The sequence below is a fragment of the Micromonospora sp. A3M-1-15 genome (assembly GCF_024213425.1).
In the GTDB taxonomy this organism is placed as follows: domain Bacteria; phylum Actinomycetota; class Actinomycetes; order Mycobacteriales; family Micromonosporaceae; genus Micromonospora; species Micromonospora chersina.
Genome location: NZ_JANAVK010000005.1, coordinates 285,876 through 401,218 on the forward strand (window position 1 = coordinate 285,876; position 115,343 = coordinate 401,218).

Sequence of the window (115,343 nt, forward strand, 5' to 3'; positions counted from 1 at the left end):
GTGGTCACCGCCGTCGACGGCGCGCAGCCCGCGTTCGTGTGCACCGAGATCCGCCAGCGCGGCCCCCTCGCGACGCCGGCGGAGGCCTGCACCCGGCCGTGCCCCATCGCCCGCGCCATGGCCGGCGCCGAGGCCGCCTGGCGCGCCGCCCTCCAGGCGGTCACCATCGCGGACCTCGCCGGCGGCGTCGACGACGACTACGGCCCGACCGCGCTCGGCAGCATCCGCACCTGGCTCGGCGGTCCGGACCGGGGCGACACCGCGACCGAGGAACAACACGTCGACGGCCGGTGACACGCCGCCCGGCTGCGCGGGCGGCGGCGTCCGGTGCCCGACGCTGGGACGGTGACGGAATCTGCTCGCGGGCCGGGAAGGTCCACCCCGTTCGGCATGGAACGCGACCCGTCGCGGGTCGTGGCGTTCAGCGACGCGGTCATCGCGATCGCCGTCACGCTGCTGGTCCTGGAGATCCGTCCGCCCGAGGACACCCGGCACCTGCTGCACGGCCTCGCCGCCCTCTGGCCGTCCTACCTCGCCTACGGCGTCACCTTCATGCTGATCGGCCAGATCTGGGCCAACCACCACGTGATGTTCGACCAGATCCGCACCGCCGACCGGGTGGTGCTGTTCCTCAACACCGTGCTGCTGATGGACATCGCGTTCCTGCCGTTCGCCGCCGCCGTGCTGGCCGCCGCGTTCCGCGACGGGCACGGGGAGCGGACCGCGGTCGTCCTGCACGGCGTCGCGTTCGAGCTCGCCGCCGTCCTGTTCAACGCCATCTGGACGTACGCGCGTCGCCACCGCGGGCTGCTCGTGTCCACCATCGACTCCGCCGGCGTACGCGCCATCGGCCGGCGCTTCCGGCTCGCCCTCACCTGGATCGCCGTCGGAACCCTGCTGGGCGCTGTGCTCCCCGCTCTCGGCGTGGCCGTGATCGCCGCGTTCATCCCGTTCTACTGGCTGCCCATCCGCGGCGAGCTCGCCGGGGCACGGCCCCGGTAGGGGCAGCGACGACCCCGCCGCGCCGGCCCCTTGAGCTCGGCAGGCGGGCGCGGGCAGACTGGCGGCATGACGCGAGGCACCGCTCTGGTCCGGCGACCCGGCGACCGGCTGGCCGAGGGGCTGGTCACCCACATCGAGCGCAGCGACGTGGATGTCGCGCGCGCCCGGCGCCAGCACGAGGCGTACCGGACGGCGCTCGCCGAGGCCGGCTGGCAGGTGCGCGAGGTCGCTCCCGCCGAGCAGTGCCCCGACTCGGTGTTCGTCGAGGACACCGTCGTGGTCTGCGACGACCTGGCGGTGCTCACCCGGCCGGGCGCGCCGGAGCGCCGCCCGGAGGTCGCCGGCACCGAGAAGGCGGTCCGCGAGGCCGGGCTGGAGGTCGTGCGCATCGAGGCGCCCGGCACGCTGGACGGCGGCGACGTGCTGCAGATCGGCGACACGGTGTACGTGGGCCGGGGCGGCCGCACCGACGAGGCGGGCGCCGCCCAGCTCGGCGCCCACCTGGCGACCCGCGGGCGCACGGTGGTCCCGGTCCCGCTGCGCGAGGTCCTGCACCTCAAGTCGGCCGTGACGGCGCTGCCCGACGGCACCCTGCTCGCGCTGCCGGAACTGCTCGACGCGACCGCGCTGCGACGGCCGGTGCGCGCGGTCGACGAGGAGGCCGGCTGCCACGTCGTGCCACTCGGGGACGACCTCGTGCTGCTGGCCGCGTCGGCGCCGCGCACCGCGGCGCTCGTCGCGGACCTCGGCTTCACACCGGTCGTGGTCGACATCAGCGAGTACGAGAAGCTCGAGGGCTGCGTCACCTGCCTGAGCGTCCTGATCCCCGGGGCCTGACCCGCCCTGGCCGGCGCGTCGACGGTCAGGCGGCGAGGCGGGTGATCGCGGCGACCGACCGGTCCACGTCCGCCTCGGTCGTGGTCGCGTTCGACACGGAGAGCCGCATGAGGCGCCGGCCCCGCCACGTCGTCCCGCCCGCCCAGCAGGTGCCGTCCGCCTGCACGGCCGCCACCACCCGGTCGGTGCGCGCGTCGTCGCCGAAGCCGACCAGCACCTGGTTGAGGACCACGTCGTTCGCCACCTCGAACCCGGCCGCGGCCAGCCCCTCGGCGAACCGGCGGGCCAGCGCGCAGCACCGGTCGACCACCGCGGCGACCCCGTCGCGACCCAGCTCGCGCAGTCCCGCCCAGACGGCGAACCCCCGCGCCCGGCGGGAGGACTCGGCGGTGAGGTCCGCGCCCGCCGGCGCGCCGCCGGAGCCGACCAGGTAGGCGGCGGCGTACGACATCGCGGCCGCGTGCACGTCGGGCCGGGCGCAGAACGCGAAGGCCGAGTCGTACGGCAGGTTCAGCCACTTGTGGCCGTCGCAGGCCCACGAGTCCGCCAGCTCCAGCCCGTCCACCAGGTGTCGCCGGGCCGGGCTCGCCGCGGCCCACAGGCCGAACGCCCCGTCCACGTGCGCCCAGCCACCGTGCCGGTGGACCAGCTCGCACGCCTCGCGCAGCTCGTCGCAGGCCCCGGTGTTCACGTTGCCGGCCTGCAGGCACACGATGGTCGGGGCCGGGGAGCCGGCTCGCAGCAGGGCCCGCAGCGCGCCGACGTCCAGGGCGCCGTTCGGCCCGGCCGGCACCGGCTCCACCACGTCCACCCCGAGGCCCAGCAGCCGCAGCGACCGGTCGACGGTGCCGTGCCGCTCCTCCCCCGCGAGCACCCGGATCGGCGGCGCCCCGAGCAGTCCACGCCGTTCGACGTCCCACCCCGCGTCGGCCAGCACCTGGTGCCGGGCGGCGGCGAGCCCGGCGGTGTTCGCCGCCTGCGCACCGGTCACGAACCCCACCGACGCCGACACCGGAATCCCGAGCAGCTCCTTGAGCCAACCGCCGGCGGCCGCCTCGGCCGCGATGGCGGCCGGCGACGTCACGGCGTTGAACGCGAGCTGGTCCCACCCGGCGGCGAGCATGTCGGCCGCGGTCGCCGCCGGCAGCGCGCCGCCGACCACGAACCCGAAGTACCGCGGGCCGGCGCTGGCGACCAGGCCGGGCTCGGCCGCGGCCAGCAGGTCCGCCACCACCTGTTCCGGTGGGCAGGGGGCGGAGGGCAGCGGGCCGGAGAAGGCGTCGGTCAACGCGGCCTGGTCGAGCGGCGCGCCGACCGGCCGATCCGGCAACGACCGCCGGTACGCCGCCGCGTGGTCGGCGGCCAGACGGAACAGGTGACTCAGTTCCTCCACCGCCGCACCCTATCCCCGTACCTCCCCCGTCTTCCGCCAGGCGTGCCCGCCCGCGAAACGGGTAGGCGCGTCGGGCCGCCGCAGCGAGACCGGCTCAGGGGGGCACATGGCGGACACGCCACAACCGCGGGGCGGTCCGTCCGCCACCGGCGACGTCATCGAACTGCGGGTGCACGGGGTCTCGGGCGCCAGCGCCCGGCAGATCCTGGACCGGCCGCACACGCACCAGGTCGCCGGTGACCGCAGCGGCGGCTTCCACCGACCCCGGCCGGGCTACCCCGACACCCGAGGGGCGGGCGGTGTGGTCCTGGAGGCGTACCGGTGGAGCGACCTGCCCTCGGGCACCGCGGTACGCACGTTGTCGCTGGTGTTCCTGCTGCCCTTCATGCTCTGCAACGTGGCGCTCTGGATGCGTCCGGCCAGCCACGGCACTGGGGCGGCGGTGGTCAAGGCGCTGTGCCGGACGTTGGCGCTCACCCTCACCGCGCTCTACGTGCTCTCGATCGTCGGGGTGGCGCTCGACCAGGTGGCCTGGAAGTGCATGTCCCTGCCGAGCTGCCTGTCGGGACGGAGCTGGATGTCGTGGCTCGGCGGGCGGCCGGCAGGCCTGCGGCTGGCGGTGCTCGCGCTCGTCCCGGCCGCCGCGGTCGGCCTGGTCTGGTGGCTGGGCGCCGGCCGGCGATGGGACTTCCCGGCGTTCCAGGGGCCCACCACCATCTCCGGTACGCACCAGCTCAGCGCCGTGGGACAGTGGGACGCCGCGCCTCCGGTCCAGCGGCTGCGCGAGATCCACGTCGCCGCGGCGCTCGCCACCCTGGACCTCAGCCTGCTCGCGGCACGGGCCGGCGGCGGCGCCTCCGCGAGCACCGTCGTCCTGGGGGTGGCGACCGCCGCGGTGCTGACCACCTGCGTCGCGCTGGTCTGCGCCCACCCGGTGATCGACCAGCCGAAGCGGTTCGCCACGCTCGACCGGGCGACCCGGGTCCTGCGTACGGTGGCGTGCGCGCTCACCGCGCTGGTCCTCGTCGCGGTGGCGGCCGATCCGGCGCCCTGGCCGTCCGGCAACGGCCTGCCCGGGTACGCCGTGCTGGTGACCTGGCTCTTCGTGGCGCAGACCGTCCTGCTGGTCGCGCTCTGGGCCGTGGTGCTGCGCCAGCGCCGCGGGCTGCGGGGCGGCACGAAGCTGCGCGGCCTCGGCGCGCCGGTCCTCGGCGCGGTCGCCACCGGGGTCGCGGTGGCGTTCTCCGCCGAGCTGGTCTATCGGGTGGGAGACCTGCTCGACCGGGGCACGCCGACCGTGCACCGCTCGCCCATCGGGCCGCCGCTGGCGTACAAGTGGGCGATTGTCGTCTTCTTCCTCGCCGTGCTGGCCGCACTGGTCTTCGCCGCCGTGGTGGTCCTGGTGTCCAGGCCGGGGCGGCGCCGCGCCGCCGAGGCCACGGTCGCGAGGGACTTCCCGGACGCGCCGCCCGAGGCCGCCCCGCGGCTGCGGCAGGTCGAGAAGACGATCGCGCGGGCCCGGTTCACCGAGCGGCTGGAACTGCTCGCCGTGGTGTACGCCCTGCTGGCCGGGCTCGGCCTGGCCAGCAGCACCGTGGGGCTGCTGGAGCTGTACCCGGCCGACGTCATCGAGCGGTGGACCGGGGTGCCCGCCGCGCTTGTCAACTTCGGCACGGCGACGGGCAGCTACGTCATCGCGGCGCTCGTCCTCGCGCTCGTGGTCGCCGGCATCTTCGCGTACCGGACGGCCGAGTTCCGCCGCTACGTCGGGGTGCTGTGGGACCTGGGCACCTTCTGGCCGCGGGTCGCCCACCCCTTCGCTCCCCGCTGCTACGCCGAACGCGCCGTGCCGGAGCTGACCCGGCGCATCTGCCACCTGACCTCCCGCGGCGACGGGGTGCTGCTCACCGGGCACAGCCACGGCTCGGTGCTGCTCGCCGCGACCGTGCTCCAGCTGCCACCCGGCGTCGGCGACCGGGTGGCGCTGCTGACCTACGGCTCGCCGCTGCGCCGCCTCTACGCCCGGCTCTTCCCGGCCTACGTCGACGACGAGGTGCTGCGCGAGGTGGGCCGGCGGGTCGGTTGGCGCTGGCTGAACCTCTGGCGCGACACCGACCCCATCGGCAGCTGGATCTTCTCCGGTCACCGCCCCGGCCGGCCACCCACCGTCGCCTCACCGGCCGGTGCGGTCGACAGGCGACTGCGCGACCCGTGGGACGTCGTCGTCCCGCCGAGCGACACCGTCGCGCCACCCGTCGTCGGACACTGGCCGGGCGAGTCCGATCCGCGCTTCGACGACGCCGTCCGGGAACTCGCCGAGCGGTTGCGCCGCGGGAGCCCACCCGGTTCGGGTCAGGAGGGCACCCAGCGTCCCAGGTAGGGCATGAGCGGAGTCAGGTCGTCGCCCCCGGCCCGGTAGCCGATGTGCCCGTCGGGGCGGATCAGGAACAGGCCCGAGGTCCCGGGGCGGACGCCGAGCCGACGGAGCGCCGCCGCGGCTCCTGCCGGTGCGAGGCGGTGCACGGTGAGCCGACCTGAGCACCGCTGCGCCAGGGCCGCCGCCTCGCCGGTGGACCGGGCGGAGGGTGGCCCGCACAGCAGCAGGTGCCACCCGCGGGCGGACGTGAGCCGGTGCAGCGAGCCGCCGTCGGGCAGTGGGGCGTCGGGCAGCCGGTCACCGGCCCGGGGCCCGGAGCGCGGCCCGTGCGGCCCGTCGGTCGACAGCGGGCTGCGGCGGTAGCTGATGCCGAGCTGCGACACGGTCCGGAAGGCGGCGGCCCGTACGAATCCGGGGGCGAGCGCGGCGGGGAGCAGCGCGGGCGCGACACGGGTGCGGGCGAACCGGATGAGCGGGTTGGTGGAGGTGGCCACGGTGAAGGCCCGGTCGGTGAAGCGCAGCACCATCCGGCCCACCGGCGCCCGCTCCGTCTCGTAGGTGTCCAGCAGCCCCGGGTCGGCGCCGTCGCGCAGAACCTGGGCGAGTTTCCACCCCAGGTTGACCGCGTCCTGGATGCCGGTGTTCATGCCCTGCGCTCCGGCCGGGCTGTGGATGTGCGCGGCGTCGCCGGCCAGGAACGCCCGGCCGGCCCGGTAGCGGGTGGCGGCCCGGTGGTGCAGCCGGAAGTTGGTCATCCAGACCGGATCGCGCAGCCGCACCGTCCCGCCCGTGTAGGTGTCGGCCAGGGTCTGCACCTCGTGCAGGGTGACCGCCGCGTCGGCCGGGGGCGCGTCGGCCGGTGGGCGCATGGCCAGCGCTCGCCAACCGGCCGGCTGCCCGAGCGGGAACAGGAACAGCATTCCCCGTCCGGAGAGGAACACGTGCGCGGCGCCGCCCGCGACACCGTCGGCCTCCAGGTCGGCCAGCACGAAGGTCTGCGGGTAGGAGCCGCCCTCGAATCCGATCCCGGCGAGGTGGCGCACCCGGCTGTGCGCGCCGTCGCAGCCCACCACATAGGCGGCCGACACGTCTTCCTCGCGGCCGTCCCGATGGCGCAGGGTCGCCACCGCGTCGTCGCCGGTCCGGGTCAGCCCGACCAGCTCGACGCCCCGCTCCACGTCCACCCCCGCCGCCGCCAGGTGCTCCCCCAGGATGCGCTCGGTCTCGGCCTGCGACACGAACAGCAGATGGGGGTACGCGGTGTCGGGCAGGCCCAGGTCGAACAGCGGCACCTCGCGCTCGCGGCCGCCCACGTGCAGGCACAGCCGGACGGCCGTGTTGCCGCAGGCCACCAGGTCGTCGGTCACGCCGAGACCGGCGAGGACCTCCAGGGTGCGCGGCTGGACACCCAGCGCCCGCGACTCGTGCACCCGGTCGAGAGCCCGATCGACCACGCGGACCCGCACGCCGAAGGCGGCCAGCTCAGCGGCCATGGTCAGCCCGGTCGGTCCCGCCCCGACCACCAGGACCTCGACCGCGTTCACGGGGACACCGTCACGCACGGGAGGCTCATGCCTCGACGGTAAGCCAGGACCGGGGTGGACGGCGTCCGCTCGCTGCTCGCCGGTGGCGACGACGGAGGAGTCAGACGGGGGTGGCGGGCTGGCACAGCCGCTCGCCGGTCGTGGGATCCTGGCACAGGTATCCGCTGGTCGTGTGCATCCAGCCCCACAGCCAGTCCTTGAACACCGGCTGCCGGCAGTGCCGGCAGGTCGACCTCTGCCGTTCCTCGGGCTCGGGCTGTTGAACCTCGGCCCCGGTCTCCGACTCGGTTGGCTCCGCCGCTGTGGCCTCTGGCCGTCGCTGCGGGCGTGGGATGGACGGTGCGGGCTCGGCCATGAGTGCTTCCTGTGCTGTTCGAGTGGACCGGGCGGCGCCTCGGGGCCCTGAACCTCGATCGTCCGCCCGCCCCAGGGAGGGTGCTGACAAGCATTCTCTGCACAGGAAGAGCGCTGTGGGTGGCGGTGTCGTTACACGATCCGCAGGATCAGGTCCGCTGGTACTCCTCCCAGGTGAGCACGGGGCTCACCACCGGCCCGTCGTCGGGGCCCCGGTTCGCCAGCCCGTTGAGCCCGAGGTAGTAGTCCCCCGCCTGGTGCTGCGCCGGCGCCGACTGGTCGGTGTCGGCCAGCGCCACCGCGTGGATGTGGTAAGGCCAGTTGCCCTGCGCGGGCGTCCGCGACCAGGCGGCGAAGCCGACCCGGCGCAGGTGCCGGACCACCGTGGTGCGGTAGGTGCCGGACATGCCGTCCACCGCGAGGTCCAGCGCGCCGCCGCCGTCGTGGGTGCCGGCCGAGGTCGGGTCGCTCGTGCTGTACGAGCCCTGGCTGATCGCCAACTGGCGGCCGAGCAACCGCTCGGCCTCCAGCAGCATGGCCCGGGTCCGGCTGTTCACGCGCGCGCCACGGAAGTCCAGGACACCGCCCGGGGTCAGCGGCCGGACCACGGTGAACCGCTGGTCCCCCAGTGCCCGCAGCGAGGTCAGCCCCGGCAGGCCGGTGGCGTCGAGGCCCGCGTATCCCAGGGATCGCTGGTGGGCGGCGTACGCCGCCACGGTGCTGGTGCCGAAGTGACCGTCCACGTAGGCGCCGGCGAGCAGACCCCGGTCCCGCAGCGCCCGCTCGACGAGGAGCACGCTGTCGCGGCTGCCGGCGGTGATCGCCGTGTCCGCCCGCCTCGGGTCGATCTGCGCCGCCTTGATCAGCGCCTCCATGTCGACCTCCGGCAGGGCCGCCCGGCCCGGACCCGCCGCGAGCAGGCCGGCACCGACCGCGCCGAGCGTCGCCGCGGCCGCGCGGCCAAGCAGTCGCCTCCGGTCGAGCACGGTCGCCGCCGGCCGGTCGCCGCGCCCGGGTCGCCGCTCCGGCCCGGCCGGCGTTCCCGGCATCACCAGGCCGCCGGCAGGTAGGCGACCGACCAGCCGCGGTAGGAGCCGTGGTCGAGGTAGCCGGCCACCCCGACCCCGCCGCCGACGGACGTGCCGATCACCTTGCCCTCACCGAGGCTGATCGCCACGTGCCCGGTGCCCACCGCGTTGTGGTACCAGACCAGCGCGCCCCGCGGCGGGATGCCGGAGCTGTTCAGGTAGCCGTGGCTGCTCTCCCAGTCACCGCCGATCTCCGCCGTGTTCCAGCCCGAGCCACCCCACCCGTACGCCTGGGCGACGAAGGCCAGGCACAGGTTCTCGTAGGCGGTGGAGCGGTTCCGCTGGAAGGCCCAGTCGATCGCCCCGTTGGCCGATCGCGGGTTGGTCTTCGACGACGGCTCGGCACCGACGTAGGCGCAGCTGTTGACGACCTGGCCGTCCGAGCCGGTGTGCACGTAGGCGTCGGAGACCATGCCGCCGTTGGACAGCAGGTCCCACAGCGTCGTGGTGCCGTAGGTGCCGGTCACCGACTGGCCGTTGGTCTGGCACAGCAGCGTGACCGTCGATCCGTCGGACACGGTGCGCCAGGCCGCGTAGCCGGTCCCGGGTCCCGACCGGACGCTCAGCGCCGTGCCGGAGGTGTTGATGGTGCCGGTGGCCGAGTCGGCGTACGCGTACGCCGTGCCCGGAACGGCTGCGATCAGGACGACGGAGAGCGCGGCGGCGGCGACCGGGCCGCGCGAGACATCGACAATCTTCCACATGGCTGAGGAAGCTAGCGGCTGCCCGCGGCCCGGTCCACGCCCGTTTGGATATTCTTGCCGTGGATGCCGATTGACCCGAAACTAACCTTCAGACGCTCCGGCGAGCAGCGCGGCGTACCGGGTGAGGTAGAGCGGCCATCCCTCGTCGTGACCGACGCCGTCGCTGACGGCCCGCCAACCCGGGCCGTGCCGGTCGAGGTGGCGGTGTTCCAACTCCACCCGCGTGCGGTGCGGGGTCTCGGCGACGAACCGGACCTCGACCTCGCTGGTGCTGTCCGGGTCGGTCTCGATCTGCCACTGGGGATCGATGTCCCAGCTGAACACGACCCGGTTCGGCGGCTCGAAGACGAGTACGCGCGCCCAGCGGCACTCGCTGCCGTCGACGCCCCGGTCGTAGATGTGGCCGCCGACCTTGGGCTCGAACACCGTCTCCGCGATCGCCGCGCCGAGCAGGTTGTGCTCCGGCGGCTTGAAGTCACCGAACCGCTCGGTGAACACGGTGAACGCCCGTTCGAGCGGGGCGTCGACGACGATCTGCCTGCGGACGGCCGCGGCTGTCGTTCCGGTCATGGGGTCTCCTCGGTCGGTTCTTCGACGACGTCCTGATAGCTGTCCAGCGCGCGGTGCCAGAACGTCTCCAACTGGTCGCGCAGCGCGGCCACCCCCGCCGGGTTGAGCCGGTAGACCCGGCGGGTGCCGGCCGCCTGGTCGGTGACCAGCCCGGCCTCCTTGAGGACCTTGAGGTGCTGGGACACCGCGGGCCGGCTGACCGGCAGTTCGTCGGCGAGCTCGCCGACGGCGCGGGGTCGCTCGGCCAGGCACGCGACGATGGCGCGCCTGGTCGGATCACCCAACGCGTCCCACCCGTCGGCAGTTCGGTAAGTAGCCACGAACGGTACGCTACGACTTACCGATGCGGCGCGTCAAGGGGCGGCCTCGTGACGCCGATCAGGCGAACTGCGGCGCGGGCGACTCCTGGCAGGGTTCGACCGAGAGGTACGGCGACAGCGCGCGGAGGAAGTCGGGCGCGTCGAAGATCCGGCCGGCGGAGGCGACGCCGCTCGTCCTGATCCGACCGGCGAGGATGCGCCGCACCGCCTCGACCGCCAGGGGTGCGCTGATGGCGTAGATGTCCCGGCCGTGGGCGACGACGCGTCGACGCGTGTCGCCCGCGCGGACGACGACGTCGACCGTGAACGTCTGCGCGGACCGGCCCAGCTCGTCGACCGCGGCCGGCGCGGGGGTGTCCGGACCGGCCAGGTCCCGCGCCGCGTCGGTGGTCATGTACGTGCGCACCTCGGGAATGGACAGGTGGCTGGGCACGGTCACGACGTCGGCCATCGTGAACCCGCCGAGGACCGGCCGGCGGCCCATCGGCGCGGGGAAGTCCCAGTCCAACGTCGGCAGGTCGCTCTCGTCGGCGTGGTACTCCAGGCGGCCACCGGTGTAGCGGACCCGCCGGCCGGCGCGCCGATCCCGCGAGACCGTGCCGGAGGCGAGGGTCCCGGCCGTGGGGTGCCAGCTGCTCAGCCCGTACGCGACGTGTGCCTCGTCGGCCGCCGTCCAATCGCCCATCGCCGTCGTGACCAGCAGATCGCCGAGCCCGCCGAAGAAGGCCATCGCCGGGACCACCGCGACGCCCGCGGTCCGGGCGCGGTCCGCGAAGTGCGCGAACGTGTCGAGGTTGGCCTCGATCTCCGCGGCCACGTCCACGTACGGGATCCCGGTGCGCAGCGCGGCCTCGATCACGGGGCCCGCGGTCGAGGCGAACGGGCCGGCGCAGTTGACGACCGCGGCCGCTCCCTGAAGGGCCCGGTCGAGCGAGGCCGGGTCGTCGACCGACGCCACCCGGTGTTCGAGCCCCGGATGCGACGCCGCCAGCGCCTGGAGCCGGCCCGCGTCACGACCGACGAGAAGCGGGACGAACCCGCGCTCGCGCAGCTCCGTCACCACGAAGCGCCCGGTGTGCCCGTACGCGCCGAACACCGCCACGACCTGACCCGTATCCATCTGCGGTTCCTCCCTCGAAAGATCGACTGGGAAGAGCCTCTCAGCAGCGGCCGGCCCCGGACAGTGTCTGGAACGCCATGCCCCGTACAGTTTCGGACATGGCCACCGTCGCGCTCGCCGCCACCGACTCGATGCTGCACTTCGAGCTCGCCATGGCCTGCGAGGTCTTCGTCCGCGACCCCTCCGGCCTGGCCGACCCGTGGTACGACCTCGTGGTGTGCGGCCCGGGCCCGGTCCGGATCGGCAGGTTCCGGATGGAACCCGACGACGGGCTGGACCGGCTGGCCCGCGCCGACACCGTGATCATCCCGGCCGTGGAGGACGTCGACGCGGACCTGCCACCCGACCTGCTCGACGCCGTCCGCGCGGCCCACGAGGCGGGCGCACGGATGGTCTCGCTGTGCACGGGCGCGTTCGTGCTGGCCGCCGCCGGGGTGCTGGACGGGCTGCGCGCCACCACGCACTGGGCCCACACCGAAGCGCTTGCCTCCCGCTATCCCCGGGTACGGGTCGACCCGGACGTGCTCTACGTCGACAACGGCACCGTGCTCGCCTCCGCCGGCAAGGCCGCCGCGATCGACCTGTGCCTGCACCTGATCCGCCGCGACCACGGCGCGACAGTCGCCAACGCCGTCGCTCGCCGCCTCGTCGTGCCCCCGCACCGCGCCGGCGGCCAGGCCCAGTTCGTCACCACCCCGGTGCCCGCCCGCGACGACCATCCCCTCGGCAACCTGGTCCCCTGGGCCATGGAACGGCTGGACCGCCCCCTGACCGTGGAGGACCTGGCCCGCCAGGCGAACATGAGTTCGCGCAACCTGGCCCGCCACTTCAAGTCGGTGACCGGCATGACTCCGCTCCAGTGGCTGTCGACGCAGCGCATCCGCCGGGCCCAGGAACTGCTGGAGAACACCGACGACAGCATCGACACCATCGCCCACCTGGCCGGCATGGGAACCGCCACGACGCTGCGCCGGCACTTCCACCGCACCCTCGGCGTGCCCCCGGACGTCTACCGCCGCACCTTCCGCAGCGCCCCGCCCCCGGCCTGACCTCGACGGGCGGGATCGGTCGGCGGACGGCCCGTCCCGGCCGCACCGGGCCGGGACGGGCCGGGGAGGTCCCTACCGGACGGTCCACCGCTGGTTCGCCGCGGCGGTGCAGGTCCAGAGGATGACGGTGGTGCCGTTGCCGGTGGCCGCGCCGTTGACGTCGAGGCAGAGGCCGGACTGCTGGGCCCGGATGGTGCCGTCGGCGTTCCGGCTCCAGCGCTGGTTGGCGCCGCCGTTGCAGTCCCAGATCTGTGCCTTGGCGCCCGGGGTGGCGTTCAGCGGGGCGTCCAGACACTTGCCGAGGGCCTGCAGTGTGTCACCGCTGATGCTCCAGCGCTGGTTGGCCCCACCGTTGCAGTCCCAGATCACCGGCTGGGTGCCGTTGGCGGTGTTGCTCTGCGGAACGTCCAGGCAGCGACCGGAGGCGGCGCTGACCAGTGCGCCGCTGGTGGCCGGTGGCGGGGTGGTGGTCCCCCCGCCGCTGATCCGGTAGACCACCGTGCCGTGCGCGGGGACGCTGGCGGAGATGGCGCCCCCGGTGGTGCTGGTGGCGTTGGTCCAGGCGTCGAGCAGGGTGAAGCTCGTGCCGGTCTTGCCGACGGCGGCGGCGGTGGTCGAGATCGTCGTGGTGGCGCTGCCCTGGTTGAACAGCGCGACCGCGACGTCCCCGTTGGCCAGCGGTTTGGCCAGCACCCGCCGGGTGCCGTCGAAGGAGACCTGGGTTCCCTGGAGGCCGAGGCCGTCCTGGTTGATCGCGATCAGGTTCCGGTTGGTCAGGATGCTCTGGGTGGCCGCCGACTGGGAACGGACGTCGTTTCCGGCGATCAGCGGCGCCGCGAGCACGGCCCACATCGCGAAGTGGCTGCGCATCTCGGTGTCGGTCATGCCGCCCCGGCCGACCTCCATCATGTCGGGGTCGTTGAAGGCGCCGGGGCGCGCGTAGCCGGCCAAGGGCACGGTGACGTTGATGATGTTCTGGATGCCCATCGGGTAGCCGTTGGTCTGGCCGGTGTCCCAGGCGTTGGTAATGTCCTCGGTGGTCCGCCACATGTTCGCCACGTCGCCCCAGTTGCGCTGCGGGCCGGTCTTGGCGTGGATGCTGTTCGGGTTGATGCTGTAGACGATGGGCCGGCCGGTCGCCGCGAGGGCGTCCCGCATCCTGGCGAAGGTGGCCACCTGCTGGTCGATCGTGCCGTTGGGCGAGCACCAGTCGTACTTGAGGAAGTCCACGCCCCAGGCGGCGAACTGCCGGGCGTCCTGCGCCTCGTGCCCCTGGCTGCCGGTCGCGCCCGGATACGAGCCGAAGTACTGCGCGCAGGTCCGGTCCACCGGCACCTGGTAGAGGCCGAACTTCAGGCCCTTGCCGTGCAGGTAGTCGCCGAGCGCCTTCATGCCGCTGGGGAACCGGCCGGGGTCGCCCTGCAGGTTGCCGGCCGCGTCGCGGTTCGGGTTGAACCAGCAGTCGTCGACGACGACGTACTGGTAGCCGGCGTCGCGCATCCCGCTGGCGACGATGGCGTCGGCGGACTGCCGGATCAGGGTCTCGTTGATGTTGCAGCCGAGCGAGTTCCAGCTGTTCCAGCCCATCGGCGGGGTACGCGCCACCCCGCTCTCCAGCGCCAGCGCGGCAGGCGGGCGCAGCCCGGTCACGGTGCCGGCCAGCAGCAACGCGGCCGCCGCCCCGACGGCCCAGCGACGGGCCGAGGCGAGATGTCTCATCGGTTCTCCTTCCCGCGGCGGCGTACCCGTCGCAGGTCATGGTCCAGCCCGGTGGCGGGACAGGCGGTGGATGGTCGGCCGACCGGCTCGCCGGCGCGACCGGACCCGTCGCGACCCGGCGGCGAGGTCCGCCGGGTCGCGCGGGGTCAGGTCCCGGCGGTCAGGCCACGGTGCAGGCCGCGCCGTTGAGGGTGAACCCGCTGGGCCTGGCCGTGTTGCCGGTGTGCGTGGCCTGGAAGCCGAGGCTCAGCGAGGCGTTGGGTGCCAGGGTGGCGTTGTACTCGACGTTGCGGGCCGTCACCTGGCCGGAGGTGGGCGCGTAGGTGGCGTTCCAGCCGGCGACGATGCTCTGGCCGCCGGGCAGGGTGAAGACCAGGGACCACCCGTTGAGCGTGCTGGTGCCGGTGTTGGTGACGGTGATGTCCTCGGTCAGGCCGTTGTTCCACGCGTTGACCGTGGCGGCCACCCGGCACGCCCCGCTCCCCGGCGCCGGCGTGGTCGGGCCGGGCGTCGGGGTGGTCGGGTCCGGCGTCGGCGTGCTGCCCTGGAACTGGGTGAAGAAGGACCACACCACGCCGGGCACCCAGGTCCGGTAGCCGCTGTCCCCGGTGGCGCCGTCCTGCGGGGCGGCGATGTGCCCCTCGTCGAACGCGGCCCACACCACCGGGTGCCCGGCCGAGCAGCCCGAGTAGGTCGTCACCCGATGGGTGAGGCTGCCCTGCGCGGGCTCGGCGGGGTTCTGCGCGGCGCAGCCGTTGTTCCGGACGAACCGGTCCCGCAGCGTGCGCCCGCCGGAGATGTTCAACACCCCGTCGCGGATGCCGTGCACCCCGAGGTACGCGACCGGCTGGCTGCCGCCGTCGCAGCCGCTGAGCTGCCCGCCGGACTGGACCGCGACCGCCCGGAAGACGGTGGGCCGGGCGCAGGCGATCGCGTAGCTCATGGCGCCGCCGTAGCTGAAGCCGACCGCGAAACGCTGGGTCGTGTCGACGCACAGGCCGGCGTCGAGTTGGCGGATCATGTCGTCGACGAAGGCGAGGTCCTCGCCGTTGGTGTTGGCCCAGCCGTTGTCCAGGCCCTGGGGCGCCACGAAGATCGTGCTCTCGTTCGCCAGCCGCTGAAGGCCGTAGTAGGACCAGACGTCCCGCTGCACGGTCTGACCGGTGGCCACGTCGGTGGCGGTGCCACCCCACCAGTGGAACCCGAAGACCACCCGGTAGGGACGGTTGCTGTCGTAGTTGTCGGGGACCCTGAGGATGTAGGTGCGGGTTCGGCCGCCGCTCTGGATCGAGTGCGTGCCGCTCGACAGGGTGGGCGCCCTGCCGCACCCGGCGGTCGCCGCGGCGGTGCCGACGTCCGCGGCCGCCGTGGTCGCGCCGAGACCACCGCTCCAGGCGGTGGAGGAGGCCGTGGCGACGGCAAGGGCCGCGACGGCGAACGCGCCGAGGAAGGATCCGGGTCGGGCCATGGGGTGACTCCCTTCGCCGCGCACGGCGGCGTAGCTGGGTGATGACGGTCCGGACAGGACGCTCGCCGCCCCTCGCTGTGGCGCCGGCCGTGGCCACGCGGGTCCGGGCAAGGTGGCGGGTGATGGCCGTACGGCATCGGTCACCCGCGCTGCCGGACCTGACCTGGTGGCCCGGTCGGTACGCCGAGCCTGCCCTTGCGCTCCCATCCGCAACGTACTCTGTGAGCGCTAACATCGCAATCCGTGAATGGGTACGACATTGAGCCTGTTATCGATAACATGCTATGTTCGGCGCTCAGGGAGCCGAGGGCACCGGCAATCCCGCGAACCGCACCTGTCGTGCGGCGCTCCGCGTCCCTCACCGTCCGGGCGGGCACTCCACCACGACCGGAAGGATCCTCCATGCGTACCACGTGGAAAGTCCGGGCGGCGACGCTCGCCGCCACCGCGGGTCTGGTCGCCGCCGCCGCGGCCGTGACCCTGCCCGCCGAGGCGGCCGCCGCCGGCTGCGCGGTCACCTACCAGGTGTCCTCGCAGTGGCAGAGCGGGTTCGGCGCCACCGTCACCGTCGCCAACCTGGGCGACCCGGTCAACGGCTGGGCGCTCACCTGGACCTACGCCGCCGGCCAGCAGGTCACCCAGTACTGGAACGCCACCGTCGCCCAGAGCGGCGGCCAGGTGCGGGCCTCGAACGTCAGCTACAACGCGAGCATCGGGAGCAACGCCACCGTGTCATTCGGATTCAACGGCTCGTGGACCGGCAGCAACCCCGCGCCGGCCGCTTTCGCCCTCAACGGGACCACCTGCACCGGCGGCACGAGCACGCCGCCGCCCAGCACCACCCCGCCGCCCAGCTCTCCCCCGCCGAGCTCTCCCCCGCCGAGCTCTCCGCCGCCGAGTTCTCCGCCGCCGACCGGCAGCCTGCCGAGCAGCTTCCGGTGGAGTTCCAGCGGCGCGCTGATCGGCCCGAAGAACGACGGCCGCGGCATCGCCGGCATCAAGGACCCCTCCGTCGTCTACCACAACGGCAGGTACCACGTCTTCGCCAGCACGGCGAAGTCCTCCGGCTACAACCTGGTCTACACGAGCTTCGCCGACTGGTCGCAGGCCGGCTCGGCGCCCTTCACCTACCTCGACCAGACCCCGATCGGCGCCGGCTACCGCGCCGCGCCGCAGGTCTTCTACTTCGCCCCGCAACGGCTGTGGTACCTCGTCTACCAGACCGGCAACGCGTCGTACTCCACCAACCCGGACATCAGCAACCCGGCCGGGTGGAGCGCGCCGAAGAACTTCTACGGCGGCATGCCCCAGATCATCAGCGACAACATCGGCAACGGCTACTGGGTCGACATGTGGGTCATCTGCGACTCGGCGAACTGCTACCTGTTCTCCTCCGACGACAACGGGCACCTCTACCGGTCCCAGACGACGCTCGCGAACTTCCCGAACGGCATGACCAACACGGTCATCGCCATGCAGGACAGCGACCGTAACCGGCTGTTCGAGGCGTCCAACGTCTACCGGGTCGGCGACCAGTACCTGCTGCTCGTCGAGGCCATCGGCAGCGACGGCCGCCGCTGGTTCCGCTCGTGGACCGCGCCGGCCATCACCGGCCCGTGGACCGCCCTCGCCGACACCGAGAGCAACCCGTTCGCCCGCGCCAACACCGTCAGCTTCCCGGGTGGCGCCTGGACCCGCGACATCAGCCACGGCGAGCTGATCCGCAGCGGCTACGACCAGACCCTCACCGTCAGTCCCTGCAACCTGCGCTACCTCTACCAGGGCCTGGACCCCGCCGCCGGCGGCGACTACAACGGCCTGCCCTGGCGCCTCGGCCTGCTCACGCAGACCAACTCCACCTGCTGAGAGCCCGCGCCCGGCAGGCGGATCACCGCCTGCCGGGCGCGACGGCTGCTGCCTCAGAACCCCCGGGCGAGCCGGTAGTACGCCTGGTTCCAGCGGATCTCCTCGGCGAACCGGCGCGGGTCCGTGTCGGCGTCGATGACGACCAGCTCCGTCCGGCTCATCTCGGCCAGGTCGTGCAACTCCTCCACCCCCACGGCCCGCGACAGCACGGTGTGGTGCGGGGCGCCCGCGGTGATCCACGCCTCGGCGGAGCCGGGGAGGTGCGGGCGGGGGCGCCAGACGGCCCGGGCCACCGGCAGCCGGCGCAGCGGGTGCGGCGGCGCCACCACGTCGACCTCGTTGGCGACGAGCCGGAAGCGCTCCCCCATGTCGGCCAGGCCGAGCACGACCGCGGGACCGGGCTCGGCGTCGAAGACCAGCCGGACCGGGTCCTCCCGCCCGCCGATGCTCAGCGGGTGGATCTCCACGGAGGGTACGTCGGCGGCGATGCTCGGGCACACCTCCAGCATGTGCGCGCCGAGGACCAGCTCGCGGCCGGGCGTGAGGTCGTAGGTGTAGTCCTCCATGAAGGACGTCCCGCCGTCGACCCCGACGGCCATCGCCTTGAGGGCGTGGACCAGGACGGACGTCTTCCAGTCGCCCTCGCCGCCGAAGCCGTAGCCGTCGGCCATGAGCCGCTGCACGGCGATGCCCGGCAGTTGGCGCAGCCCGCCCAGGTCCTCGAAGTTGGTGGTGAAGGCACGGAAACCACCGGCTTCCAGGAAGGTGCGCAGGCCCAGCTCCAGCCGGGCGGCGTAGCGCAGGGACTCGTGGCGGTCGCCGCCGGGGCGCAGCTCGGGCACCGTCCGGTAGCTGTCGTCGTACTCCTTGACCAGGTCGTCCACCTGCGCGTCGGTGACCTCGCCGACCACCCGGACGAGGTCGTTGACCCCGTAGGTGTTCACGGAGACACCGAAGCGCAGCTCCGCCTCCACCTTGTCGCCCTCGGTCACCGCGACGTCGCGCATGTTGTCGCCGAAGCGGGCCAGCCGCAGGGACCGCATCGCCGACCAGCCGATGGCCGCCCGCGCCCAGGCGCCCACGCGGGACACGACGCGCGGGTCGCTGACGTGCCCGGCGACGGTCTTGCGGGCCACCCCGAGGCGGGTCTGGACGAAGCCGAACTCCCGGTCGCCGTGCGCCGCCTGGTTGAGGTTCATGAAGTCCATGTCGATCTCGTCCCACGGCAGCAGGACGTTGGCCTGGGTGTGCAGGTGCAGCAGCGGCGTCCGCAGCGCGTCCAGGCCGGCGATCCACATCTTCGCCGGCGAGAAGGTGTGCATCCAGGCGATCACCCCGACGGCCCCCTGCGCCGCGGCGTCACGGCAGACCCGCAGGATGTCGCCGCTGGTGGTGAGGACCGGTTTCCAGACGACCCGGGCGGGGATCTGCGGCGAGTCGTGGAGCGCCGCCGCGATCTGCCGGGACTGGTCGGCCACCTGGCGAAGGGTGTCCTCGCCGTACATGGCCTGACTGCCGGTGAGGAACCAGATCTCAGGCTCAGCGTGCGTTGCCATGGAATTGCCTTCCGCGAGGTGGTCGGTCACTTGTAGCGGATTCCGATCAGACGTTGGAGCAGGATGAACGCGAAGAGCAGGCCGCCGATCACGATCTTGGTCCACCAGGAGTTGAGGCTGCCGTCGAAGGTGATCAGCGTCTGGATGACCCCGAGGACCAGCACCCCCAGCACGGTGCCGAAGACGTAGCCCGAGCCGCCGGTGAGCACGGTCCCGCCGATGACCACGGCGGCGATGACGTCGAGCTCCATGCCCACCGCGATCAGCGGGGCGCCGGAGAGCGTGTAGAACGACAGCAGGATGCCGCCGATCGCCGCGCAGAGGCCGCTGATGGTGTAGACGGCGATCCGGGTCCGGCCCACCGGAAGCCCCATCAGCAGCGCGGACTGCGGGTTGCCGCCGATCGCGTACACGTTGCGGCCCAGCCGGCTGTAGGCCAGCGTGTACGCGGCGACGGCGACCACCGCGAAGGCGATGAGCACGCTGATCGACACGAAGTTGCCGCTGGGGTTGCCGATGCGTTCCTGGGACATCCTGGTCCAGAACCCGTCGGTGATCGGGATGGACGAGCCGCTGATGAAGGTGCACATCCCGCGGGCGAAGAACATCCCGGCGAGGGTGACGATGAACGGCTGGATGTCGAAGAAGTGGATGACACAGCCCATGAGGAAGCCGAGCGTCGGCCCGATGAGCAGCGCGATGAGCAGCACCAACGCCGCCGGCAGCCCCTCCCTCAGCAGGAACGCGGACACCATCGCGGTCATCGCCACGACCGAGCCGACGGAGAGGTCGATGCCGCCGGTGAGGATCACGAAGGTCATGCCGACCGCGACGACGAGCAGGAACCCGTTGTCGATGAAGACGTTGAAGACGACCTGGACGTTGGAGAACGCGCGGTACTGGGAGACGCCGACGCCGTACAGGACGAGCAGCAGGGCGAGGGTGGCCAGGACCGGGACGTGCCGCCGGGGCAGCCGCGACCAGGTGCGGGTGGCCATCAGGGACAGGGTTGTCATGCCGGCACCTGCTCCTTCGGCTGCTCGGTCACGGGAGCGGAGGCGGCCGCCGGGGACCGGCGTCGGGCGAACCGGGCCCGGAAGCCCGGCGCCTGGATCAGGCAGACCGCGATGACCACGACCGCCTTGAACAGCAGCGAGGTCTGAGGCGAGATGTTCATGGCGTACACCGTGGTGGTGAGGGTCTGGATGAGCAGCGCGCCGAGGATGGTGCCGCTGAGGGAGAACCGGCCACCGGCGAGCGACGTGCCGCCGATGACCACGGCGAGGATGGCGTCGAGTTCGACCCAGAGGCCGGCGGCGTTGCCGTCGGCGCTGGACACGTTGGCCGTGATCATGAAGCCGGCGATGGCGGCACAGGCCGCGCTGATCACGTAGACGAGGAACGTGATCCGCCCGGACCGGAGGCCGGCCAGCCGGCTGGCCTGCGCGTTGCCGCCGACCGACTCGATCATCATGCCGAGGGCGGTGCGCCGGGTCACCGCGGCGACCAGGAGGGCCGCGGCGAGCGCGATGAAAATGGCCAGCGGCAGGGTCAGCAGGTGCCCGACGCCGATCGCCTTGTACGGGCCGGAGTTGATGGTCAGGATCTGCCCCTCGGTGATCAGCTGGGCCAGGCCCCGGCCGGCGACCATGAGGATCAGCGTGGCGATGATCGGCTGGATGCCGATGACGGCGACCAGCACGCCGTTCCAGGCGCCGAGCACCAGGGCCACCCCGACGCCGAGGGCCAGTGCCGTCAGCACGCCGCCGAGGCTGTTCTGGTCGGGCTGCCGGCTGATGTAGAGGCAGGCGATGGCGCCGCTGATCGCGCAGAGCGAGCCGACCGAGAGGTCGATGCCGCCGGTGGCGATCACCAGCGTCATGCCGAGCGCCACCAGGATCAGTGGCGCGCTCAGCCGGAGGATGTCGATCAGGCTGCCGTACAGGTGCCCGTCCCGCATCTGCACCGAGAGGAAGCCGGGTCGGTAGACGGTGTTGGCTGCCAGCATGAGGACGAGGACGACGACCGGCCAGAAGAGGCGGTGTGTCGTCAGTGTCCGGTAACCGGCCCTTCGGTTGCTCATGACGGCACCCCTTCGTGCCCGGAGCCGGCGGCGATGTTCTGCATGATCCGGTCGGCGTCGACGCTCTGGTCGTTGCCGAGTTGCGTGACCATCTCCCGGTCGCGCATCACGGCGATCTTGTGGCTGAGTCGGAGCACCTCTTCGAGTTCGGCCGAGACGAACAGCACGGCCATGCCGCCGTCGGAGAGCTGGGCGACCAGCCGCTGGATCTCGGTCTTCGCGCCGATGTCGATGCCCCGGGTCGGCTCGTCGAGGATCAGCAGGCGGGGCTCGGTGATGAGCCAGCGCGCGAGCAGCACCTTCTGCTGGTTGCCGCCGGAGAGGTTGCCCGCCGGGATGTCGGGGTCCGCCGGCCGGATGCTCAGGGCCCGCACGTACCGCTCGACCAGCTCGTCCTGACGGCGCCGGGGAATGGGCCGCAGCCAGCCGCGGGCCGCCTGCAGGGCGATGATGATGTTCTCCCGCACGGACAGCTCCGCGATGATGCCCTCGGCGCGCCGGTTCTCCGAGCAGAAGCCGATGCCGTGCGCGATGGCGGCCACCGGCGTGCGCAGCGATGCGGGTGAGCCCTGCACCCGGACGCTGCCGTGGTCGGCGCGGTCGGCGCCGAACAGCAGCCGCGCCACCTCGGTACGGCCCGAGCCGAGCAGGCCGGCGAGGCCGACCACCTCCCCCTCGTGGATGGTGAGGCTGAACGGCGCCACGGCGGAGCGGCGTCCCAGCTCGCGGACGTCCAGCAGCGGCGGGCCCTCCGCCCGGTCGGCGGGGTCGTGCCGGGGCTGCTCGTCGAGACGCTCCAGCACGCGCAACTCCTTGCCGATCATCTTCTCCACCAGGCCGAGCTGGGGAAGCTCGCTCGTCGCGTACTCGCCGACGAGCTGGCCGTTGCGAAGGACGGTGATCCGGTCGGCGATCTCGTAGACCTGGTCGAGGAAGTGGGTGACGAACAGGATCGCGATGCCATCGTCGCGCAGTTGCCGCATGACCCGGAACAGCTGCGCGACCTCACCGGCGTCGAGGCTCGAGGTCGGCTCGTCCAGGACCAGGACCCGGGCCTCGATGTCGATGGCACGGGCGATCGCCACCATCTGCTGGACGGCCAGCGAGTAGCTGCCGAGCTGGGCGTTGACGTCGAGGTCCAGGTCGAGCCGGGCGAGGAGGCTCCGGGCCCGGCGACGCATCTCGCCCCACCGGACCGCGCCGAGCCGGCGGGGTTCCCGGCCGATGAAGATGTTCTCCGCCACCGAGAGGTTGGTGCAGAGGTTGACCTCCTGGTAGACGGTGCTCACCCCGGCGGCGGTGGCCTGCATCGGGCCGGTGAACGACACCTGCTCGCCGCCGAGCGTGACGGTGCCCTGGTCGGTGCCGTAGACACCGGTGAGCACCTTGATGAGGGTCGACTTGCCGGCGCCGTTCTCGCCCATGAGGGCGTGCACCTCTCCGGGGAAGAGGCGGAAGGCCACGTTGTCGAGCGCGCGTACGCCGGGGAAGGACTTGCTGATCCCCGTCATTGTCAGGACGGGATGGCTGCCTGTCATGCCACCGGGCCTTTCCTGAGATGGGTGAGAGGGCACGCGGGCCCCGGTCGGTGGGGCCGCGCGGCGGCCGGGCCCGAGGCCCGGCCGCCGCGTCGGATGCCGGGGGCGTTCGGCCCCCGCGGTCCGGTCAGTACTTGCGGTTGGGCAGCGCCTCCTTGGCCTGCTCCTGGGTGAAGGTGGTCTCCTGGGTCTCGATCCGGGCCGGGACCTCCTCGCCGTTGTGCACCTTCTTCACCAGGTCCATCAGCTGGGGACCGAGCAGCGGGCTGCACTCGGCGATGAAGTTGAACTTGCCGTCGGCGAGGGCCTGCATGCCGTCCTTGACCGCGTCGACGGTGATGATGGTGATGTCCTTGCCGGGCACCTTCCCGGCCGCGGTGATCGCCTCGAGCGCGCCCAGGCCCATGTCGTCGTTGTGCGCGAAGAGCACGTCGATCTTCGGGTTGGCCTTGAGGAACTGCTCCATCACCTGCTTGCCGCCGGCGCGGGTGAAGTCACCGGACTGCGAGGCGATGATCTTGAGGTTCGGGTTCGCCGCGATCGCCTCGGCGAAGCCCTTCTTCCGGTCGTTCGCCGGCGCCGAGCCGGTCGTACCCTGCAGCTCGACGATGTTGACCGGGCCGGTGGCGGCCTTCTCCTTCTCCACCAGCCACTCCCCCGCCGACCGGCCCTCCTTCACGAAGTCCGACCCGAGGAAGGACTTGTACAGGGACTTGTCGGCCGAGTCGACCGACCGGTCGGTGAGGATGACCGGGATCTTGGCGTCCTTGGCCTCCTTGAGCACGGTGTCCCAGCCGGACTCCACCACGGGCGAGAAGGCGATCACGTCCACCTTCTGCTGGATGAAGTTGCGGATGGCCTTGATCTGGTTCTCCTGCTTCTGCTGGGCGTCGTCGAACTTCAGGTCGATGCCGGCCGCGGCGGCGGACTCCTTGATCGAGGTGGTGTTCGCCGTACGCCAGCCGCTCTCCGCGCCGACCTGGGAGAAGCCCAGCGTGATCTTGCCGTCGTCGCCCTTGCCGCCGCTGTCGCCCGTGTCGCTGTTGCCGCAGGCCGCCATTCCGCTGGCCAGCAGTGCCGCGGTGAGCACCGCGATGACCTTGCGGGACGGCAGGTGGGCTCTCATTCTCTTCACCGCATGTCTCCTCGGGCTAAGGGGGTACGCGACCGCCGCCGTACAGCGCACGGCCCGTTCTGGTGGTGGTGCTGTCGAAGGTGGTGCGCCGCGGACGGCCCCCGGACGGGCCGCCGCGCGATCGGGGGCGGCCGTCAGGGGCTCGCCGGTGAGGGGGGACGCTGTCCATAAACGTTCTGGTAGCGGTCGTGCAGGGCCTCGACGTCGGCCACCGCCATCGGCAGCGGCTCGCCGAGCACCCGGGCCAGGTGCGCGGTCCGGGCGATGTCCTCACACATCACGGCGGCCTTCACCGCGGCGCGGGCGTCCCGGCCGATGGTGAAGACGCCGTGGTTGCGCATGAGCACGGCCGCCGAGCGGTGCCCGGTGAGGGTTTCCACGATCCCCTTGCCGATGTCGTCGCCCCCGATCAGGGCGAATGGTCCGACCGGGATCTCGCCGCCGAACTCGTCGGCCTGGGCGGTGAGGTGGCAGGGGATCGGCTCGCCGCGCACCGCCCAGGCGGTCGCGTACGTGCTGTGGGTGTGCACCACTCCGCCCACCTCGGGAAGGGCCCGGTAGACGTAGGCGTGGGCGGCGGTGTCGCTGGAGGGCGAGAGGTCACCCTCGACCACGACGCCGTCCAGGTCGCACACGACCATGTTCTCCGGCGCGAGGTCGTCGTAGTCGACGCCGCTCGGCTTGATCACCATCAGCTCGTGGCCGGGCACCCGGGCGGAGACGTTCCCCGCCGTCCAGGCGACCAGGCGGTAGCGGGTGAGTTCGGCGTGCAACCGGGCGACGTTCTCCCGGAGCCGCCGGATCTGCTGATCCAGCTCGGCACTCATGCGACCACCTCCAGCGGCGTCGTGGCCCGTGCCGCCGGTCGGTCGACGGCGGCGTTGCGGATCGCGCGCAGGCGGGACATGACGTCGTTGCCGCCGCGACCGAAGTGGTCGTGCAGGGTCCGGTACTCGGCGTAGAGCGCGTCGTAGGCACGTGCCCGCTCGGGGTCCGGCCGGTAGGCGTCGCGGTCCACCCGGCCCATCGCCGCGGAGGCCGCGTACACGTCCGGGTACGCGCCGGCGGCGACCGCGGCGTGGATCGCCGAGCCCAGCGCGGGTCCCTGGGCCGACCCGATGAGGCTCAACGGGCGGTTGGTGACGTCGCTGTAGATCTGCATGAGCAGCCGGTTGCCGGTCAGGCCGCCGGCCACCACCAGCTCGCGGATCGGCACCCCCGCTTCGACGAACGCCTCGATGATCATGCGGGTGCCGTACGCCGTCGCCTCCAGCAGCGCGCGGTAGACGTCCGCCGGCCGGGTGGCCAGCGTCAGCCCCACGACGAGACCGCTCAGGTCGTGGTTGACCAGCAGGGAGCGGTTGCCGTTCCACCAGTCCAGCGCGATCAGCCCGTGGCCGCCGACCGGCTGCGCCGCGGCCAGCTCGGAGAGCCGCTCGTGGGAGTCCGCGCCCGCCGGGGCGGCGTGCTCGACGAACCAGCCGAAGATGTCGCCGACGCCGCTCTGGCCGGCCTCGTACCCCCAGGCGCCGGGGCTCAGTCCACCCTCGACGACGCCGCACATGCCGGGCACCTCGGACAGCTCGGCGCCGTTGACCACGTGACAGGTCGAGGTGCCCATGATGGCGACCAGGTGCCCGGGCGCCAGGGCCTGGGCCGAGGCGGCGGTGACGTGGGCGTCGACGTTGCCGGCCGCGACCGCGATGCCCTCGGGCAGGCCGGTCCAGGCCGCGGCCCGGGCGGTCAGGGCGCCGGCCCGGGCGCCCATCGGCAGCAGCGGACCGTCCAGCTTGGCGACGAAGTCGGCGAACCCCGGGTCCAGCGCCGCCAGGAACTCCCGGGACGGGTAGCGGCCGTCCTGCCGGATGCCCTTGTAGCCGGCGGTGCAGATGTTGCGGGTCTCCACCCCGCACAGCTGCCAGACGATCCAGTCGGCCGCCTCGACGAACCGCTCGGCGCGCCGGTAGACCTCCGGGTCCTCGTCGAGGATCTGCAGGCCCTTCGCGAACTGCCACTCGGCGGAGATCTTCCCGCCGTACCGGGCGAGCCAGGACTCGCCGCGTTCCTGCGCGAGGGCGTTGATCCGGTCGGCGTGCGGCTGCCCGGCGTGGTGCTTCCACAGCTTCACCCAGGCGTGCGGCCGGCTCCGCAGCTCGGGCACCTCGCAGAGTGGCGTGCCGTCGGCCAGGGTGGGCAGCACCGTGCAGGCCGTGAAGTCGGTGGCGATGCCGATGACCCGCGCCGGGTCGATGCCGGCGGCGGCCACGGCGGCGGGCACCGCGTGGCGCAGCACGTCCCGGTAGTCCTCGGGGTCCTGCAGCGCCCAGTCGGGTGGGAGCGGCACCGCCGCGCCGGGGAGCGAGGACTCGATCACCCCGTGCCGGTACTCGTGGACCGCGGTGCCCAGCTCGGCCCCGTCACCGACGCGGACCACCAACGCCCGGCCCGACAACGTCCCGTAGTCGACCCCGACGACGTACCGGTCCCCCGGTCCGTCCACACCCGTCATCTCCACCTCCGCGTGCTGTGGCTCACATTGTTAGCGCTCACATCGGCGTTGGTCAAGACGCGATCGCAACAGTCCCGTAACGGCGCGGCCACCGACCCCGGCGGGCGAAGTCGGGCGGAACGATCTAGGCCGGCGATTCGGTGTTAACGTTCACAGATGTCGATGGAGCATCCCGGCCCTCCTGGGACCGTCGACCGAACGGCGATGTGCCGATCGTCTGTTAGCGTTAACCCTGCTGACCTCGGAGCTCGGGGCGGACGGCGGTACCGGAGGCAGCCTGGCCGCCGAGCTGTGAACGATCACAACCGCGTGCGGCGCCTGTTGGACAGTGCGTGCCCCATCCCCCGGACTTCGAGGTCGCGCCGGATGCCGACGGGCCGGCGCGGCAACGCGATCGCGCGGCCCGACCACGTCGGGCCGCGCGACGGGGTTCGCTCAGAGGGCGGTGACGGTCCACTGGTTGTTGGTGTTCCCGTTGGGCGCCCACATGCAGACCGTCGACCCGACGGTGGCGTTGCCCATCCCGTCAAGGGCCGTTCCGGTACCCCGGTTGACGATCTGCCAGCGGCCGGCGCCCACGCTGGTCAACCGCCACTGCTGGTTGTCACCGCCGTTCCACGGCGCCTGGCGCACGACGGCCCCGTTGGCCGCGTTGCCCCAGCTGTCGACCACCATGCCGTTGGCCCGATTCACGATCCGGTAGAAGCCGCTACCCACGTCGACCAACTGCCATTGCAGATTCACGCTGCTGACGTCACTCCACTGCTTGACCACCGACCCCGATCCGACACTCCCGCCACTGTCCACCACCAGCCCCGTCGTCACATTCGCGATCTTCACGTAGCCGGTGGGGGTGGAACCCCCGGCGAGGTTCCAGTAGACGGTGTAGTTGTATCCCTGCGCGTCGTAGAACGGAGCCAGGTTTACCGCGGCACCGTTGGCACTGGCGGTGAACGCGAGCGACGAACTGCTGGACCGGGTGACCGAGGAGGCCGTCAGCGACGGCAGCGACGACAGGCTCGTGTTGCCGTAGTTGCCGGCCAGCACGACCGGGCCGTAGGTGACCGCGGCGACGTCGGCGTTGTCGTTGGCGGCCCGCACGGCCACCCGCATGGGAAGCCGGAGGGTGACCGTGTCGCCGGAGGTCCAGGACCGGCTGAGGGTGGCGTAACTGCCGGGGTCGAGCGCGATGTCCTGAACCACGCCGTTGACGCTGATCGTGGCCCCAGTGGTCCAGGCCGGGATGCGCAGGCGCATCGCCCACGACCCGGAGACGGCGCCGGTGACTCTCAGCGTGGTCGTGTCGGTCACCGGGTAGCTCGTGGTCTGCGTGACGGTGATACCCCGCTCGGTCCAGCTCAGCACCGACGGCATGAACAGGTTCACGAGCAGGCTGGTGCCGGAGAAGAAGTAGATCGAGTCCGTGAGCGCGGTGTTGGCCTCGACCCCGGTCCCCTGGCAACACCAGAACGAGGTGTAGTCGGTGCTCCAGGTGCCGCCACCCCACGCCGGCCCGACGCCCCGGCGGCCACCCGGGTTGAGCGGGGTGAAGTAGGTGATGTGGCCGTGGCTGTCGGCCGGGTTCTGCGCCCCGATGACGTGGTTGAGCAACGTCCGCTCGTAGAAGTCGACCAGGTCGACCCGGTCGGGCTGGAGGGTGAACAGCTCCCGGGTGAGCTTGAGCATGTTCTAGCTGTTGCAGTGCTCGCAGGTGTCGCGGTTGAGGTATCCGGCGATCGCGTGCGGCGCGCGGAAGTGCTCGGCCTGACTGTTCCCGCCGATGGCGTAGGTGTGCGCGCCGACGGTGATGGCCCAGGCGTTGGCGGCGATGTCGCGGTACCGGGTGGTGCCGGTGGCCTTGTACTCCCGGGCCGCGCCCACCCACTTCGGCACCTGCGTGTTCGCGTGCAGCCCGTTGAGCTGGTCCTGGTTCGACGCCAAGGGGTTGAAGACCGCGGCGTGGTCGAAGCGCTGCGCGGCGTTCAGCCAGCGGCCGTCGCCGGTCTGCTGGTAGAGGTCGGTCAGCACCGCGTTCATGCCGCCGAACTCGACGTTCAACACCGACTGCATCTGGCTGTAGCTCAGCCGCCCGGTGCGCCAGTCCACCCAACCGGCGAGGTTGAGCAGCACGTCCCGGGCCTGCGTGCTGCCGAGGTACCGCCAGACGTCGAGCAGGCCGGCCATGATCTTGTGAATGACGTAGTACGGCACGTTGCCGTTGGACAACGAGCCCGATTCCAGACTGGTGAAATCAGACTCGGGGAAGCCGGAGAGGTAGCCGGCGGCGAAGCCGGCCGCGCTGTTGTTCGCCTGGCATCTGGCCAGTTCCGCGACGAAGTAGGTGGCCCTGTCCCGGCAGGTGGTGTCGCCGAGCACGGCCGCGGCCTGGGCCCAGGCCGTGAGCAGGTGACCCTGCATGTGCGTGCGGAAGGGGAAGTTCGGCGCGTCCCAGCCACCGGTCGCCGCCGCGCCGTTGGTGGAGAGCCGGTGGTTGGCGCGGAAGTTGTACAGCATCCGGTCGGCGTCGACGAAGCGCAGGTAGTTCAGCGTCCGGTTCTGGTTGTCCATCCATCGGCTGGCGGTGAGCTGCACCTGGCCCGGCGGGAACGGGTACGCCGAGACGCCGGCGTCCGGGCGGGCCGGAGCGACGGCCGCCTCGGCCCGGGACGCCGGAAGCGCCGTGGAGCCCACGGCCACGGCTGCCGGCACGACGCCGGCCGCACGCAGCAGGGTTCGGCGGTGGATGCGGAGGTCATGCGTTCCCATCTGAGTCCTCTCAAGGTCACTGGTGCGCGGGGTGGTCGGCGCCGGGTGACGGCAGTGGGGGCGCGGATTCGGACGGGGCGGTCGGGCGCCGGTCCGGTGTGGTGGGACAAGCCGTCGCCCGGACGCCGGCGGGCGCATGTTCCGCGCCGCTGGGGTGCACGTCGGTTGCCGGTGGCGCGTCGAGCGGGCGGGTGGCTCACCGGTGCGCTCCATGACGTGCGGCCGGCACGACCGTCGACCCGGTGCCCACGAGTCGCGTTCGCCCTGCCGGCGAGCCATCCGAGCTTTTCTTTGTTACCGCTAACATGGCCAGCCCGGCCTTTATGGAACAGGCGGTTGAACGCCGCTGTCAATAGCCGGCTGGTCCGGCCAAGACCGAATGGGCGGACCGAACCCGGGACGATCACCAGCACCGGTGATCGCTCTGGTCCCGCGCACCGAACCAGCAGCAGGACGTTGACACGGGCCAATGTAAACGCGACGCTAAGCGTCGATGTTAACGTTCACACCTTTGTCGTCCACCGGGAGGTAACGATGAAACCGAACGTCGGCCGTCGGCGTCGTCTGGCGGCCACCCTGGCACCGCTGGCACTGCTCGTCGCGGTCACCGCCGCCGTGGTGGCCTCGGCCGCGCCACAGGCGCAGGCGGCAACCACCGGGCCCTGCGACATCTACGCGGCCGGCGGCACGCCGTGCGTGGCCGCGCACAGCACCACCCGAGCGCTCTACGGCTCCTACAGCGGGCCGCTCTACCAGCTCAGGCGCGCCTCCGACAACGCCACCCGGGACGTCGCCCCGCTCGCGCCGGGGGACGTGGCCAACGCCGCCACCCAGGATGCGTTCTGCGCCGGCACCAGTTGCCTCATCACCGTCATCTACGACCAGTCCGGTCGAGGCAACCACCTGACCCAGGCACCGCCCGGCGGATTCTCCGGCCCGGCGCCGGGCGGCTACGACAACCTCGCCGACGCGACCCTCGCGCCGGTCACCCTCAACGGCCACAAGGCGTACGGCGTGTTCGTGGCACCCGGGACCGGCTGCCGCAACAACAACACCAACGGCATCGCCAAGGGTGACCAACCGGAGGGCATGTACGCCATCTTCGACGGCACGCACTACAACGGCGGATGCTGTTTCGACTACGGCAACGCCGAGACCAACAGCCGGGACAACGGCAACGGCACCATGGAGGCCATCTACTTCGGCAACATCAAGGTCTGGGGCTACGGCACCGGGCCCGGCCCCTGGGTCATGGCCGACCTGGAGAACGGCCTCTTCTCCGGCGTCAACGCCGGCTACAACGCCAACGACCCGACGGTGACCCACCGGTTCCTGACCGCCGTCGTGAAGGGCGAGCCGAACCACTGGGCCATCCGGGCCGGCAACGCGCAGTCCGGCGGACTGTCCACCTACTACAACGGGCCGCGTCCCAACGTCGCGGGCTACAACCCGATGAAGAAGGAGGGCGCGATCATCCTCGGCATCGGCGGTGACAACAGCCACGGTGCCGCCGGCACCTTCTACGAGGGCGTGATGACCTCCGGCTACCCCTCGGACGCGACCGAGAACTCGGTCCAGGCCAACATCACCGCCGCCGGCTACGCGGCCGGCACCGGCGGCGGCAGCCAGCAGAACGTCGAGGTCGTCGGCAACCAGGCGGGTCGCTGCCTCGATGTGCCGAACGGCAGCACCACCAACGGGACCCAACTGCAGCTCTGGGACTGCTGGGGTGGCACCATGCAGCGTTGGACGTACACGTCGGGCAGGCAATTGACCGTGTACGGCAACAAGTGCCTCGACGCCGAGGCGGCCGGCACCTCACCCGGCACCCGCGCCATCATCTGGGACTGCAACGGCCAGGCCAACCAGCAGTGGAACCTGAATTCGAACGGCACCATCAGCGGGGTGCAGTCCGGGCTCTGCCTCGACGCCTACAACTGGGGCACCACGAACGGCACCAGGATCGTGCTCTGGACCTGCCACGGCGGGGCCAACCAACAGTGGAGCCTGCGCAACTGACGATGCCGCCGGCCGAGCCGGCGTCGGCGCACCGAGGTCACACCGTGGATCGGCGAGGTGGGGGCGGCCGGGCAGCACCGCCTCGCCGATCCGGCGGCGGACGTGCGCCGCAGGCGGTCACCGAGGCGGGGCGGCGACGCTCTGCCTGGTGATCAGGGTCGGTGCGATGGTCTGCCGCAGCTCGCCGACCGCACCGGATTCGAACTGCGCGAGCAGCAGGTCCAGGCTGGCCCGGGCCACCGCGACGAAGTCCGGCCGCACGGTGGTCAGCGGTGGGATGAAGTACGCCGCCTCCGGCACGTCGTCGAAGCCCACCACGCTGATCTCGTCCGGCACCTTGCGGCCGTATTCGTGCAGGGCCCGCAACACGCCCAGCGCCAGGTGGTCGTTGGCCGTGAAGACCGCCGTCACCTCGGGCATCCGCGCCAGCATCTGCCCGCACCGGTAGCCCGACGCCGCCGACCAGTCCGCCGGCACCAGCGGCGGCACCTCGGCGCCCGCCGCCTGCAACGCCTCTCGCCAGCCCTCGATCCGCCCCGCGCTGTCGAACCAGTCAGCCGGCCCCGACACGTGCCACACCGTGCGGTGACCGGCCTCCAACAGGTGCCGCGTGGCCTCCCGCGCACCCGCCACCTGGTCCACCGTCACGAGCGGCACCGGGCGGCGGGGGTCGCCGTCGACGGTCACCAGGGGGACGTCCTTCGGCAGGTGCTCCAGCGCCTCGCCGGCCGACTCGACGGGGGCGATGACGACGATCCCCGCCACCCGGTGCGCCAGGTGCCGCTCCACCGCCTCGGAGATGGAGACCTGGTCCAGGTCGCGGACACTGCCCACGCTGACCGCGAAGCCCTCCTCGGCGGCGGTCTGCTCCAGCGCCGCCAGCAACGACGCCGGGCCGTACAGGGTGGTGTTCTGCGCGACCACGCCGATGACCTGCGAACGGCCGGTCACCAGCGCGCGAGCGGCCCGGTTGGGCCGGTAGCCCAACTCGGCGATCGCCGCCTGCACCCGCAGCCGGGTCTGCTCGCGGACGTTGGGGTGCCCGTTCAGCACCCGCGACACGGTCTGATGCGAGACCCCGGCAAGGCGGGCCACATCCGTCATCGCGGGACCCCGCACGGCACCCACCCTCCCCGCCAAGCCCTCGACCACGCCCGGCGGTCGACGCCGGAGCCGCGGGACGCGCCATCCGCAGCCCTGCACCCACCCCGGCTGAGCATCCAGGGCAGCCCCGCACAAGGCCAGCGCCAGTGTACGCCCAGACCTCGTCCCGCCCGCCGAGGCACGGCCTGCGCCGATGGTCGACGCGGCGCAGGCGGGCGGGCCCGGCCTTGCGCCGAGCCCGCCCGCTCCGGTTCCGCCCGGTCCGCCCCCGGGTCTCGGGAACGCCGACCCGGGCCGGACCTGGGTCACGCCACTAGCGCTGCAACGTCAGCACACCCGGCCGGTACGGCAGGAGGCCGTAGTCCCCGCCGGAGTTGGTGGCCCGGCCCTGGTAGAGCAACTGCAGGTTGCAGGGGTCGACGGTCATCGTCTGATCGGGGTTGCTGCGCACGAGGTCACCGTGACTGATGTCGTTGGTCCAGGTGGCGCCGCTGTTGGCCTTGCCGGCGAAGGGGTTGCCCTCGGTCGCGGCCTGCGGCGTCCACGAACCGCCCAGGCTGGTGGCCGTGAACGAACGGAAGTAGCGCCCCTGGGAGCCGATAGCCTCGACGAGCATGAGGTACTGGTTCTGGCCCTGGATCTTGTAGACCTGAACGCCCTCGAACAGGTTGTTGGTCGAATCACTCATGATCGTGGTGTAGTTCGAGCCGAAGTTGCCCGGGAAGTTCCCGATGGGCATGCTGGCCCGGTAGATCTTGCCGTTGTCCCCGGCGAAGAACAGATACATGTTCTGGCTGTCACCGATGAGCGTCTGGTCGATCGGTCCCGTGCCGGAGCCGGAGATACTCCCGGTGAAGAGCGTCTGCTGCGAGGACCACCCGTTCACGTTGGTGGGGTCGCTCGACGTCCGGTAGGAGAAGGCGGTCCCACCCCACTGGTAGGCGAGCACCCAGATGTTCTTCGGGGCGAAGTAGAAGAGCGTGGGCGCGACAGCGGAGAACGGCATCGCGTTCTGGCTGGCCGAGGCCATGTCGGACCAGTTCGTGAACGGGCTGAAGTTCATCGAGCCCCACGACGTTCCCGTGTCGTGCGTCGTGGCGTAGACGAGGTGCCGGCCGTTGTGCACGACGTTTGTGAAGTCCTTGAGCGAGACCCACCCTGACCTCGGGTTCGCCAGCGCGCCGGTCGACGACCAGCGGTACGTCGACGGAAGGGTGCACGAGCCGCCCGGCGGCGGCGTGGTGGGGTTGCTCCCGCCGTCGACGCGGACGAGCTGCCACTGCTGGTTGCCGCCGTTCCAGTCGTCGTACTGGACGATGCTCCCGCCGTCGGCGGTCGAGGCGCCCTGCACCTCCACTACCTTGTTGCTGTTCCGGTTGATCAACCGGACGTAGCCGCTGTCGGAGTCGGCCAGCCGGAACTGCTGGTTGGCCTGGTTGCCGTCGGTCCACTGCACGATGTTGGCGCCGTTGGCGGTCGACCAGTTGTAGACGTCGAGCACCTTGCCGGACAGCCGCGACCGCAGCCGGTAGTAGCCGCCGCCGGAGTCGACGAACTGCCACTGCTGCTGGTTGCCGTTGTTCCGCGTCCACTGCACGATCCGCGCGCCGTCATTCGTGGCCAGGTTGTACACGTCCAGGGCCTTGCCGCTGTTGCGGTTGACCAGCACGTACCACGCGCTCGTGTCGACCGTCGCCGCGGCGGCGGGCGTCGACAGCGCCACCGCGGCGGCACCGCCGACCACCACCGCCGTCACGCCGGCGGCGACCAGCCGCGGCAACCACCCACGCCGCCGCGACGGCGGCGCGACCGATGGAGCCCTACCAAAGGCAGACATGATCCTCCTTCTGTGACCAAGAGCCGAACGGTCCACCCGCGGATGGGCGCACCGCGTCGTACGGCCGGACGCACACGTCGGGTTGTCAGCGCTGACAGCTCGCCTGCGTGTGCTGGCCCGCGCCTGAGCCAAGGTCGGACGAAGCGGGCCTGCCCGGTGAGCCACTGGCGTCGCCGTCCTTGTCCATCGACAGTGAGCGATAACATTCCGTTCGTCAAGTCGAAATGTTTCCGATACAAAATGGCCTTGCTGAGAGCCAGGAGGGCGCCGAAGTAAGTTTGATGTTGGCGCTAACATCGGCACTCTCCACACGCGCCAGCGGCGCGCGCTACTGGAGCGAAACGTCGTCGACGGAGAAGCCGTCGGTCCCGGACGCCGTCTCCACGTAGAAGGTGGCGGCGGAGAGCGTTCCGCTCCAGGACACCGCCGTCGTGCCGGTGAGCTTCGTCCAGCCGTCGGCGTTCACCGCGGTCCCCGGCGTCAGGGAGACGTAGCTCGTGGTGCCGTTGGCGGTCAGGGCCAGGGTCGCCCGCACGGTCGGCGTCCCGCCCTGGCTCCGCGCCCAGACGGTGGTGGTGTAGCTCCTGCCGTTGGTCAGCTTCGAGGTCACGTCCTGACTGGGACCGTTCCATGACGCCGTACGCCCGGAGACCGAGAGCGACGCCGCGCCGCCGTGGACGACCGCGGAGTTCGACGACAGGGTCCCGGCGCCCATGACCCCCCAGCCCGACGTGCCGCTCTCGCCGTCACCGTTGGCGATCAGGTTCCCCCCGCCGGCTCCGCCGAACTGCCACCAGTTGACGTTGAAGAGGTTGCCGCTGCCGCCGGTGAACCGCAGGTACAGGTCGTGGGTTCCGGCGGCGCCGGTCACGGCGCAGGAGGCGTTCACCCACGTCTGCCAGCCACCCGTACCCGGGACGGCGCACCGTCCCACCACCGGGCCGGCGGTGCCGTCGAGGCGCAGCTCGATGGTGCCGCCGCTGGTCGCCGAGGCCACCCGCGCGGTGAACGAACTGGCTCCCGCACCGAAGTCGACCCCCTTGACCTTGATGTAGTCGCCGTTCTCGATCCAGCCGACGTCCATCCCGCCCTCGCTGGCGGCCTCGGTCTCGATGCCCGACTCCCAGGCGATCGTCTCGGCCTCCTGACGCGTGTAGGGGTTGACCGCGGCGATCTGGGGCGCACCGGCGCTGGTCATGGTGATGGTCGGGATCGAGCCGTCGGCGTTGTAGGAGAACCTCTCGACGGCGACCGACCGGGTGAAGCCGCCGCCGCCCGGGAGCGCGCCGTTGTGGTAGAAGAAGTACGACCCGCCGTTGAAGTCGACGACGCCGGGGTGGTTGGTGAAGCTGCTGCCCTGGGTCGGCATGACCGTCCCGCGGTAGGTCCACGGCCCGGTGGGGCCGGGGGCCGTCGAGTAGCCGATGAACTCCGAGCAGCACTTCGCCGCGAAGACGTTGTAGTACAGGCCGTTCCGCTTGTAGACCCAGGGACCTTCCTCGAACAGCGTCGGTCGGTTCGCGTCGCCGGTGCGGGTGCCGAATCCGGCGGTGGTGAGCGGAATCTTCGTCGGACTGCCCGAGTAGGAGATCATGTCCGGGTTCAGCTTCACGTACCAGAGGTTGGGGTTACCCCAGTACAGGTAGGCCTGTCCGTCGCTGTCGAGGAAGACGGTCGGGTCGATCTCGCCGTTGGAGACCAGCGGCCGGCCGATGGCGTCACGGAAGGGGCCGGTCGGGCTGTCGGCCACCGCCACCCCGATGCCCTTCGCGCCGGTCGCCCGGACGGTCATGGGCACGTACCAGTAGAACTTGCCGTTGCGGGCGATGACCTGGCCGGCCCAGGCGTCTGCGCTGGCCCAGCTGAAGCTGGCGATGTTGAGCGGGGAACCGTGGTCGGTCCAGTTCACCATGTCGGCCGACGACCAGACCCGCCACTCCTTCATGGTGAACCAGGTCGAGCCGTCCTCGTCGTGACCCGTGTAGAGGTACACCCGGCCGTTGTGCACGAGCGGAGCCGGGTCGGCGGTGTAGATGTGCTGGACGATCGGGTTGTCCGCCCGGGCCACGCCGGGGACGAGAGCGGCGGCGCAGAGCACCGCCGCGACCCAGGCGACGACCCGCCGGATGCGCGCTCTTTCGGGAAGAGTGGGGAACACCCTCATGGCTGCCTCCAATGGCTGCGGGTTGTTGACTGACGAGGCTCAGTTGCGCAGGGCCCACTGCTGGTTCGCGCCCCCGTTGCACGTCCAGAGGATGAGCTTCGTGCCGTTCGCCGTCGCGGCGCCGTTGGCGTCCAGGCACAGCCCCGACTGGGCGCCGGTCACCGTGCCGTTGGCATTGACGTTCCACTGTTGGTTGGCCTGGCCGTTGCAGTCCCAGATGATCACCGGCGTGCCGTTGGCGGTGCCCTGCCCGGACGCGTCGAGGCACTTGTTCCCGTACACCTGCACCTGCTTGCCGGCGGTGTAGGTCCACCGCTGGTTGGTGCCGCCGGTGCAGTCCCAGAGTTGCGCCTGGGTGCCGTTGGCCGTGCTGGACCCGCCGATCTCCACGCACCGGCCCGACTGGCCGCCGACGATCAGCACGTTCTGCTGGCCGCCACCGGCCGGCACCCCGGCGGAGGCCATCACCGCCTGCGCGCCCGACGGCCAACTGTTGTTGGTGACCGTCGTGTTGCCGGAGACCACGTTGCCGCGGTCGCCGTTGGTCACATTGCTGCTGCCGTTGGTCGACCAGTTGCCGGTGACGGTGAAGTTGCCCATGTTCTCCCCGCCCCAGTAGTTGGCGGTGGCCCAGGTGCCGGTGGCGGAGAAGACGTTGGTGCGGGCGGTGTAGTAGCGGGAGCCCTCGTCGAAGTAGAGCCCGAACCACCCGTTGGTCCGCAGACAGTAGTTGTCGCTGATCAGCCCGTTGGGGTTGGCCGACAGGGTGTAGATGCAGGAGCCGTCGGTCATCTGCTGCATGACGTCGTGGACGTAGTTGCCGATGAGCCGGTTGTTGGACGCGGTGGTCGACGTGGTGTATCGCGGCTGGTAGTTGTACAGGCCGCGGTTGGCGTACTCGGTGCTGCCGCCAGCATCGTTGGCACCCCACCCGTAGCCGACGGACATGCCGGTGTACGGCATGTTGTAGACCTCGTTGTGGGAGACGGTGGACGTGGTGACGTAGGTGCTGAGGACGGAGACGACGCCCCGGTAGTCGACGCCGAGGTCGTGGATCCGGTTGTCGCTGATGGTGATGTCCCGGTTGACCATCCGGGAGTCGCTGGGGTGATGGGCGTCGGCGCGCACACCGCCGACCACGATGCCGCCGGCGGAGCTGCGGGCGATCTCGGAGCGGGTGATCGTGATGTTGCTGGCGCCCAGGCCGACGCCACTGGCGTGGGCGTTGGCGTCGTTGCCGATGCCCACCGCGGTCTGGCCGAGGTTGACGAACCGGGAATCGCTGAAGGTGATGGTGTTGGCGGCGGAGACCTGCACGGCGGCCGGCATCTGGCTCCAGCTCGGCCGGGTGGCCTCGAACAGCTGGCAGCCCTCCTGGCAGGAGGTCAGGGCGTCGGCCGGCCGGGCCCAGGTGCCGGTGATGTGGGCGCCGGTCTGCTGGTCGGCGAAGCCCTGGTTGCTGCTGGGCCCGAGCCAGCTGGTGCCGCTGAAGGTGATCCCGCTGAACGCGATGTGGTGCGCCGGCGCGTCGTAGGTGCCGCCGATGTTCACCAGGGACGGCAGCACGGGCAGCTCCACGCTGACGGTGGCCATGTCCTGCCCGGCCAGCGGGATGTAGGAGAGCGCGCCGGATCCAGGATCGAGGTACCACTCCCCCGGCGAGTCCAGGAACTCGTACGCGTTGCCGAGGTGGAGCGGGCCGGCCCGGTGCGGCCGGCTGAGGGTGTCGTAGCCGAAGGTGTTGTTGTTCCAGGCCGGCTGCTGCATCGTGAGGAAGTTGGCGGCGATGCTCTGCACCGGCGAGTACCGGTCGGTGAACGAGCCGACGCTCTCCACCTCCACCCGGTTCTGGTTGGCGAGGTTGTTCAGGTAGCTCAGCGCGCCGCTGCTGAACCGCATACCGGTCGTGGTGAAGGTGAAGTCGGACCGGTTCACCGCCGTCCGGGCACGGGTGGCGACCGCGCCGTTGACGTAGAGCTGCCGGCTGTCGGTCCCGGCGCCGACGCTGGCCCGCCAGATGTTCTTCCCGGCGTCGGCGAGCGACCAGCCGGTGACCGCCCTGGCGCCGCTGATGACCGGCCGGGTCGACGCGGCGGCCCGCCAGACGACGGTGTAGCCGTTGGTGCCGGAGTCGGCCGCCGTCAGCCGCAACGGTGCGGCGAGCCGATACACGCCGTCGGCCAGCTCCACGACGATGTCGCCGGACATCGCGGCGTTGCGGGAACGGACCGCTGCCTGCGCAGCCGTGAGCGAGCACGGTTGGCTGACCGAGCAGGTGCTGCCCGTGCCGGAGGGCGCGGCGTAGAGGATCGTGGTGGCCGCGGCGGCCGGTGCGGCCGCGGCGAGCACGGTTGCCGCAGTGGTGACGACCACCGCGGCCGCTCCGGCGGCCACCCGTCTGCGGTTGGTGGAGCCTGGGGGTACGGACACGGCGTCTCCTGTCGGGGCACGATGGTGGGTGGGTGTGGCGGGGCGGCAGGGCGTCAGAACTGGGCGAAGAATCTCCACACCTCGCCCTTGGTCCACGTCGTGACGCCGCTCTCCGCGTAGGTCCCGTCCACCGGGCCCGGCATGTGCCCGTTGTCGAACGCGGCCCACTGCACCGGGTAGCCGGCCCGGCAGCCGGAGTAGGCGGTGGTGATGTGGGTCCGACTGCCGGCCGGGGGCTCGGGCGGGCTCTGCGGCGTGCAGCCGTTGGTCCGGACGAAGGTGTCGCGCAGCGCCCGGCCCTGGGAGATGCTGAGCACCGTGTCGCCGATGCCGTGCAGCCCGAAGTACGCGACGGGCTGGGTGCCGCCGCTGCACCCGCTGATCTGGGCGCCGCTGAAGACCGCGACGGCCCGGAAGACGTTCGCCCGGGCGCACGCCAGCGCGTAGCTCATGCCGCCGCCCCAGCTGAACCCGAGGGCGAAGAGCTGCCGGGTGTTGACGCAGAGGGCACCCTCGATCTGGCTGATCATGTCATCGACGAAGGTGACGTCCTCGCCACCGGAGTTGGCCCAGCCGTTGCCGAGGCCCTGCGGCGCCACGAGGATGGCGCTGTTGCTCGACTGCTCCAACTGGCCGTAGTAGGACCAGGCGGCACCGCTGGTACCGCCCGAGTCGACCTCGTTGGCCGTGCCACCCCGCCAGTGGAACGCGAAGATCAACCGGTACTGGCGGTTGCTGTCGTAGTTGCCGGGGAGGCGCAGGATGTAGCTGCGGCTCTTGCCACCGCTCTGGATCGTGTGGGTGCCGTTGGACAGACCAGGGGACCTGCCGCAGCCCGCACCGGTGCCACCGTCGCCGGACACCGGGACCAGTTGCCACTGCTGGTTGGCGCCGTTCCAGTCGGTGTACTGCACGATGCCGGCGCCGTCGGTGGTCGCGGCGTTCTGGACCTCGACGGCCTTGCCGCTGTTGCGGTTGATGAGGCGTACGTGGCTGCCGGACGAGTCGGCCAGCCGGAACTGCTGGTTGGTGCCGTTGTGGTCGCTCCACTGCACGACCGGCGCGCCGTCGGCGGTGGAGCCGCCGGAGACGTCCAGGACCTTGCCGGAGCCGCGGGACCTCAGTCGGTAGTAGCCGCCACCGGAGTCCACGAACTGCCACTGCTGGTTCGCGCCGTTGTTGCGGGTCCACTGGGTGATCCGCGCGCCGTCGGCCGTCGACGCGCCGTACACGTCCAGCGCCTTGCCGCTGTTGCGGTTGACCAGGACGTACGAGGCGTTGGTGTCCACCGTCGCCGCCGAGGCGGGTGCCGCGTTCACCGTGACGAGCGCGCCGGCCGCGACGACCGCCGCCGTGGCGGCAGCCAGTGGCGACCGCCGGCGATGGCCGTGTGGAGCGGTGGAACGGGCCACACCGTCGACCTTCATGAAGCACTCCTTTGCTGCGGTTCGCGCGCCGGCAGGATGGCCGCGCGCCGCGCGCCGCGTGCGTGTGCCGGTGCCGGTGGTGGCGTCAGCACGTCGAGGTGACCTGCGAGCAGGCAGGTGCGAGGGCTCGCGGCCGGTGCAGCGGGCACGCTGAACCGGGCCGCCCCGGGGCTGAGCGGGCGCCGCGTCGCCCGGCTCCGACGTCCCGCTCAGTCCCGCAGGACGCATGTTAGCGATAGCAGATGCCCGCCAGCAATGAAAGCCATCTATTTTGAATTGTTCGAGCCCGTCACTCCCGGAGTGGATATTCGGGGTGCCGAAACTGTTATCACCGATGCCTGGGCATGGTCGGCCACCCGCGCGGCCGGCGAACGACGTTTCGTCGGAGCGAGTTTGGCGCAGGCGGAGGCGATCCGCCCTTCGATCACCGAAACGCTCGGCAATCTGCGGGACGTGCGGCGGCATCCCGCACCGACCGAGGCGAGGGGCGCGGTCAGCCCGCCAGGGCGGGCCGGATCCGGAATGAGCTGTCGGCGCGGAAGGTGGCGGTGCCGTCCGCCTGGTCCACCCACAGCTGCCCGTCCCGGTGCCGGAGGAACCAGCCGGGATAGTTCGACGCTTCCAGCGCCGTGGCGGAGGCGGTCGCCCCGGCGCGTGTGCAGAAGGTGGCGTCACCGCGGAACAGCTCGGTCCCCTCGACGGGGCTGAGCCGCAGCCGCCAGGACGAGTGCCGCAGGTAACGGCCGTCCCGGGCACGGAAGGAGAAGCAGCCGGCGTCGGCCAGGCCGGCGAGCACCGTGAACGTCGCCTGGCGGCGCGCCGCGCCGGTGCTGTCCGGACCGACCGGAATCAGGACGCCGAGGCCGTCGACGGCGGCGACGTACCGTCCGGTCCCGTTGGCCGACTCCAGCGACACGGGCCGTCCGGCGGTCAGGGACGCGGTACGGCCGGCCGAGGGTCTGGCGGCGGGAGTCGTCCGTGGTGTCGGCTCGGGCACGGCGGCCGCCGGCGCCGAGGACGGGACGGGGCGTGGCCCGGACGGCGAGGCCGGCGCCGCAACCGGCGCGGATGCCGGGGGCCGCGGGTGGGTGGGCAGGACCGTCACGGTGACCGCGGCGCCGGTGGCGACGGCACCGGCCACCACGGTCGCGATGACGGGGTGCGCCACCACCGCCTGGAGCAGCTGGGCGAGCAGTCCGGCCTTGGCGCCCGCGCCGACAACACCACCGGATCCGCCGCCGAACGCACCGGACAGGGCCGTCGACGTGGCGGCCGCGCCGAGCGCGCCCCTGCCGAGCAGCACGGCGGCGAGCCCGACCGGAACGGGGAGCAGGGCGATGCCGAGCAGCAGCCGTTCCGCGGCGATCATGCCGGTGGTGGCGCGTGCGCAGCGTTCGCAGGACCGGGTGTGCCGGGCCAGGCGCTTGCGCCACAGCGGACTCGGGACGCCGTCCCACCCCGCCGCCGCGGCTTCCAGCCCGGCGCATCTCGGCCCGGCCTCCAGCGCGGCGACCAGCTCGCGGCTCACGTCGAGTTGATGACGCATGCGCTGCACCCGCACCGCCGCGTGCGCCACGCTGACAGCCAGGGCCGCCGCCAGGTCGGCCCGGGTCAGCTCTCCCGCCGTCTCCAGCCACCACAGGGACAGCAACGCCCGATCGTCCGGGTCGAGCCAGCGACTCGCCCGGACGAGCTGCCGGCGCTGCCCGGACAGCTCCAGGCGCAGCGTCGTCAGGTCTTCGAAGGCGGCCTCGACGTCCGGCATCTCCGCCGCCTCGTCCAGGGGGGCGGCCCGCCGGGCGGCGACCTGCCGGCGGTGCAGATGAGTGCTGAGCTGGCGCAGGGCGATCGCGGTCAACCATGGCCGGAAGCTCTCCGGCGCGTGCAGCTCCGGGAGCCGGCGGACGGCGCGCAGCATGGTGTCCTGGACGACGTCGTCGGTGTCCGGATGCCCGCTCAGCGCGCGGTGCACGAGGGCGTAGACCAGCGGCAGGCCGGCCGCGACCAACTCGTCCATGGCCCGCCGGTCACCCGCCTGCGCCGCGACCACGAGGTCCGCCTCGTTGGTGCCGGTAGCTCGCATCTTCACGTCGCAGTCACACAACTCGATTCCGGCGGCCGCGTCAAGAAGGGGCGGCCGGGGTGCGCACCCCCGCTGTTCCGCGTCCGCATGCGCGGCAGAATTGGCGGCCGGAAAACTGTTATGAGGCATGACGGCGAAAAGTCGACCTGCTGGAACAGCAGCGATGGCAGATCCCGCACGAGACGTAACGCATCGACCAACGCCTTAGCTCTTGAATGCGGGGAAACATTCTGGCAACGTTGACGGCCCCGCTGTCTGTGCCTTCGGCGCCCGCCGGCACACCTCGGGATCCCCGGACCACCGCCACCCACACCGCACGCCGACGATCTGTTGTTAGCGCTAACAGCAAGTAGCGATTCCCGACCGGAGGGAACACACCCATGACCATCGACGGCACGGCCCCACCGGCCGCAGGACACCGACGTGGCCGACGTCCGGGGTTGGCCATCGCCGCCGCCGTGACGCTGCTGGCGAGCGTCGCCGCCGCCGCGGTGAACGCCACCGAGGCGGCCGCGGCCTCGGTCGACACGAGTGCCTGGTACGTGCTGCTCAACCGCAACAGCGGCAAGGCCCTCGACGTCTACGGCGCCTCCACCGCCGACGGCGCCCGCATCACCCAGTGGACCCGCAACAACGGCACCAACCAGCAATGGCAGTTCGTCGACTCCGGCGGCGGCTACTACCGCCTCAAGTCCCGCAACTCCGGCAAGGTCCTCGACGTCTCCAACCGCGCCACCACCGACGGCGCACCCGTCATCCAATGGACCGACGCCAACGCCACCAACCAACAGTTCCAACTCGCCGACTCCGGCGGATACCTCCGACTCCTCAACCGCAACAGCGGCAAAGCCGTCGAAGTACAGGGTGCCGCCACCACCGACGGCGCCAACATCGTCCAGTACACCGACTGGAACGGCACCAACCAGCAATGGCAACTCGTCCGGGTCGACACCACCGGCCCGACCCCCACCACGTCGACGCCGCCGGCCACGTCGTACACGAATCCGGTGGTGTGGCAGGACTTCGCCGACGGCGACATCATCCGCGTCGGTGACGCCTACTACTACTCGGCCTCGACCATGCACTACTCCCCCGGAGCGCCGATCCTGCGCTCCTACGACCTGGTGCACTGGGAGTACGCCGGGCACTCGGTGCCGAGTCTCGACTTCGGCTCCAGCGCCTACAACCTCACCGGCGGACGCGCGTACGTCAAGGGCATCTGGGCATCGGCCTTCAACTACCGCGGGAGCAACAGCACGTACTACTGGATCGGCTGCGTCGAGTTCAACCGCACGTACGTGTACACCTCGACGGCCGTCGACGGCACCTGGCAGAAGCGCTCGCAGATCAACAACTGCTACTACGACGCCGGGCTGCTCGTCGACGACAACGACACCATGTACGTCGCCTACGGCAACACCAACATCAGTGTGGCGCAACTGTCGGCCGACGGGCTGAGCCAGGTCCGCGCCCAGCAGGTGTTCACCACCCCGTCGAGCGTCGGCACGCTCGAAGGCTCCCGGTTCTACAAGCGCAACGGGTACTACTACATCTTCCTCACCCGCCCCGCCAACGGCCAGTACGTCCTGCGGTCCAGCAGCCCGTTCGGCCCGTACGAGATGCACCAGGTGCTGCTCAACATGCCTGGCCCGATCGCCGGTGGAGGCGTGCCGCACCAGGGCGGCCTCGTGCAGACCCAGAACGGCGACTGGTACTACATGGCGTTCCAGGACGCGTACCCGGGCGGCCGGGTCCCGGTCCTGGCGCCCATCACGTGGACCGCCGACGGGTGGCCCACCGTGCAGACCGTCAACGGGGCCTGGGGCGCCAGCTACCCCGCGCCGAACATCCCCGCCTCGTCGAAGACGGTGCGCCCGATGACCGGCGCGGACACCTTCACCGGCAGCAGCCTCGGCCCGCAGTGGGAGTGGAACCACAACCCGGACAACACGAAGTGGTCGACCGGCAGTGGCCTGCGCCTGCAGACCGCGACCGTCACCAACGACCTGTACGCGGCCCGCAACACGCTCACCCACCGAATCCAGGGACCGACGTCCACGGCGACCGTGGAGCTGGACTACTCGGCCATGGCCGACGGCGACCGGTCCGGCCTGGCGATGCTGCGTGACTCCTCGGCGTGGATCGGCGTCAGACGCGACGGCGGCGCCACCCGGGTCACGCTCGTCAACGGCCTGACCATGGACGGCAGCTGGAACACCACCGGAACCGGCACCGAGGCGGCATCCGCCGCGGTCTCCGGCGGCCGGATCTGGCTGCGGGCCACCGCGGACATCCGCCCGGGAACCGGCCGGCAGGCCCGGTTCTCCTACAGCACCGACGGCGTCACCTTCACTCCCCTGGGCCCGGCCTTCACCCTCAACAACGCCTGGCAGTTCTTCATGGGCTACCGCTACGCGATCTTCAACTACGCCACCCGGGCCCTCGGTGGCGCCGTCACCGTCCGCAGGTTCGACATGACCACCCCCTGACCGTGCACCGCCACCAGCCATAACCCGAAAGGTGTGAAGATGAGGCAACATCCCCGCCCGCCGCAATGGCGACTCCCGCAGGGGCTTCGGGCGATCCTGCTCCTGCTGACCGCCGCACTGGTCGCGGTCGGCGCCCCACTGGTGATCGCCGGCTCCGCCGACGCGGGCACCACGCTCGGTGCCTCGGCCGCCGAGAAGGGACGCTACTTCGGTGCCGCCGTCCCGGCGTTCAAGCTGTCGGACGGCCAGTTCACCGGCATCCTCGACCGTGAGTTCAACGCGGTCACGCCCGAGAACGAGATGAAGTGGGACGCCACCGAACCGTCCCAGAACCAGTTCCGCTACACCGGCGGCGACCAGATCGTCGCCCACGCCCAGGCCCACAACATGCGGGTCCGCGGGCACACCCTGCTCTGGCACGCCCAACAGCCCGGCTGGGCCCAGAGCCTCTCGGGCACGGCCCTGCGCAACGCCGCCATGAACCACGTGACCCAGGTCGCTACCCACTACCGCGGCCAGATCTACGCCTGGGACGTCGTCAACGAGGCGTTCGCCGACGGCGGCAGCGGCGCCCGCCGCGACTCCAACCTCCAGCGCACCGGCAACGACTGGATCGAGGTCGCGTTCCGCACCGCGCGGGCCGCCGACCCGGCCGCGAAGCTCTGCTACAACGACTACAACACCGACGGGGTCAACGCGAAGTCGACAGGCGTCTACAACATGGTCCGCGACTTCAAGGCCCGCGGCGTACCCATCGACTGCGTCGGCTTCCAGTCCCACCTGGGCACCACCCTGCCCGGCGACTACCAGGCAAATCTCCAGCGCTTCGCCGACCTCGGCGTCGACGTCCAGATCACCGAGCTGGACATCACGCAGGGCTCCAACCAGGCCAACATGTACGCCGCCGTCACCAAGGCGTGCCTGGCCGTGACCCGCTGCACCGGCATCACCACCTGGGGCGTCCGCGACAGCGACTCCTGGCGCGGCGGCGACAACCCGCTGCTCTTCGACGGCAGCGGCAACAAGAAGCCCGCCTACACCGCCGTGCTGAACGCCCTCAACGCCGGCGGCACCACGCCGCCCCCGGGCCCGGTCGACACGAGTGCCTGGTACGTGCTGCTCAACCGCAACAGCGGCAAGGCCCTCGACGTCTACGGCGCCTCCACCGCCGACGGCGCCCGCATCACCCAGTGGACCCGCAACAACGGCACCAACCAGCAATGGCAGTTCGTCGACTCCGGCGGCGGCTACTACCGCCTCAAGTCCCGCAACTCCGGCAAGGTCCTCGACGTCTCCAACCGCGCCACCACCGACGGCGCACCCGTCATCCAATGGACCGACGCCAACGCCACCAACCAACAGTTCCAACTCGCCGACTCCGGCGGATACCTCCGACTCCTCAACCGCAACAGCGGCAAAGCCGTCGAAGTACAGGGTGCCGCCACCACCGACGGCGCCAACATCGTCCAGTACACCGACTGGAACGGCGCCAACCAGCAATGGCAACTCGTCCGGGTCGGGTGACGGGCGCGCGTCACGCAGCTGACGTCGCCTTCCCGAACGCGAGAGGATCGGCCTGCTGAACCGGATGTCAAGGTGCTCCCGCCCAGGGAGCACCGGGACATCCGCGTGGCCGGCAGGCGCGGCCCGGCCGTGGCCGGACGAGGGCGTCCCTCGTCCGGCCACGCTGTGCGAGCTGTCAGCCGCGCAGGCTCCACTGCTGGTTGGCGCCGCCGTGGCAGTCCCAGAGGACGATCCTCGTCCCGTTGGCGGTGCCCCAGTTGTACGCATCCAGGCAGCGTCCGGACTGGACGCCGCTGATGGTGCCGCCGGCGTTGAGGTTCCACTGCTGGTTGGCACCGCCGTTGCAGTCCCAGATGATCACGCGGGTGCCGTTCGCGCCGGCACCCCCCTCGGCGTCCAGGCACTTGGTGCCGTACACCTGCAACTGCTTCGCCGAGGTGTAGGTCCAGCGCTGCATGGTGCCGCCCCAGCAGTCGTACAACTGCACCTGCGTGCCGTTGGTGGTGCTGCCGTTCGGCACGTCCAGGCACCGCCCGGACTGCGCGCCCACGACCTGGATGGCCGATCCACCGGTGCCACCCGGGGTGCCGATGCTGCCGGGCACCGCCTGCAGGGCGCTGTACCAGACGGCGGCCATCCTGTCGTAGCCGTTCGCGGTGGGATGAATGCCGTCGATCAGGTCGGCCGTCGTCACGGCGCTGTGCATGTCGACGAGGTGGACGCGCCTGCCGGCGTTCACCTTGCTCTGCACGATGCCCGGGATGGCCGCGTTGAAGCTGCGGACGGCTGATTCCTGGCCGCTGTTGGCCAACGGGGTCAGCTGCGCGACGAACACCTCGGCGCCGGGGGCGGTGCTCGTGATGTGGTCGATCAGCGTGGAGAGCCGGTTCGGCGCGCCGGCGACGTTGTAGTTCTGCAGGATGTCGTTGGTGCCGATGTGCAGCAGAACGGTGTGCGGCTGGTAGGTGTTCAGCCAGCCGACGATGTTCGCGTCGATCTGGTCGATGCGCCAGCCGGGATGGCCCTCGTGGTCGTGGTCGCCGAGAGCGGTGGGCCCGTTGTACTGGGATCCGACGAAGTCGGTGGTGTACCGGCCGTTGGCGAGGCGCTGCCACAGGCCGATGCGGTAGCCGCCCGGCACCTGGGTGCCCTCGGTGATGGAGTCGCCGAGCGGCATCACCCGTACCCCACCGTTGGACTCGGCGCCGGCCGGGCCGGGCTGGGCCACCAGGCCGCTGACGAGGACGGCCGTTGCGGCGCACCCCGCGAGCCATCGTGCTGTTCGCATGATTGTTCCTTTCCGGTGGCCGCTCGGCGGGGCGTCAGCCCCGGCTCCACTTCTGGTCGTTGCCGCCGCTGCAGGCGGCCAGGACGATCGGGGTGCTGTTGGCGGTCCCGCCGCCGTTGGGGGCCAGGCAGATGCCGGACTGGACACCGGTGATGGTGCCGTCCGTGTTGACGTTCCACTGCTGGTTCGCACCGCCGTTGCAGTCCCAGATGATCACCTTGGTGCCGGGGCTGGTGCCCTGGCTGTTGGCGTCGAGGCACTTGCCGCCGTACACCTGGAACTGCTTGCCGGTGGTGTAGGTCCACTGCTGGTTGGCGCCGCCGTTGCAGTCCCACAGCGTCACCTGCGTGCCGTTGGTCTGGGACTGGTTGGGTACGTCCAGGCACCGGCCCGAGTTGGTGTTGCGGACCGGGCTCGTGGTGCCACCCGGGTTGCCGCCGGGACCGGCCACCACGGACAGGTTGTCGAACTGGGCGGTCTCACCCTGGCTGGTGCCGAAGCCGACCTGGCCGGCGCCGAAGGTGGAGTCGCTGGCGGTGCCGGCCGTCGCGCCGTCGATGCCGGCGGTGATCGTGCTGCCGGAGAAGCCGAGGGAGAGGCTGTGCCAGCGGTTGGTGCCGAGCGGCGGGACCGTGCCGCTGCGCAGGGTGGTCAGCTGTCCGGCGGTGTTGTTACGCAGGATCGACCATGATCCGGTGTCGGTGACGCGCAGGAAGTAGGCGTTGTAGCGGCCGATGGGATCCAGGTTCGTGGTGCCGACACGGCCCTCCAGTTGGGCGTAGCCGGACTTCTCGAGCATGACGTCGGCGGAGACGGTGTAGTTGCCCCAGTTCAGGTTTCCGCCGTAGGTCGCGGGGTCGGCGAGGGTCTTCCAGGTGATCGGGGCCTGCGGCGACATCTGGCGCAGGCACCCGCCGGACCGCCCACCGCCGCAGGGGACGGTCTCGAAGGCGCCCTGCATGTCCTGCAGGTATCTCGGCATCCGACCGCTGGCGTAGCTGTCGAAGTCGTCGCTGTACGGGAGGTTCAGCGAGCCCTGGCCGGGACTGGTGGCGGTGCCCTTGCCCTGGCCGGTGGTGGTCGTGATGCTGTAGAGATGGCCGGGCTGGACGGTCAGCGAGAAGGTGCCGCCCGACGGGGTGATGTCGCTGGTGTGCACGAAGAAGTCGTTCGTGCTGTTCGAGTTCAGGTTGGTCGCCCACACGTGAACCTGGCCGGTGGACAGGCCGCCGGTGACGCTGACGTTGAGCTGCTGGGCGCTGGTGGCGTCCATGGTCTCGATGATGGTGCTGTAGTCGCTGTTGTTGGTCGACTTCAGCGACACGTAGCTGCCGTTGTTGCGGTTGCCGCCGAGGTAGCCGCTGGACGAGTCCAGGTACCGCCATCCCGGCGCGGTGAACTGGGTCGTGTGGGCCAGGGCCCAACTGTTCTTGCCGACCGAGTACCAGCCCGACCACGGTTGGTTGGCCAGGACCAACCCGACGGTGGCCCACGGTAGGTTCGGGGTGATGGCGGCGATCAGGTCCCAGTTGAGGTAGGCGACCATCCTCCCGTCGAGGTAACCGCGGTTGATGCCCCGGGCCAGCGGCTTGGCCCCGTCGTTGTAGTCCTGCGACCCGCCCTCGCTGTTCCACAGCGTCTTTCCCGTGCTCGTGGCGGTCGACGACACCGAGCACGAGGTCTGGGCGCTGAGGTAGCCACACGGGTAGTGGCCGCTGAGCACGTCGATGCTGTTCCGCAGCGTGGCGTTGCTCGCCACCGCGTTGGCCGGCCCCCAGCTGCCCGGGTAGTCGTCACCGAAGATTATCTTCACGCTGCTGTAGCCGTTGCTGTTCAGCGCGTTGCGCAGGCTGATGGTCCAACTGGCGTCGGTCTGCTTCTCGTTCTGCACGGCGGTGATGTAATCCATGGTCAGGTTGTGCTGCCGGGCACAGCCGAGCCAGTCCAGGAAATAGTTGATCATGTCCTGGGACATGAAGGTGCCGTTGCCGATCCACCCCGGGGCGCCCCAGGGCAGCGCCGCCAACCTGATGTTCGGATTGCGAGCCTTGGCCTGCTCCATGATCCACCACTCGTATCCACGGTTGCAGTTGAGGTCGCCGCGGAAGTGCTCGTGGCTCGGCTCGGACCCGCTTGTCGAATTGGTGTCCCCGCCCATCTCCACCTTGAGGATCTGCAGGGCCGCGCCGTAGCCGGGCTTGAACAGGTAGTCGAGGATCTGGCCACGCTGCGGCTCCGGGTAGTCGATGAGCAGTCGACTGTTGCCGCCACCGCCGCTGACCGCTCCCACACCGTCGAACGTCTGCCCGCCGGAGGTTCCGTTGACGGTGATCGACGTCGCGGCCCGGGCCGGAGCCGCGGTCGCCGCCAGCACACCGGCGGCGGCCAGAATCGCAGCGGCCAGCGCCGCCATGGGTCGTGAACCGACGAGGGGCTTCTTCAGGCGAGACATGGGGTGGATCCCTTCGATGGCCACGAGCACCCGGCTCGGTGTCGACGGGGGAAGGAGGTTCTCAGGGCGGTGCTTCCTGGCTGTCCCGGCCGCCGCAGCGCTGAGGGCGGGAACCAGTCGACCAAGTGTTATCGATAACATCGATGCTGACTGATTAAAGCACATCGGCCTCGGTGACGCCGCACCCGAAGGCCGACCACCTGCGCCACGACGAGCTCGTGAGCGACGATCTGGTCGCCGCCGCACTGCCGGCGACCAGGTCAGCACGGTACGATCGGGGTGTCCCTTGAGGAGTCGGAATGGCCGGATGGCTGGTGTCGGACAGCGCGGCCCGGCGAATGTACGCCGGCGGCCGGGGCGATGCCACGGCCCGGCGGTTCGCGCGGTTCTGGGCGGCGGTGTTCCGCCTCGGTCTGGCACCGAAGCGGTGGGTGACGTTGGAGGTCCCGGGACGTCGCACCGGCCGGGTCACCGGTTACCCGCTGGGCATGGCCGACCACGACGGCCACTGGTTCCTGGTGTCGATGCTCGGCGAGCAGTGCAACTGGGTCCGCAACGTGCGCGCCAACGGTGGCCGGGCGGTCATCCTCCGGCGCCGTCGAACGCCCTGCCGGTTGGTCGAGGTGCCGGCCGGCGACCGCGCGCCGATTCTGCGGCGCTACCTGCAGAAGGCGCCGGGAGCTCGCCCGCACATCCCGGTGGACCCGGCCGCACCCGTGAGCGAATTCGAAGCCGTCGCCGCGCGCTACCCCGTGTTCCGGGTCGAGCGCCGGCCCAGTTGACCCGGCACCGCGGCGGTCCCGCCGGCCCGCGGCCGGTTCGAGGCGTGATCAACGGGCTCGTCCTCGAACCGGCCGGGTGGCCGACGGCGGTGGTGGCGGTGGCTCAGCCGCAGTTGCCCCAGCTGGACCGGCCGGCGCCCTGCCAACTGGTGCCGTACAGGACCTCACCGCGGTACATCACACACCTGTCGACGGCGGAGCGCTGGATCGCGGCGTAGTACTTGAAGCTCCCGGAGTCGTCGACCCAGGAGCCGCCCTCCACCCGGATCCCCGCGGAGACGCCGGTCGTCGAGCCGACGGCGACCCGCTTGAGGGTGGCGACACAGTTGTAGCCGCTGGCGCCGTTGTACATCAGGTAGACGTCGCCCACCTTGGTGCCGTCCGAGGCGTAGATCGACCGGTGACCGTCACTGGCGTAGGCCCACGAGCCACCGAAGTCGTTGTTGCACGCCTGGGCCGCGGTGAACGGATTCGTCGCTGCCTGCGCGGGCGAGGCGAGTGTCATCGCGGCAACGGTCGCGGCGAGAATCGCAATGGCCAGTCGTCGCGCTGATCCGCGCACACGTTCCTCCCAGATGCTCCGGCGCGGAGACCGCGCGCATGAGCCGCCATGATCCCACAATGGACGGCCGGCAAGATCACCGGCCGGCCCGAGCGCGACGGGTGGACGCCGCGCTAGCGGTGCGCGGTGCGCGGGTATCGGATCGGCATCCTCGGACGGATCGAGTTGGACGTCGACGGGGCAGCCGTGTCGCTCGCCCCGCTGGAACGGGCACTCGTCGCGAGCCTGGCCGCCCACCACGGACGTATCGTCTCGGTCGACCGCCTGATCGACGGACTCTGGCCGACCGATCCGCCCACCGGGCCGCGCAACCGGGTCCAGGCGATCGTCGCCTCGGTCCGCCGCGCCGCGGCGCCGGAGCTGATCCTCGGGTGCCGGGTGCTGCTCGGCACGGTCCTGCTGGCGGCGGCGGTCGGCAAGGTCTCCGGCCGGGACGCGTACCGCGAGTTCACCCGCTCGGTGCGCGACATGGGCTACCGGCCCGCTCGCCGCGGCCGCCGGCGGTCTGCTCACCGGTGTGCTGGTCGTCATGATGGACGAGCTGCGCTACCTGTTCGGGGCGTCCAGCCGAACCTGACCTCGTCTGTCATCCGGCGCCACGGAATGAGCGATGGACTGCCGCGCATCCCCTCCTGGCCTCACCGCGTAGTTCCGGTGGGCCCGGAGGACGTCCCGCCCTGTGCCGATTCACCGTCCGGAGCGCCGATCGTCACCCGGCGGAGCCTCGCGGAAGGGCACAAGCCGACCGAAGGAGTGCCGGCCGGGCCGAGGCCGGAATTCTCGCCCTCCCCGGACCACTTTCTGCAACCGGGCCGTGCCCGCATGCTTGGCGATTACGGTGCATTGACGTGACCATCATTCGCATCGTCGCGGTGGCCCTCAGCGCCCTGGTGACCACACCCGTCGCGTCCGCGTCCGCGTCCCCGGCGCGGGCGGTCGCGCCGTACGTGCCCTGCCCGGCCGTGAAGCCGCCGGTGCCGCCGCCCGCCGCACCGTCGCCGCCGCCGGTCGGGCCCGCCGACCGGGCCGTCGGCGGCCAGTCGCTGGCCACGGCCGGACTGTCCATTCCGGCCGGTGCGCCGGCCGCCCCGGCGGTGACCGCCACCTCGTGGGTCGTGGCCGACCTCGACAGTGGCACGGTGCTGGGCGGATGCGGCCCGCACGAACACCGGACGCCGGCCAGTGTGCAGAAGATGCTCCTCGCCGCGGCCCTGATGCCCCATCTCGACCCGAAACAGGTGGTCGAGGTGACGCGGGCGGACCTCCAGGATCTCGATCCGGCCAGTTCGGTGATGGGGCTGGTGCCGGGCGGCCGCTACTCGATCGAGAGCCTGTGGCTGGGCCTCCTCCTCAGATCGGGAAACGACGCCGCCAACGTGCTGGCCCGCGTCGGGGGCGGCGCCGCCGGCCGGCAGGGCGGTGTGCGGGCGATGAACGAGGAGGCTCACCGCCTGGGCGCCAACCAGACCCACGCGGCGACACCCTCCGGGCTGGACGGTCCCGGTCAGTACACCAGCGCGTACGACCTGGCGCTGATCGCGCGCGCCGCCTACGCCCGCGCGGACTTCCGGCGGTACGCCGCCACCCGGGTGGCGGAGATACCGGCCGAGCCGGGACGGCCCGGCTTCGCCATCACCCACGACAACACGCTGCTGGACCACTACCCGGGAACGCTCGGCGGGAAGACGGGCTTCACCGACCTGGCACGGCAGACGTACGTGGGGGTGGCCGAACGCGACGGCCGGCGGCTCGCCGTCACCCTGCTCGGCGCGGAGACCGCGCCGCTGGGCAGCCTGGGCGAGGCGGCGGCACTGCTGAACTGGGGTTTCGCGCTCTCTCCCGACGCGTCCGTCGGTCGCCTGGTGACACCGGACGAGAAGAAGCCCGACCGTCCCGTTGCCCAGGTCAGGGCCGAGCAGCATGGGCAGGCCCGGACCGGGCGGTCGATGTCGTGGCTGATCATCCTCGGCTCCGGCGCCGCCGGTGCCCTGGCCGTCCTGCTCCTGGCGGTCCCGTGGCGACGGAGGGCGGCGCGCGCGGCGGCCAAACCGTAGCCCGCCCGAGTGGCCCGGCGGTTGCGTACATTGCGGAGGTCACGCTTGTGCGAAGAGGAGAGCCATGTCGAAGCCGCCGCTGCCCGAACCTGCGATCACCATGCTCCGGAAGGCGAACCCCGCGGTCGTCGCCACGCTCCGACCCGATGGTCAGCCGGTCTCCGCGGCCACCTGGTATCTGTGGGACCACGGCCGGATCCTGGTGAACATGGACGAGGGCCGCCGCCGGCTGGACCACATCCGCAACGACCCGCGGGTCACCCTGACGGTGCTGGACGAGCAGGCCTGGTACACCCACGTCACGATCGTCGGGCGCGTCGTCGAACTCCGCGACGACGAGGACCTCGCCGACATCGACCGGCTCGCCGAGCACTACACGGGGAGGGCGTATCCGCGGCGGGACCGCCGCCGGGTCAGCGCTCTGATCGAGATCGACCGCTGGCACGGGTGGGGTGCGCTGAAGGACAACAACCAGATCGGCTGACGCCGCCACCTCGCGAACCTGGGCCGCGACCTCAGCGGCGCGGTCGTGCTGTTTCACCAGGCCGTCGCGGCGCGCCTTTCCGGGACCCGACACGGCGAGCGAGGCCAACCGGATCGTCGTTCGGTCGTGCGGTGATGCCCGGCGGCGGTTGCGGCGCTGTGCGAGGCTGACCGTCGGAGCGATCCGGAGGGGTACTGCGGTGGGTGAGTCGACGCTGACAAGGGGCGAAGAACCGCCCGAGCTGGACGAACTGGCTGCCCGGTCGTGGGCGTTGCAGGCGAGGGTGCTCGCCCGGATCACCGCTGCGGACCCGGCGTCGACCGGCGGACGGCTGCGGCTCTTCGCCGAGGGGCTGCCGGCGATCCTCGAACGGCTCAAGGTGCTGGAGCGGGCCACCTCCTCGGTGGTGTACAACCTCAACGCCAGATCGGTGTTCGACCCTCAGCGGCGGGAGCGGGAGCCCAACGAGCGCACGCGGGCCCGCGGCATTCGCGGCCACATGATCACCAGGCCGGTCCAGCACCTGTCGCTGGTGGCGATCGCGCACCCCGACACCTGGGTGGCCCCGACGGTGTGGACGAACGGCATCGTCATCGACGAGCGAGTCGGGCTGTTCTCCGGTCCGCCCACCCCGGACGGGCGTCCGACCGCGTGGCTCTGCCGCGACTCGGACCTGGTGATGGGGTTTTGCGACCTGTGGTGGGAGACCCGCCAGCGGGCCGTGCCGATCCGCGATGCCCCGGGGGTCGTGCCGCTCACCGAGCGGCAGGTGGAGGTGGCCGCACTGCTCGGCCGAGGCGCCAAGGACGCCACCATCGCCCGCCGGCTCGGTGTGTCGCCCCGAACCGTGACCAGCGACATCGGTCGGCTGCTGGACGCCTTCGGCGTCGCGACCCGATGGGAGGGGGGCATGGTGCTCGGCCGGGCCTGCCCGCCCGAACTCACCGACTGATGTCGTGAGTCAGCGCGGCTCGACCCAGGTGGACCCGGTGTCCTGGAATCGCCGATACCCACGCTGTCAAGTGATCTGCCGAAACGCGCAAGGCTCATCGGCCCACACCCATGAAATCGCTAGCTTTCAATGCGGTGGCCTCGAATGCTGGTCACCCCTCGGAGCGAGACATGGGAGGAAACATGAACGGTGCCAGCGGCAGCCCGACCGCCTGGAAAAGATGGAACAAAGGCGCGAGCGCTGCTTTCGTGATGACGCTCGTCGCGAGTCTCCTCTGGGTCTTCGGCGTCAGCCCGGCCCAGGCGCACACGCTCAACGAGCTCGCTCCGTCCGGCGCATCGCCGTGGCTCTACACCCAGTCGTGGGCCCTCACCGGCTACGGCTACAACACCCCGCCGACGCACGTCGACTACTACAACGGTAACCACCTCTCGGACAACTACGCCCTGGACATGACCCCGACCGGCGGGCTGAGCACCTGCGGGCAGCCCATCTACCCGATCTGGGACAACATGAAGGTCTACGCCATCTCCTCCGGCACCGGGGGGATGTACCTGCGCAAGACGATCGGAACGCAGGTCTACGAGCTCAAGTTGCTGCACATGAAGAACCTGAAATACAGCGTCGGGGCGGTCGTCGGCACGACGAACGTCGTCGGGTACAGCAGCAACACCGGAACCACCTCGTGCCATCTGCACGTCGCGGTTCACAAGATCGTCAGCGGCACCCGCTATGCCGTGCGTCCCGTCTTCTGCGGCTACGAGGTGACGGTTCGCAACGTCGGCTACCGAGGCTGCTGACAGATCGATCGGACCGGGTGCGCTGCGGCGAACGTCGCGGCGCACCCCGCCATTTTCGGGGTGACCTTGTCGCCCCGACCCATTCGTACCCCAGCGCATTCGCGACAGCGCAGAACGGGACGGACTCCGGCTCGGGCGTGGAACAACCCGAGGGCTGGCACGACGGCCAGTCGTATGATCCGGAAGCCGACGCCGACAGGCGGCCAAGGAGACACAGCTGTCACGTGACCAGAACATCCTTCGTGGTTCGGGGAGGCAGTCCCCGATGATCTTCGGCGTGCTCGGAACGTTGCTGTTGAGGCCGACGAACGTCCCGGTCCGGGTCGGCGGGGCGAAGCCCCGCGCCATGCTGGCGCTTCTGCTGGTGAACCGCAACCTCCCGGTCCGGATGGACCGGATCGTTGGGGAGTTGTGGCCGGAGTCCCCGCCCGACTCTGCGATCGCCAATGTCCGTACGTATGCCTCGGCGCTGCGTCAGGCGCTGAGTCCTCATGGCGATCGGCTGTCCACGCGACCCGGGGCTTACACACTCGACGTCGACGACGACGAGTTCGACGCGGCGGTGTTCGATGCGACCGCACGCCTGGCGAGGTCGTCCCGGAAGGACGGCGACATACCGGCCGCGCTTGCGCTGTTCGACCAGGCGCTGGCGCTGTGGCGAGGCAACGCACTCGAGGACGTTCCGGCTGGTCCGGTCCTCATGTCGTACGGTGCCGCGCTCGGCGAGGCACGGCTCAAGGTTCTGGAGGAACACCTCGACACCCGGTTCGAGTCGGGAGACACGGATGGATCGATCGGGGTCCTGCGGGAACTGACCGCTGCCCATCCCACCAGGGAGACGGCCTGGCACCTGCTCATCCGGTCGCTCTACCGGCTCAATGACCGCGCGGCCGCGCTCCAGGCGTACCAGGAGGTCAGAGCCGCCCTCGCGCAGCACCTCGGTCTCGACCCCGGGCCGGACCTCCAGGCCCTGCACGTCGACATCCTGCGGGGACGACCGGCGGCCGGACCGAGCCGGGCTTCGGCGGTGACCCGGACGCCCGCGCCGCGACAGTTGCCGGGAGCATCCGGGCTCCTCGTCGGCCGTACCGCCGAGCTGCTCCGGATCCGCGCGGCGCTGACCCGACCGGCCGATGGCCGGTCCGGAGTTCCTCGGGTCGTCGCCGTGGTCGGGACGGGTGGCATTGGCAAGTCGAGCCTCGCGGTAGCGGCGGCCCGCGCCCTGGCCGACGGCTACCCCGACGGGCAGCTCTACATCGATCTGCAGGGCAGTTCCCCGGGCATGCGGCCGTTGGAACCCACCCGTGTCTTCGGAATCTTCCTGCGAGCTCTCGGCGTCCCCGAGGAACGGATCAGCTCGGATCGGGAGGAGGCCGCGGCCTGGTACCGCACCTACTGCGCCGATCGCCGACTGCTCGTCGTCCTGGACAACGCGGTTGACCACCGGCAGGCGCAGGCGTTGGTGCCGCCAGGTCCGGGTTGCGCGACTTTGATCACCAGTCGCCACCCGCTGGACACGCTGGACTGTGTCGACCGGATCGCTCTCGACGGGCTCCCTCCCGCGGCCGCGGTGGATCTGCTGCGCAGCCTGGCGGGCGCGGATCGGGTCGACGCGGAACTCGCCGCCGCGCAGGACCTGGTGCGGCTGTGCGGTCTGCTTCCCCTGGCCATCCGGGTGGCCGGTGCCCGGCTGGCGAGGCACCCCGACCTCAGACTGAACACGCTGGTCGGTCGGCTCCGCAGGGCCCATTCCCGGCTCGACGAACTCGGCTTCGCCGACCTCGACGTACGGCCGACGTTCGAGGTCGGATACCACGCGCTACAGGAGTCGGACCCGGACGGCCACGCCGCCCTGCTGTTCCGACGGATGGGTCTGCTGCGCACCGCGGCGTTCCCGACCATCGTCGCCGCCGGGTTGCTCGGCGTCGACGACTCGGTCGCCGAGCGCGCGCTGGACCTGCTTCTCGACCACGGTTTCGTGGAACGACACGGACGGAACCACCGGGTCCACGACCTGCTGCGGGTGTACGCCGGGGACCTGGCACAGGCCCATGAGACGCAGGCGGAGGCCGGGGCCGCGCTCGCCCGAGTGGTCGACCGCTACGTTCGGCTCATCCGCCGCAGCCCGGTCCTGTACCGGCCGCTGGCCGGGGATCGGCCTCCGGACGAGAGCCTGCCCGACGACCCGGTGCCGCAGACGTCGTCCGAGGCCGAGGAGTGGATGACCGATCACCTGCCGACACTCGGCGAACTGGCCGCGCAGCTCGCCGCCCGTCCGGCGACGGCGCGCCTGGCGTACGACCTGCTCCGTCCGCTGTCCTGGCGGCTGTGGGTCTACCACCCGGCCGAGAGCGTCCATCTGCACGCGCCGCTGCTGGCCGCGGACGCGGACGATGCCGCCCCCGACATGGCCGCGCCGATGCTCTGCAGCGTCGCCAACGCCCACCTCTGTCTCCACCAGTACGACGAGGCGGCCGCCTGCGCCCGACGAGCGCTCGACATGCTGCCCCGCCTCGACGAAGACACCCTGCGCGTACGGGTGCTGTCCGTCAACGCATGGGCGCACCTGCGAACCGGCGCCCCCCAGCGAGCGATCGGCTACTTCGGTGAGGTGATCGCGCTGTACGCCAGGATGGGACTGGTGTCGCTGCTGGCCGTCTCGCTGAACAACGCGGCACAGGCGACCTTCGCCCTCGGCCGGTACGCCGACAGCCTCGCGCTGCTGCGGCGCAGCCTGGCGCTCACCCGCCAGCGGAACGATCGGGCCCTGCGTGCCGCGGTGCTCGACAGCCTCGCGATGGTTCGCGCCCGCATGCGGCGGTGGCGAGCGGTGCGCTGGCACACCGACGCCGCAATCGAGATCAGCGAACAGATCAGCGATGTCCTGACCCTGACCAGCGCCCTGCAGTATCGGAGCCTGGCCCGGCAGGCACTCGGCCAGCCGGCGTCGGCGATCGCCGACGCCGACGCAGCGGTGCGGGTAGCTCGACGAGCCGAGCGGCCGAGCCTGGAGTTGGAGGCGCTGCGTATCCTCAGCGGCGTGCTCTGGCTGGCCGGGGACCCTCGCGCCATTGAGGCGGTGCGCCGGGCCGAGGCGTTCGCGGCGACGCTACGGCCCGGCCGTCCCTGATCGCCCGGGGGCACCTCGCCAGTTGCCAGGCGGAGCGGACGTCACGTCGTCATGCGGCGTAGGCCCCAACCCCATACTCGGTGCCGACTTCCCGGGTTCCCTGAGCACGTGTTGAAGCTGCCGACCCGGAGCCTTCCTGATACTCGTGCCTGGGATCTCTTCACCCTTCCTCCTTGTGGCCGTTCATCGGCGCATCCGCACGCCGCGGAGCAAGGACAACCTGGCAAGTCTCGATACAGGACCACCTACAGGTCGGCATACACCCCGCCTTCGCGTACGGCGTCCGGCCCCTGCCGGCTGCCCGTCACGCGGGTCACGCTGACCGACCTGAGTGGCCAGCCGGCGGTCAGCGTGACCCCGCACAACCCGGACGGCCTCACCCGATCCACCGTCGTTACGCCGCTGCCGGTCGCGCCCGAACCCGCCAGAGCCCGGAAATGATCGACCGGAGACCACCATGCCGGGCGGTACGCCCTGTCGCCGTGGCCCGCCGGCGTTACCGCCGGGCGACTCAGTCGACGTCGGTCCAGGGCCGGGTCAGGTGGGCGGTCGCCAGCACGGCGCCGCGGGCGCGCGCGTGGGCCAGCAACCACTGACGGCTCCGCCGGGCCGCCTCCGGATCCGCCTCGAACCGGTAACCGACCCCGGGGTCGACCAGTTGCACCGCGTGCACCAGGACGTCGCCGGTGACAATGATCTGCCCGCCGCCCCCGTCCACGACCACCGACTGGTGACCCGGGGTGTGGCCCGGCGTCGGCACCACACCGATCCAGCCGCCCGCTCCCCGGCCCGCGGTGGCCAGGCGGCCGGCGCCGTCCGCCTCGTCGAGCTGACCGGTGGCGCGCAGCGGGTTGACGACGTATGTCATCGCGGCCTGGCCGGCGGCCAGGGCGGCCACTTCGCGCTGCTGCACCACATACCGGGCGTTGGGGAACATGGGCGTCCCGTCTGGCCCGACCGACCAGCCGAAGTGGTCCTCGTGCAGGTGGGTCAGGACCACGGTGTCGACGTCTTCCGGGGAGATGCCGGCGAGGTCGAGTTCGGCGGGCAGCCGGCCCGGCACCGGCGCCCAGCCCGAGGCCGGGCCGTCGGCGGGGCCGACTCCGGCGTCGACCAGCGTCAACCGGTCCCGTGGCCCACGGATGGCGAAGCAGCGGAAGTCCAGGTTCCACGTCTCCCCCGGGCCGAACGCGCCGGGGTCGACGGTGCGGGCCAGCTCCCAGTCCTGCGGCGTCGCCGCGGGAAACGCCTGCTGCCGGTCGAGGAAGAACGGCCCCGACGCGTCGAGCAGGGGCGTCACCTCGAACGGGCCGACCGACCGGGACCGGACCAGCCGGCCGGCCCGGCGCACCGGGCCGGGCCGGCCGGCTGCGCGACCCGCGTCGGCCGCGCTCGCCTGGCCGGTGACACTCAGCGAGCCGGCGACCGTCACGGCCGTCGCGGCGAGCAGGAACCTTCTGCGCCCGAACTCGGCGGGTGTCTCACTCACTGTCGGCTACCTCTCCTCGCGGGTACGCCGGAGACCGGACCGGTCCGCTCCGGCGGGGTCGGCGACGACGCTAGGGCCGGATTCCGGTAGGTGCGCCCCGCCCGGGACACCACTGACCTGATCCTGTCGACGGCTGTCCAGACTGCCCCGCCGGCGCGGAGGGACCCGTTTCTAGGATTGGGGCGCCGGTCCGGCGCGGCCCCGCGTTTAACCGGGCGCCGACCTGACGGGGCGCGCGTCGAACGAGGCGGGAGGTCTGCGATGCCGGACGAGGGGCCGAGTGTGGCGATGCTCGCCTACCCGGGCGCGGGCAGCTTCGACTACGTCACGGTCAACGAGATCTTCGGTGTGGACTACTCACACCGGTTTGGATCGTGGTATCGGACCAGGACCTGTGCCATCGAAGCGGGGCAGATCGAGCTGGACGGCGGGGTCACCGTGTCCGCCCCGTACGGGCTGGCCGAGGCGGAATTCGCCGACCTGCTCGTCGTACCGGGCTGGACGAGGGAACACGAGGTGCCGCCCCGGCAGTTGCTGGCCACCCTGCGGCGCGCGCACCGGCGTGGGGCCCGCGTCATGTCGATCTGCACGGGGGCGTTCATCCTCGGCCACGCCGGCCTCCTGGACCACCGGCAGGTCACCACGCACTGGGCGACCGCGTCGCTGCTGGCCTCGCTCTTTCCCGCCGCGACCGTGGATCCGCGTGCGCTGTTCATCGACGACCGCGGCGTCCTCACCGCCGCCGGCATGTCCGCCGGCATGGACCTCGCACTGCACGTGGTACGCGGGGACTACGGCGCGGACGCGGCCGCCGCGCTCGCCCGTCGGCTGGTGCTCGCCGGTTACCGCAGCGGCGGGCAGGCCCAGTTCGTCGAATCGCCACTCAGCCCCGACCCCGGCGACCCGCTGCCGGAGTTGCTGGACTGGATGCGCGGGCACCTGGACCAGCCGTGGTCGCTGCGGTCACTGGGCGAACGGGTGCACATGAGCCCGCGGACGCTGGCCCGGCACTTCCACCGCCTCACCGGCATGAGTCCGCATCAGTGGCTCACCCGGGAACGGGTGCTCGCCGCCCAGCGCATGCTGGAGGTCGGCGACGAACCGGTCGGACGGATCGCCGCGCGGACCGGGATCGGCTCGACCGCCAACCTGCGGCACACCTTCCGGCGGGAACTCGGAATCTCGCCCCAGGCGTACCGCGCCACGTTTCGTGCCCGGCGGACACCGCGGTGACGCGGTGGAATCCCACCCGGTCTTCCGCGGCGGATGGTCACCGGAACCGGCCACCGGCGGCGGACGGCCACGACCAGGCCGCTCAACACGGATCCGAGCCGGCCGCCCGGTGCGAGGCTCACGGCTGCTGCCCCACGTGGTGGTGGCTTCGGATGTAGAGCCCGTCGGCCCATGCCTGCGGCCATACGCTGAATCAATCGGGTCGGTGTCCGGTGCCGGCCCCGCCCGGGGAGACCGCGATGACCGAGAGCGCCCGCCGACCGGCTCCGGCCGGGGCCCGCGGCGACGACGGGTGGCTGGCCGAGGTGGCCCGCGGGGCCAGCGCCGACGCCGGCGGCGTGCCGGTGGAGCTGCTCGGCGACTACCTGCGGCTGTTGACGGACGCGGCGGTGACCGGCCGCCGGCCGCGCCGCGGCGAACTCGACGCGGTGGGGGCGCTCGGCCGGCGCGCCGCCGAGCAGGGCGTGTCGGCGGGCCGGGCCGTCCGTCTCTACCTGTCCGCGGCACGGCGGCTGTGGCGGCACCTGCCGCACCTGGCCCGGTCCACCGACAGCGAGACGGTACGCGCGGCGGCGGACGCCGTGCTCCACGTGGTCGACACCGCGGTGGCCACTCTCGCCGAGGGCTATGCGGCGGCCCGACGGGAACTGGTCCGCCGGGAGGAGGCGCTGCGCCGGGAGCTCGTCGACGACCTGCTGCGTGGGGACTCCGACCTCGGTGGGTTGGTGGAGCGGGCCGAGCCGTTCGGGCTGGATCTGGCCCGGGTGCACCAGGTCGCGCTCGCCTCACCGGGTCATCGGCTGCCGGACACCGAGGCGGCGATCAGCGCGCTGGAGCGGGTCATCTTCGACCGGTTGGGTGACCGGGACGTGCTGGTGGCCACAAAGGAGGGGCTGCTCGTGGTGATCGCCCCGGCGGACACGGTGGCGCCCGGCCGGGGCGGGGGCGACGGCGGGTCGGTGGCGGATCTGGGCAGGCTGATGCACGGCGAGTTGGACCGCCTGGTGCGGGGCCGGCCGTGGCAGGTGGCGGTGGGCCGCCCGCACCCGGGTGTGTACGGCATCGCCCGCTCCTACGAGGAGGCCCGCGAGGCGTTGACCACGGCGCGCCGGCTGCACGCCGACACACCGGTGATCGACGCCCACGACCTGCTGATCTACCGCGTCCTGCTGCGGGATCAGGCGGCCATGGTGGACCTCGTGCAGGCGGTGCTGGCACCGCTGGGCCAGGCCAGGGGCGGTGTCGAGCCGCTGCTGGACACCCTGACCGAGTACTTCGCCTGCGGCGAGGTCGCGACCGAGGCGGCCCGCCGCCTGCACGTGTCCGTCCGCACCGTCACCTATCGGCTGGACCGGATCCGGGCGCTGAGCGGCTACGACCCGGCCGATCCCCGGGACAGGTTCACCCTGCACGCCGCCGTGCTCGGCGCGCGGGCCCTGGACTGGCCGCGTCGGCCGCTGCCGACCTAGCGGTTCAGGCCGCGACGGCGACCAGTTCCGGGAAGCCGAGCAGGGCGGCCAGCGCGCTGGCCTCGCTCCGGGTGAGGGTGAGGCTGACCATGCGGTCAGGATCGTCGGGGTCGTCGTGGACCACGTCCCGGCGGTCGCCCACCTGGTACTCCACGATGCCGATCCGGCGGCCCTGTCCGGTGGTGAAGGTGTGTCGTACTCCGATGCCGGGCAGCGTCGTGCGTTCGATGTTCACGGGGAGAGCTCCTTGCGGGACGGCTGCCAGGGCCGGCCGGGAGCGGGTCGGCGCTACGGCAACGCGGTGGACGGTCGAGCGGCTGTCCCGACCCGCGGCGGGGCCCGGTCGGCCGACCAGGCGGGAACGCAGCCCGCAATGGCGCGGCTCAGCCGGACCACGATGCACACGCCGAGCGCGCAGCCGGCACGAACCGCCGTGACGACAACCGCCAGCACGGTCAGCATCGACAGCGCGAGGGGGCGCTCGACGCCGACGGGGTGCTGCCGGTTACGCATGGGCCCACCATAGCGTCGCCGGACCTCGCGCCGGGTCCGAGACGGTGACCTCTCCAGGAGGCCGGCGCCCGGATCGTCAGACCACCACGAGCGGTGACGGCGGCCGGACGGCAAGCGATGGCGTTCGCCGGCAGCCGGCAAGCGGGCGGACTTTTATTTGCCGGCCACGCGCAATGCCAACCCTCTGCTTCCGGGCGACGCTGGAGGTCCGACGCGGTACCCGAACCAACAGCGAGGAGGCGGTGATGACGACCCGCACGCCGGTGGCCACGGCGCCCGTGTCCGCCGGTCGTCCGCCGCTGTCCCGGCTTGGGCCGGCCCGGATTCCCGGTCCGGCCGGCGGCGGCCCCGTCCGGGACCGGCCACGTCCCCCCGCCGCCGGCGGACCGCCGACGCCCGTGTGCCCGGCAGGCTGACGCCGTCGAGAGCGGTGGCCTGACGGTCGCCCCGCGGGCGACCGTCAGGCCACCTGTCCCCGCATTCCGCCCCGTCCACCGGACGGCTGTGCACCGCTACGTAAATGAGGTCGGTATGTCCGGCAACGCCACTTCCGTTCACCTTCCCGCGCTCACCGGCATGCTCGTCGGCCGGTCCCACACCACCCGTCCGATCGTGGCCGTCCGCCCCGAGCCGATCGCCGTGGACCTCGGCAGCGCCCAGCTGCGGATCTGGCTGGGACCCGGCGGGGTACTGAGCGTGCCGGTCGGGCAGGGCCTGCGGACACCGGTCGTGCGGCGTGGCCGGGTCGTCGACGGTCCGGCCTGCGCCACCGAGCTGCGGCGGCTGCTGCGCGACCATCGCATCCCGGTGCCGGTGGGGGCGCTCGTCGTGGCGTGCCGTCCGGTACTCGCCACCCCGGCCGACCAGGAAGCGACGCGACGCGTGCTCAACGCCGTACTCGCGCCGTCCCGGCTGCTCTTCGTCGACAGCGTGCGCGCGGGCGCCATCGGCGCCGGCGCCGCCGCCGGCACCCTCCTGCTCGCCGACATCGGCGCGCAACTCACCGAGGTGGCCCTGCTGGAGGACGGGCGGGTGGTCACCGCCCGCCGCGCCGAGGTCGGCACCCGCGACCTGAACCACGCGGTGACCGCCGCCATGCTCGCTGACACCACGACCCGGCTGATCAGCGAGCTGCGACAGGAGCCGGCGGTGCGGCCACTGGTCCGCGCCGCCCTGGCCCGGGGCGTGATCGTGGTCGGGGACGGAGCCACCCGACCCGACCTGACGGCCCGGCTGGTCGCCACGCTGGGCGCGACCGTGCACCGTGCCGCGTCACCGCGTACCGCCGCGCTGACCGGCGCCGGCATGGCCGCCGTCGCGGCGACCCGACACCCCGCGACCGACTGAACCCGACCCTTCCACCGGAAAGGACCACGACCATGACGCACACCCTCGACGACCGCACGGAGACACTGCGGGACGTGCTGGAACGCCAGTTCAGCGAGCACACCGACCAGCTCACGGAGCTGACGCTGCTCTCGCGGCAGCGTGGCCACGGCGGCCACGACCCGGACACCCTGCGCCGTCTCATCGAGGTGGCCCAGCAGGGCATCGCCGACACCGCCCAGGCGCTGAAGCGCATGTCCGAGGGCACCTACGGCGTCTGCGAGGGCTGCGGCCGGGACATCCCGACGGCCCGGCTGGAGGCCCGGCCCTCGGCGCGCTTCTGCGTACCGTGCCAGCAACGCGGCTGACCGGTCGGCTGCCGCCGGCGCCTCAGGGCGTCAGCACCGCCACACGCGCGGGCCGGGGTTCGCCGCGCCGTCGACGCCGGTCCGCGCCAGGCCCACGACCAGCCCGCTGTCGGACACGGCCACGGCCAGGCCGGCCTGCCCGCCGGGTAGCGGCAGCTCGACCGCCGCACCGTCGCGCAGGAGGACGCCCTTGGCGACCACCCAGCCGGAGGCGTTGACGGCGTCGCCGGGACCGTCCGTCGTCAGCCGCGTCAGCGCGCCGGTCCGCAGGTTCCACAGAGCCGTGGACCGCGACGGCCAGAGGCCGCCCGTCGCCCAGTCGCCCCGTGCCGCGTAGCCGGCCGCGGTCTCGCCGGCCGGCGCCGTCAGCTTCCGGCCCTTGCCCTGCTGATCCCAGGCGTACGCCGCGCTCGCGACGCCCTTCCGGTACAGCGCGCCGACGATGGTCCCGTCATCGGTGATGGCGAAGGCGTTGGCGCCGTCCGGGAGCGGCAGCTTCACCGCCTCCGTGGAGCCCGCCCGCCAGAGCAGCACGACGCTGTCCTCGCCGCCGGATTTGCCGCTCGGCTCCGCGTTGATGACGACGTCACCGGCCGCGTTGATGGCGGGCCTCGGGTACACGTGCCAGTTCCCCGGCGGGGTGCGCAACCGCGTCGAGGCACCCTGCTGGTAGCGGAAGACGTGCTCCTGCCGCCCGTCCTCGACCAGGCCGACCGCGACGCCGGCGGCGTTGACGGCGGTCACCTCGACGGACCGGCCGGGCACCGGCAGCGCCTGCGGCTTCCCGTCCGTCCACAGGACCGGCCGGAAGTCCTGCCCGACGACGTCGTTGCCGACCACGTACCGTCCGGTGGGGTCGACGCCGGCGGCCGTGACGTTCCTCATCCCGGCCGGGAGGGGCAGTTCGCTCGGCTGGCACGGGCCGGGCGAGGCCGTCGCGGTGGCGCCCGCGCCGGCCGGCGCCGCCGCCCCGGTGGCCCCCGCGCCGGCCGGCGCGGCGTCCGGCCGCGCGCCCGCCGTCGTCAGGATCGACGGCGCCGTGAGCAGCACGGCTGTCGCCAGCGCCACGCCTCCGGCCCCCGCCACCGAGCGGCGGCGAAAGGCGCGCCGGCGACCGGCGCGCACCAGCCCGTCGATCTCGATCCGGCTGGCCGGCACCTCGATCGCGCGCAGCCGGTCCCGCAGTTCCTGTTCGTCGTTCACGCCCGAGCCCCTTCCCCCTGTGCGATCACGACCGGACGCCCGGTGCCGAGCACCTCGCGCAGCGCGGCGAGCCCTCGCGCGCACTGGCTCTTGACGTTGCCCGCCGAGCAGCCGAGAGCCTGCGCGGTCGCCTCGACCGAGAGGTCCCCGAAGTAGCGCAGCACCACGACCGCGCGCTGCCCCGGGGGCAGCGACCGCAACGCGGCCAGCAGCACGTCCCGCTCCTCGATGCCCTGTTCCGCGGGGACGGGGAGATCCGGCAGCCGGTCTCCGAGCAGCACCCTCGACCACCCGCGCCGCCGCTCGTCGAGGTACCGGCGCACCAGGATCCGGTGCACGTAGCCGTCGAGGTTGTCGGCGCCGGCGGCCCGCGTCCAGTTGAGGTAGAGGGCGGTGAGCGTCGCCTGGACGATGTCGTCCGCCTGGAAGGCGTCGGTGCAGAGGAGGTACGCGGTGCGGTGCAGCCGGGGTAAGCGCGCTGTCACGTACTCGACGTACTCCCGTTCGAGGTCGGGCCGCATCCTGCTCCCTTGTCCTGCGGGCGTGGGCCGTGGTGCTCCGGTCGTCTCTATGTCGCTGGTCGCCGGGAGGAAGGTTGCACCGGGCGGAGATCCGGTGCGCTTCGGGGTCCGACTCCGCGCGATCGATCAATCGGTTTTGATGTATCGTCCGAGTCATGGGTGCGTCCGGGCCGGCCCCTCCCGCGTTCCTGCGGTTGGCCGCCCATCCGTTGCGCTGGCGGTTGCTGACCGAGCTCGCCGGCAGCGACCTGCGGGTCCGGGAGCTGGCCACGCTCACCGGCGAGCCGCAGAACCTGGTCTCCTACCACCTGCGGCTGCTGCGGGACGGCGGTCTGGTCGCCGCCACCCGGAGCAGCTTCGACGGCCGCGACAGCTACTACCACCTCGATCTGGACCGCTGCGCCGAAGGGCTCGCCGGCGCGGGCGCCGCCCTGCACCCGGCCCTGCGTCCGGGCATCGGCACACCACCGCCGCCCGCCCGCCCCCGGCGCTCCCGCCGCCTCGCCGTGCTGTTCGTCTGCACGGGCAACAGCGGCCGCTCACCGATCGCGGAGGCCCTGCTCCGCCAACGCACGGCGGGACGCGTCGAGGCGATGAGCGCCGGCAGCCGGCCGGGCCCGCGGCTGCATCCGGGCGGTGTCCGGGTGCTGCGCGGCCGCTACGGCATCGACGTGGCCGACCAACGCCCGCGCCACCTGGACACCGTGGCCGGCCGCCGGTTCGACTACGTGATCACGCTGTGCGACCGTGCCCGCGAGGTCTGCCCCGAGTTCCCGCAGCACCCGCGCCGCATCCACTGGAGCATCCCCGACCCCGCGTCGGCGGGTGACCGCGAGCAGGCCGGACACCCGGCCTTCACCCGCGCCGCGGCCGACATCGACACCCGCATCCGCCATCTGCTACCCGTCCTCGAGCAAGGAGGTTCGCCATGACCGGAAGCCACGAGTACGCCAGCGTCCGCTACCTGGTCGACGACGTCGCCGCAGCCGTCGACTTCTACACCACCCACCTCGACTTCCGGTTGGGCGCCGACGCCGCACCCGCCTTCGCCGAGGTGGTCCGCGGCCCCCTGCGGCTGCTGCTGTCCGGGCCCGCCAGCTCGGGCGCCCGCGCCACGCCCGGGGACGCCGCCGACCCCGGCCGCAACCGCATCCACCTCGTCGTCGACGACCTGGCCGCCGAGATCGAGCGGCACCGGGCGGCGGGGCTGCCCTTCCGTAGCGAGGTCGTCGCCGGCCCGGGTGGGCGGCAGATCCTGCTGGCCGATCCCGCGGGCAACCTGGTCGAGCTGTTCCAGCCGGCCGGTCAGGAGCGCGCGGCGACAGCCGTACCGTGACCGCCGGCGGCGATCCGTTCAGCGCGGGGCATGGGCGTCGACCCGGTGCGGCTCACGGTCCGGGACCGCCACGCGACGTGGATCGCTGAGCGGGGACCACGTCCGGGACGCCCGGCGGGACAGCAGGCATCCGGTCAGCGCGGCGGCGAGGGCGGCCAGCCCGGCCGCCGCGAAGCCGCCCGCCGGCGCGGAGGCGTCGATCGCCACCCCGACGAGCGGGGATCCGAGCGCGAATCCCGCGCTCTGCGCCGAGGACTGCAGACCGGTGGCCTCACCCCGCACGCCGGCCGGCGCCAGCCGGCTCACCGCGTCGGCCACCGTGGACAGGGTCGGCGCGGTGAGAAGCCCGGCGCCCACGACGGCCGCGCACAACCAGGGCCAGTCGTGGGCGAGGCCGGCGGGAATCGTCACGAGCCCGAGCAGGCCGAGCAGCAACCAGGTGGGCAGCGGCCGGGGCAGCATGCCGTAGATCAGCCCGCCGGCGACGGAGGCGACGCCGAAGACGGCCACGACCACGGCGGCCCAGGAGACCTGGCCCGCTTCCCGGAGCGTGGCGACGATGGCGAGGTCCACGCCACTGAGCAGCGTCGTGGCGCCGAACGCCATCGTCAGCACGGCGACGATGCCGGTGCCGAGCCACGCCCGGCGCGGCGGCCGCCCGGCCGCCCCGGCGGCCGCCTCGCCCTCGGCGCGCAGCGGCGGGTCGAGCACGGCGATCCCGGCTCCGCCGGCCGCGATGGCGGCGCCGACCCCCCACGCCACCACCGAGGGGGACGTCTCCGCCGCACCCACGATCACCACCGCGGGGCCCACGATGTACGACAACTCGCCCTGCACCGATTCCAGCGCGAACGCGGCCCGGCGGTGTCCCGCCGTCGTCATGGCGGCGATCGCCTGCCTCGTCACCGCCTGGGCCGGCACCATCAGCAGACCCGCCACGAAGGCGGCGCCCAGCAGAGTCGCGTACGGCAGTATCGGCACGCTCAGCCAGAACACGACCTGGACCACGACCGTGGCCACGAGGACCGTACGCAGGCCCCGCCGGTCGATCATGCGGCCGAGCAGCGGCCCGCCCAGGGCCACTCCGGCGGTCAGGGCCGCCGCCACACCGCCCGCTGCCGCGTAACTCATGCCCAGGCCGAGCACGACATACATCGTCAGCGCCAGCACGTCAGCCGTGATCGCGGCGCGGGCGAGCAGTGAAACGCCCAGCAGCGCCGCCATCCCCGGCAGGGCGAGCACTTCCCGGTATCTCCTCACCGCATGACGCTAGAGCCTCCCCCAGCGCCATAGGAACGGGTTAATTTGTTGGAACGCGCATAATGGTTTGTTATGGCCAGGGATCTTGAGACCGCGTTGCTGCGTACGTTCGTCACCGCCGTGCGGGCGGGAAGCATCAGCCGCGCCGCGACCGCGCTCGGGCAGACCCAGCCCGCCCTGAGCCAGCAGCTGCGCAGGCTGGAGAGCGTCGTCGGCCGTCCGCTGCTCCACCGGTCGCCGTCCGGTGTCTCGCCGACCCGGGCGGGCGCGGAACTCCTGCCGTACGCCGAGCGCATCCTCTCGCTGTCCGCGCAGGCACTCACCGAAACCGGGCGCGCGCTCACCGGCCGCTGCGGCATCGGACTGCTCGAAGACCTCGCCGCGTCCCAGCTGCCGCAGGCCCTCGCCGACCTCGCCCGGCTGCACCCCGGCGCGACGCTGGAGGTGCTCAGCCTCTCCGACAACGCGATGCGGGAGGCGTACGACGGGGGCCGCGTCCAACTCGTGCTCGACGAGGTGCCGCACCTCCCCGGGCCGGCGCGCTGGACGGTACGCCGCCCGCTGGTCTGGGCCGTCGGCCAGGGGGTGGAGGTGGCGGCCGATCCGCTGCCGGTGGTGCTGTTCTCGGGGACGTGCTCCTGGCGTACGTCGGTGCTGGAGACGCTGGAACGCGCCGACCGGCCCTGGCGGGTGGCGTTCGAGAGCAACAGCCTGGTCGGGGTGCTCGCCGCGGTACGCGCCGGGCTCGGCGTCGCGGCGCTCATGCCGGCGAACCTCGAACCGGCCATGGCCTGCCACGACGCGGAGAGCCTGCCCACCCTGCCCGACGTCGAGCTGGGTCTCGCACGGCACCCCCGCAGCGACGGTGATCCGCTGATCGACGCCGTGGAGACCGCGCTACGACGCATGATCTGAGTTCCGCGGCCGGTCCCCGTCATCGGAGTGGGCCGGCACGTCGGCGGCGGCTCGGAGGAAGGCGCGGACCAGCGGTGTCTCGCTGGTGCGGCGCCACACCGGCGCGTACCGCATGACCGGTCCGTCGGCGATGGGCAGGAACGTGATGTCACGGCGCATCCGGGAGAGGGCCGTGTACGACCCGACGGGCGAGATGACGCCCCCGGCGCTGATCGCCGCGAACGCCTCGGCGAGGGTGACCACGGTGAGTCCGGACCGGATCGGCCGCCCGGACGGTGTCACGGACGGAGTGTGCGCCTCCCACACGTAGTCCGGAACGGGCCCGTCCGGATACACCACCGGGTAGTCGCCGAGATCCTCCATCTCGACGAGGTCCCGACCGGCGAGTGGGTGATCGGGCGCGACAGCGAGCATCAGCGGCTCGGTGAACAGCTCCGGACCCACGGCGAGGTCGGGCTCGCGGACCGGTAGCCAGAGCAGCCCGACGTCCATCCGGCCGGAGCGCAACCCGCCGAAGGGGTCGGTGGGAAGAATCTCACGCATGCGCAGCTCACACTGCGGATGCCGCTGCCGGAACAGGTCGAGAACGGCCGTGATCTCCTGGTTGTGCGCGTCGAACGTGCCGAGCGTCAGCGTGCCGACCTGCCCACGAGCGGTGGCGGAGGCCTCGTCGAGGGCCGCCATGATCTCCCCGTAACCCGCGTCGAGCCGGGCGCGGAGCCGCTCGCCGAGAGGAGTGAGCCGCACGCTGCGGCTCGTCCGCTCGAACAGGGCGCCGCCGATCCGGCGCTCCTGCTGTTTGATCGACTGACTGACCCGCGCCTGGGACACCCGGAGACGTTCGGCCGTACGCCCGAAGTGAAGTTCCTCGGCCAGCGTGAGGAAGATTTCGATGTCCCGCAGCTCCACTCGGCCGTCTCTCTCCCATGCTCGGCGCCTCCGCGACCCGTCCCGACGTACGCGGCCCAGAAGTCTACGGCGGTGGCGGCGACGCGACCGTGGAGCCGCAGGTGGCGGTGAGCGATAACCCGTGGCTTATCCGGCGGTGCGATCTTCAGCGTTGTTCGGCACTGCCGCTGCGGCGATCGTGGTCGCCATGGAACCTCTGCTCGACATCATGCCGGCGCCGGATCAGTCCCACGCCCCGCGGTGGCAGGCCCTGGCGCCGCACGGGTCCGTGGCCGGGGTGGCCGGCCTGTGGCCGGTCAGCCCTCGCGGGCTCGACTTCCTGCTGCCGACCGCGCCGGTCACGAGGCCGGGCGCCGCCGAGCTGAGGGTGTACGTGGAGCCCGAGTGGCGGCGTCGCGGCGTCGGCTCACGGCTCCTGACCACGGTCCGGGAGCAGGCCGCCGTGCCGTGCCTGGTCTCGTACGTGGCCGTGGGTACGCCGGGAGAGCGGTTCTTCGCACGGCACGGCTTCCGGCGCACCCGATCCTGGCACCACGAGCTGCTCACCTACTGCGACGTCCACCAGGCCTGGCTGGGTGAACTGGTCGACGCCGAGCACCCCGGCTACCGCCTGACCCACTGGGCCGGCGACCTCCTCGGCGCGCCTCGCGTCGAGGACCTGCTCCGAAGCCCGAGCCGGCCCGGTAACGCCGTGTTGGCCGCCGCGGACGCGGACGGCGACGTGGCGGCCTACGTCGTGGCGGTCGTCGGCGCGCCCTCCAGGGGCCGCGCCCACCAGTACGGACCGGTGGTGCTCCCGGGCCATCGCGGACGCCGGCTGAGCCGCTGGGTCAACGCCGCCCTGATCCAGCGGCTGCGCGAGGTCCACCCCCAGGTCACCGAGATCGAAGCCGGCGGCGCCGAGGACGATCGGCGCCTGCTCGCCACGCACCGGCACCTCGGCTTCCGTTCGCTCCGGCGAACGTCCGTCTACGAGCTGTGGGACGGCGGCGCGTCGTGAAGAGACCCCGACTGGCGCTGCTCGCCGCCACCGCGCTGTTCGCCCACGTCGTCGATCGTCGACGGGTTCACGCCCGATCGCGTTCCCCCCGTGGCCGGGCCGGTCGGCGTGTCCATCGCACTGCCACACCGGTCCCCCGGTGTCCGCCGAGATGCCGGCGGGCGACACCCGCGGCGCCGGCCGGCGCGGGCAGCCCGCGAGCCCCGCCCAAAACGGTGATCCGACGGAACGCACGGCGACGCTCCGATCCCCTCGCACTGCCGAAACCGGCTCACCCCGTCACCCGGAACGCTCGACGCGACCAGGAGAGAACTATTCCTTCGAGGCCGCCGTCCGGGATGTCGATGCCGTGCTCGCGTCACGGGGCGTGAACCGGGCGCTGCTGGCGCTCTCGACCGCGACGCCACGAAGCGGAGGTGATGCGGCGCGGCAGGCCTCCGAGGCGCCGGGGCTTGGCCACGGCCCACGCACCCGGCGTGCGGCATTCACGGCGCGCCGGCCGTTGCTGCTCCATCCGGCCAGCCGAGCAGCCGCGCGCCGAGCACGGCGGCGTGGAGGGTGAAGCGTTGGGTGGCTTCGTTGGGGTGGTAGCCGGTCAGGTGGTGGATGCGGTCGAGGCGGTAGGTGACGGCACGTACGGAGAGGTGCATCTGGCGGGCGGTGGCGGTGTGGTTGCCCTGGTTGTCGAAGAGCACGGTGAGGGTGTCCAGGTAGGGCTGGGCGCCGCCGCGGGCGGTGGTGAGCGGGCCGAGGACGGTGGTGACCAGGTCGGTGATGGCGTCACGGTCGCGCAGCAGGACGGGGAAGACCAGCAGGTCCGCGGCGTTGAGCACGGGTGCGGTGAAACCGAGCTTGGCGGCGTGGTCGAGGGCGTTGCGGGCCTCGTCGAGCGAGGTCGCCAGGCCGTGTACGCCGGGGTGCGGACGGCCGACGGCCACCTGCCAACCGTCGGCGCCGAGTTCGGCGAGAAGCAGGTGCGCCAGTTCCGCCCCGATGCCGCGGAGGCCGCCGGCGCTGATGCACACCAGGTCGGCCTCCCGCAGGGTGGTGAGGGTGTTCCCTTCGCCGAACCGGGCGGCGAGCGCCGCGTCGACGCGGTGGATGAGGTCGGCGGTGAGGCGGGGCGCGCGGGCGACCAGGACGGTGTGGCTGGCCGACAGGCGGATGCCGTAGCGGTGGGCGCGTTCGGCCAGGCTGCCCGGTTCGGCGCGGCCGGTGAGCAGGTCGTTGACGAACGCGGTGCGTTCGGTGTCGTGACGAGCCAGTTCGGCACGGGTCTGCTGGAGGTAGCCGTCGAGGGCGGCCACCACCACCGAATGCGCGGTGTCCAGGAGCGTCGCGGCCCGGTCGTGCACGGCGGCCGGGGTGTCGGCGGATTCGAGGGGTGCCCCGCTCCAGCACGCGCGGGCAGCGGCGAACACACCGCTGACCAGGTCGTGTGGTTGCAGGTCCTGGTCGGCGGCGTGGGCGCCCAGGCGGGCGGCCGCGGCGCTCCGCTGGTCGCCGGCCGGGGCGCGCACGAGGTCTTCGCAGGTCCGGGCCAGCCAGGTGTGCTCGCTGCCGGGCTGTTCCTCCCGGGCGTCGCCGCGGCCACCCCACCGCCGCCGGTGGCCGCGACGGTCTGCCTCAGACACCGACGTCGCGGCGATCGAACACGAACACCCCGACGACCGTGGTCACCGCACCGACAGCCACGAGGGTGAGCAGGTGTGCCGGGTGCCATCCGGTGTGCAGCGGGTCGGTGCCGATGAAGTAGTGGAACGGCGAGAGCCAGCGCATCCAGTGCCAGCCGTCGGACATGGCGCCCATGGCGTTGGCCATGTAGGTGGTGACGGCGAGGACACCGGTGACCGCCAGAACCGTCCCGCGCCTGCCGGTGGCCGCGCCGGCGACGAAGGCGATACCGGTGAAGCACCAGACCAGGGCGATCAGGCCGACGCCGGCCGCCGCGACGTTGGAGAGGGCGATGTCCATGCCCACCCGGGGCACGATGATCAGCAGGAGGATCGTCGGGATTGCCGCGACCACAGTGATGGCGCCGCCGGTGGCCGCGAGGCGCTGTCCGGCGAAGGCGGTACGCGACAGCGGATTGGCCAGCAGCAGCTCCATGCCCCCGTCCTCCTCCGGCCGGGCGATCGTGCGGGCGGTCAGGGTGACCGCGCACATGAGGACGAGCAGCGGCCCGATCAGGCTGAAGATGGTCGCCTGCAAATAGCCGGCCGGCGAGATCATGTCGGCGATGCCCAGGAAGTCGAGCATTCCCTGGGGCAGGGCGTCCTGCTTCAGCTCCGCCGCTCCCTGGAACTGGCTGTAGAAGGAGGTGTAGATGACGGTGAAGGAAGCGACGCCGGCGGCCCACCCGACCAGCGCACGGCGGTCGTCCCGCCACGTCTTACGCACCAGCGCGGGAAACATCGCCAGCCCCTTCCGAGTGGTAGTAGAACGACAGGAACGTCTCTTCGAGGTCGGGCTCGGCCGACAGCATGTCCACGACGTCGTGTCGGGCCGCCGCCTTGACCAGCGGGTCGAGGCGACCGTCCACGGTGCATCTGAGCACCGGCCCGGACACCACCACGTCACCGACCCCCGGCAGCGCGGCGAACTCCGCCGGATCGACGGGATCGTCGAAGTGGATCTCCACCGACCGGATCGCCCGCTTCCCGAGGGACTCGACCCGCTCGACCGCGGCCAGCCTGCCGTCGCGGACGATCGCGACCCGGTCGGCGGTGTGCTGCACCTCGGCCAGGACGTGACTGGACATGAACACCGTCTGGCCGCCGTCCCGGGCCTCCCGGACCATGGCCAGGAACTCCTGCTGCATGAGCGGGTCCAGGCCGCTGGTGGGCTCGTCCAGGATCAGCAGGGCCGGCTGGTGCATGAACGCCTGCACCAGACCGACCTTCTGCTTGTTGCCCTTGCTCATGGTGCGTACCGGGCGGGAGAGGTCCAGGTCGAGCCGCTCGGCCAGGTCGGTCACCTGCGACCAGGCCACGCCACCCCGGGCGGCGCCGAAGAACCGCAGCAGGTCCTCGGCCTTCTCGCGGCCGGGAAACGCCAGTTCGCCGGGTAGGTAGCCGATCTGTCGGTGCAGGGCGGCCTTGTCCCGGCGCGGGTCGAGCCCGAGCACGGTCGCATGGCCGGAGGTCGGCCGCAGGAAGTCCAGCAGCAGCCGGATGGTGGTGGTCTTCCCGGCGCCGTTGGGCCCGAGGAAGCCCATCACCTCCCCGGTACGGACCTCCAGGGTGAGGCCCTCGATGCCGCGGCGCTGGCCGTAGAACTTCGTCAGGTCCTCGACGAGCACGGCGATGTCGCTTGTCATGCCTCACATCGTGGCGCTGCGCCCCTCCATCATCCAGGGCGGCACCCGGCCGAGATCGGGCTGCGAGTCCTGCCGAAACCCGGCAACGATCACGGGTGGCCGCGGCGGACCGGTCACCGAAGTGCGCCATACCGGTGAGTTCGGGGGTGTCGGGGACTAGGGTGATCGTCGGTGTGCCGGGAAGTCTGGTCGGCGTGTGATCCGTCGCGTCCACCGAACCGGCAGGAGTCGTCGTGCGAGCCCGAGACCTGGCCGTACCGTTCCCGACCATCACCGTCGCCGCACCGGTCCTGGAGGCGGCCCGCGTGCTGGCCGGCTACAACCTGCCCGGGCTGATCGTGGTCGACGATCGTGGCCGCCCGGTCACCGTGCTTCCCGGCACGCAGGTGCTGCGGCTGGTGATCCCCGGCTACTGCCGGGAGGACCCGACCCTGGCCCGGATGATCGACGAGCCGTCCGCGGACGTGTTCCTGCGCGGCGCCGAGGGGCGTACGGTGGCCGACCTGCTGCCCACCGAGCGCCTTGAGCCGCCGGTGGTGGAACCCCAGGCGACCGTGCTCGAGGTCGCCGCGGTGATGGCGCAGAAGCGCAGTCCGCTGGTCGCGGTGGCCGCGCCCCGTGAGCCGATGATCGGCGGCATCACCCTCGACGCGCTGCTCGACCGGATGCTCGCCGCGTGACGGCGGTGGCCTGGGCGGCCGTGGCCGTCTTCACCGTCGCGTACGTGCTGATCGCCACCGAGAAGATCCACCGGGTGGCTGCCGCGCTGGGCGGCGCCGCGGTGATGTTCCTGATCGGGGCGACCGACACCGCGCACGCGTTCTTCTCCGAGGAAGCCGGCATCGACTGGAACGTGATCTTCCTCCTGGTCGGCATGATGCTCATCGTCGCCGTGCTCAAACGCACGGGTGGTTTCGAGTACGTCGCCGTGTGGGCGTCGAAGCGGGCGCGGAGCCGGCCGTACCGGGTGATGGTGATCCTCGTCGTGATCACGGCGGTCGCGTCGGCGGCGCTGGACAACGTCACCACGGTGCTGCTGATCGCACCGGTGACCTTCCTGGTCTGCGAGCGCCTCGGCGTGCCGGCCGCGCCGTTCCTCATCGCCGAGGCGATGGCCTCGAACATCGGCGGCACCTCCACCCTGGTGGGCGACCCGCCGAACATCATCATCGGCAGCCGGGGCGGGCTGTCCTACAACGACTTCCTGATCCACCTCGCGCCGTTCGTGGTGCTGCTGCTGGTGGTGTTCCTGGGGTTGTGCCGGGTGCTGTTCCGCTCGGCGTTCCGCTACGACCCGGACCGGGCCGCCCAGATCGCCGCGCTCCACGAGGGCGACGCGATCCGCGACCGCCGTCTACTGGCCATCGGACTCGCCGTGCTGGGCGCCGTGACCGCCGCGTTCGTCCTGCACACCACGCTGCACCTGGAACCGGCCGTGGTCGCCCTGCTCGGCGGTCTGCTGCTGCTGGCGCTGTCGCGGCTCGACGCCGGGGAGATCAGCAGGGACGTCGAGTGGCCGACCCTGGTCTTCTTCGCCGGGCTGTTCATCATGGTCGGCGCACTGGTCAACACCGGCGTGGTCGAGCAGATCTCCCGCGCCGCGATCGGCGCCACCGAGGGCCGGCTGCTGCCGGCGACGATGGTGCTGCTGTGGGGTTCCGCGGCGCTGTCCGCGATCGTGGACAACATCCCCTACGTGGCCACGATGAGCCCCGTCGTCGCCGATCTCGTCCACGCGCAGGGCGGCGCCGGGCAGTCCCGGGTGCTCTGGTGGGCCCTGGCACTCGGCGCCGACCTCGGCGGCAACGCCACCGCCGTCGGCGCCTCGGCCAACGTCGTCGTGCTGGGCCTGGCCGAACGTGCCGGCCAGCGGATCACCTTCTGGCAGTTCACCCGGTACGGCCTCCTGGTCACCCTGGTCACCGTCGGGCTCGCCGTGCCCTACCTGTGGCTGCGCTACTTCGCCCTCGCCTGATCGTCCGCGGCGCCACCCTCGGCGGTGGGCTCGACCGCTGCCACACGGCGGCCGGCGCGCGGCCCGGGCAGCGCCGCCCTACGGCGTGCCCGGCGCAGCACGCCGTGCCAGTTCGGGGTCTCCGCGGTCTCGTCGAACGCCCGGGCGACCACCACGTCGGTCGAGGAGTGCGCCAGGATCGAGATGACGATGGTCAACGCGACCAGGTGGAACACCTCGTCCGCGGCCCCGATGCCGGCCTCGAGCACCAGCAGCCCGTAGACCACCGAGGCGAAGCCCTTCGGGCCGAACCACATGGCCGCGGCCTGCTCGCGCAGCCCCAGCCCGGAACGCAGGAACGACAGCCAGAGCGCGACCGGCCGGGCCACGACGATGGCCAGCACCGCGAACAGCCAGCCGGTCCAGGGGATCTCGCCGAGGAACCCCGGTGAGATCAGCGCCCCGAAGACCAGCAGCGCGGCGAGCTTCAGCAGCTCGGCGACGTTCTCCCCGAAGTGCTCGAAGGCCGCCCGCTCCCGGGGCCCGAACGTGGCCACGGTGATGCCCGCGGCGAACGCGGCCAGGAACAGGTTGCCGTGGGTGGCCTTGCCCAGCGCCAGCACCAGCAGGCCGATGGCCACCCCGTTCAGCGGCGCGTACGCGGCCGACGCGGCGAAGAACCGGGTCCGCTCCAACGCGATCGCGGCCAGCGGCACCAGCACGCCGATCGCCAGTCCGACGGCCAGCTCGGTCGCCAGCTCCCCCAGGTGCAGGTCGTCGGAGCCGGCCGCGACGGCCAGCAGCACCACCACGAACGGCAGTGCCAGGCCGTCGTTGACGCCGGACTCGACGTTGAGCAGGTGCCGCAGCCGGGCCGGCACCTTGTCGTTGCCCACCAGCGCGGCCGCGAACACCGGATCGGTGGGCGCGAGGATCGCCCCGATCAGCAGCGCCTCGGCCCACCCCAGCCCGGCCACGTAGTGTGCCAGCACCGCGGTGACCAGCAGCGTCAGCGGAAGTCCCCAACCCAGTGCCCGGCCGGGCAGCCGCCAGGCGCTCCGCAGGTCCGCCCAGCCCACCCGCATCCCGTCGGTGAACAGCACCGCGAACAGGGCCAGCTCGGCCAACTGCGCGACGATCGGCGAGTCGGCGCCCAGGTGCAGCACGCCGGTCGTGCCCTCACCGAGGGCGAACCCCGCCACCAGGAACAGCGCCGCGGTCGACAGGATCGTCCGGTTCGCCAGCGCCGACACCAGCACGGCGGCGAGCAGGACAGCGGCAAAGCACAGCAGCAGCACGGGGAACCCTCCGGAGCCCATGAACGGTCACGATGCCGACCAGACTTCCCGGCGCTCCACGGATCCCGCCGAGCATATCGGCCCCGGGCTCGGACCGCTTCCGCCGCACCCGGTTCCGGCACCCGGCCGCCTCGTGACGGTCGACGCCGCCGGTGGGTGCCTTCCGCTGGTGCGGAACTGTGAGTACGGTGACCTGTGGTGCGCCGGGAAGCCTGGTCGGCAGTCCCTGTCCGCATACGTCGGAAGGCCGGCCATGCCCGCATCCGCCATTCGCACCGACCAGCTGAGCAAACGCTACGGAGCGGTCCGCGCTCTCGAAGGTCTGGACCTGACCGTGAACGCAGGCGAGGTGTTCGGGTTTCTCGGCCCCAACGGCGCCGGCAAGTCCACCACCATCCGCCTGCTGCTCGGCCTCGCGCGTCCCACCGCGGGCCGGGCATGGATCTTCGATGTCGACGCCCGCGACGTCGCCGCCGCCCACCGCCTGCTGGCCTACGTGCCGGCCGACGTGGCGCTGTGGCCGCAGCTGACCGGCGCGGAACTGCTGGACCTGCTGGCCGCCACCGGCCCGGGCGTCGACACGGACTATCGCGCCGACCTCGTCGACCGGTTCGACCTCGACCTGTCCCGACCGGCCCGCGCCTACTCCACGGGCAACCGGCAGAAGGTCGCGCTCGTCGCCGCGTTCGCCACCCGCGCTCCCCTCCTGGTGCTCGACGAACCGACCAGCGGCCTGGACCCGCTGATGGAGTTGCAGTTCCGGCGATCTGTCGCCGAGGCGCGCGAGAACGGGCAGGCGGTGTTCCTCTGCTCCCACCAGCTGGCCGAGGTGGAGGCCGTCTGCGATCGGGTGGCGATCCTGCGCGCCGGCCGGCTCGTCGACGTCGCGACGGTGCCCGATCTGCGGCGGCTGCACCGCAGCCAGATCACCGCACAGTTCACCGGTGCGGCCCCGGATCTGACCGGCGTGCCCGGCGTCGACCTGCTCGACCAGTCGGACGGGATGCTGCGCTTCTCGCTGGCCGGTCCGCCCGGCGCGGCGCTGCGCGCCCTCGCCGCCGCCGACGTCACCGCCCTCACCGTGCGCGAGCCCAGCCTTGAGGAGATCTTCCTCGACTACTACGGCCAGGCCGGACGATGAGCACCGACCCGCACGCCGCACCCGGCCGGGCGGTGACCCGCCTCGCGGCACGGCAGTTGCGCCGCCCGGCGCTGATCGTCGCCGCGGTGACCGCGGGCATGTCCGCCCTCGTGGTCGCCACCTATGCCCGCACCGTCGGCGACGCCGCCACGGCGCAAGCGCTGTCCCTGCTCGCCGGCAACCCGGCGATCCGCACCCTGTTCGGCGAGCCCGTCGCCCTGGACACGGCCGGCGGGTTCACCGTCTGGCGCACCGGCACCGTCCTCGCCGTCCTCCTCACCACCTGGGGTGCGCTGGCGACCATCCGGGTGACCCGGGGAGAGGAGGAGACCGGCCGGTGGGACCTGCTGCTCGCCGGCCGGCTCACCCCGGCCGGCGTCCTGAGCCGGCACCTCGCCGTGTTCACCGCGGCGATGGCGCTGACCGGGATCCTGCTCGCCGGGGCCCTGGTGGGCGCCGGCACACCCACGCGGGGAGCGCTGCTGCACGCCACCGGTCTGGCCCTGGCCGGGCTGCTCGCCGTCGCGGCGGCGGCCTGCGCCGCGCAGGTATTCCCCACCCGGGCCGGGTCCGCCGGCGCCAGCCTGGCGTTCCTCGGCGTCGGGCTGCTGGCCCGCATGATCGGGGACGGCGTGCCCGCGCTGGCCTGGCTGCGGTGGCTGCCCCCGTACGGGCCGCTCGCCCTGACCCGCCCCTACCGCGACGACCGCTGGGCTCCCCTGCTGGCGCTCGCCGTCACCGCTGCCGCGCTGGCCTGCGCCGCGCTGGCGTCCGCCGGGCGCCGGGACATCCGGGCCGGCCTGCTGCGCCCGCCGGCCGGCCGGCCGCCCCGCAGGTGGCTGCTCGGCTCGGTCGGCGCCTTCGCCGTCCGGCGCGTGGTGCGGCCCCTCGCCGGCTGGTCGGCGGGCGTCGGCGCGTACTTCCTGCTGATCGGCCTGCTCGCCGACTCCCTCACCGGCTTCCTGGCCCAGAACCCCCGCTTCGCCGACCTCGCCGCCCAGGCCGGTTTCGCCGGTCTCGGCACGGTCCGGGGTTACGCCGCCACCCTGTTCGCCCTGCTCGCCATCCCGATCGGCGCCTTCGCGACCGCCCGGCTGGCCGCGTTCGCCACCGCGGAGAACACCGGACGGCTGACCCTGCTGCACGCCGGACCGGTGACCCGCGCCCGGTTGCTGTCCGCCGAGGTGGCCACCACCGCGGCCGGCGCCGCCGCACTTGCCGCCGTGGCCGCCGTCGCCACCTGGATCGGCGCGGCGGGGATCGGCGGCGGCCTGCCGCTCGTCGCCGCGCTAGCCGGCGCCACCAACGTGCTGCCGGTGGCGCTGCTCGGCGCCGCGGCCGCCACCCTGGCGCTCGGCCTGGCGCCCCGCGCGGTCGGCACGATCGGCATGCTGCCCACCGCCGGCGGGTTCCTGCTCAAGGTGACCGCCGACAGCGTCCGCGCGCCCGCCTGGGTCGGCGGCCTGTCACCGTTCGCGCACCTCGCCCCCGTGCCCGCGCACGTGCCGAACTGGATGGCGGCCACCGTCATGCTCACCGCGGCGGTCGCGGTGACGGGAGCGGGCATTTGGGCGTACCAACGGCGCGACCTGCGGTTATGAGGGCCCCACCGGCGAGGTGATGACCACGTGCAGGTTGCGGGGCCCGTGGACGCCCTCGACCCGGTCGAGTTCGATGTCGCTCGTGGCCGACGGCCCGCTGATCCAGGTCAGTGGCCGGCGCGGGTCGACCCGGCCGAGGGCGTCCGGCACGGTGGCGACGACCTGATCGGCCCGCAGCACGCACACGTGCACGTCGGGCAGCAGCGTGATGACCCGACGGCCCTGGTCGGGGCCACCGTCGAGCACGATGGTGCCGGTCTCGGCCACGGCGACCGCCGCCGCGGTGACCACCCCGTCCACAGCGGCGACCCGCTCCGTCGGCAGGTCGTCGTCCGGCAGCACGTCGATGCCGTCGGGCAGCCAGTGCCGGGGCAGCCCGGCCGGCACGACGACCTGCCGGCCGCCGAGCACCTCGTCGACAACCCGGGCGACATCCGCGGCGGCGCACCGGTGCACGGTGGCCCGGTGGTCGGTCAGACGGTCCACGAACAGGTCCAGGTCGGCGGCGACGGCACCGGCGGGCCGGTAGCCCCGGGTCACCTCGGCCGGCGCCGGCCGTGGCTCGCCGAGAGCGGAGCGCAGCCGACCGAGGACGAGGTCACGGGAACTCACCGCTCGGCCCACCAGTCGCGGAAGGTCTGCGGCGGCGGGTCCGGCAGGTCGCGGCTCGCCGTCCAGCCGGACAGGGGAGGCGGCAGACCCCGCCCGCGCGGGCCGGCGAGCCGGCTCAGCCGCGCCGCGCGCTGCGCGGCCGCGTACAGCGCGGGGTGGTCCATGGTGTACGCGGCGGCAGCCATCGCCGCCGCCTCGGCGCGCGGGTGCGGCGCCTCGGCGCGCAGGTGGACCAGGATCGACGGGATGTCGATAAGCACCGGGCAGGCGTCGTAGCAGGCCCCGCAGAGCGACGAGGCATACGGCAGGGAGGCGTTGTCGGCGACGCCGGTCAGTTGCGGGGACAGCACCGCTCCGATGGGCCCCGGATAGACCGACCCGTACGCGTGCCCGCCGGTGCGTTCGTAGACCGGGCAGACGTTGAGGCAGGCCGAACAGCGGATGCAGTGCAGGGCCTGCCGGCCCACCTCGTCGGCGAGCACCGCGCTGCGTCCGTTGTCGAGCAGCACCAGGTGCACCTGCTGCGGGCCGTCGCCGGGGGTGACGCCGGTCCACATCGAGGTGTAGGGGTTCATCCGCTCCCCCGTCGACGCCCGCGGCAGCAGCTGGAGGAAGACCTCCAGGTCCCGCCAGGTGGGGATGACCTTCTCGATGCCCATCACGGTGATCAGGGTCTGCGGGAGGGTGAGGCACATCCGCCCGTTGCCCTCGGACTCGACGACCGCGAGGGTGCCGGTCTCGGCCACGGCGAAGTTGGCCCCGGAGACGGCGACCCGCGTGCTGAGGAACGTCTCCCGCAGGTGCCGGCGCGCGGCGGCGGCCAGGGCCGCCGGCTCGTCGGTCAGCCCCGGATCGACGCCGGGCATCTCGCGCAGGAAGATCTCCCGGATCTCCGCCCGGTTGCGGTGGATGGCCGGCACCAGGATGTGGCTGGGCCGGTCCCGCCCGAGTTGGACGATCAGCTCGGCCAGGTCGGTCTCGACCGGCTCGATGCCGGCGGCCTCCAGGGCCTCGTTGAGGCCGATCTCCTGCGTGGCCATCGACTTGACCTTCATGACGCGGTCGGCGCCCGTGGCCCGGACCAGGTCGGTGACGATCCGGTTGGCCTCGACGGCGTCGGCGGCCCAGTGCACCGTGCCGCCGGCGGCGGTGACCGCCGCCTCCAGTTGTTCGAGCAGTTCGGGCAGGCGGGCCATGGTGTCGGTCTTGATCGCCCGGCCGGCCGCGCGCAGCTCCTGCCAGTCGGGCACCTCACCGATCACCGCCCGCGATTTGCCCCGGATCGTGGTGGTGGCGTGCCGCAGGTTGCGGCGAAGTTGGGCGTCCCCCAACGCCCGCCTGGCCGCGGCGGGGAACGGTTCGTCGCCACGCAGGTGGCCCACCCCGGGCGGGGCGGTCGCCGGCATGCCCAGGAACGTGGTCGCCCGTCCGGTGGCCCCGGCGGGCCCGCCCGGGGCCGTCACCGGGCCGCCCCCGCGACGTCCCGGCCGGCGCCGCGGGAGTCCGCCTCGGTGCCGGCCAGGATCTCCGCGAGGTGCACCGTCCGCACCCCCGCCCGCAGCCGGGACAGCCCGCCGCCGATGTGCATGAGGCAGGAGGCGTCGCCGGCCGTGCACACGTCCGCCCTCGTGGCCAGCACGTTGCGCATCTTGTCCGCGAGCATGGCCGTCGAGGTGTCCGCGTTCTTCACCGCGAACGTCCCCCCGAAACCGCAGCACTGCTCCGCCTGCGGCAACTCCACCAGTTCCAGGCCCCGCACCTCGCGCAGCAGGCGCAGCGGCCGGTCCCCGACCCGGATCATCCGCAGCGAGTGGCAGGTCGGGTGGTACGTCACCCGGTGCGGGAAGTACGCCCCGACATCGGTCACCCCCAGCACGTCGACAAGCAGTTCGGACAGCTCGTGCGTCCGCGCGGCCACCGCCTCCGCCCGGCTCGCCAGCCGCTCGTCGCCGGCCCGGCGCGCCACCGTCGCGTGCTGGTGTCGCACCGAGCCCACGCACGAGCCGGACGGCGCCACCACCACGTCGTACGGGGCGAACACCCGCACGTGCCGGCGTACCAGGCGCAACGCCTCGTCCGGATAGCCGGTGTTGACGTGCATCTGCCCGCAGCACGTCTGCTCCTCGGGGAAGACCACCTCGTGGCCCAGGCGCTCCAGCAGCCGGACCGTCGCCTTGGCCGCCTCGGGAAAGAGCGTGTCGGCGAGGCAGGTCACGAACAGTGCTATCCGCATCCTCAGCCACCCGTCCGGGGTCTCGCGCAGAAGGGCCCGGCGGTGCCGGAGTCCCGCCCCTGCACCAGGATGGCACCGAGGGACGGCTCAGCGCGAGAGGGCGTCGAGGGCCTGCATGATGACGTCGGTGACGAACTGGGGTTGGGTGACCATGACGACGTGCGAGGCTTCGGTCCGCGTGATCGTGGCGCCGGCGCGTTCGGCCATGTGGAGCACCACGTCGCTTCCGGCGGCCTTGTCGCCCGTGGCGACGGCGGCCCAGGACGGAAGCTTCTTCCAGGCGGGGTTCGTGGTGGGTGTGGAGAAGGCCAGCGAGGAGGCGGGGCGTTGGGTGACCGCCATGACCGCGGCGTCCTCCGGGGCCACGTCGGCGGCGAACGCGTCGTGGAACTTCGCCGGGTCGATGAGGAACTCCGCCTCGGTTCCCGACGCGGTCGGGTACTGCACGGGCACCAGCGCGGAGGTCAGGACGCTGTCCTTGGAGTTGCCCTCGATGTCCATCAGGGTCTCGCCCTCGTCCGGGGCGAAGGCGGCCACGTAGACCAGGCCGACCACGTTGTCGGCGCGCGAGGCGGCGTTGGTGATGACGGCCCCGCCGTAGGAATGTCCCACGGCGAGCACCGGACCCTGCGTCTGCTGGAACGCGCTCGCCACGTACGCGGCGTCCTCCGCGATGCCACGCAACGGGTTGGGCACGGCCTTCACCGCGACGCCGGCGGACAGCAGCCGCGCCACGACCCCGTTCCACGAGGAGCTGTCGGCGAAGGCGCCGTGCACCAGGACAACCGTGGGCGCGCCGGGACGCGAAGTGGCCGTGGACATCGTCTCTCCGTTCATCGAGGGTGTGGTCCCTCCTCGGTCAGTGGCACTGCGTCACCAGCGGCTCGTTCTCGTCGACGAAGTACGTCGAGAGCATCATGGTGGTGACGTCGTCGGTGATGTTCCGCGCGTTGTGGACGACTCCGGGTGGGATCAGGAAGGGCTGCCCGGCGTGGATGGTCAGCGTGGGCCGGTCGTCGAACTCCATGGCGACCGTGCCGTGGATGAGGAAGCCCACCTCCTCACCGGGGTGCCGGTGCCGGCCCGACGCCAGCCCCACCGGGATCTCGAACAGCGTCTGGACGATCAACCGGCCCGGCACGGATGCCGGGTGCCGTTGCAGCTCGGTACGCCGGACGGCCGGCGGTTCCGCCACACCAGGAGGGTGCGACATGTGCGTCTCTCCTGTCCCGTGGATCGCCGGCGGCTCACCGAGGATGACAGGCGGCGCAGGCGCCGGCCCCTGGATCCCGTGCCGGTCATCCGTTCGTGCGGCGGCGGCACGTGGCGCTCCACCTCGGGCGCGACGAGCAGAGCCGCCGTCGGGTGACCGGACGGCGGCTCTGCTCGTGGGTGGGCGGCGTCAGGGCCGGTCGGCCGCGCCGACCAGGTTGATGAGGCCGGCCAGCAGCGCCACCCGCGGGACCACGGAGTCGAGGTCGAGCCACTCGTTCGGGCTGTGGTCGGCGCCGCCGATCGGGCCGAGCCCGTCCAGCACGGCCGCGCCGGCCTCGGCCAGCAGGTTCGCGTCGGCGCAGCCGCCCGTGGCGGTGTGCGACACCGGCACGCCGAGCCCGGCACCGACCTTGGCCGCCAGCTCGGTCAGCCGGTGGCCGCCCTCGCCCGGTTCCCACGGCGGCGTGGGCGCGTGCACGGCCAGGTCGGCGCGTACTCCGGAGACGGACGGGGCGGCGACCAGCCGGCGGATCTCGGCGAGCGCGGCCTCGTACTCGCCGGTGTGCCAGGCGCGCAGGTCGACAAGCATCCGGGCGTGGTCGGCGACCACGTTGGGCCGCCCCCCGGCCTCCAGGAGCCCGACGTTCACGGTCACGCCGGGCCAGCGCCCGTTGAGCTGGTCCAGTGCCACGGTCAGCCGGGCGGCGGCGAGCAGGGCGTTGACACCGCGTTCGGGCTCGATGCCGGCGTGGGCGGCCCGGCCGCGCAGGGTCACCTCCAGGTCGGCGACGCCCTTGCGCGCCGAGACCAGATCGCCGTTGTCGCGGGCGCATTCCAGGCAGAGCGCCACGTCGGCCTCGGCCCCGAGGGTGCGCAGCAGCGGCCGGCTGCCGGGCGAGCCGATCTCCTCGTCCGGGGTGCAGACCAGCACCAGTTCGCCGTACCCGTCGAGGTTCAGCGCGGCCAGCACCTCGACGGCGGCGAGGCCGGCGAGCAGGCCGCCCTTGTCGTCACTGACTCCCGGCCCGTACGCCCGGCCGTCGTGGATCCGGAACGGCCGGGCGGCGGCTGTGCCGGGCGGGAAGACGGTGTCGAGGTGTCCGGCGAGCAGGATGCGGCGGCTGCCGGTGCCCCGGCGGCGGGCGATGAGCACGTCTCCGAGCGGCGCGCCGGCCGGGTCGGTGACCGGTTCCCGCTCGACCGCCAGTCCGGCGGCGAGGCACCAGGTCTGGACGAGGTCGGCGGCGGCGCGCAGCCCGTCGACCTGCCGGGACCCGGAGTCGACGGCGACCAGTTGGGCGAGGCGGTCGTGGTACGCGGCCAGCCGGTCGCCGGCCGCCGTGAGCAGCGGATCCATCAGAGAACCTTGTCGAGGAAGGCGCGGGTGCGGTCGTGGCGGGGGCTGCCGAGCACGTCGGTCGGGGTGCCGGCCTCGACCACCACTCCCCCGTCGAGGAACGCGACCTGGTCGGCGACCTCGCGGGCGAAGCCCATCTCGTGGGTCACCACCACCATGGTCATGCCGTCGGCGGCGAGCCCCTTCATCACGTCGAGCACCTCGCCGACCAGTTCCGGATCGAGCGCGGAGGTGGGTTCGTCGAAGAGCATAAGCTTGGGCCGCATGGCCAGGGCCCGCGCGATGGCGACGCGCTGCTGCTGGCCGCCGGAGAGCTGGCTCGGGTAGTTGCCGGCGCGCTCGGTCAGCCCGACCCGGTCGAGCAGCCGCATGGCCTGCTCCCGTGCCTGCTCGCGCGGGGTGCCGAGGACGCGGACCGGCGCCTCGATGACGTTGCCGAGCGCGGTGAGGTGCGGGAAGAGGTTGAACCGCTGGAACACCATGCCGATGTCCCGGCGGCGCACGGCCACCTCGCGGGCCTTGAGTTCGTGCAGCTTGTCGCCGTGGCGGCGGTAGCCGACGAGTTCGCCGTCGACCCAGAGCTGGCCGCCGTCGATGCGCTCGAGGTGGTTGATGCAGCGCAGGAAGGTGGACTTGCCGGAGCCGGAGGGGCCGAGCAGGCAGGCCACCTCGCCGGGCCGGACGGTCAGGTCGATGCCCTTGAGCACCTCGACCGGGCCGAACCGCTTGGTGACGCTCTCGGCGCGCACCATCGGAGTCATCGCACGCCTCCCCGGGTGAAGCCGCGGCCGAAGCGCCGCTCGATCAGCCACTGGCCGGCCGAGAGCAGGCTGACCAGGGCGAGGTACCAGATCGCCGCCACCATGAGCAGCGGGATCACCTTGTAGTTGTTCTGGTAGACGGTCTGCACGGCGGTCATCAGGTCCCGTCCGGCGATGATGGAGACCAGGGCGGTCGACTTCAGCATGGTGATGGTCTCGTTGCCCATCGGGGGGATGATGACCCGCATGGCCTGGGGCAGCACCACCCGGCGCAGGGTGAGTGTGGGGCTCATGCCGAGCGCGGCGGCGGCCTCGGTCTGCCCGCCGTCCACGGCGAGGATGCCACCGCGGATCACCTCGGCGGCGTAGGCCATCTCGTTGAGCGACAGGGCGAGCACGGCGGCGACGGTGCCGGTGACCACCACGCTGGTGGGCCGGTCGAAGAGGACGGTGCCGGTGAACGGCACGGTCAGGGTGATCCGGGGGAACAGCGCGCCCAGGAAGCCGAAGAAGATGATCTGGACCAGCAGCGGGGTGCCCCGGAAGATCCAGATGAAGGTCCACGAGACGCCGCGCAGGACCGGGTTCTCCGACAGCCGCATGACGGCGAGCGCGATCCCGCCGGCCGTGCCGAGCAGCATGGCCAGCAGGGTCAGCCAGAGGGTGGTGACCACGCCGTCGAGGACGTAGTCCTTGAACAGGTAGTGGGTGATGGTGGCGGGTTCGAGGTTGGGGCTCGTGAACAGCGCCCGGAGGAACAGGGCGGCCAGCCCGAACACGATCAGCGCGGTCAGCCAGCGCCCGTGGTGGCGGACGGGAACGACACGTACCGCGGTGGTGTCGGTGGTCATTCTGCGGTGCCTCCTGCGGAGGAAGATGGCGGCGGTCGCCGGGCGCCTCCGGGCCCGCCCTCACGGAAGTGGAGGGCGCCCGGCGACCGCGGATCAGGGGTGGCGGTCCGCCGGGGTCAGTCGATGGCCTGGTCGATGGTGGCCTGCTTGACCGCGATCGGGGTCTGCTTCCACCGGGCGAGGATCTTGTCGTAGGTGCCGTCGTCGATGAGCGACTGCACGGCGGCCCGGTAGGCCTCGGCCAGTTCCTTGTTGGCCTTCAGGAAGCCGAACCCGTTCGGGCTGGCCAGCCAGCCGTTGGGCGCCGACGCGTCCTCGACCAGTTCGGCCTTGCCACTGAGCGAGGCGGCCGTGTCGACCAGGTTGACCTTGGTGGCGGCGACCGCGTCGACGTTGCCGGCGATCAGCGCCTGCACGGCCTGCGGGTTCTCCGGGTACTCCTTGACCTCGACGGGCTTGCCGGCGCAGCTCTCCTTGGCGTACGCGGTGAGGTTCTTCGCCTGGTTGCTGGCCTTCTGCACGGCGACCTTGCGGCCGCACAGGTCGGCGACGCTCTTGACCCCGAGGGGGTTGCCGGTGGCGACCAGGAACCCGGTACCGGAGGCGGAGTAGTCGACGAAGGTGGCGACCTGCTGGCGCTCCTTCTTGTCGGTGATGCCGCCGGCGATGGCGTCGTACTTGGCGGCCTGGAGGCCGGGGACCAGACCGTCGAAGGGCTGCTGGGAGAAGGTCGCCTTCAAGCCGAGCCGAGCCGAGGCGGCCTGGAACAGGTCGTAGTCCAGCCCCTTGAACTCGTCGGTTTTGCCCTCGACCTTGAAGTCGATGAACGGCTGGTAGGGGGCGTTGGTGGCGACGGTGAGGCTGCCCCGGTCGCGCACCTCCGCGGGGACCTTCTTCGCGAGCTCGGTGTCGGTGTCGACCGCGCCGACGCCCTCGATCGTGACGGAGACGGGCTTGATCTGGTCGCCGGAGGTGCCGGCGGAGGAGGAGGTGGAGCCGCCGCAGGCGGCGGTGGCGGCGAGCAGGGCCGTGGTCACGCCGACCAGGGCGAACTGGTGGATGCGCATGGGGGTGTCCTTCCGGGGGCCAGGTGTCAACCAGCCCCCGGACTGTAACTGACGTTACGGTCTCGGCGGGATTACAATTTTCTGTAACGCCGTCGTCAGCCCTCGCCGAACGCCTGCTGGGCCGCCTCCATGGCTTTGAGCCGGGCGCCGGCCACCGGACCGAGCCGGTCGATCAGCGCCGCGACCAGGGTCTCCACCAGCGCCAACGTGGGCGTGAAGCTGTCGTACGGCGAGGGGGACTCGACCCGGCTGGGCAGCACCACCTCGGCCAGGCCGGCCACCGGGGACAGCCACCGGTCGGTGAACAGCACGACCTTGGCCCCCCGCGCGGTGACGTTGCGCGCCAGCGCGAGGGTCCCCTCCTCGTAACGGCGGAAATCGAAGAGCACGACCAGGTCCCGGCGGCCCACGTCGACAAGCATGTCGGTGCGCTCCACCGGGCCGGCCGGCAGCAGACGGCTGTGGCCGCGCACCTGCATGAGGTGCAGCACCAGGTAGTGGGCGAGCAGCGCGGAGAAGCGACCGCCCGCCGCGGTGACCCGCAGCTGCTGGTCGGCGAAGAGGCGCACGGCGGCGTCCAGTTCGCCCTGCGGCAGCTCGGCGAGGGTCCCGGCGACCGCCTCGGGCAGGGTCGCCGCGGCCCGGGGCAGCGCCCCCTCCGGCGGCGCGCCGGTGCGCTCGGTCGCCCGGTACGCCGTCAGCGGCGAGGTCTCCCGCTCGGCCAGCTCCTCCCGCAACGCCCGCTGGAACTCCGGATAACCGCTGAAGCCGAGCCGGGACAGGAAGCGCAGGACCGTCGGCGCGCTCACCTCGGCGCGCTCGGCCAGCGCGGCGACCGTGCCCAGCCCGGCGGCCGGATAGGAGGCGAGCAGTGCGCGGGCGACCCGCCGCTCGGCCGGGCTGCACTCGCCCAGCCGCTGGCGGACCAGCGCGGCGACGCCCACGCCGTGGGGTTCGTCGACAGGATCGGGGTTCGACACGCGCCGAGCCTAACGGCCCCCGGCCCGCGCGCCCCGGACGGCAGGACCGCGGGGCGGGGTGACGCCCCGCCCCGCGGCCCGTGGGGGGTGCCGGGTCAGGACCGGGTGAGCGTGCAGGAGTAGTCCGCCGTGCCGGAGCCGGAGTACGCCTCCAGGTCGAGGTAGTAGGTCGCCGAGCCGGACGCGGTCCGGGTCAGGGTGACCGACTCGTCCGTGCCGGCGCCGTCGTTCACCGACCGGGTCAGCGTGCTTCCGGTCGAACTCAGCAGGTAGAGGTCGGCGTCGTAGGCGGTGGGGATCGCGCAGTCGGCCGTGAGCGTCTGCCCGCCGGCGAGCGTCAGCGCGAAGTAGTCCCGGTCGGTGCCGCTCTTCATGTCCCCGGTGACGGTGGCCGGGTACGTCAGGGCGGCGATGTCGTTGGCGGCGCTGCGCGAGTCGTTCGGCTCCGCCTCGGCGTAGCTGGACCCGCCGGAGGGCGGCGGGGTGGAGCAGTCGGTGACCGGCGTGCCGCTGTAGAGGCTGCCGTCGGGCACCCCGGCCCGCACGCTCTTCAGGTAGTAGCCGCAGGTGGGCCGGTTGGCGAAGTCGTACGTCTGGCCGCTGGTCAGCTTCCAGATCTTGAAGTTGGTGTAGGTCAGCGGCTGGCCGGAGACGGCCACCTCGGGCTGGTGGTCGCCGAGGACGACGTACGCGCTGGGGCCGCTCAACGTGGCCAGGCCGTTGCGGTCGATGTAGAGCGAGGCGCCCTCCTCGACGCCGACGCCCCAGGCCTTGCCGCCGCTCGCCAGCCCGTCCTTGACGGCCCGGGCGACGAACGCCATGGTCCGGCCCATCCGGTCGCGGGTGACGAAGTGGGAGTCGTTGATGGTGTTGGCGTAGTTCGGCCAGCGGAACATGCCGGTGGTGAAGGTCAGTGACCGGTCGTACGGGTTGGCCAGCGCCGTCGACGAGGTGGCGCTCGCGGCGCAGGCGTCGTAGACGATGTCGCTGTTGACGTGGTGGCCCGCGCTGCCGCCGCCGACCCCGCCGCCCTTGGCGACCACCGACTCCACCGACGCCTCCAGCGCGGTGCCCTTCCAGGCCACGTAGTTGCACTGGTCGCCGCCGGCGAAGTAGACGAACTCGGCGTTGCGGATGTCGGTGTTGGCCTGGCTGTCGTTGCCGTCGCGGGCGGCGGTCAGGGTGAGCGTGGTGCAGGAGTTGATCCCGGCCAGCCCGGTGATGACGTCGCACTCCGGGGTCCCCGACCCGGAGCCGGCGACGACCACCACGTCGATGGCGCCGGTGCCGCCGCGGATGGCGTCGACCGCCCTGGTCATGGTGGCGGTGACGATCCCGCCGGAGCCGTTCATCGTGTACGCCGGGCCGGACCAGGCCGCCCGGCTCACGTCGCTGGCGCTGCCCTGGCGGACCCGGGTGACCTGGGCGTGTGCGGCGGTGGCCCCGATCGGGGCAATGGTGAGGAGTGCGGCGGCGGCCGCCACCAGGGCGGCTCGGCGGGGGTTGCGGGTAGGGAACATGGGCACCTCCAAGGGGCCACGGATCAATGAAACAGAAGTTACAACCATCTATCGCAACACTCAATACGTAACTTCTGTTACAGGGAGGCAAAGCCGCGGTCCGGAACGACACCGACCCGACGGCGCGCTGCCGCCGCGGGGGCGGGAGCGCACCGCCGGGCCAGGACGGCGGGTGCCTACCGGGGTCAGGCCGCCGGGGCGATGCCGATCACGGCGTCGGTGAACGTGACCGCCGTGGCGCCTCGGTACGCGGCGAAGCCGGTGCCCCGGGTCAGGTGCGCCTCCCACTGCGGGTCCTTCTCGTACGACGTGCCGCCGACGGACGCGCAACCGGCCTGGGCGGCCAGCCCCTCGACCAGCTCCACCATGGCGTAGTCGTAGAAGACGTCCGTCGACGGCGCGACACCGCACGGGCCGTCCGCCGGGACGACCGGCGCCTTGCCCGCCGCCACCACGGTCCGCCACCCGGCGGCCCGGTACGCGTCCCCCGCGGTGAGCCGGCTCCACCGCACACCCTCGATGCCCCAGACACCACCGTGGTCGGTCACCTGGGCACGGCGCAGGTCGAGCACGCTGGCACCGCGCTGCCCGAGCACGCGCAGCGACGGGCCGCGCCCTCCGACGCCCGTCACCTCCAGGGCCGTGTTCTCGTCCAGCCCGAAGACCCGCTGGTGGTGGGTGTCCGAGGCGAGCCGGATGGAGCGCGCCTCGCGGCCCCGGCGGGAGAAGTGGGTGTCGACCAGTCCGGCGGTGAAGAAGCCGAACCCGCCGTGCGGCAGGTAGCCGAGCACGTCCGGGTCGTCGAAGTAGCCGGGCTTCGCGCCGTCCCGCAACCCCGGCTCGGTGGACCCGCCGGTGATCATGTCCCGACCGGCCATGATCTGGGCGCCGGCGCTGGTGCCGGCCACCACCGCCCCGTGCCGCAGCTTGCGCCGGACGGCCGCCAGCGCCGCGCTGTCGCGCTGCGCCGCGCCCCTCGTCATGGTGGTGACGTAGCGGTACTGGTCGCCACCGCCGAAGAAGAACCCGCTCATCGACTCGATCTGCCGGACCACGGCCGGTTCGTCGGCCGCGGTCGGGTGGTCCAGGTCGATCGGGATCCACTGCGCGTCGGCCACGCCGTACCTGCGGAACAGGTCCGCGTAGTAGTCGCCGTTGCAGACGCTGTTGTTGCAGTCGGGGGTGCCGGCGTCCGGGTCCTCGGAGGGCACCGGGGCGGCGGCGGTGAAGATGCCGATCCGGGCCTTTCCGGGGCCACCGGCCAGCCGGACGATGTCGCCGTAGATCTCGCTGTTGTCGTCGGCCAGCGCGCCGCCGACGAGCACCAGGCTGCCGCCGGTGCGATGGGTGGACGGAGCGGCCGTCGCGGAGGCGGCCGGCAGGGTAAACGTGGCGACCGCGCAGACGCCGACCCCCAGGGTCAGCAGGCGGTTCAAGGGCATGACTGCTCCTCACAGGACCGTGAGGGCGGGCCGAGCACGAGCGTACGGCAGCGGCCCGGCGTCGACAATGATCGAACGACCGATGGCGTACGCGACCCGGCCGCCGTCGCGCCGCTCAGGCGTCACGGCGGCGCAGCAGGACGACGGCGGCGCCGACGAGGGCCACCAGCCACGCCAGGAGGACGGCCGCCCCGGCTCCCGGCGACAGCAGGTCCGGGTGGGCCCCGACGGTCATCACGGCCTGGCCGGCGTTGGACGGCAGGTAGGGCGAGACCGCCTCGGACCAGCTCTCCGGCAGCAGGGAGACCACCCCCGGCACGACCAGCAGCAGGGCCACCACGCTTGTCAGCGCGCCGGCGGTGTTCCGCAGCAACGGGGTCCGGGAACGTGCCGGACCTGGATGGCCTCGGGTGCATCCATGGGGGCCCACCCTGCCGAACAAGGGTCGTGACGACAGTCACCGCTTGGGTCCATCGACGAAAGGCCTACCCATGAAGATGTCTCGCGTCGCCGCCCGCGTCGCGGTGGGCGCCACGGCCGCGGCCATGGCCACCACCGCCCTCGCCGCGCCCGCGCAGGCGGCCACCGCGCCGTCCGGGACTCGCTCGCTGGCCGCCGTGCTCACGGCCGACACCAGCGGCTTCGACCGCAACCCGCGGGACTTCGACGTGCTCACCGCCGCGGTGCTGGCGGTGCTGCAGGCGAAGCCGGACTCGCCCGTGAAGGTGCTCACCGACGGCTCGGTGCCGCTGACCGCGTTCGTGCCGAACGACTACGCGTTCCGGGAACTGGTCCGCGACATCACCCACGCCCGCACGCTGCCCGGCGAGCGGGCGGCGTTCGACGCGGTCGCCGGCCTCGGCACGGACACCGTGGAGGACGTGCTGCTCTACCACGTGGTGCCGGGCGCCACGATCGACCGCAGGGCCGCCCTCAAGGCCGACGGGGCGGAGCTGACCACCGCGCTGGGGTCCACCGTCGAGGTCGACGTCAGGCGCTGCTGGTACGGCCGGCAGGTGCGGCTGGTCGACGCCGACGGCAGCGACCGCGACGCCCGGGTCGTGCGCTACGACATCAACAAGGGCAACAAGCAGATCGCCCACGCGGTCGACCGGGTGCTCCGTCCGATCGACCTGCCCTGACGCGCGGGCCGGCGCCCGGGACCCGCCGGGCGCCGGCCGCCTTGCAACTCGGCCGCGCAGTGGTCATAACACCCGTGTTATTGCTCAATCGGGCTGTGCGCGCGACGTCGTGCCGGTGCTGTCCTTCAGGGACGTTCGTGTCTGACTGAAGGAGGTAGCCGTGTTCAAGAGGCTCGTGACGGCCGGCGCGACGGTCGTCGCCCTGGTGCTGTCCGCACCCGTCGGCGTCGACGCGGCCGTGCCCGATCCGGGAAGCCCGGGCGGGTACGCCGCCGGCTACGTCGACACCACGGTCCAGGCCGGCGGACGAAGCTTCTCGGCCCGGGTCTACTACCCGGCGAGCGCGGCCGGCAACGCCCAACCGGTCGCCGCCGGCCGCTTCCGGGCCATCGCCTTCGGGCACGGCTTCCTCCAGGGGATCTCCCGCTACCAGTCGACCCTCAGCCACCTGGCCACGTGGGGGTTCATCGTCATCGCCCCGGGCTCCCAGGGCGGCTTCGCGCCGGACCACAGCGCCTTCGCCGACGATCTGAACGCCGCGCTCACCTGGGCGGCGGCACAGGACACCACGAGCGGATCCCGCTTCGCCGGGCACGTCAACGGCGACCGGTTCGCCCTGTCCGGGCACTCCATGGGCGGCGGGGCGAGCCTGCTCGCCGCGGCGCGCAACCCCCGGGTCGTCACCGTGGCGAACCTGGCCGCGGCCGAGACGAACCCGTCCGCCAAGGCGGCCGCGGCAACACTCGCCATCCCGGTGCAGCTGGTCGCCGGTGACCGCGACACCATCGCCGGGATCTCCGGCAACCAGCGGCCGATCTACGACAGCAAGCCGCCCGCCAAGCAGCTGCGCACCATCCGGGGTGGCTACCACTGCGGCTTCATGGACTCCTCGTCCCTCTTCTGCGACAGCGGGAGCATCAGCCGAGCCACCCAGTTGCAGCTCAGCCGGCGGCTGCTCACGCAGTGGTTCCTCCGCCACCTCGACGGTGACACCACGTACGACGAGGCGGTCTGGGGCGTCCCCGCGCAGACCGATCCGGCGATCGCCTTCGAGGGCGTGCGCTGACGACCGGGCCGGGCCGTCGTGTCCGTCGGCCCGGCTCGCGCCGCCGGTGCGGTCTCACCGGGTGTCACCGAGGACGATGCCGCCGGCGTAGAACAGCCAGCCGGAGAGACCGAGCAGCTGGACCCGCTGCCAGGCGCCCAGCGCGGCGTCCGGCCGGACCAGCTCGACCAGCGTGCCGGCCGTGCCCACCAGCAGCACCGCGGCCACCGCGAGCCCCCAGCGGAACGACGCGCGGCGGTCGCGCCGGCTCACCAGCAGCGCGAACAGTGAGGCCAGGGCGGCGGCGATCGCCACCGCCGAGCTGACCGAGTGGCCCTGGTCCCGCCAGGACAGCCCGCCCAGCTCCGCCAGCCGGGCACAGCGCGCGTCGGCCGAGGGCGCGCAGTCCATCGAGCTCACCGTGCCGTCCAGGGCGGTGGCCACGCCGAAGGCGACCAGCCCCCACCACGCCCGCCGCGGCCAGCCCCGGGCCCGCCGGGCCAGCGCCAGGCCGGTCGCCGACGCGAGCGCGCCCACGACCAGGTCACCCAGGCCGAACACCAGATGGTACGGCTGGTCCCGCGCGGCCAGCTCGCTGGCGTACCCGTCGAGGAGGCCGAACGCCGGGTTCAGCAGGGGCCCGATCAGCCACGACGAGTAGAGGACCCCGGCCAGGGCCAGCGCCAGCCCCGGCAGCGCCCGGGCCCGGCTCACGAGGAGTCCCGGACGAGCGGGAAGGGCAGCGTCTCCCGGATCGACCGGCCGGTCAGCAGCATCAGCAGCCGGTCCACGCCCAGGCCCAGGCCCCCGGTGGGCGGCATGGCGTACTCCAGCGCGGTGAGGAAGTCCTCGTCCAGCTCCATCGCCTCGGGGTCGCCGCCGGCCGCCTGCAACGACTGCGCGGTGAGCCGGCGCCGCTGTTCCGTCGGGTCGACCAGCTCCGTGTACGCGGTTCCCAACTCCATCCCGAACGCCACCAGGTCCCACCGCTCCGCCAGCCGCGGGTCGTCCCGGTGCTGGCGGGTCAACGGCGAGGCGTCGGTCGGGAAGTCCAGGTAGAACGTCGGCGCGTCGGTGCGCGCCTCGACCAGCCGCTCGTACAGCTCCAGCAGCACCGCGCCGCGCTCCCAGCGCGGGTCGTACGGGACTCCGGCGGCATCGCAGAGTTTGCGGAGGGCGGCCAGGTCGGTGTCGGCGGAGACCTCCTCGCCGAGCGCCGCGGAGACCGCCTCGTTGACCGTACGGACCGGCCACTCGCCCGCGATGTCCACGGTGTCGCCCGTCCCGGGGCGGCGCACCACCGGCGACCCGTGCACCGCGACCGCCGCCGCGACGATCAGCTCCCGCGCCAGCTCACGCATGACGTGGTAGTCCGCGTACGCCTGGTACGCCTCCAGCACCGTGAACTCCGGGTTGTGGCTGTGGTCGACGCCCTCGTTGCGGAACGCCCGGCCCAGCTCGTAGACCCGCTCCATCCCGCCGACGGCCAGCCGCTTCAGGTACAGCTCGGGTGCGATGCGCAGGCTCAGCCGCAGGTCGTACGCGTTGCTGTGGGTGACGAACGGGCGGGCGTTCGCGCCGCCGTGCACCCGCTGGAGGATCGGCGTCTCCACCTCCAGGAAGTCCCGGTCCGCCAGCGAGGCCCGCAGGCTGTGCAGGGCGGCGCCGCGGGCCCGCAGCAGGTCCCGCGCCGCCGGATCGATGGCGAGGTCGAGATAGCGCTGCCGGACCCGGGCCTCCGGGTCGGCGAGCCCGTGGTGCTTGTCCGGCAGCGGGCGCAGGCACTTGGCGGTCAGCCGCCAGTCGGCCACCCGCACCGACACCTCGCCACGCCGGGTCGCGTACACCTCGCCGGTGGCGCCCACGTGGTCGCCGATGTCGACGGTGGCGCGCCACCGGTCGAGGTCGTGCTCCAGGACCAACTGGAGGTCGCCGCTGCCGTCCCGGATCGTCGCGAAACAGATCCGCCCGTGGTCACGGACCAGCAGCACCCGGCCGGCCACCGACACGGTCTCCCCGGTGCCGGTGTCCGGCGCCAGCCCGGCGTGCCGCGCCCGCACCGCCGCGCAGTCGTCGGTACGCGCGAAGCCCACCGGGTACGGGTCGACGCCCTCGGCGCGCAGCCGGTCGAGCTTCGCCAGGCGTACCCGGATCTGCTCGGGGAGGTGCACCGCGGCCGGCTCCGGCGGCACGGCCCGGACCGTCGCGGCGGCCGGCGGCACGTAGCCCACTCCGCCGCCGGCCGGTGGCACGCCGTGCAGCGGGGTGGGCCGGCCGCCCGGCAGGGCGACGAAGCCCTCGGCGACCGCCGCGGCGAGGCCCACCCGGGCCAACTCCCGGCGCTCTCCGAAGCACAGGTAGCGCGGCGTCCAGTGCGGCTGGTACTTGGCGTTGGACAGGTACAGCGACTCCAGCTGCCACCAGCGGGAGAAGAAGAGCAGGGTGTGCCGCCACAGCCGGATGACCGGGCCGGCGCCGATCCGGGCGCCCTGCTCGAAGACCGACCGGAACACCGCGAAGTTCAGCGACACCCGTTCGACGCCGAGGCGGGACGCCTCCCCCATCAGCGCCGCGACCAGGAACTCCGTGATCCCGTTCTCGGCCGACCGGTCCCGGCGCATCAGGTCCAGCGAGAGCCCGTCGGCGCCCCACGGGCTCAGCGACAGCAACGCCCGCACCCGGCCGTCCGCGTCGCGCGCCTCGACCAGCACGCAGTCGCCGTCGGCCGGATCGCCGAGGCGGCCCAGCGCCATCGAGAAGCCCCGCTCGTGTTCGGTGTCCCGCCAGGCCGTGGCCAGCCTCGCCAGCTCGGACAGCTCCCCCGCCGGGATCTCCGCGTGCCGGCGCACCCGGGCCGTGTAGCCGGCCCGCTCCACCCGGTGCACGGCCTGGCGTACCGGGCGCATGTCCCGCCCGTCCAGGTCGAACTCGCGGGCCAGCAGGATCGCCTCGTCCCCCAGGTGCAGCACCTTGAGCCCGTGCCGGTGGTACGCCCGGGCGCCCGCCTCGCTGGTGCCCATCACCGCCGGGGTCCAGGCGTACGCGCCGGCCTGTTCGAGCCACGCCTCGATGGCCGGCCCCCACGCCTCCGGGTCCCCCACCGGGTCGCCGCTGGCCAGGCTGACGCCGTTGACGACCCGGTAGGTGATCGCCGCCTTGCCGCTGGCCGAGAAGATCGCCGCCTTGTCCCGCCGGGTGGCGAAGTAACCGAGCGAGTCGCGCCCCCCGTGCCGGGCGAGCAGTTCCCGGATCCGCTCCTCCTCCTCGGGGTGCAGCACGGCGGCGGCCCGCTGCGACCGGAGCAGGGTGAACAGGCCGGCGACGAAGGCGATCCCGCCGAAGCCGCCGAGCAGCAGGTTGACCCAGCCGGGCGCCTGCCCCTGCCGGGTCACGTCCAGGGTGACGGCGCCGCCGAACACCTTCTCGATGGCGTAGCCGAGCCGGTCCACCCAGGTGCGCAGGCTGCCCGGCTCGACGAGGAGCAGGAGGTAGCCGAGCCCGACCGCGACCGCCGCCAGCCCGAGGAAGACCCCCAGGGCCTTCCGGACGCTGCCGCTGCGCACCCGGGCGTAGAACTCCCGACGGGCGGCCAGCAGCAGGGCCAGCGCCCCGGCGGCGAAGGCGATGCCGACCCACACCCCGACCGTCTCCAGCGAGGTGAACAGCCGCTCCCCGGCGTCATCGGTGAGGTCGTTGCTGCCGATCACGAGCAGCAGCACGCCGGCCAGCACACCGACGGCCAGGCTGAGGGTGAAGTAGACGACCAGCACCCAGTACGCCAGCCGCTTGCGGCGCAGCACCGCCGAGGCGAGGGTGCCGAGGAAGACCGCGTACGCCAGGTTCGCCGGGGCGGGCAGCAGCAGGGCGTCGATGGCGGTGCGGACCGGCTGGATGTCGGAGCGGACGGCGCTGCTCAGCGCGGCCAGCGCGCAGACCACCGCGATCACCCAGAGCAGCGTGGCGAAGGCCCGCGGCACCTGGCGTCGCCAGTCCCGGTCGGCGCGCCGGGCGTCCGCCACCGTCCGCGACGCGGTGCTCGGCGTCAACGTGGCCTCCCTCGTGCCGGTGACGCCCCGGCGTCGACCGGCCTCATCGTAGCCACGCCCGCCGTCGGCCCTCCCCGGAAAGCTACGCGGCGACGCCGTGCGGGTTCGCCGGCGCCGTCAGGAGCGCCCGCAGCTCCCGGACGGCTGCCCGCCCGGCGCGGTTCGCGCCGACCGTGCTCGCGGACGGCCCGTAGCCGACCAGGTGGATGCGGGGATCGGCGACCACCCGGGTGCCGTCCACGACGATGCCGCCGCGGGGCCCGCGCAGCCGCAGCGGGGCCAGGTGGTCGAGCGCCGGCCGGAAGCCGGTGCACCAGAGGATGACGTCCGCGTCCTGTGCCGCGCCGTCGGACCACCGGACGCCGCCGGGCACGATCCGGTCGAACATCGGCCGGCGTACGAGGAGACCGCGTTCCCGGGCCGCGCGCAGCTGGGGGGTCCACGCCAGCGCGCCCGCGCTGACGATGCTTCCCGGCGGCAGGCCGGCGCGGACGCGCGCCTCGACCGTGGCGACCACCTCGCGCCCGTACTCGGGCGTGAACGGCCCGTCCCGGAACACCGGCGGGCGGCGGGTGACCCAGGTGGTCGTCGCCGCGACGTCGGCGATCTCGACCAGAAGCTGCACGGCGGACGTTCCGCCCCCGACGACGATCACCCGCTTCCCGGCGAATTCGGCCGGGCCCCGGTAGTGGGCGGTGTGCAGCTGCCGCCCGCGGAACGTCTCCTGTCCGGGGTAGTACGGCACGAACGGCCTGGTCCACGTTCCCGTGGCGTTGATCAGGGCCCGGGTCGTCCAGGTGCCCTTGTCGGTCTCGACGAGGAGTCGTCCGTCGCCGGCGTCCCGGACGGCCGTGACGGCGACGGGCCGCCGCACGTCGATGCCGAACTCCCGCTCGAAGTCGGCGAAGTAGGCGGGGACCGCGTCGGCCGCCGGCTCGTCCGGCGGTGGTGGCGTGAAGTGCATCCCGGGCAGGTCGAAGATCCCGTGCACGGTGGCCATGCGCAGGGTCGGCCAGCGGTGCTGCCAGGCTCCGCCGGGCGCGCGGTCGGCGTCCAGGACGGCGAAGTCGAGGCCGGAGGAGCGCAGGTGGTACGCGCTGGACAGGCCCGCCTGCCCGGCCCCGACCACCACCACATCCGTCTTCGGCACGTGCCGCACAACATCTCCGGGTGGGCCGGCCTTCCCACCGGCGAGGGATCTCACACCGCCCGGAGGCCGGTCGGGCCGAACTCAGTCGGGCAGGGCCTGTGCCAGGTGGGCGAGCGCGCTCTTGACCTGGTCGACCGTCTGCCCCCGATCGTGGCGCTGGTAGCGGTAGAGCTCCGGAGCGAGCGGCGCGAGTAGCGCGTCGGCGAGCGCGTCGTCCTCCCGGCCCGCGGCCCGGATCAGGGAGACGACGAAGGTCCGCCAGAACCCGTACGCCCCGGTGGCGAAGCGGGTGGCGCCCTGTTCGGCCCCGAGCGCCAACGGCAGGTGCTGCTCGAGCAGATCGACCATGGAGTCGTAGAACGCCTGGAGGCGCCGGCGGGGCGAGGCGCCCGGTCCGAGCGGTGGCGGCCCGGAGATCATCCGCTGCTGCAGGTCCTGTTCGTGCACGTCGAGGAGGGCGACAGCGACCGACGGGACGTCCGGGTAGCGGCGGTAGAGCGTCGCCCGACCGGCCCCGGCGGCGCCGGCCAGTTCGGTCATCGAGATCTGCGGTCCGCGCTCGGCGAAGAGGCGTTCACCGGCATCGGCGCGATCGGGGCGATGCCGCTCGGAATCGTCGTGCACAAGGACCCGGTCAGCGTCGGCCGCATGACCGCACTGGCGATGATCACCGGCGGCATCGTGCTCGCCCGGGTCACCAGTTCCGACTGACCACGCCGCGAGTCCACACTTCGGACCGACCGTCGACAACGCGGCTAGCATCGAGGATCATGCATATCCGTGTCCACCCGAGCCGCCGACGGCCCGCCGGTCGCCGCGAGCGACGGCCACAGCCCGGCCCCCGCCGCCCCGAGCCCTGACCGCTGGGCGCGGTGGCGCTGGCTACGCCACGAATGGACCGGCGCGATCGTCGGCGGTCTGCTGCTCGCGGTGGCGCTGACCTGGCCCACGATGCGGCATCCCGCGAGCACGGTGCCCGGTGACCTCGGCGACCCGACGTTGCAGGCGTGGCAGCTGGCCTGGTCGGGCCACGCCCTGGTGAGCCAGCCCTTCGACCTGTGGCAGTCGAACACGTTCTACCCGGAGAGGTACACGTTCGCCTACAGCGACACCCTCCTCGGATACGCGCCGATGGGCGCGCTCGGCTCGGGCTTCGAGGCCGCCCTGATCCACTACAACCTGATGTACGTGCTGGTGCACGCACTGGCGTTCGTCGGGGCGTACGCGTTGGTCCGCCAGCTCGGGGCGGGCCGGTGGGGCGGCGCGGTCGCCGGGGTCGCGTGGGCGTACGCGCCGTGGCGGCTGGCGCACGCGGGTCACCTGAACATCCTCTCCAGCGGTGGGATCGCGTTGTCCCTGGCGATGCTGGCACGCGGGCACGGCTGGTCGCTGCGGCACGGGTACCGGCCGGAGCGGCGCCGACCGGGGTGGGCGCTGGGCGGGTGGATCGTCGCCGCCTGGCAGGTCAGCCTGGGCTTCGGCATCGGCCTGCCACTGGTCTACTTCCTGCTCGCCGCCGTGCTGGTGGCCGCCGGCTGCTACGGCTGGTCGTGGTGGCGGCGGCGGGAGCGAGTGCCGTTCGGCCGCCGGTTGCTGCTGGCCGATCTGGCCGGCGGGCTCGTCTTCGGCGCGGTGACGCTGCTCCTGGGGCTGGTCTACCTGCGGGTCGTGGACCTCAATCCGCAGGCCGTGCGGTCCCTGGACTGGACGGAGATGTTCTCGCCGCCGCTGATCGGCTTCGTCACCGCGCCGGCGGACTCCTGGTTGTGGGGTGAGCCGCACGCCGCCGCCCGGGAACAGCTGTCCTGGCCACCCGAGATGGCGTTGCTGCCCGGGATGGCCCTGATCGGGATGGCCATGGCGGGCCTGTTCGTCTCGGTGTACCCGGTCCGGCACCGCATCGCGTTGGGGCTGGGCGTCCTGGGGACGGTGCTGCTGGGTCTCGGCGCCACGCTGGGTGGCGACGGCGACCCCGGCTACCTCACGCTGTCCCGGCACCTGCCGGGCTGGGACGCGCTGCGGACGCCGGGCCGGATGATGCACTGGACCAGCCTGCTGCTGGCGGTGCTGGCGGCCGGCCTGGTGACGGCGATCGCCGAGTCGAAACGGCCGTCGACCACGAGGTGGACGCGGCTCCTGGCGCCGGCGGTTCTCCTGGTACCGCTGGCCCTGGTCACGCTGGAGGGGGTCAACCGGACGCCGCACCCGGTGGTGCCGCGGCCACCGGCCGCGATGCGGGCGGCGGAGGAGCCGGTCCTGCTGCTGCCGATCGGCGGCACGAACGACCTGCACTACATGCTGTGGACGACCGACGGGTTCCCCCGGGTGGCCAACGGGCTGGCCGGCTTCGAGCCCGCCACCCTGGCGCAGACCCGGGCGGCGGCGGCCTCCTTCCCCGATTCCACAAGCGTGGCCTACCTGCGCGGCATCGGTGTCCGGTCGGTGGTGGCCCTGCCCGGCCGGGCCGTCGGGACGCCGTGGGAGGGCATCGCGGCCCGGCCGGTCGACGGTCTGGGCATCACCCGGGAGGAGATCGACGGTGTGCTGGTCTACCACCTCGGGTGAGGGCTCTTCGGGCACCGGCCGGGCGGGGTGAGGACGTGCGGCTGTCGGTGGTGGTGCCCTGCTTCAACGAGGAAGCGTCGGTGGAGGGGCTGCACCGGGCGGTGACCGCCGCGCTGGCCGAGTTGTCCGACGTCGACGTCGAGGTGGTCTACGTCGACGACGGGAGCGCGGACGGCACCCTCGTGGCGTTGCGCCGGCTGGCCGCCGGCGACCCGTCGGTGCGGTACACGTCGCTGAGCCGGAACTTCGGCAAGGAGGCGGCGATGCTGGCCGGCCTGGAGCGCGCCACCGGCGACGCCGTGGTCATCATGGACGCCGACCTGCAGCACCCGCCGCGACTGCTGCCCGACATGGTGGCGCTGTACCGCCAGGGGTTCGACCAGGTGATCGCCCGCCGGGACCGGCATGGTGACCGGTTCCTGCGGATGCTCGCCTCGCGGTCCTTCTACCGGGTGGTCAACTGGTGGATCGACGTACGGCTGCTCGACGGCGCGGGCGACTTCCGGCTGCTGTCCCGGCTCGCGGTGGACGCCGTGCTGGCCATGCCCGAGTACAACCGGTTCTCCAAGGGACTGTTCTCCTGGATCGGGTTCCGGACGGTCGTGGTCGCGCACCGCAACGAGACACGTCAGGCCGGCCGGAGCCGGTGGACGTTCGGCAAGCTCTTCAACTACGCGTTCGACGGTCTCCTGTCGTTCAACAACCGGCCGCTGCGCCTGGCCATCTACGGCGGCCTGTTCCTCACCCTGATCGCGCTGGGATACATGATCTGGGTGGTCGCCGACGCCGTCGAGAAGGGCATCGACGTCCCCGGCTACACCACCATCATCGTCAGCGTGATCGGTCTCGGCGGGATCCAGATGATGATCCTGGGCGTCATCGGGGAGTACATCGGCCGGATCTACTACGAGCCCAAACGCCGGCCGCACTATCTGGTCCAGGAGACGGAGGACCTGCTGACGGAGAGCGGGCAGGCCCCGCGCGTGCCGGCCCGGCCGGTGGACCCCGCGCGGCAGCGGATGCCGGCCCGCGAGGAACCCTCCCGGCACGACCGCCTCCGCCGCGCCGCCGACCGGTCGGTGCGAGGCGACGGGCCGTAGCTCCCTTCGGCGGCGGGACGCCGACCGCGCGGGGAGGTCGCGGGTACGACCTCCCCGCACCGGTTCAGCGGGTGAGAGCCCCGGACTCGGTGGGCAGTCCGGCGCCCACCCAGTCCTCGATGCCCTCGGCGTACTTGCGGACGTTCGTGTAGCCGAGCGCGGTGAGGCGGTCGGCCACCCGGCCGCTGTTCGGGCAGGCCGGGTTCGAGCAGTAGGTGACGACGGGCGCGTTCCGGTCCGGCAGCAACTCACCGGCGCGGTCGGCCACCTCGGCCTCGACCAGCGGGACGGCGCCGGGCAGGTGCTGCCGGGCGTAGTACTCGCCGCCCAGCGCGTCGACGACCGTGACGGTCCCCGCGTCGATGGCGGTACGCAGTTCCTCGCGGCTGATCCGGGCAGTCATGACAACCTCCAGAGAAGTGGACTACAGTCCGTTTATGCCTGGGAACGATAACGGACCGCGGTCCGCTTATGCCACTCCCCCGCCGGAACTCGTCGAGTTGCGTACGACACCTCCGCGGGAGCGGGCGGACGCCGCCCGCAACCGGGCCGCCGTGCTGGACGCCGCCGCGGCCCTCTTCCGCGAGCACGGCGTCGAGGGGGTCTCCATGGAGGCGGTGGCCGCCGCCGCGGGAGTGGGCAAGGGCACCCTGTTCCGGCGCTTCGGGGACAAGGCGGGGCTGGCCACCGCGCTGCTCGACACCCACGAGCGCGCGCTCCAGGAGGCGATCCTGTTCGGCCCCGCGCCCCTCGGGCCCGGCCCGGCCGAGGCGTCGCCGCCGGCACGGGACCGGCTGCACGCCTTCGTCGAGGCGTACCTGGACTACCTGCTGGACCACCTCGACCTCGTCCGGATCTCGGAGACCGCCGCGCCCGGCGCCCGGTACCGGATCGGGGCGTACCGGTTCTGGCACCGGCACGTGACCCTGCTCCTCGCGGGCCGCCCGGATCCGGCCGCGGAGGCGCACACCCTGCTCGCCGCGCTCGCCGCCGAGCACGTGCGCGCGGCCCTCGACGACATCGGGGCGGACCGGCTACGAGCGGCGACGCTTCGGCTGGCCGCCGCCCTGACCACCTGACGGTCGCGCCCGCTGGGCGCGGCACCAGGGCGGGAACCCCACTCCGAGGGCTGTTGTCGCAGACCGGCGCCGGTGGATCAGCCAGGCTGGGACTGATCCACCGGCGGGTTGGCCCGTTGTCCCCGGATCAGCCGACGCTCACCGCCTCGGCGTCCTCGGCCGGCTGGCGCCTGGCGCCGCGCAGGGTGACCCCGGCGACGACCGCGCCCGCGGCGGCGATGATCCCGGCGCCGACGAAGGCGGCGGAGTAGCCGTCGGTCAGGGCAGGCAGGTCGCCGAGCTGGTCGGCGCCGGCGGACGAGGCCACCGCGGTCATGGCGGCCAGACCGAGTGCCGAACCGACCTGGTAGCTGGTGTTGACGATGCCGGAGGCGAGTCCACCCTCCTCGGGCCGGGCGCTGGAGATGGCCGTGCCGAGCGACGGGATGAATGCCAGGGACATGCCCAGCGCCGCGACCAGGGAGGCGGGCAGGACATCGACGGCGAAGGTGCCGTCGGGCCGGACCAGCGCGAGCCAGCCGAGCCCGACCGCCAGGATCGCGAGGCCGGTGACCACCATGGGCTTCGGGCCGAACCGGGCGATGGCCCGCGGGGCGAGCGCGATCATGCCGACCATGATGAGGATCGTCATCGGCAGCAGCGCGGCGCCGCTCGGGAAGGCGCTGTAGCCGAGGACCTGCTGCAGGTAGAGGTTGAGGAAGAACCACATCGGGATCCAGGCCGCGCCGAGCAGCAGCTGGGCGATGTTGGCGGCGGCGAGGTTCGGGGCGCGGAAGATGGACAGGCGCATCAGCGGCTCGCGGCGGGACGCCTGGATGGCGAGGAACGCGGCCAGGGCGACGACGGCTCCGGCGAGGACCAGCCAGGTCTGCCCGGAATCCCAGCCGACCTCGGGGGCGCGGACGATTCCGTAGACGGCGGCGCCGAGGCCGACGGTCACGGTCAGAGCGCCGAGAACGTCGAGCGAACCGCGGCGGGTGCCGCCGGCGGGCATCAGGGCCGGGGTGGCCAGGAGCGCGAGCGCGGCGATGGGGATGTTGACGTAGAAGACCCAGGGCCAGCTGATGTACTCGGTGATGACGCCGCCGAGGAAGACGCCGGCGGTGCCACCGGCGGGCGCCGCCGCGCCGTAGAGCGCGAGCGCGCGGGTGAGTTCTCTGGGTTCGGCGCCGAAGAGCATCATCAGCAGGGTGAGGGCCGACGGGGCGATCAGCGCCGCGCCGGCGCCCTGCACGGCGCGGGCGGCCAGTTCGGCGGTGACGCTGTCGGCCAGGCCGGCGACGGCCGAACCGATGAGCAGGATGAGCCAGCCGGCGGCGAACATGCGCCGGGCGCCGAGCAGGTCGGACAGCCGGCCGCCGAGCAGCAACAGACCGCCGAACGCGACCACGTAGGCGTTGAACACCCAGGACAGGTCCTCCGGTGAGAAGCCGAGATCAGCCTGTATGCGTGGTAGCGCGACGCCGATGATCGAGGTGTCCATGATGACCATGAACTGGGCCAGGGCGATGAGTCCGAGGGCCCACCAACGCTTCGAGCCGGATGACATTGCGACCACTCCTTCGGTTACCCCTAGGGGGTATGGGTAGATGCAAAGGTTTACCCCCCGCCCGTATCCGTTGTCAAGTCTCGTCTCGCATACGCGCCGCTGACCCGACAGGGCGGGTCGCCCCCGTGACCTCATACGGGGCAGGGGTATGCTGAGGACGCTTGCGTTCGTGACGCGCCGTGGCAGCGGGAACGGCAATGACGAGGAGACGCACATGCGCGGCGTCGATGGAGCTGCGGCTGCCGCGGTGACAGTGGTGGGTGCGGGATCACCGTGGAGTCGGCGTCGGCGGCCAGAGCCTCCACAAGGGCGAGGCCGGCTGCCTCGCGCGTCGTCAGTTCGCGGTTGTCGGCTCGGTGGGCCGTGGCGTGAAGAAGCGGACGATGTCGTCGGCTGCGCTGGGCGACAGCATCATCGCCTGGACTCGTGCGGACATCTCGGCGATCGGGTGGACCCTGGCGAACATCGCCTCCTCGTACGCCTGGATCGCCGAGTCCGGGTCGGCGGGGCTGCCGGCCAGTGCGGCGGCGAGTTCGGCGGCGTCGAGCATGGCCTGGTTGGCGCCCTCGCCGACCGGCGGCATGAGGTGCGCGGCGTCACCGATGAGGGTGACGCCCGGCTGGTGAGCCCAGCGCGTACCGGTGGGCATCGCCTCGATCCTGCGGGGGATCGGCGGGCTGTCACCGGCTTCGATGAGCGCGGTGAGGCTGGGGTCCCAGCCGTCGAACACGTCCAGCAGAGCGCGCCTGCTGCGGTAGGCGTCCAGGTGGCCGTCGTCCGCGGGTAGCGAGATCCCGACCCGGATGCTGCCGTCGCCGAGCCGTTGCGCCGCCAGGATCTGGCTCACGCCGATGCACCAGAGGTTTCCGGGGCCGACCAGCTCGGCGAGTTCCGGGTGGCGCCGGTCGGCGTCACCGATGCCCAGCTCCACCAAGGTGGCCACGGAGGAAAGTGTCGCGTCGGTCAGCAGCGGCCGGACGACCGAGCGCGCGCCGTCCGCGCCGACGAGGACGTCGCAGTCGGCACCGTGGCCGCCCTCGAACGTCAGCCCGAAGCCTCCGTCGGGTCGTGGCGTCGCCGCGACGAGCCGGTGGCGCCAGGCCACCGCGTCGCCGGGGAGCGAATCGAGCAGGAGATCACGCAGTGCGCGGCGGTCGATCTCGGGGCGTCCGGAGAACGAGCCGGGTTGCGGCCTGTGGTGCACGAGGGTGCGTCCGGCCGGGTCGAGGATGCGATGTTCCTCGCCCTCCGGCCGCGCCTCGGACCGGAACCGGCCGGCGAGGCCCGCCGCGGCCAGGGCCCGTTGCCCGGACTCCGGGTGCAGGTCGAGCGATCCGCCCTGTGATCGCGCGGATCGGCTCGCCTCGCGTTCGTAGACCACCGCGTCGATGCCGTGCAGGTGCAGGATGCGGGCCAGCGTCAGGCCGCCGAGGCCACCGCCGGCGATGGCAATTCGCATCAGAGCCTCCGTTTGCCGTACGCTGTATCCCGTGGATACGCCGTACGGTAGCGCACCGCTGCCCGTCTGGGAACGACCCGAGCCTCAGCCGCGGGCGGCGCCGGTGCCGCTGAGCCGCGCGAAGATCGCCGCCACGGCGATCCGGCTCGCCGACGCACACGGCCTCGACGGGCTGTCGGTACGCAAGATCGCCAAAGAACTCGGCGTGGGTCCGATGCGGCTCTACGACTACGTGATCAACAGATCCGAACTGCTCGATCTGATGGTCGACGCCGTGTACGCCCAGATCGCCGAGGCCGGCCAGCACTCAGGGTGGCGCGCCACCGTCCTTGCCATCGTCCATCGGACCCGCGAAGCCGCCCTCGAACACGAATGGTTCGCCGACCTGCTCGGCGCAAGGCCACACCTGGGACCGCACGCGCTCGCCGTCGGCGAATCGACCGCGGCGGCGCTCAGCCAGGCCCCCGGCGTACGCGGTATCGACGGCCTCCAGCGGGCCCTGGGAGCCCTCAACGCGTTCATCGTCGGGGCGCTCCGCAGGGAGATCACCGAGAGACGCACCGCCCGTTCCACCGGCACCGACGTGTCCGCCTGGCAGGCCGCCCTCGGACCGTACCTGACCCGCATGCTCGAAACAGGCCGCTACCCCACCGTCGCCCGGCTCGTCGTCGACGGCGCCCACCTCGACGCCGAGGAGACCTTCCACCACAACCTGGTCACCATCCTGGACGGCATCACCGGCCATCCCCACACGTGACCACCGCTCACAGGCCGGCGGTCAGCAGGTGGGATGCGCCCTGCTCGGGTCCGGGTCCGGGTCCGGCGAGTCGATGGCGCCGTCGAGGTCACCGACGAGCGGGTCCGGGGCACGCATGCGCCACGCGTCGGTCACGAGCTCCTTCAGCCGATCGACGCCCACCTGCGCCAACCGCAGCATGACCAGGGGCAAACCGTCATACGCCGGCGTGGTGAAGAAGACCTCGGGCTCGCCGAGGAGCAGTGCCTGCTTCTCCGCCTCGTCGCCCACGTACAGCACCGCGATGTCGGTCCGGATGCGGCGCGACGTGCCGGGTCTGCGCTCGGGGTAGGACCAGACGAAGCCCTTGTCGGCAACCCGGAAGTCGAAGCCGTCACTGTCGATCTCGACCACGTGGGGCAGCGCCAGCGCCAGGCGACGGATGTCGTCCGCGTCAGCCATCGACGTCACTCCGGGACACCGCCTCCTGCATCCGTACAGCCTAACCGCCGCGCTGCGGACGGCCGACTCGACAGCGAGGCGACCTGTGCGGGCCTTGTCGGAGCGAGCCCTCGCCCATCTGAGGGACCTGCCGTCCGAGAAGACCCCGTGCAGGTCGCGGGAGCGGAACGAGTCAGGCTGCGGCGAGCGCCTTGGTGATGTTCCACTCGGCCAGATCCAGCATCCACTTCCGATCCGGGAAGTCGGTGTCCGCGATCCGCAGTGGCCCTTCGATCAGGGACAGCGTCTGCGCGTACCGGTAGAGCTCCAGCCGGTGGGGATCGAGATCGACCGGGCGCAGCGCGGAGTAATTGACGCCGAAGCGCATCTGCAGCCAGGCGTGGTCCCATTCGACATCGAAATACGTCAGGCCCTCAAAGTCGATCACGACGGCCTCGCCGGCCGGTGTGGCGAGGACATGATCCGGACCGAGTTCACCGTGCACCAGCCCGTACTCCTCGCGTGCGACGACCGCGCTCCTGAGGTGGCGTACGTGGGCGGCGATGCGGTGATGCGCGTCGGCCAGTCGGGCGTCGCGGGCGGCCGCAGCGTCGAGGTGGCCGAGCGCGCGGTCGACGATCACGTCCTCTGGGCGTCGGGTCTGGGACGCCTCGCCCCGGGCGATGGCCGCGAGCTTGCCATAGTGCGGGCCAAAGGTGGTGTGCATGCGGCGCAAGGCGTCACCGAGCGCGGACAGGGGCACGGCGGCCATGGCGGGATCGCGTTCCAGCAACGCCTCCAGCCGTAGCGCCCCGGCGTCTTCGACCAACGCGATGTCAGCGTCGAGGTAGCGGCCGTCCAGGTCGAGCATCATCAGGTGCGGGACACGCACTCCTGCTGCGGTGAGCGCCGCGTGGTTGGCGGCGAAGAGGCAGGCGCCCGACGCGTCCGTGAACGGGTCGTCCGGGACGGTGGGTGACGGCGGCCAGTAGTTCTCGCCCGCAGCCCACACATACAGCACCACGGTGGTCCGGTCGTTCAACCGAAGCCGGTAGACGCCCTTCTTGCTGCCGCCGGTGAGTCGGTCGAGGGCAGAAAGCCGCCGGTCGGAGCCGAACTGTTCCGCCACGAGGCCGTGCAGATCATCCGGCTGCAGGAACGCCCGCGTCATTGTTGCCTCTCGTCAGGTCGACCGGCCACGATGCCAGGCCAGGTAGCGGCGCACCACCGAGTTACCGCGCCGGCCACCACGGCCTGCGCCGCACGCGGATACGGCGTTCTCTCCTCCCGCGAGTCGCGCGGTCTCGCCGACGGCCGGAATCCGCCGAGAACCGCGTTCGAGTGAGCTGCCGCGAGGCCGGGCCGCATCGGATCTCAGCCGCGCGTGGCATCCGGAACGAGGACGGCGGACGGAAACCGGCCTTGCCGGACGTGGCGGAACCCGACGGTCAGCGCGTCCGGCGGCAACCCGAGGCTTGTCATGATCGCTACATGCTGTTCCTCGGCGAACCTGTCGCCGTCCGCGTTTCGCAACGCTGCGGCGATTCCGTCGAGGTCTGGGGCGCCGACCGAGAACGGCGCGAACGCTGCGGCGTCGTCCCCGAGCGGTCCTTCGGGGAGTTGTCCGGGCGCGAGAACCTTGCCGTCGAGCCGTGGCTTGAACTGTCCGTCGTCGTCCTCGAACCACTCCACGACCATCGCCAGATCGGAGACGTAACGATGTACCTCGCCACCGTCCTGGAAGACGCAGCACTGCACCACGTCCGAATCGAAGACCACCGAGGTCAGCACCGGGCCGCTCAGCCGCTTGCTGACCAGCGCGGCGATCGGCGGTAGCTCCGCGACGCCGAAGGCATCCTCGCGGGGGATGACCGCTACGCGATCCTTGGCGACCGGCACGACCAGGGCGCTTCGTCCGGTCTCGGTCACCGCCTCCACGACCGCGGCGAACTCCGCCGCGACCAGGATCGTCTCGTAACTCGTGCCCATCCCGGTCCCCGTTCACCCGCTGATCAGCGAAGGGTACCCCCGGCTCGGGGACCCAGACCGCAAGCGGCATCCACCACGACCCGGCCACGGCCTGACGACCCAGGGCGACGCTGCCATCATGCGCGTTCGGCCGTGGTGTTCCGGGCCGGCACGTCCGGGGTCAGGCGCGCGGTCCGGTCGGCTGGCCCGGCACGTACTCGAGCACGACCGCCCTCAGGTAGCGCGGGTTGGTGGGGAGATCGGCCGCTCCCACCGCGAACATCAGCGGGCTGCCCGGGGTCCCGGTGATCCCGTGCAGGCTCATGCCGACCGCGCCCGCCGGCTGCGGCGCGGGCATGCCGACCCACGCGCCCCTGCCGAACGTGGCGAGCGCTGCGCTCGGCGCCGGGGAGTTCTCGATGAGCCACGGCAGCCCGGCCGGGTCGGTCGCCACGTCGGGCAGCGCGCCTGCCGGCGCGTCCCGGAGGATCTCGAAGGATCCACCAGCGCCGCGCACGGCCAACCCACCGTCCCCGACCGCCCACAGCTCGCCGGACGAGCGACCCGCGAGCGCCTTGAACGAGGATTCCTGTTCGGTGCTGCCGACCGGCACCGTACGCCAGCCTGAGCCGTTCCAGTGGAAGAGCAGCGGGCCCTTGAACCCCTTCCAGGCCCCGTTGCCGGCGGCCCAGACGTCATCCGAGCGGAAGGCCTTGATCGCGGTGAAGGTGCAGAAGTTCGGCATGCCACCGAAGGACGCGCCGCCGGTGCGGCACTCGGCGGGCGACCGGTGCGACCGCCAGGACCGGCCGTCCCACTCCTCGATGATCACCTCGCTGAGCTGATTGCCCACCATCCAGGTGTGTCCGCCCGCGACGGTGAGTCCGGTGATCAGCGCGTAGCTCCTGCTGTCGCGTTGCGGGAGGGGCACCTCGCGCCAGGCGGTTCCGTCGTAGTGCAGGACGTGCGTCACCTGGGCCTCCGGGCCGGCGGCGGCCGCGCTGCCGACCACCCAGACGTTCGAGGGCGAGTCGGCCGCGACGAGGTCGAACCGACCGTGCCACGTGATCGCCGGCAGCGCCGCGCGTGCCCAGCGCGTCCCGTCCCACTGGAGGATCAACGGGGTGCCGGTGTCGTTCGGCTGGTCGGGCGAGTAGGCCTCGCTCCCGACGGCCCACGCGTGCGTGGCGTCCACCGTCGCGACGTCCCACAGCACGCTGGTCGGCCCGGCGAGTTCCGGCAGCGTGGCCTGGCGCCAGGCCGGTGCCGGCGCGTCGGTGACGACGGCCTCGGGCGACCCGCTGGCGGCGGTCGCGGCGGGTCCCGAGGGTGCTGCCGAGGTGCTCGTGCCGGCGCGTTCGCCGGTGCAGCCCGACGCGAGCAGAACAGCGGCCACCGTCACGGCAATCTTGCGCATGACGCCGATGATCGCAGGGCGGCGCCAGTGCTCGGCACCAGGAAAAGTGGGTGGCCTCGCCGGTCCGTCCCGCCCTACCGTGTCACTCGTTCGTCGTCTCCGACCCACTCACAGAGGACTTCACCCAGCGTGACGCCGCCTGCTCTCTAGACCTGACACCTTCCCGCGCATCGGTCGCCGACGTCGCCGTCGGCTCTTTTCCCATGCCTTCCGTCAGGTCTTCGGAGAGATCATGTCTACGCGTCCTCATGTCGTGCTGCCCTGGATCCTTCGCGGCACGCGCCTTCCCCTGCTCCCGCGCCGCTGCGTCCACTGCCATTCCGGCCTCGTCGGCCCGGAGCAGGACTCATGCTGGCAACTGCTCGACCCGTCCCCTCGCGAAAGCCCCTGGCCGGTCCAGCTTTCGGCCGTCCTCGACGACACCGTGCCCCGTCGCCCCGTGCGTCGTGCCATGGGCCGCCGCCGCGGGCCTGAGCCGCGGCGACAGGCAAGGTGGCCGCGCGCCGGGCTGCATCACGCGGCGGTCCGCGCGCGGTCGCTCATGACCGGGCCCGAACGAGGGGCCCGATACCGGCGAGGAAGGTGAACGCCCGGGTACACACCACGGTGCCGACGGCCGGAAACTCGTTCGTGCCAGCAGCGAAGCACTTGCTCCTCACGCGGCGTCAGGGCACATGATCGGTGGCGTGGAGGAGCACCTGACCGTGGGACGTGTGGCGGAGTTGGCCGGCGTCAGCGTCCGCACACTGCACCACTATGACGAGATCGGCCTCCTGGAGCCGTCCACCCGGACCGCGGCTGGGCACCGGGCCTACTCCGCGAGCGATGTGGAGCGGCTCCGGGAGGTGCTCGCCTACCGGCGGCTCGGCTTCGGGCTGCGGGAGATCGCGGATCTGGTTGACGATCCGGCCACCGACGCGGTCGCGCACCTGTGCCGACTGCGCGGGCTGCTGATGGACCAGCGCGACCGCGCTGCCGCCATGGTGACGGCCATCGACAGGGAACTGGAGGCACGAGCAATGGGAATCAGGACGACACCGGAGGAGCAGCTGAGGGTGTTCGGCGCGCAGTTGTACGACGCCATCGGATCCGCGTACCCGGCGACGCGGCGCACCGAGCCACGGATCGCCGCGCGCATCTGGGATGCGTTGGGGGACGCACGGACGGTGTTGAACGTCGGGGCTGGCACCGGCTCCTACGAACCACCGGACCGGGACGTCACGGCGGTGGAGCCGTCGGCGGTCATGCGGGCGCTGCGTCCCGCGGGCGCGGCGCCGTGCGTGGCCGCCGCCGCGGAGAGCCTGCCGTTCGAGGACCAGTCCTTCGACGCCGCCATGGCGGTCAGCACCGTCCATCACTGGCCGGACCCTGTCGCCGGGCTGCGTGAGATGCGGCGGGTGGCCCGCCGCGTGGTGGTGTTCACGTACGACGCCGACGACACCGGTTGGCGTCAGCGGTTCTGGCTCACCCGCGACTACCTGCCGGAGTTCGCGGACCTCCTCGTCGGCTGGCCGTCCCTGGCCGACCTGACCCGGGCGATCGGAGGACGGGCGGAGCCGGTGCTGGTCCCGTGGGACTGCACCGACGGCTTCTTCGAAGCGCACTGGCGCCGGCCCGAGGCGTACCTCGACGAGCGCGTACGCCGCGCGGTTTCGGTATGGACCAGAGTCGGGCCGCAGGCGGAGCAACGGGCAGTCAGCACACTGCGCGAAGATCTTTCCTCCGGCCGCTGGGCCGAGCGCAACCGCGACATCGTCGCCCTCGACACGGCAGAGCTCGGTCTCCGCCTGCTCGTCGCCTGAACCGCCGTGCGCGAGCTGGTCGAGTTCGTCAGGGCCGGTTGTGCACGAACCACGCGTCACCGGCGGACAGGGCCACGGCCACCTCCCACCGGTTCAGGTCGAGGTTCGCGGCGAGCGCCTTGAGCTGGCCGGCCGCGGTCCACGCCTCGTCACCCGGTGCCGCACGACGACCCACCTGGAACTGCAGCATGGTGCCCCATGACGCGACCAGGCGGGCGTCCCACCGGTGACGCCACTGCGCCAACACCTCGGCGAGCCTCTGCTGGTACTCCCGGGTGAGCGCACCGTAGAAGTCCACCCAGTAGCCCGAGCTGCGGACGTCGCTGGTGGGCAGCAGCATGAGCAGGACGCTGTTCGGCGTGTACCAGTAGT

At 72.3% G+C, this 115,343-nt stretch carries 97 protein-coding genes and 1 pseudogene (2 of these 98 cut by a window edge); 36 read left to right on the top strand and 62 right to left on the bottom strand.

Annotation, left to right across the window (positions count from 1 at the left end; all coding sequences use genetic code 11):
* The 3 genes from NLX85_RS25265 to ddaH all read left to right on the top strand — a co-directional run.
* Positions 1-294 carry the 3' portion of an Rrf2 family transcriptional regulator gene (locus NLX85_RS25265; RefSeq protein ID WP_254339144.1) on the top strand. The gene continues 228 nt to the left of window position 1, outside the view, so only the last 294 of its 522 coding nucleotides appear in the window; its start codon lies beyond the left edge, outside the window; its stop codon occupies positions 292-294.
* Positions 295-390: 96 nt separating this feature from the next.
* On the top strand, positions 391-1,002 hold the full coding sequence (locus NLX85_RS25270) for a TMEM175 family protein (RefSeq protein ID WP_254339145.1): 612 nt from the start codon (positions 391-393) through the stop codon (positions 1,000-1,002).
* Positions 1,003-1,068: 66 nt separating this feature from the next.
* On the top strand, positions 1,069-1,839 hold the full coding sequence (gene ddaH, locus NLX85_RS25275) for a dimethylargininase (protein ID WP_254339146.1): 771 nt from the start codon (positions 1,069-1,071) through the stop codon (positions 1,837-1,839).
* Between the two features lie 25 nt (positions 1,840-1,864).
* On the opposite strand, the gene NLX85_RS25280 is transcribed toward ddaH, so the two are convergent.
* On the bottom strand, positions 1,865-3,232 hold the full coding sequence (locus NLX85_RS25280; RefSeq protein WP_254339147.1) for an aspartate aminotransferase family protein: 1,368 nt from the start codon (positions 3,230-3,232) through the stop codon (positions 1,865-1,867).
* A 106-nt stretch (positions 3,233-3,338) separates the two neighbouring features.
* Here NLX85_RS25280 and NLX85_RS25285 point away from each other — a divergent pair, with 106 nt between their 5' ends.
* On the top strand, positions 3,339-5,612 hold the full coding sequence (locus tag NLX85_RS25285) for a hypothetical protein (RefSeq protein ID WP_254339148.1): 2,274 nt from the start codon (positions 3,339-3,341) through the stop codon (positions 5,610-5,612).
* On the opposite strand, the gene NLX85_RS25290 is transcribed toward NLX85_RS25285, so the two are convergent.
* From NLX85_RS25290 to NLX85_RS25315, 6 genes are all read right to left on the bottom strand, one after another.
* Positions 5,585-7,153, bottom strand: coding sequence for an FAD-dependent monooxygenase (locus tag NLX85_RS25290; protein WP_254339149.1), 1,569 nt, complete (start codon positions 7,151-7,153; stop codon positions 5,585-5,587). The genes NLX85_RS25285 and NLX85_RS25290 overlap by 28 nt on opposite strands.
* A 503-nt stretch (positions 7,154-7,656) precedes the next feature.
* The gene (locus tag NLX85_RS25295) at positions 7,657-8,556 is read right to left on the bottom strand and encodes a peptidoglycan-binding domain-containing protein (RefSeq protein ID WP_254339150.1); all 900 of its coding nucleotides are present in this window, start codon (positions 8,554-8,556) and stop codon (positions 7,657-7,659) included.
* Positions 8,556-9,299, bottom strand: a complete 744-nt coding sequence (locus NLX85_RS25300; protein WP_254339151.1) for a hypothetical protein — start codon at positions 9,297-9,299, stop codon at positions 8,556-8,558. The genes NLX85_RS25295 and NLX85_RS25300 overlap by 1 nt, the downstream gene beginning before the upstream one ends.
* Before the next feature lie 81 nt (positions 9,300-9,380).
* The gene (locus tag NLX85_RS25305) at positions 9,381-9,869 is read right to left on the bottom strand and encodes an SRPBCC family protein (protein ID WP_254339153.1); all 489 of its coding nucleotides are present in this window, start codon (positions 9,867-9,869) and stop codon (positions 9,381-9,383) included.
* The gene (locus tag NLX85_RS25310; RefSeq protein ID WP_208862978.1) at positions 9,866-10,189 is read right to left on the bottom strand and encodes a helix-turn-helix transcriptional regulator; all 324 of its coding nucleotides are present in this window, start codon (positions 10,187-10,189) and stop codon (positions 9,866-9,868) included. The genes NLX85_RS25305 and NLX85_RS25310 overlap by 4 nt, the downstream gene beginning before the upstream one ends.
* 58 nt (positions 10,190-10,247) lie before the next feature.
* Positions 10,248-11,309 carry a trans-acting enoyl reductase family protein gene (locus NLX85_RS25315; RefSeq protein WP_254339155.1) on the bottom strand — a complete coding sequence of 354 codons (1,062 nt, stop codon included), beginning with the start codon at positions 11,307-11,309 and terminating at the stop codon, positions 10,248-10,250.
* Positions 11,310-11,407: 98 nt separating this feature from the next.
* Here NLX85_RS25315 and NLX85_RS25320 point away from each other — a divergent pair, with 98 nt between their 5' ends.
* Positions 11,408-12,358, top strand: coding sequence for a helix-turn-helix domain-containing protein (locus NLX85_RS25320; RefSeq protein ID WP_254339158.1), 951 nt, complete (start codon positions 11,408-11,410; stop codon positions 12,356-12,358).
* Positions 12,359-12,430: 72 nt separating this feature from the next.
* On the opposite strand, the gene NLX85_RS25325 is transcribed toward NLX85_RS25320, so the two are convergent.
* On the bottom strand, positions 12,431-14,077 hold the full coding sequence (locus NLX85_RS25325) for a ricin-type beta-trefoil lectin domain protein (protein ID WP_254339160.1): 1,647 nt from the start codon (positions 14,075-14,077) through the stop codon (positions 12,431-12,433).
* 160 nt (positions 14,078-14,237) lie between these two features.
* Positions 14,238-15,545 (bottom strand): cellulose binding domain-containing protein, encoded by a 1,308-nt coding sequence (locus tag NLX85_RS25330; protein WP_254339162.1) that lies wholly within the window; start codon positions 15,543-15,545, stop codon positions 14,238-14,240.
* A 402-nt stretch (positions 15,546-15,947) separates the two neighbouring features.
* Here NLX85_RS25330 and NLX85_RS25335 point away from each other — a divergent pair, with 402 nt between their 5' ends.
* Entirely contained in the window at positions 15,948-17,411 is a 1,464-nt protein-coding gene (locus NLX85_RS25335) for a non-reducing end alpha-L-arabinofuranosidase family hydrolase (protein ID WP_254339164.1), read from the top strand.
* 53 nt (positions 17,412-17,464) lie between these two features.
* On the opposite strand, the gene araA is transcribed toward NLX85_RS25335, so the two are convergent.
* From araA to NLX85_RS25375, 8 genes and pseudogenes are all read right to left on the bottom strand, one after another.
* Entirely contained in the window at positions 17,465-18,967 is a 1,503-nt protein-coding gene (gene araA / locus NLX85_RS25340; RefSeq protein ID WP_254339165.1) for an L-arabinose isomerase, read from the bottom strand.
* Positions 18,968-18,993: 26 nt separating this feature from the next.
* The gene (gene yjfF / locus NLX85_RS25345; RefSeq protein WP_254339167.1) at positions 18,994-19,983 is read right to left on the bottom strand and encodes a galactofuranose ABC transporter, permease protein YjfF; all 990 of its coding nucleotides are present in this window, start codon (positions 19,981-19,983) and stop codon (positions 18,994-18,996) included.
* The gene (locus NLX85_RS25350; RefSeq protein ID WP_254339169.1) at positions 19,980-21,050 is read right to left on the bottom strand and encodes an ABC transporter permease; all 1,071 of its coding nucleotides are present in this window, start codon (positions 21,048-21,050) and stop codon (positions 19,980-19,982) included. Before NLX85_RS25350 ends, yjfF begins: the two co-directional genes overlap by 4 nt.
* Complete coding sequence (locus NLX85_RS25355) at positions 21,047-22,588, bottom strand: sugar ABC transporter ATP-binding protein (protein WP_254339171.1); 1,542 nt, start codon at positions 22,586-22,588, stop codon at positions 21,047-21,049. The genes NLX85_RS25350 and NLX85_RS25355 overlap by 4 nt, the downstream gene beginning before the upstream one ends.
* Before the next feature lie 127 nt (positions 22,589-22,715).
* Complete coding sequence (locus tag NLX85_RS25360; RefSeq protein WP_254339454.1) at positions 22,716-23,714, bottom strand: ABC transporter substrate-binding protein; 999 nt, start codon at positions 23,712-23,714, stop codon at positions 22,716-22,718.
* Positions 23,715-23,857: 143 nt separating this feature from the next.
* On the bottom strand, positions 23,858-24,550 hold the full coding sequence (locus tag NLX85_RS25365; RefSeq protein WP_254339173.1) for an L-ribulose-5-phosphate 4-epimerase: 693 nt from the start codon (positions 24,548-24,550) through the stop codon (positions 23,858-23,860).
* Entirely contained in the window at positions 24,547-26,232 is a 1,686-nt protein-coding gene (gene araB, locus NLX85_RS25370; RefSeq protein ID WP_254339175.1) for a ribulokinase, read from the bottom strand. The genes NLX85_RS25365 and araB overlap by 4 nt, the downstream gene beginning before the upstream one ends.
* Positions 26,233-26,667: 435 nt before the next feature.
* Positions 26,668-28,998: pseudogene (locus NLX85_RS25375) on the bottom strand (beta-L-arabinofuranosidase domain-containing protein).
* A 534-nt stretch (positions 28,999-29,532) separates the two neighbouring features.
* On the opposite strand from NLX85_RS25375, the gene NLX85_RS25380 reads away from it, so the two are divergent.
* On the top strand, positions 29,533-31,017 hold the full coding sequence (locus NLX85_RS25380; protein WP_254339177.1) for an arabinofuranosidase catalytic domain-containing protein: 1,485 nt from the start codon (positions 29,533-29,535) through the stop codon (positions 31,015-31,017).
* 117 nt (positions 31,018-31,134) lie between these two features.
* On the opposite strand, the gene NLX85_RS25385 is transcribed toward NLX85_RS25380, so the two are convergent.
* From NLX85_RS25385 to NLX85_RS25415, 6 genes are all read right to left on the bottom strand, one after another.
* Entirely contained in the window at positions 31,135-32,121 is a 987-nt protein-coding gene (locus NLX85_RS25385; protein ID WP_254339179.1) for a LacI family DNA-binding transcriptional regulator, read from the bottom strand.
* Between the two features lie 313 nt (positions 32,122-32,434).
* Positions 32,435-33,958 carry a non-reducing end alpha-L-arabinofuranosidase family hydrolase gene (locus NLX85_RS25390; protein ID WP_254339181.1) on the bottom strand — a complete coding sequence of 508 codons (1,524 nt, stop codon included), beginning with the start codon at positions 33,956-33,958 and terminating at the stop codon, positions 32,435-32,437.
* A 328-nt stretch (positions 33,959-34,286) separates the two neighbouring features.
* Positions 34,287-36,122, bottom strand: a complete 1,836-nt coding sequence (locus tag NLX85_RS25395; RefSeq protein ID WP_254339182.1) for a family 43 glycosylhydrolase — start codon at positions 36,120-36,122, stop codon at positions 34,287-34,289.
* A gap of 39 nt (positions 36,123-36,161) precedes the next feature.
* Positions 36,162-38,552, bottom strand: coding sequence for a ricin-type beta-trefoil lectin domain protein (locus NLX85_RS25400; RefSeq protein ID WP_254339184.1), 2,391 nt, complete (start codon positions 38,550-38,552; stop codon positions 36,162-36,164).
* A gap of 53 nt (positions 38,553-38,605) precedes the next feature.
* Positions 38,606-39,979: an RICIN domain-containing protein gene (locus NLX85_RS33545; protein WP_308210813.1), complete on the bottom strand. Its 1,374-nt coding sequence runs from the start codon at positions 39,977-39,979 to the stop codon at positions 38,606-38,608.
* A 493-nt stretch (positions 39,980-40,472) separates the two neighbouring features.
* Positions 40,473-42,062, bottom strand: a complete 1,590-nt coding sequence (locus NLX85_RS25415; protein ID WP_254339456.1) for a sigma-70 family RNA polymerase sigma factor — start codon at positions 42,060-42,062, stop codon at positions 40,473-40,475.
* 380 nt (positions 42,063-42,442) lie between these two features.
* On the opposite strand from NLX85_RS25415, the gene NLX85_RS25420 reads away from it, so the two are divergent.
* Together NLX85_RS25420 and NLX85_RS25425 are read left to right on the top strand one after the other, a co-directional pair.
* Positions 42,443-44,551 (top strand): family 43 glycosylhydrolase, encoded by a 2,109-nt coding sequence (locus NLX85_RS25420; protein ID WP_254339186.1) that lies wholly within the window; start codon positions 42,443-42,445, stop codon positions 44,549-44,551.
* 39 nt (positions 44,552-44,590) lie between these two features.
* Entirely contained in the window at positions 44,591-46,075 is a 1,485-nt protein-coding gene (locus NLX85_RS25425) for an endo-1,4-beta-xylanase (RefSeq protein ID WP_254339188.1), read from the top strand.
* Between the two features lie 175 nt (positions 46,076-46,250).
* Here the strand turns inward: NLX85_RS25425 and NLX85_RS25430 are convergent, their stop codons facing one another.
* The gene (locus NLX85_RS25430; RefSeq protein ID WP_254339190.1) at positions 46,251-47,363 is read right to left on the bottom strand and encodes an RICIN domain-containing protein; all 1,113 of its coding nucleotides are present in this window, start codon (positions 47,361-47,363) and stop codon (positions 46,251-46,253) included.
* Between the two features lie 34 nt (positions 47,364-47,397).
* A complete protein-coding gene (locus NLX85_RS25435; RefSeq protein WP_254339458.1) occupies positions 47,398-49,776 on the bottom strand; it encodes a ricin-type beta-trefoil lectin domain protein in 2,379 nt (792 codons plus the stop codon).
* A 338-nt stretch (positions 49,777-50,114) separates the two neighbouring features.
* Between NLX85_RS25435 and NLX85_RS25440 the strand changes: the two genes are divergently transcribed.
* Positions 50,115-50,597 carry a nitroreductase/quinone reductase family protein gene (locus NLX85_RS25440; protein ID WP_254339191.1) on the top strand — a complete coding sequence of 161 codons (483 nt, stop codon included), beginning with the start codon at positions 50,115-50,117 and terminating at the stop codon, positions 50,595-50,597.
* Positions 50,598-50,700: 103 nt separating this feature from the next.
* Here the strand turns inward: NLX85_RS25440 and NLX85_RS25445 are convergent, their stop codons facing one another.
* A complete protein-coding gene (locus tag NLX85_RS25445; RefSeq protein ID WP_254339193.1) occupies positions 50,701-51,102 on the bottom strand; it encodes a hypothetical protein in 402 nt (133 codons plus the stop codon).
* A 183-nt stretch (positions 51,103-51,285) separates the two neighbouring features.
* Here NLX85_RS25445 and NLX85_RS25450 point away from each other — a divergent pair, with 183 nt between their 5' ends.
* From NLX85_RS25450 to NLX85_RS25475, 6 genes are all read left to right on the top strand, one after another.
* Positions 51,286-52,011: a helix-turn-helix domain-containing protein gene (locus NLX85_RS25450; RefSeq protein ID WP_254339195.1), complete on the top strand. Its 726-nt coding sequence runs from the start codon at positions 51,286-51,288 to the stop codon at positions 52,009-52,011.
* A complete protein-coding gene (locus tag NLX85_RS25455) occupies positions 52,008-53,213 on the top strand; it encodes a serine hydrolase (protein ID WP_254339197.1) in 1,206 nt (401 codons plus the stop codon). Before NLX85_RS25450 ends, NLX85_RS25455 begins: the two co-directional genes overlap by 4 nt.
* Positions 53,214-53,277: 64 nt before the next feature.
* Positions 53,278-53,697: a PPOX class F420-dependent oxidoreductase gene (locus NLX85_RS25460; RefSeq protein ID WP_254339199.1), complete on the top strand. Its 420-nt coding sequence runs from the start codon at positions 53,278-53,280 to the stop codon at positions 53,695-53,697.
* Between the two features lie 199 nt (positions 53,698-53,896).
* Entirely contained in the window at positions 53,897-54,649 is a 753-nt protein-coding gene (locus tag NLX85_RS33550) for a helix-turn-helix transcriptional regulator (RefSeq protein WP_254339201.1), read from the top strand.
* A gap of 182 nt (positions 54,650-54,831) precedes the next feature.
* Positions 54,832-55,449, top strand: a complete 618-nt coding sequence (locus tag NLX85_RS25470; protein WP_254339202.1) for a hypothetical protein — start codon at positions 54,832-54,834, stop codon at positions 55,447-55,449.
* Positions 55,450-55,714: 265 nt separating this feature from the next.
* Positions 55,715-58,579: a BTAD domain-containing putative transcriptional regulator gene (locus NLX85_RS25475; RefSeq protein WP_254339204.1), complete on the top strand. Its 2,865-nt coding sequence runs from the start codon at positions 55,715-55,717 to the stop codon at positions 58,577-58,579.
* Positions 58,580-59,090: 511 nt separating this feature from the next.
* Here the strand turns inward: NLX85_RS25475 and NLX85_RS25480 are convergent.
* Positions 59,091-60,068 (bottom strand): MBL fold metallo-hydrolase, encoded by a 978-nt coding sequence (locus tag NLX85_RS25480; protein ID WP_254339206.1) that lies wholly within the window; start codon positions 60,066-60,068, stop codon positions 59,091-59,093.
* 261 nt (positions 60,069-60,329) lie between these two features.
* Between NLX85_RS25480 and NLX85_RS25485 the strand changes: the two genes are divergently transcribed.
* Both NLX85_RS25485 and NLX85_RS25490 read left to right on the top strand, forming a co-directional pair.
* Positions 60,330-61,301, top strand: coding sequence for a helix-turn-helix domain-containing protein (locus NLX85_RS25485; RefSeq protein WP_254339208.1), 972 nt, complete (start codon positions 60,330-60,332; stop codon positions 61,299-61,301).
* A 239-nt stretch (positions 61,302-61,540) separates the two neighbouring features.
* On the top strand, positions 61,541-62,770 hold the full coding sequence (locus tag NLX85_RS25490; protein WP_254339210.1) for a CdaR family transcriptional regulator: 1,230 nt from the start codon (positions 61,541-61,543) through the stop codon (positions 62,768-62,770).
* A gap of 4 nt (positions 62,771-62,774) precedes the next feature.
* Here NLX85_RS25490 and NLX85_RS25495 read toward each other — a convergent pair whose 3' ends face one another.
* Together NLX85_RS25495 and NLX85_RS25500 are read right to left on the bottom strand one after the other, a co-directional pair.
* Positions 62,775-63,005, bottom strand: a complete 231-nt coding sequence (locus tag NLX85_RS25495; RefSeq protein ID WP_254339212.1) for a potassium transporter TrkA — start codon at positions 63,003-63,005, stop codon at positions 62,775-62,777.
* 53 nt (positions 63,006-63,058) lie between these two features.
* Complete coding sequence (locus NLX85_RS25500) at positions 63,059-63,283, bottom strand: hypothetical protein (protein WP_254339215.1); 225 nt, start codon at positions 63,281-63,283, stop codon at positions 63,059-63,061.
* 531 nt (positions 63,284-63,814) lie between these two features.
* On the opposite strand from NLX85_RS25500, the gene NLX85_RS25505 reads away from it, so the two are divergent.
* Entirely contained in the window at positions 63,815-64,630 is an 816-nt protein-coding gene (locus NLX85_RS25505; protein WP_254339217.1) for a rod shape-determining protein, read from the top strand.
* 32 nt (positions 64,631-64,662) lie between these two features.
* Positions 64,663-64,977 (top strand): TraR/DksA C4-type zinc finger protein, encoded by a 315-nt coding sequence (locus NLX85_RS25510; RefSeq protein WP_254339218.1) that lies wholly within the window; start codon positions 64,663-64,665, stop codon positions 64,975-64,977.
* 30 nt (positions 64,978-65,007) lie between these two features.
* On the opposite strand, the gene NLX85_RS25515 is transcribed toward NLX85_RS25510, so the two are convergent.
* A complete protein-coding gene (locus NLX85_RS25515) occupies positions 65,008-66,180 on the bottom strand; it encodes a hypothetical protein (RefSeq protein WP_254339219.1) in 1,173 nt (390 codons plus the stop codon).
* Positions 66,177-66,701 (bottom strand): SigE family RNA polymerase sigma factor, encoded by a 525-nt coding sequence (locus tag NLX85_RS25520; RefSeq protein WP_254339220.1) that lies wholly within the window; start codon positions 66,699-66,701, stop codon positions 66,177-66,179. The genes NLX85_RS25515 and NLX85_RS25520 overlap by 4 nt, the downstream gene beginning before the upstream one ends.
* Before the next feature lie 155 nt (positions 66,702-66,856).
* Here NLX85_RS25520 and NLX85_RS25525 point away from each other — a divergent pair, with 155 nt between their 5' ends.
* Both NLX85_RS25525 and NLX85_RS25530 read left to right on the top strand, forming a co-directional pair.
* Positions 66,857-67,633 carry an ArsR family transcriptional regulator gene (locus NLX85_RS25525; protein WP_254339221.1) on the top strand — a complete coding sequence of 259 codons (777 nt, stop codon included), beginning with the start codon at positions 66,857-66,859 and terminating at the stop codon, positions 67,631-67,633.
* Complete coding sequence (locus NLX85_RS25530) at positions 67,630-68,037, top strand: VOC family protein (protein WP_254339222.1); 408 nt, start codon at positions 67,630-67,632, stop codon at positions 68,035-68,037. The genes NLX85_RS25525 and NLX85_RS25530 overlap by 4 nt, the downstream gene beginning before the upstream one ends.
* Positions 68,038-68,055: 18 nt before the next feature.
* Here the strand turns inward: NLX85_RS25530 and NLX85_RS25535 are convergent, their stop codons facing one another.
* Positions 68,056-69,297 (bottom strand): MFS transporter, encoded by a 1,242-nt coding sequence (locus tag NLX85_RS25535; RefSeq protein WP_254339223.1) that lies wholly within the window; start codon positions 69,295-69,297, stop codon positions 68,056-68,058.
* Between the two features lie 72 nt (positions 69,298-69,369).
* Here NLX85_RS25535 and NLX85_RS25540 point away from each other — a divergent pair, with 72 nt between their 5' ends.
* Positions 69,370-70,212 (top strand): LysR family transcriptional regulator, encoded by an 843-nt coding sequence (locus tag NLX85_RS25540; RefSeq protein WP_254339225.1) that lies wholly within the window; start codon positions 69,370-69,372, stop codon positions 70,210-70,212.
* Here NLX85_RS25540 and NLX85_RS25545 read toward each other — a convergent pair.
* Positions 70,195-71,121, bottom strand: a complete 927-nt coding sequence (locus NLX85_RS25545; RefSeq protein ID WP_254339227.1) for a LysR family transcriptional regulator — start codon at positions 71,119-71,121, stop codon at positions 70,195-70,197. The genes NLX85_RS25540 and NLX85_RS25545 overlap by 18 nt on opposite strands.
* Before the next feature lie 187 nt (positions 71,122-71,308).
* On the opposite strand from NLX85_RS25545, the gene NLX85_RS25550 reads away from it, so the two are divergent.
* Positions 71,309-72,121: a GNAT family N-acetyltransferase gene (locus NLX85_RS25550; protein WP_254339229.1), complete on the top strand. Its 813-nt coding sequence runs from the start codon at positions 71,309-71,311 to the stop codon at positions 72,119-72,121.
* Between the two features lie 485 nt (positions 72,122-72,606).
* Here NLX85_RS25550 and NLX85_RS25555 read toward each other — a convergent pair whose 3' ends face one another.
* From NLX85_RS25555 to NLX85_RS25565, 3 genes are read right to left on the bottom strand one after another with little or no spacing between them, the layout of a single operon-like run.
* On the bottom strand, positions 72,607-73,755 hold the full coding sequence (locus tag NLX85_RS25555; protein WP_254339231.1) for a CdaR family transcriptional regulator: 1,149 nt from the start codon (positions 73,753-73,755) through the stop codon (positions 72,607-72,609).
* A complete protein-coding gene (locus NLX85_RS25560; protein ID WP_254339233.1) occupies positions 73,748-74,536 on the bottom strand; it encodes an ABC transporter permease subunit in 789 nt (262 codons plus the stop codon). The genes NLX85_RS25555 and NLX85_RS25560 overlap by 8 nt, the downstream gene beginning before the upstream one ends.
* Entirely contained in the window at positions 74,514-75,440 is a 927-nt protein-coding gene (locus tag NLX85_RS25565) for an ABC transporter ATP-binding protein (RefSeq protein ID WP_254339234.1), read from the bottom strand. Before NLX85_RS25565 ends, NLX85_RS25560 begins: the two co-directional genes overlap by 23 nt.
* Before the next feature lie 233 nt (positions 75,441-75,673).
* Between NLX85_RS25565 and NLX85_RS25570 the strand changes: the two genes are divergently transcribed.
* Positions 75,674-76,120: a CBS domain-containing protein gene (locus NLX85_RS25570; protein WP_254339236.1), complete on the top strand. Its 447-nt coding sequence runs from the start codon at positions 75,674-75,676 to the stop codon at positions 76,118-76,120.
* Positions 76,117-77,415 carry an SLC13 family permease gene (locus tag NLX85_RS25575; RefSeq protein ID WP_254339238.1) on the top strand — a complete coding sequence of 433 codons (1,299 nt, stop codon included), beginning with the start codon at positions 76,117-76,119 and terminating at the stop codon, positions 77,413-77,415. The genes NLX85_RS25570 and NLX85_RS25575 overlap by 4 nt, the downstream gene beginning before the upstream one ends.
* Here the strand turns inward: NLX85_RS25575 and NLX85_RS25580 are convergent.
* Complete coding sequence (locus NLX85_RS25580) at positions 77,397-78,713, bottom strand: sodium:proton antiporter (RefSeq protein ID WP_254339239.1); 1,317 nt, start codon at positions 78,711-78,713, stop codon at positions 77,397-77,399. The two genes, NLX85_RS25575 and NLX85_RS25580, sit on opposite strands and share 19 nt — an antisense overlap.
* A gap of 232 nt (positions 78,714-78,945) precedes the next feature.
* Between NLX85_RS25580 and NLX85_RS25585 the strand changes: the two genes are divergently transcribed.
* Both NLX85_RS25585 and NLX85_RS25590 read left to right on the top strand, forming a co-directional pair.
* Positions 78,946-79,833: an ATP-binding cassette domain-containing protein gene (locus tag NLX85_RS25585; RefSeq protein ID WP_374628440.1), complete on the top strand. Its 888-nt coding sequence runs from the start codon at positions 78,946-78,948 to the stop codon at positions 79,831-79,833.
* Positions 79,830-81,434: a hypothetical protein gene (locus tag NLX85_RS25590; protein ID WP_254339243.1), complete on the top strand. Its 1,605-nt coding sequence runs from the start codon at positions 79,830-79,832 to the stop codon at positions 81,432-81,434. The genes NLX85_RS25585 and NLX85_RS25590 overlap by 4 nt, the downstream gene beginning before the upstream one ends.
* Here NLX85_RS25590 and NLX85_RS25595 read toward each other — a convergent pair.
* From NLX85_RS25595 to NLX85_RS25655, 13 genes are all read right to left on the bottom strand, one after another.
* On the bottom strand, positions 81,429-82,046 hold the full coding sequence (locus NLX85_RS25595) for an LUD domain-containing protein (protein ID WP_254339245.1): 618 nt from the start codon (positions 82,044-82,046) through the stop codon (positions 81,429-81,431). The genes NLX85_RS25590 and NLX85_RS25595 overlap by 6 nt on opposite strands.
* Positions 82,043-83,452, bottom strand: a complete 1,410-nt coding sequence (locus NLX85_RS25600; protein WP_254339247.1) for a lactate utilization protein B — start codon at positions 83,450-83,452, stop codon at positions 82,043-82,045. The genes NLX85_RS25595 and NLX85_RS25600 overlap by 4 nt, the downstream gene beginning before the upstream one ends.
* Before the next feature lie 53 nt (positions 83,453-83,505).
* Positions 83,506-84,279, bottom strand: coding sequence for a (Fe-S)-binding protein (locus NLX85_RS25605; protein ID WP_254339249.1), 774 nt, complete (start codon positions 84,277-84,279; stop codon positions 83,506-83,508).
* An 87-nt stretch (positions 84,280-84,366) separates the two neighbouring features.
* On the bottom strand, positions 84,367-85,101 hold the full coding sequence (locus NLX85_RS25610) for an alpha/beta fold hydrolase (RefSeq protein ID WP_254339250.1): 735 nt from the start codon (positions 85,099-85,101) through the stop codon (positions 84,367-84,369).
* Between the two features lie 37 nt (positions 85,102-85,138).
* Positions 85,139-85,474, bottom strand: coding sequence for a cupin domain-containing protein (locus tag NLX85_RS25615; protein ID WP_254339251.1), 336 nt, complete (start codon positions 85,472-85,474; stop codon positions 85,139-85,141).
* Positions 85,475-85,681: 207 nt separating this feature from the next.
* Complete coding sequence (locus NLX85_RS25620; protein ID WP_254339252.1) at positions 85,682-86,851, bottom strand: M20 family metallopeptidase; 1,170 nt, start codon at positions 86,849-86,851, stop codon at positions 85,682-85,684.
* Positions 86,851-87,612 carry an amino acid ABC transporter ATP-binding protein gene (locus tag NLX85_RS25625; protein ID WP_305885066.1) on the bottom strand — a complete coding sequence of 254 codons (762 nt, stop codon included), beginning with the start codon at positions 87,610-87,612 and terminating at the stop codon, positions 86,851-86,853. The genes NLX85_RS25620 and NLX85_RS25625 overlap by 1 nt, the downstream gene beginning before the upstream one ends.
* The gene (locus NLX85_RS25630) at positions 87,609-88,463 is read right to left on the bottom strand and encodes an amino acid ABC transporter permease (RefSeq protein ID WP_254339253.1); all 855 of its coding nucleotides are present in this window, start codon (positions 88,461-88,463) and stop codon (positions 87,609-87,611) included. The genes NLX85_RS25625 and NLX85_RS25630 overlap by 4 nt, the downstream gene beginning before the upstream one ends.
* Positions 88,464-88,579: 116 nt before the next feature.
* Complete coding sequence (locus NLX85_RS25635; protein WP_254339254.1) at positions 88,580-89,530, bottom strand: ABC transporter substrate-binding protein; 951 nt, start codon at positions 89,528-89,530, stop codon at positions 88,580-88,582.
* A 95-nt stretch (positions 89,531-89,625) separates the two neighbouring features.
* The gene (locus NLX85_RS25640) at positions 89,626-90,510 is read right to left on the bottom strand and encodes a MurR/RpiR family transcriptional regulator (protein ID WP_254339255.1); all 885 of its coding nucleotides are present in this window, start codon (positions 90,508-90,510) and stop codon (positions 89,626-89,628) included.
* 95 nt (positions 90,511-90,605) lie between these two features.
* Entirely contained in the window at positions 90,606-92,030 is a 1,425-nt protein-coding gene (locus NLX85_RS25645) for a hypothetical protein (protein ID WP_254339256.1), read from the bottom strand.
* Between the two features lie 185 nt (positions 92,031-92,215).
* Positions 92,216-93,472: a cyanophycinase gene (locus NLX85_RS25650; RefSeq protein WP_254339258.1), complete on the bottom strand. Its 1,257-nt coding sequence runs from the start codon at positions 93,470-93,472 to the stop codon at positions 92,216-92,218.
* A gap of 115 nt (positions 93,473-93,587) precedes the next feature.
* Positions 93,588-93,845: a hypothetical protein gene (locus NLX85_RS25655; RefSeq protein WP_254339260.1), complete on the bottom strand. Its 258-nt coding sequence runs from the start codon at positions 93,843-93,845 to the stop codon at positions 93,588-93,590.
* A gap of 118 nt (positions 93,846-93,963) precedes the next feature.
* Between NLX85_RS25655 and NLX85_RS25660 the strand changes: the two genes are divergently transcribed.
* Positions 93,964-94,614 carry a fasciclin domain-containing protein gene (locus NLX85_RS25660; RefSeq protein ID WP_254339261.1) on the top strand — a complete coding sequence of 217 codons (651 nt, stop codon included), beginning with the start codon at positions 93,964-93,966 and terminating at the stop codon, positions 94,612-94,614.
* 160 nt (positions 94,615-94,774) lie between these two features.
* Positions 94,775-95,680, top strand: coding sequence for a serine aminopeptidase domain-containing protein (locus NLX85_RS25665; protein ID WP_254339263.1), 906 nt, complete (start codon positions 94,775-94,777; stop codon positions 95,678-95,680).
* A 54-nt stretch (positions 95,681-95,734) separates the two neighbouring features.
* On the opposite strand, the gene NLX85_RS25670 is transcribed toward NLX85_RS25665, so the two are convergent.
* The 4 genes from NLX85_RS25670 to NLX85_RS25685 all read right to left on the bottom strand — a co-directional run bounded on the left by NLX85_RS25670 (position 95,735) and on the right by NLX85_RS25685 (position 101,395).
* Positions 95,735-96,373: a DUF998 domain-containing protein gene (locus tag NLX85_RS25670; RefSeq protein ID WP_254339265.1), complete on the bottom strand. Its 639-nt coding sequence runs from the start codon at positions 96,371-96,373 to the stop codon at positions 95,735-95,737.
* On the bottom strand, positions 96,370-99,705 hold the full coding sequence (gene lysX, locus NLX85_RS25675) for a bifunctional lysylphosphatidylglycerol synthetase/lysine--tRNA ligase LysX (protein ID WP_254339266.1): 3,336 nt from the start codon (positions 99,703-99,705) through the stop codon (positions 96,370-96,372). The genes NLX85_RS25670 and lysX overlap by 4 nt, the downstream gene beginning before the upstream one ends.
* An 82-nt stretch (positions 99,706-99,787) precedes the next feature.
* Positions 99,788-100,855, bottom strand: a complete 1,068-nt coding sequence (locus NLX85_RS25680) for an FAD-dependent oxidoreductase (protein WP_254339268.1) — start codon at positions 100,853-100,855, stop codon at positions 99,788-99,790.
* Positions 100,856-100,936: 81 nt separating this feature from the next.
* Positions 100,937-101,395, bottom strand: coding sequence for a TetR/AcrR family transcriptional regulator (locus tag NLX85_RS25685; RefSeq protein ID WP_254339269.1), 459 nt, complete (start codon positions 101,393-101,395; stop codon positions 100,937-100,939).
* Here NLX85_RS25685 and NLX85_RS25690 point away from each other — a divergent pair.
* From NLX85_RS25690 to NLX85_RS25700, 3 genes are all read left to right on the top strand, one after another.
* Entirely contained in the window at positions 101,297-101,566 is a 270-nt protein-coding gene (locus NLX85_RS25690; protein WP_254339478.1) for a hypothetical protein, read from the top strand. The two genes, NLX85_RS25685 and NLX85_RS25690, sit on opposite strands and share 99 nt — an antisense overlap.
* A gap of 69 nt (positions 101,567-101,635) precedes the next feature.
* Positions 101,636-103,420 carry a hypothetical protein gene (locus tag NLX85_RS25695; RefSeq protein WP_308210819.1) on the top strand — a complete coding sequence of 595 codons (1,785 nt, stop codon included), beginning with the start codon at positions 101,636-101,638 and terminating at the stop codon, positions 103,418-103,420.
* A gap of 35 nt (positions 103,421-103,455) precedes the next feature.
* On the top strand, positions 103,456-104,520 hold the full coding sequence (locus NLX85_RS25700) for a glycosyltransferase family 2 protein (RefSeq protein WP_254339270.1): 1,065 nt from the start codon (positions 103,456-103,458) through the stop codon (positions 104,518-104,520).
* 64 nt (positions 104,521-104,584) lie between these two features.
* On the opposite strand, the gene NLX85_RS25705 is transcribed toward NLX85_RS25700, so the two are convergent.
* Positions 104,585-104,923, bottom strand: a complete 339-nt coding sequence (locus NLX85_RS25705; protein ID WP_254339271.1) for a rhodanese-like domain-containing protein — start codon at positions 104,921-104,923, stop codon at positions 104,585-104,587.
* A 34-nt stretch (positions 104,924-104,957) separates the two neighbouring features.
* Between NLX85_RS25705 and NLX85_RS25710 the strand changes: the two genes are divergently transcribed.
* Positions 104,958-105,599, top strand: coding sequence for a TetR/AcrR family transcriptional regulator (locus NLX85_RS25710; RefSeq protein ID WP_254339272.1), 642 nt, complete (start codon positions 104,958-104,960; stop codon positions 105,597-105,599).
* A gap of 127 nt (positions 105,600-105,726) precedes the next feature.
* Here NLX85_RS25710 and NLX85_RS25715 read toward each other — a convergent pair whose 3' ends face one another.
* Positions 105,727-107,148 (bottom strand): MFS transporter, encoded by a 1,422-nt coding sequence (locus tag NLX85_RS25715; protein ID WP_254339273.1) that lies wholly within the window; start codon positions 107,146-107,148, stop codon positions 105,727-105,729.
* A 334-nt stretch (positions 107,149-107,482) separates the two neighbouring features.
* On the bottom strand, positions 107,483-108,607 hold the full coding sequence (locus tag NLX85_RS25720) for an NAD(P)/FAD-dependent oxidoreductase (protein WP_254339274.1): 1,125 nt from the start codon (positions 108,605-108,607) through the stop codon (positions 107,483-107,485).
* Between NLX85_RS25720 and NLX85_RS25725 the strand changes: the two genes are divergently transcribed.
* A complete protein-coding gene (locus NLX85_RS25725) occupies positions 108,594-109,364 on the top strand; it encodes a TetR/AcrR family transcriptional regulator (protein ID WP_254339275.1) in 771 nt (256 codons plus the stop codon). The genes NLX85_RS25720 and NLX85_RS25725 overlap by 14 nt on opposite strands.
* Positions 109,365-109,385: 21 nt before the next feature.
* Here NLX85_RS25725 and NLX85_RS25730 read toward each other — a convergent pair whose 3' ends face one another.
* The 4 genes from NLX85_RS25730 to NLX85_RS25745 all read right to left on the bottom strand — a co-directional run bounded on the left by NLX85_RS25730 (position 109,386) and on the right by NLX85_RS25745 (position 113,169).
* Positions 109,386-109,805, bottom strand: coding sequence for an MmcQ/YjbR family DNA-binding protein (locus tag NLX85_RS25730; RefSeq protein ID WP_254339277.1), 420 nt, complete (start codon positions 109,803-109,805; stop codon positions 109,386-109,388).
* Between the two features lie 172 nt (positions 109,806-109,977).
* Positions 109,978-110,955, bottom strand: coding sequence for a phosphotransferase (locus tag NLX85_RS25735; RefSeq protein ID WP_254339279.1), 978 nt, complete (start codon positions 110,953-110,955; stop codon positions 109,978-109,980).
* Positions 110,956-111,158: 203 nt separating this feature from the next.
* Positions 111,159-111,773, bottom strand: a complete 615-nt coding sequence (locus NLX85_RS25740) for a hypothetical protein (RefSeq protein ID WP_254339281.1) — start codon at positions 111,771-111,773, stop codon at positions 111,159-111,161.
* A 160-nt stretch (positions 111,774-111,933) separates the two neighbouring features.
* Positions 111,934-113,169 carry a hypothetical protein gene (locus NLX85_RS25745; protein ID WP_254339283.1) on the bottom strand — a complete coding sequence of 412 codons (1,236 nt, stop codon included), beginning with the start codon at positions 113,167-113,169 and terminating at the stop codon, positions 111,934-111,936.
* Positions 113,170-113,855: 686 nt separating this feature from the next.
* Between NLX85_RS25745 and NLX85_RS25750 the strand changes: the two genes are divergently transcribed.
* On the top strand, positions 113,856-114,971 hold the full coding sequence (locus NLX85_RS25750) for a MerR family transcriptional regulator (RefSeq protein WP_254339284.1): 1,116 nt from the start codon (positions 113,856-113,858) through the stop codon (positions 114,969-114,971).
* A gap of 28 nt (positions 114,972-114,999) precedes the next feature.
* Here the strand turns inward: NLX85_RS25750 and NLX85_RS25755 are convergent, their stop codons facing one another.
* Positions 115,000-115,343 carry the final stretch of a hypothetical protein gene (locus NLX85_RS25755; protein WP_254339285.1) on the bottom strand. 511 nt of this gene lie beyond the right edge of the window, so 344 of the gene's 855 nt are visible here — the last part of the coding sequence; its start codon lies off the right edge, out of view — the gene reads right to left on this strand; the stop codon is at positions 115,000-115,002.

Excerpts from the sequence above, each read along its gene's own strand:
- NLX85_RS25270 (WP_254339145.1), top strand. The coding sequence starts at position 391 with ATGGAACGCGACCCGTCGCGGGTCGTGGCGTTCAGCGACGCGGTCATC.
- ddaH (WP_254339146.1), top strand. The coding sequence starts at position 1,069 with ATGACGCGAGGCACCGCTCTGGTCCGGCGACCCGGCGACCGGCTGGCC.
- NLX85_RS25285 (WP_254339148.1), top strand. The coding sequence starts at position 3,339 with ATGGCGGACACGCCACAACCGCGGGGCGGTCCGTCCGCCACCGGCGAC.
- NLX85_RS25295 (WP_254339150.1), bottom strand. The coding sequence starts at position 8,556 with ATGCCGGGAACGCCGGCCGGGCCGGAGCGGCGACCCGGGCGCGGCGAC.
- NLX85_RS25300 (WP_254339151.1), bottom strand. The coding sequence starts at position 9,299 with ATGTGGAAGATTGTCGATGTCTCGCGCGGCCCGGTCGCCGCCGCCGCG.
- NLX85_RS25305 (WP_254339153.1), bottom strand. The coding sequence starts at position 9,869 with ATGACCGGAACGACAGCCGCGGCCGTCCGCAGGCAGATCGTCGTCGAC.
- NLX85_RS25315 (WP_254339155.1), bottom strand. The coding sequence starts at position 11,309 with ATGGATACGGGTCAGGTCGTGGCGGTGTTCGGCGCGTACGGGCACACC.
- NLX85_RS25320 (WP_254339158.1), top strand. The coding sequence starts at position 11,408 with ATGGCCACCGTCGCGCTCGCCGCCACCGACTCGATGCTGCACTTCGAG.
- NLX85_RS25325 (WP_254339160.1), bottom strand. The coding sequence starts at position 14,077 with ATGAGACATCTCGCCTCGGCCCGTCGCTGGGCCGTCGGGGCGGCGGCC.
- NLX85_RS25330 (WP_254339162.1), bottom strand. The coding sequence starts at position 15,545 with ATGGCCCGACCCGGATCCTTCCTCGGCGCGTTCGCCGTCGCGGCCCTT.
- NLX85_RS25335 (WP_254339164.1), top strand. The coding sequence starts at position 15,948 with ATGCGTACCACGTGGAAAGTCCGGGCGGCGACGCTCGCCGCCACCGCG.
- araA (WP_254339165.1), bottom strand. The coding sequence starts at position 18,967 with ATGGCAACGCACGCTGAGCCTGAGATCTGGTTCCTCACCGGCAGTCAG.
- yjfF (WP_254339167.1), bottom strand. The coding sequence starts at position 19,983 with ATGACAACCCTGTCCCTGATGGCCACCCGCACCTGGTCGCGGCTGCCC.
- NLX85_RS25350 (WP_254339169.1), bottom strand. The coding sequence starts at position 21,050 with ATGAGCAACCGAAGGGCCGGTTACCGGACACTGACGACACACCGCCTC.
- NLX85_RS25355 (WP_254339171.1), bottom strand. The coding sequence starts at position 22,588 with ATGACAGGCAGCCATCCCGTCCTGACAATGACGGGGATCAGCAAGTCC.
- NLX85_RS25360 (WP_254339454.1), bottom strand. The coding sequence starts at position 23,714 with ATGAGAGCCCACCTGCCGTCCCGCAAGGTCATCGCGGTGCTCACCGCG.
- NLX85_RS25365 (WP_254339173.1), bottom strand. The coding sequence starts at position 24,550 with ATGAGTGCCGAGCTGGATCAGCAGATCCGGCGGCTCCGGGAGAACGTC.
- araB (WP_254339175.1), bottom strand. The coding sequence starts at position 26,232 with ATGACGGGTGTGGACGGACCGGGGGACCGGTACGTCGTCGGGGTCGAC.
- NLX85_RS25380 (WP_254339177.1), top strand. The coding sequence starts at position 29,533 with ATGAAACCGAACGTCGGCCGTCGGCGTCGTCTGGCGGCCACCCTGGCA.
- NLX85_RS25385 (WP_254339179.1), bottom strand. The coding sequence starts at position 32,121 with ATGACGGATGTGGCCCGCCTTGCCGGGGTCTCGCATCAGACCGTGTCG.
- NLX85_RS25390 (WP_254339181.1), bottom strand. The coding sequence starts at position 33,958 with ATGTCTGCCTTTGGTAGGGCTCCATCGGTCGCGCCGCCGTCGCGGCGG.
- NLX85_RS25395 (WP_254339182.1), bottom strand. The coding sequence starts at position 36,122 with ATGAGGGTGTTCCCCACTCTTCCCGAAAGAGCGCGCATCCGGCGGGTC.
- NLX85_RS33545 (WP_308210813.1), bottom strand. The coding sequence starts at position 39,979 with ATGAAGGTCGACGGTGTGGCCCGTTCCACCGCTCCACACGGCCATCGC.
- NLX85_RS25415 (WP_254339456.1), bottom strand. The coding sequence starts at position 42,062 with ATGCGAGCTACCGGCACCAACGAGGCGGACCTCGTGGTCGCGGCGCAG.
- NLX85_RS25420 (WP_254339186.1), top strand. The coding sequence starts at position 42,443 with ATGACCATCGACGGCACGGCCCCACCGGCCGCAGGACACCGACGTGGC.
- NLX85_RS25425 (WP_254339188.1), top strand. The coding sequence starts at position 44,591 with ATGAGGCAACATCCCCGCCCGCCGCAATGGCGACTCCCGCAGGGGCTT.
- NLX85_RS25430 (WP_254339190.1), bottom strand. The coding sequence starts at position 47,363 with ATGCGAACAGCACGATGGCTCGCGGGGTGCGCCGCAACGGCCGTCCTC.
- NLX85_RS25435 (WP_254339458.1), bottom strand. The coding sequence starts at position 49,776 with ATGGCGGCGCTGGCCGCTGCGATTCTGGCCGCCGCCGGTGTGCTGGCG.
- NLX85_RS25440 (WP_254339191.1), top strand. The coding sequence starts at position 50,115 with ATGGCCGGATGGCTGGTGTCGGACAGCGCGGCCCGGCGAATGTACGCC.
- NLX85_RS25445 (WP_254339193.1), bottom strand. The coding sequence starts at position 51,102 with ATGACACTCGCCTCGCCCGCGCAGGCAGCGACGAATCCGTTCACCGCG.
- NLX85_RS25460 (WP_254339199.1), top strand. The coding sequence starts at position 53,278 with ATGTCGAAGCCGCCGCTGCCCGAACCTGCGATCACCATGCTCCGGAAG.
- NLX85_RS25470 (WP_254339202.1), top strand. The coding sequence starts at position 54,832 with ATGAACGGTGCCAGCGGCAGCCCGACCGCCTGGAAAAGATGGAACAAA.
- NLX85_RS25475 (WP_254339204.1), top strand. The coding sequence starts at position 55,715 with ATGATCTTCGGCGTGCTCGGAACGTTGCTGTTGAGGCCGACGAACGTC.
- NLX85_RS25485 (WP_254339208.1), top strand. The coding sequence starts at position 60,330 with ATGCCGGACGAGGGGCCGAGTGTGGCGATGCTCGCCTACCCGGGCGCG.
- NLX85_RS25490 (WP_254339210.1), top strand. The coding sequence starts at position 61,541 with ATGACCGAGAGCGCCCGCCGACCGGCTCCGGCCGGGGCCCGCGGCGAC.
- NLX85_RS25500 (WP_254339215.1), bottom strand. The coding sequence starts at position 63,283 with ATGCGTAACCGGCAGCACCCCGTCGGCGTCGAGCGCCCCCTCGCGCTG.
- NLX85_RS25505 (WP_254339217.1), top strand. The coding sequence starts at position 63,815 with ATGTCCGGCAACGCCACTTCCGTTCACCTTCCCGCGCTCACCGGCATG.
- NLX85_RS25510 (WP_254339218.1), top strand. The coding sequence starts at position 64,663 with ATGACGCACACCCTCGACGACCGCACGGAGACACTGCGGGACGTGCTG.
- NLX85_RS25520 (WP_254339220.1), bottom strand. The coding sequence starts at position 66,701 with ATGCGGCCCGACCTCGAACGGGAGTACGTCGAGTACGTGACAGCGCGC.
- NLX85_RS25525 (WP_254339221.1), top strand. The coding sequence starts at position 66,857 with ATGGGTGCGTCCGGGCCGGCCCCTCCCGCGTTCCTGCGGTTGGCCGCC.
- NLX85_RS25530 (WP_254339222.1), top strand. The coding sequence starts at position 67,630 with ATGACCGGAAGCCACGAGTACGCCAGCGTCCGCTACCTGGTCGACGAC.
- NLX85_RS25540 (WP_254339225.1), top strand. The coding sequence starts at position 69,370 with ATGGCCAGGGATCTTGAGACCGCGTTGCTGCGTACGTTCGTCACCGCC.
- NLX85_RS25550 (WP_254339229.1), top strand. The coding sequence starts at position 71,309 with ATGGAACCTCTGCTCGACATCATGCCGGCGCCGGATCAGTCCCACGCC.
- NLX85_RS25560 (WP_254339233.1), bottom strand. The coding sequence starts at position 74,536 with ATGTTTCCCGCGCTGGTGCGTAAGACGTGGCGGGACGACCGCCGTGCG.
- NLX85_RS25565 (WP_254339234.1), bottom strand. The coding sequence starts at position 75,440 with ATGACAAGCGACATCGCCGTGCTCGTCGAGGACCTGACGAAGTTCTAC.
- NLX85_RS25580 (WP_254339239.1), bottom strand. The coding sequence starts at position 78,713 with ATGGGCTCCGGAGGGTTCCCCGTGCTGCTGCTGTGCTTTGCCGCTGTC.
- NLX85_RS25585 (WP_374628440.1), top strand. The coding sequence starts at position 78,946 with ATGCCCGCATCCGCCATTCGCACCGACCAGCTGAGCAAACGCTACGGA.
- NLX85_RS25590 (WP_254339243.1), top strand. The coding sequence starts at position 79,830 with ATGAGCACCGACCCGCACGCCGCACCCGGCCGGGCGGTGACCCGCCTC.
- NLX85_RS25600 (WP_254339247.1), bottom strand. The coding sequence starts at position 83,452 with ATGCCGGCGACCGCCCCGCCCGGGGTGGGCCACCTGCGTGGCGACGAA.
- NLX85_RS25605 (WP_254339249.1), bottom strand. The coding sequence starts at position 84,279 with ATGCGGATAGCACTGTTCGTGACCTGCCTCGCCGACACGCTCTTTCCC.
- NLX85_RS25610 (WP_254339250.1), bottom strand. The coding sequence starts at position 85,101 with ATGTCCACGGCCACTTCGCGTCCCGGCGCGCCCACGGTTGTCCTGGTG.
- NLX85_RS25620 (WP_254339252.1), bottom strand. The coding sequence starts at position 86,851 with ATGGATCCGCTGCTCACGGCGGCCGGCGACCGGCTGGCCGCGTACCAC.
- NLX85_RS25625 (WP_305885066.1), bottom strand. The coding sequence starts at position 87,612 with ATGACTCCGATGGTGCGCGCCGAGAGCGTCACCAAGCGGTTCGGCCCG.
- NLX85_RS25630 (WP_254339253.1), bottom strand. The coding sequence starts at position 88,463 with ATGACCACCGACACCACCGCGGTACGTGTCGTTCCCGTCCGCCACCAC.
- NLX85_RS25635 (WP_254339254.1), bottom strand. The coding sequence starts at position 89,530 with ATGCGCATCCACCAGTTCGCCCTGGTCGGCGTGACCACGGCCCTGCTC.
- NLX85_RS25645 (WP_254339256.1), bottom strand. The coding sequence starts at position 92,030 with ATGTTCCCTACCCGCAACCCCCGCCGAGCCGCCCTGGTGGCGGCCGCC.
- NLX85_RS25650 (WP_254339258.1), bottom strand. The coding sequence starts at position 93,472 with ATGCCCTTGAACCGCCTGCTGACCCTGGGGGTCGGCGTCTGCGCGGTC.
- NLX85_RS25660 (WP_254339261.1), top strand. The coding sequence starts at position 93,964 with ATGAAGATGTCTCGCGTCGCCGCCCGCGTCGCGGTGGGCGCCACGGCC.
- NLX85_RS25685 (WP_254339269.1), bottom strand. The coding sequence starts at position 101,395 with ATGACCGAACTGGCCGGCGCCGCCGGGGCCGGTCGGGCGACGCTCTAC.
- NLX85_RS25705 (WP_254339271.1), bottom strand. The coding sequence starts at position 104,923 with ATGACTGCCCGGATCAGCCGCGAGGAACTGCGTACCGCCATCGACGCG.
- NLX85_RS25710 (WP_254339272.1), top strand. The coding sequence starts at position 104,958 with ATGCCTGGGAACGATAACGGACCGCGGTCCGCTTATGCCACTCCCCCG.
- NLX85_RS25715 (WP_254339273.1), bottom strand. The coding sequence starts at position 107,148 with ATGTCATCCGGCTCGAAGCGTTGGTGGGCCCTCGGACTCATCGCCCTG.
- NLX85_RS25725 (WP_254339275.1), top strand. The coding sequence starts at position 108,594 with ATGGCAATTCGCATCAGAGCCTCCGTTTGCCGTACGCTGTATCCCGTG.
- NLX85_RS25720 (WP_254339274.1), bottom strand. The coding sequence starts at position 108,607 with ATGCGAATTGCCATCGCCGGCGGTGGCCTCGGCGGCCTGACGCTGGCC.
- NLX85_RS25730 (WP_254339277.1), bottom strand. The coding sequence starts at position 109,805 with ATGGCTGACGCGGACGACATCCGTCGCCTGGCGCTGGCGCTGCCCCAC.
- NLX85_RS25735 (WP_254339279.1), bottom strand. The coding sequence starts at position 110,955 with ATGACGCGGGCGTTCCTGCAGCCGGATGATCTGCACGGCCTCGTGGCG.
- NLX85_RS25740 (WP_254339281.1), bottom strand. The coding sequence starts at position 111,773 with ATGGGCACGAGTTACGAGACGATCCTGGTCGCGGCGGAGTTCGCCGCG.
- NLX85_RS25745 (WP_254339283.1), bottom strand. The coding sequence starts at position 113,169 with ATGCGCAAGATTGCCGTGACGGTGGCCGCTGTTCTGCTCGCGTCGGGC.